106 protein-coding genes (2 of these 106 running past the window's edge) are annotated in these 115,343 nt (G+C 33.9%); 69 read left to right on the top strand and 37 right to left on the bottom strand.

Going from position 1 to position 115,343, the window contains the following annotated elements:
• The 5 genes in view from hutH to DNU06_RS07670 are tightly spaced (at most 8 nt apart) and all read left to right on the top strand, a layout consistent with a single transcriptional unit that may run on beyond the window.
• Window positions 1-1,162, top strand: partial view of a histidine ammonia-lyase gene (gene hutH / locus DNU06_RS07690; protein WP_111062663.1) — the 3' portion only. 317 nt of this gene lie to the left of the window's left edge; the window shows 1,162 of its 1,479 coding nt (coding positions 318-1,479); its start codon lies off the left edge, out of view; it ends in the stop codon at window positions 1,160-1,162.
• Window positions 1,163-1,170: 8 nt separating this feature from the next.
• Window positions 1,171-1,680: a hypothetical protein gene (locus DNU06_RS07685; protein WP_111062662.1), complete on the top strand. Its 510-nt coding sequence runs from the start codon at window positions 1,171-1,173 to the stop codon at window positions 1,678-1,680.
• Between the two features lies 1 nt (window position 1,681).
• Window positions 1,682-2,353 (top strand): hypothetical protein, encoded by a 672-nt coding sequence (locus tag DNU06_RS07680; RefSeq protein ID WP_146239182.1) that lies wholly within the window; start codon window positions 1,682-1,684, stop codon window positions 2,351-2,353.
• A 3-nt stretch (window positions 2,354-2,356) separates the two neighbouring features.
• Window positions 2,357-3,736, top strand: coding sequence for a formimidoylglutamate deiminase (hutF, locus tag DNU06_RS07675; RefSeq protein ID WP_111062660.1), 1,380 nt, complete (start codon window positions 2,357-2,359; stop codon window positions 3,734-3,736).
• The gene (locus DNU06_RS07670; RefSeq protein ID WP_111062659.1) at window positions 3,733-4,611 is read left to right on the top strand and encodes a paraquat-inducible protein A; all 879 of its coding nucleotides are present in this window, start codon (window positions 3,733-3,735) and stop codon (window positions 4,609-4,611) included. Before hutF ends, DNU06_RS07670 begins: the two co-directional genes overlap by 4 nt.
• A gap of 3 nt (window positions 4,612-4,614) precedes the next feature.
• On the opposite strand, the gene DNU06_RS07665 is transcribed toward DNU06_RS07670, so the two are convergent.
• Complete coding sequence (locus DNU06_RS07665) at window positions 4,615-7,104, bottom strand: putative LPS assembly protein LptD (protein ID WP_146239181.1); 2,490 nt, start codon at window positions 7,102-7,104, stop codon at window positions 4,615-4,617.
• Between the two features lie 93 nt (window positions 7,105-7,197).
• Between DNU06_RS07665 and DNU06_RS07660 the strand changes: the two genes are divergently transcribed.
• The 7 genes from DNU06_RS07660 to DNU06_RS07630 all read left to right on the top strand — a co-directional run bounded on the left by DNU06_RS07660 (window position 7,198) and on the right by DNU06_RS07630 (window position 13,247).
• Complete coding sequence (locus DNU06_RS07660; RefSeq protein WP_111062657.1) at window positions 7,198-8,349, top strand: N-acetylmuramoyl-L-alanine amidase; 1,152 nt, start codon at window positions 7,198-7,200, stop codon at window positions 8,347-8,349.
• Window positions 8,350-8,351: 2 nt separating this feature from the next.
• Entirely contained in the window at window positions 8,352-9,332 is a 981-nt protein-coding gene (locus DNU06_RS07655) for an MlaD family protein (protein ID WP_111062656.1), read from the top strand.
• A 16-nt stretch (window positions 9,333-9,348) separates the two neighbouring features.
• Window positions 9,349-10,680 carry a 4Fe-4S dicluster domain-containing protein gene (locus DNU06_RS07650; protein WP_111062655.1) on the top strand — a complete coding sequence of 444 codons (1,332 nt, stop codon included), beginning with the start codon at window positions 9,349-9,351 and terminating at the stop codon, window positions 10,678-10,680.
• Window positions 10,670-11,095, top strand: coding sequence for an LNS2 domain-containing protein (locus tag DNU06_RS07645; protein ID WP_111062654.1), 426 nt, complete (start codon window positions 10,670-10,672; stop codon window positions 11,093-11,095). Before DNU06_RS07650 ends, DNU06_RS07645 begins: the two co-directional genes overlap by 11 nt.
• A 6-nt stretch (window positions 11,096-11,101) precedes the next feature.
• Window positions 11,102-11,890 (top strand): (Fe-S)-binding protein, encoded by a 789-nt coding sequence (locus DNU06_RS07640; RefSeq protein ID WP_111062653.1) that lies wholly within the window; start codon window positions 11,102-11,104, stop codon window positions 11,888-11,890.
• A 363-nt stretch (window positions 11,891-12,253) separates the two neighbouring features.
• Complete coding sequence (locus tag DNU06_RS07635) at window positions 12,254-12,751, top strand: hypothetical protein (RefSeq protein WP_111062652.1); 498 nt, start codon at window positions 12,254-12,256, stop codon at window positions 12,749-12,751.
• A 7-nt stretch (window positions 12,752-12,758) separates the two neighbouring features.
• Window positions 12,759-13,247: a hypothetical protein gene (locus DNU06_RS07630; RefSeq protein WP_146239180.1), complete on the top strand. Its 489-nt coding sequence runs from the start codon at window positions 12,759-12,761 to the stop codon at window positions 13,245-13,247.
• A 113-nt stretch (window positions 13,248-13,360) separates the two neighbouring features.
• Here DNU06_RS07630 and DNU06_RS07625 read toward each other — a convergent pair whose 3' ends face one another.
• The 4 genes from DNU06_RS07625 to DNU06_RS07610 all read right to left on the bottom strand — a co-directional run bounded on the left by DNU06_RS07625 (window position 13,361) and on the right by DNU06_RS07610 (window position 15,687).
• Window positions 13,361-13,591: a DUF3820 family protein gene (locus DNU06_RS07625; RefSeq protein ID WP_111062650.1), complete on the bottom strand. Its 231-nt coding sequence runs from the start codon at window positions 13,589-13,591 to the stop codon at window positions 13,361-13,363.
• Between the two features lie 218 nt (window positions 13,592-13,809).
• Window positions 13,810-14,295 carry a hypothetical protein gene (locus tag DNU06_RS07620; protein WP_111062649.1) on the bottom strand — a complete coding sequence of 162 codons (486 nt, stop codon included), beginning with the start codon at window positions 14,293-14,295 and terminating at the stop codon, window positions 13,810-13,812.
• A gap of 160 nt (window positions 14,296-14,455) precedes the next feature.
• Entirely contained in the window at window positions 14,456-14,935 is a 480-nt protein-coding gene (locus DNU06_RS07615) for a hypothetical protein (RefSeq protein ID WP_111062648.1), read from the bottom strand.
• Window positions 14,936-15,003: 68 nt separating this feature from the next.
• On the bottom strand, window positions 15,004-15,687 hold the full coding sequence (locus DNU06_RS07610; RefSeq protein WP_158526844.1) for a TrmH family RNA methyltransferase: 684 nt from the start codon (window positions 15,685-15,687) through the stop codon (window positions 15,004-15,006).
• A 172-nt stretch (window positions 15,688-15,859) separates the two neighbouring features.
• Between DNU06_RS07610 and DNU06_RS07605 the strand changes: the two genes are divergently transcribed.
• The 5 genes from DNU06_RS07605 to DNU06_RS07585 all read left to right on the top strand — a co-directional run bounded on the left by DNU06_RS07605 (window position 15,860) and on the right by DNU06_RS07585 (window position 22,260).
• Window positions 15,860-16,147 (top strand): putative quinol monooxygenase, encoded by a 288-nt coding sequence (locus tag DNU06_RS07605; protein WP_111062646.1) that lies wholly within the window; start codon window positions 15,860-15,862, stop codon window positions 16,145-16,147.
• Window positions 16,148-16,396: 249 nt separating this feature from the next.
• Entirely contained in the window at window positions 16,397-17,089 is a 693-nt protein-coding gene (locus DNU06_RS07600) for a hypothetical protein (protein WP_111062645.1), read from the top strand.
• 153 nt (window positions 17,090-17,242) lie between these two features.
• Entirely contained in the window at window positions 17,243-19,873 is a 2,631-nt protein-coding gene (locus tag DNU06_RS07595; RefSeq protein ID WP_111062644.1) for a valine--tRNA ligase, read from the top strand.
• Between the two features lie 15 nt (window positions 19,874-19,888).
• Window positions 19,889-21,292 carry a dihydrolipoyl dehydrogenase gene (gene lpdA, locus DNU06_RS07590; RefSeq protein WP_111062643.1) on the top strand — a complete coding sequence of 468 codons (1,404 nt, stop codon included), beginning with the start codon at window positions 19,889-19,891 and terminating at the stop codon, window positions 21,290-21,292.
• 167 nt (window positions 21,293-21,459) lie between these two features.
• On the top strand, window positions 21,460-22,260 hold the full coding sequence (locus tag DNU06_RS07585; protein ID WP_233502982.1) for a DUF6503 family protein: 801 nt from the start codon (window positions 21,460-21,462) through the stop codon (window positions 22,258-22,260).
• Window positions 22,261-22,296: 36 nt separating this feature from the next.
• Here the strand turns inward: DNU06_RS07585 and DNU06_RS07580 are convergent, their stop codons facing one another.
• A complete protein-coding gene (locus DNU06_RS07580) occupies window positions 22,297-22,809 on the bottom strand; it encodes a GNAT family N-acetyltransferase (RefSeq protein ID WP_111062642.1) in 513 nt (170 codons plus the stop codon).
• A gap of 241 nt (window positions 22,810-23,050) precedes the next feature.
• Between DNU06_RS07580 and DNU06_RS07575 the strand changes: the two genes are divergently transcribed.
• On the top strand, window positions 23,051-24,049 hold the full coding sequence (locus tag DNU06_RS07575) for an isoaspartyl peptidase/L-asparaginase family protein (protein WP_111062641.1): 999 nt from the start codon (window positions 23,051-23,053) through the stop codon (window positions 24,047-24,049).
• Entirely contained in the window at window positions 24,033-24,560 is a 528-nt protein-coding gene (locus tag DNU06_RS07570) for a glycoside hydrolase family 20 zincin-like fold domain-containing protein (RefSeq protein ID WP_158526843.1), read from the top strand. Before DNU06_RS07575 ends, DNU06_RS07570 begins: the two co-directional genes overlap by 17 nt.
• An 829-nt stretch (window positions 24,561-25,389) precedes the next feature.
• Here DNU06_RS07570 and DNU06_RS07565 read toward each other — a convergent pair.
• Window positions 25,390-25,725: a tRNA-binding protein gene (locus tag DNU06_RS07565; protein ID WP_199399001.1), complete on the bottom strand. Its 336-nt coding sequence runs from the start codon at window positions 25,723-25,725 to the stop codon at window positions 25,390-25,392.
• A 164-nt stretch (window positions 25,726-25,889) separates the two neighbouring features.
• Entirely contained in the window at window positions 25,890-26,834 is a 945-nt protein-coding gene (locus DNU06_RS07560) for a transglycosylase SLT domain-containing protein (protein WP_111062638.1), read from the bottom strand.
• Between the two features lie 245 nt (window positions 26,835-27,079).
• Between DNU06_RS07560 and DNU06_RS07555 the strand changes: the two genes are divergently transcribed.
• Window positions 27,080-27,553 (top strand): hypothetical protein, encoded by a 474-nt coding sequence (locus tag DNU06_RS07555; RefSeq protein ID WP_111062637.1) that lies wholly within the window; start codon window positions 27,080-27,082, stop codon window positions 27,551-27,553.
• 50 nt (window positions 27,554-27,603) lie between these two features.
• Here DNU06_RS07555 and DNU06_RS07550 read toward each other — a convergent pair whose 3' ends face one another.
• A complete protein-coding gene (locus DNU06_RS07550) occupies window positions 27,604-28,035 on the bottom strand; it encodes an NUDIX domain-containing protein (protein ID WP_111062636.1) in 432 nt (143 codons plus the stop codon).
• A gap of 99 nt (window positions 28,036-28,134) precedes the next feature.
• Between DNU06_RS07550 and DNU06_RS07545 the strand changes: the two genes are divergently transcribed.
• Entirely contained in the window at window positions 28,135-29,778 is a 1,644-nt protein-coding gene (locus DNU06_RS07545; protein ID WP_111062635.1) for an acyl-CoA carboxylase subunit beta, read from the top strand.
• A 278-nt stretch (window positions 29,779-30,056) separates the two neighbouring features.
• Here the strand turns inward: DNU06_RS07545 and DNU06_RS07540 are convergent, their stop codons facing one another.
• On the bottom strand, window positions 30,057-30,407 hold the full coding sequence (locus DNU06_RS07540; RefSeq protein WP_111062634.1) for a hypothetical protein: 351 nt from the start codon (window positions 30,405-30,407) through the stop codon (window positions 30,057-30,059).
• Window positions 30,408-30,483: 76 nt separating this feature from the next.
• Here DNU06_RS07540 and DNU06_RS07535 point away from each other — a divergent pair, with 76 nt between their 5' ends.
• The 4 genes from DNU06_RS07535 (at window position 30,484) to DNU06_RS07520 (ending at window position 34,365) form a co-directional block, all read left to right on the top strand.
• The gene (locus DNU06_RS07535; protein WP_146239179.1) at window positions 30,484-31,017 is read left to right on the top strand and encodes a CvpA family protein; all 534 of its coding nucleotides are present in this window, start codon (window positions 30,484-30,486) and stop codon (window positions 31,015-31,017) included.
• Window positions 31,017-31,550: a Crp/Fnr family transcriptional regulator gene (locus tag DNU06_RS07530; protein WP_111062632.1), complete on the top strand. Its 534-nt coding sequence runs from the start codon at window positions 31,017-31,019 to the stop codon at window positions 31,548-31,550. Before DNU06_RS07535 ends, DNU06_RS07530 begins: the two co-directional genes overlap by 1 nt.
• Before the next feature lie 63 nt (window positions 31,551-31,613).
• A complete protein-coding gene (locus DNU06_RS07525; protein WP_111062631.1) occupies window positions 31,614-32,159 on the top strand; it encodes a DinB family protein in 546 nt (181 codons plus the stop codon).
• Window positions 32,160-32,241: 82 nt separating this feature from the next.
• Window positions 32,242-34,365 (top strand): tetratricopeptide repeat protein, encoded by a 2,124-nt coding sequence (locus DNU06_RS07520; protein ID WP_111062630.1) that lies wholly within the window; start codon window positions 32,242-32,244, stop codon window positions 34,363-34,365.
• A gap of 116 nt (window positions 34,366-34,481) precedes the next feature.
• Here the strand turns inward: DNU06_RS07520 and DNU06_RS07515 are convergent, their stop codons facing one another.
• The gene (locus DNU06_RS07515) at window positions 34,482-35,990 is read right to left on the bottom strand and encodes a succinate CoA transferase (protein ID WP_111062629.1); all 1,509 of its coding nucleotides are present in this window, start codon (window positions 35,988-35,990) and stop codon (window positions 34,482-34,484) included.
• A gap of 182 nt (window positions 35,991-36,172) precedes the next feature.
• Here DNU06_RS07515 and DNU06_RS07510 point away from each other — a divergent pair, with 182 nt between their 5' ends.
• From DNU06_RS07510 to DNU06_RS07465, 10 genes are all read left to right on the top strand, one after another.
• The gene (locus tag DNU06_RS07510; protein ID WP_111062628.1) at window positions 36,173-36,973 is read left to right on the top strand and encodes an AraC family transcriptional regulator; all 801 of its coding nucleotides are present in this window, start codon (window positions 36,173-36,175) and stop codon (window positions 36,971-36,973) included.
• Window positions 36,974-37,371: 398 nt separating this feature from the next.
• Window positions 37,372-38,046, top strand: a complete 675-nt coding sequence (locus DNU06_RS07505) for a GNAT family N-acetyltransferase (protein WP_111062627.1) — start codon at window positions 37,372-37,374, stop codon at window positions 38,044-38,046.
• On the top strand, window positions 38,036-39,229 hold the full coding sequence (argG, locus tag DNU06_RS07500) for an argininosuccinate synthase (protein WP_111062626.1): 1,194 nt from the start codon (window positions 38,036-38,038) through the stop codon (window positions 39,227-39,229). Before DNU06_RS07505 ends, argG begins: the two co-directional genes overlap by 11 nt.
• Window positions 39,226-40,203: an N-acetyl-gamma-glutamyl-phosphate reductase gene (gene argC / locus DNU06_RS07495; RefSeq protein WP_111062625.1), complete on the top strand. Its 978-nt coding sequence runs from the start codon at window positions 39,226-39,228 to the stop codon at window positions 40,201-40,203. The genes argG and argC overlap by 4 nt, the downstream gene beginning before the upstream one ends.
• A gap of 13 nt (window positions 40,204-40,216) precedes the next feature.
• Window positions 40,217-41,347, top strand: coding sequence for an aspartate aminotransferase family protein (locus tag DNU06_RS07490; protein ID WP_111062624.1), 1,131 nt, complete (start codon window positions 40,217-40,219; stop codon window positions 41,345-41,347).
• 18 nt (window positions 41,348-41,365) lie between these two features.
• Complete coding sequence (locus tag DNU06_RS07485) at window positions 41,366-42,316, top strand: N-acetylornithine carbamoyltransferase (protein ID WP_111062623.1); 951 nt, start codon at window positions 41,366-41,368, stop codon at window positions 42,314-42,316.
• On the top strand, window positions 42,306-43,085 hold the full coding sequence (gene argB, locus DNU06_RS07480; RefSeq protein WP_111062622.1) for an acetylglutamate kinase: 780 nt from the start codon (window positions 42,306-42,308) through the stop codon (window positions 43,083-43,085). Before DNU06_RS07485 ends, argB begins: the two co-directional genes overlap by 11 nt.
• Before the next feature lie 3 nt (window positions 43,086-43,088).
• Window positions 43,089-44,147, top strand: coding sequence for a M20 family metallo-hydrolase (locus tag DNU06_RS07475; protein WP_111062621.1), 1,059 nt, complete (start codon window positions 43,089-43,091; stop codon window positions 44,145-44,147).
• 10 nt (window positions 44,148-44,157) lie between these two features.
• On the top strand, window positions 44,158-45,435 hold the full coding sequence (argH, locus tag DNU06_RS07470) for an argininosuccinate lyase (RefSeq protein ID WP_111062620.1): 1,278 nt from the start codon (window positions 44,158-44,160) through the stop codon (window positions 45,433-45,435).
• Window positions 45,436-45,719: 284 nt separating this feature from the next.
• Complete coding sequence (locus DNU06_RS07465) at window positions 45,720-49,163, top strand: pyruvate carboxylase (protein ID WP_111062619.1); 3,444 nt, start codon at window positions 45,720-45,722, stop codon at window positions 49,161-49,163.
• A gap of 552 nt (window positions 49,164-49,715) precedes the next feature.
• Here the strand turns inward: DNU06_RS07465 and DNU06_RS07460 are convergent.
• Complete coding sequence (locus tag DNU06_RS07460) at window positions 49,716-51,203, bottom strand: cytochrome C (RefSeq protein ID WP_199399000.1); 1,488 nt, start codon at window positions 51,201-51,203, stop codon at window positions 49,716-49,718.
• Window positions 51,204-51,594: 391 nt separating this feature from the next.
• Between DNU06_RS07460 and DNU06_RS07455 the strand changes: the two genes are divergently transcribed.
• Window positions 51,595-52,380, top strand: coding sequence for a patatin-like phospholipase family protein (locus DNU06_RS07455; RefSeq protein ID WP_111062618.1), 786 nt, complete (start codon window positions 51,595-51,597; stop codon window positions 52,378-52,380).
• A gap of 171 nt (window positions 52,381-52,551) precedes the next feature.
• On the opposite strand, the gene DNU06_RS07450 is transcribed toward DNU06_RS07455, so the two are convergent.
• Both DNU06_RS07450 and DNU06_RS07445 read right to left on the bottom strand, forming a co-directional pair.
• Window positions 52,552-53,211 (bottom strand): YggS family pyridoxal phosphate-dependent enzyme, encoded by a 660-nt coding sequence (locus DNU06_RS07450; RefSeq protein WP_111062617.1) that lies wholly within the window; start codon window positions 53,209-53,211, stop codon window positions 52,552-52,554.
• A 1-nt stretch (window position 53,212) separates the two neighbouring features.
• A complete protein-coding gene (locus DNU06_RS07445) occupies window positions 53,213-54,445 on the bottom strand; it encodes a DUF1015 domain-containing protein (protein WP_158526842.1) in 1,233 nt (410 codons plus the stop codon).
• Between the two features lie 102 nt (window positions 54,446-54,547).
• Here DNU06_RS07445 and DNU06_RS07440 point away from each other — a divergent pair, with 102 nt between their 5' ends.
• Window positions 54,548-54,892, top strand: a complete 345-nt coding sequence (locus tag DNU06_RS07440) for an STAS domain-containing protein (protein WP_111062615.1) — start codon at window positions 54,548-54,550, stop codon at window positions 54,890-54,892.
• 349 nt (window positions 54,893-55,241) lie between these two features.
• Here the strand turns inward: DNU06_RS07440 and DNU06_RS07435 are convergent, their stop codons facing one another.
• The 7 genes from DNU06_RS07435 to DNU06_RS07405 form a co-directional block, all read right to left on the bottom strand.
• Entirely contained in the window at window positions 55,242-57,830 is a 2,589-nt protein-coding gene (locus DNU06_RS07435) for a GEVED domain-containing protein (protein ID WP_158526841.1), read from the bottom strand.
• Window positions 57,827-58,177: a hypothetical protein gene (locus tag DNU06_RS07430; protein ID WP_111062613.1), complete on the bottom strand. Its 351-nt coding sequence runs from the start codon at window positions 58,175-58,177 to the stop codon at window positions 57,827-57,829. The genes DNU06_RS07435 and DNU06_RS07430 overlap by 4 nt, the downstream gene beginning before the upstream one ends.
• Window positions 58,178-58,246: 69 nt before the next feature.
• Complete coding sequence (locus DNU06_RS07425) at window positions 58,247-59,230, bottom strand: DUF368 domain-containing protein (RefSeq protein WP_111062612.1); 984 nt, start codon at window positions 59,228-59,230, stop codon at window positions 58,247-58,249.
• Window positions 59,217-60,032: a phosphosulfolactate synthase gene (locus DNU06_RS07420; RefSeq protein WP_111062611.1), complete on the bottom strand. Its 816-nt coding sequence runs from the start codon at window positions 60,030-60,032 to the stop codon at window positions 59,217-59,219. Before DNU06_RS07420 ends, DNU06_RS07425 begins: the two co-directional genes overlap by 14 nt.
• Window positions 60,022-61,431: a tetratricopeptide repeat protein gene (locus DNU06_RS07415; protein WP_111062610.1), complete on the bottom strand. Its 1,410-nt coding sequence runs from the start codon at window positions 61,429-61,431 to the stop codon at window positions 60,022-60,024. The genes DNU06_RS07420 and DNU06_RS07415 overlap by 11 nt, the downstream gene beginning before the upstream one ends.
• Window positions 61,432-61,525: 94 nt before the next feature.
• Complete coding sequence (gene typA / locus DNU06_RS07410) at window positions 61,526-63,319, bottom strand: translational GTPase TypA (protein ID WP_111062609.1); 1,794 nt, start codon at window positions 63,317-63,319, stop codon at window positions 61,526-61,528.
• Between the two features lie 19 nt (window positions 63,320-63,338).
• The gene (locus DNU06_RS07405; protein WP_111062608.1) at window positions 63,339-65,165 is read right to left on the bottom strand and encodes a DEAD/DEAH box helicase; all 1,827 of its coding nucleotides are present in this window, start codon (window positions 65,163-65,165) and stop codon (window positions 63,339-63,341) included.
• A 437-nt stretch (window positions 65,166-65,602) separates the two neighbouring features.
• Between DNU06_RS07405 and DNU06_RS18100 the strand changes: the two genes are divergently transcribed.
• Window positions 65,603-65,737 (top strand): hypothetical protein, encoded by a 135-nt coding sequence (locus DNU06_RS18100; RefSeq protein WP_262510045.1) that lies wholly within the window; start codon window positions 65,603-65,605, stop codon window positions 65,735-65,737.
• A 132-nt stretch (window positions 65,738-65,869) separates the two neighbouring features.
• On the opposite strand, the gene DNU06_RS07400 is transcribed toward DNU06_RS18100, so the two are convergent.
• The 3 genes from DNU06_RS07400 to DNU06_RS07390 are packed head-to-tail and all read right to left on the bottom strand — an operon-like array spanning window position 65,870 to window position 69,231.
• Entirely contained in the window at window positions 65,870-67,018 is a 1,149-nt protein-coding gene (locus DNU06_RS07400; RefSeq protein WP_111062607.1) for a glycosyltransferase family 4 protein, read from the bottom strand.
• Window positions 67,019-67,025: 7 nt separating this feature from the next.
• Window positions 67,026-67,631: an acyl carrier protein phosphodiesterase gene (locus DNU06_RS07395; RefSeq protein WP_111062606.1), complete on the bottom strand. Its 606-nt coding sequence runs from the start codon at window positions 67,629-67,631 to the stop codon at window positions 67,026-67,028.
• A 4-nt stretch (window positions 67,632-67,635) separates the two neighbouring features.
• The gene (locus DNU06_RS07390; RefSeq protein WP_111062605.1) at window positions 67,636-69,231 is read right to left on the bottom strand and encodes a peptide chain release factor 3; all 1,596 of its coding nucleotides are present in this window, start codon (window positions 69,229-69,231) and stop codon (window positions 67,636-67,638) included.
• 66 nt (window positions 69,232-69,297) lie between these two features.
• Here DNU06_RS07390 and DNU06_RS07385 point away from each other — a divergent pair, with 66 nt between their 5' ends.
• Window positions 69,298-70,095, top strand: coding sequence for a murein L,D-transpeptidase catalytic domain family protein (locus DNU06_RS07385; RefSeq protein ID WP_111062604.1), 798 nt, complete (start codon window positions 69,298-69,300; stop codon window positions 70,093-70,095).
• On the opposite strand, the gene DNU06_RS07380 is transcribed toward DNU06_RS07385, so the two are convergent.
• Window positions 70,092-71,327: a permease gene (locus DNU06_RS07380; protein ID WP_111062603.1), complete on the bottom strand. Its 1,236-nt coding sequence runs from the start codon at window positions 71,325-71,327 to the stop codon at window positions 70,092-70,094. The genes DNU06_RS07385 and DNU06_RS07380 overlap by 4 nt on opposite strands.
• Window positions 71,328-71,397: 70 nt before the next feature.
• Between DNU06_RS07380 and DNU06_RS07375 the strand changes: the two genes are divergently transcribed.
• Genes DNU06_RS07375 through mltG form a run of 4 tightly spaced genes read left to right on the top strand, consistent with a single transcriptional unit; the run spans window position 71,398 to window position 74,361 of the window.
• The gene (locus tag DNU06_RS07375) at window positions 71,398-72,039 is read left to right on the top strand and encodes a hypothetical protein (RefSeq protein ID WP_111062602.1); all 642 of its coding nucleotides are present in this window, start codon (window positions 71,398-71,400) and stop codon (window positions 72,037-72,039) included.
• Window positions 72,032-72,811: a diaminopimelate epimerase gene (gene dapF / locus DNU06_RS07370; RefSeq protein WP_111062601.1), complete on the top strand. Its 780-nt coding sequence runs from the start codon at window positions 72,032-72,034 to the stop codon at window positions 72,809-72,811. The genes DNU06_RS07375 and dapF overlap by 8 nt, the downstream gene beginning before the upstream one ends.
• Window positions 72,808-73,323 carry a GNAT family N-acetyltransferase gene (locus DNU06_RS07365; RefSeq protein ID WP_111062600.1) on the top strand — a complete coding sequence of 172 codons (516 nt, stop codon included), beginning with the start codon at window positions 72,808-72,810 and terminating at the stop codon, window positions 73,321-73,323. Before dapF ends, DNU06_RS07365 begins: the two co-directional genes overlap by 4 nt.
• Window positions 73,324-74,361 (top strand): endolytic transglycosylase MltG, encoded by a 1,038-nt coding sequence (gene mltG / locus DNU06_RS07360; protein WP_111062599.1) that lies wholly within the window; start codon window positions 73,324-73,326, stop codon window positions 74,359-74,361.
• A gap of 5 nt (window positions 74,362-74,366) precedes the next feature.
• Here the strand turns inward: mltG and DNU06_RS07355 are convergent, their stop codons facing one another.
• A complete protein-coding gene (locus DNU06_RS07355; protein ID WP_111062598.1) occupies window positions 74,367-75,050 on the bottom strand; it encodes a hypothetical protein in 684 nt (227 codons plus the stop codon).
• 100 nt (window positions 75,051-75,150) lie between these two features.
• Here DNU06_RS07355 and DNU06_RS07350 point away from each other — a divergent pair, with 100 nt between their 5' ends.
• The 8 genes from DNU06_RS07350 to DNU06_RS07315 are packed head-to-tail and all read left to right on the top strand — an operon-like array spanning window position 75,151 to window position 83,441.
• Window positions 75,151-76,101, top strand: a complete 951-nt coding sequence (locus tag DNU06_RS07350) for an arginase (protein WP_111062597.1) — start codon at window positions 75,151-75,153, stop codon at window positions 76,099-76,101.
• Entirely contained in the window at window positions 76,102-77,022 is a 921-nt protein-coding gene (miaA, locus tag DNU06_RS07345) for a tRNA (adenosine(37)-N6)-dimethylallyltransferase MiaA (RefSeq protein ID WP_111062596.1), read from the top strand.
• 10 nt (window positions 77,023-77,032) lie between these two features.
• Entirely contained in the window at window positions 77,033-78,085 is a 1,053-nt protein-coding gene (gene lpxK, locus DNU06_RS07340; RefSeq protein ID WP_111062595.1) for a tetraacyldisaccharide 4'-kinase, read from the top strand.
• Window positions 78,057-78,869, top strand: a complete 813-nt coding sequence (locus DNU06_RS07335) for a purine-nucleoside phosphorylase (protein ID WP_111062594.1) — start codon at window positions 78,057-78,059, stop codon at window positions 78,867-78,869. Before lpxK ends, DNU06_RS07335 begins: the two co-directional genes overlap by 29 nt.
• Window positions 78,870-78,875: 6 nt before the next feature.
• On the top strand, window positions 78,876-80,339 hold the full coding sequence (gene gatB, locus DNU06_RS07330) for an Asp-tRNA(Asn)/Glu-tRNA(Gln) amidotransferase subunit GatB (RefSeq protein ID WP_111062593.1): 1,464 nt from the start codon (window positions 78,876-78,878) through the stop codon (window positions 80,337-80,339).
• A gap of 7 nt (window positions 80,340-80,346) precedes the next feature.
• On the top strand, window positions 80,347-81,540 hold the full coding sequence (locus DNU06_RS07325; RefSeq protein ID WP_111062592.1) for a TlpA disulfide reductase family protein: 1,194 nt from the start codon (window positions 80,347-80,349) through the stop codon (window positions 81,538-81,540).
• Window positions 81,541-81,542: 2 nt separating this feature from the next.
• A complete protein-coding gene (locus DNU06_RS07320; RefSeq protein ID WP_111062591.1) occupies window positions 81,543-82,685 on the top strand; it encodes a TlpA family protein disulfide reductase in 1,143 nt (380 codons plus the stop codon).
• Window positions 82,686-83,441 (top strand): UDP-2,3-diacylglucosamine diphosphatase, encoded by a 756-nt coding sequence (locus DNU06_RS07315; protein WP_111062590.1) that lies wholly within the window; start codon window positions 82,686-82,688, stop codon window positions 83,439-83,441. It begins immediately after the preceding gene.
• A gap of 176 nt (window positions 83,442-83,617) precedes the next feature.
• Here the strand turns inward: DNU06_RS07315 and DNU06_RS07310 are convergent, their stop codons facing one another.
• Entirely contained in the window at window positions 83,618-86,155 is a 2,538-nt protein-coding gene (locus tag DNU06_RS07310) for an ATP-dependent Clp protease ATP-binding subunit (protein WP_111062589.1), read from the bottom strand.
• 201 nt (window positions 86,156-86,356) lie between these two features.
• Here DNU06_RS07310 and gyrA point away from each other — a divergent pair, with 201 nt between their 5' ends.
• From gyrA to DNU06_RS07295, 3 genes are all read left to right on the top strand, one after another.
• On the top strand, window positions 86,357-88,873 hold the full coding sequence (gene gyrA / locus DNU06_RS07305) for a DNA gyrase subunit A (protein ID WP_111062588.1): 2,517 nt from the start codon (window positions 86,357-86,359) through the stop codon (window positions 88,871-88,873).
• 79 nt (window positions 88,874-88,952) lie between these two features.
• Entirely contained in the window at window positions 88,953-90,149 is a 1,197-nt protein-coding gene (locus DNU06_RS07300; protein ID WP_111062587.1) for a tetratricopeptide repeat protein, read from the top strand.
• 59 nt (window positions 90,150-90,208) lie between these two features.
• The gene (locus DNU06_RS07295; protein WP_111062586.1) at window positions 90,209-90,739 is read left to right on the top strand and encodes a GNAT family N-acetyltransferase; all 531 of its coding nucleotides are present in this window, start codon (window positions 90,209-90,211) and stop codon (window positions 90,737-90,739) included.
• 7 nt (window positions 90,740-90,746) lie between these two features.
• On the opposite strand, the gene ispE is transcribed toward DNU06_RS07295, so the two are convergent.
• Window positions 90,747-91,541 carry a 4-(cytidine 5'-diphospho)-2-C-methyl-D-erythritol kinase gene (gene ispE / locus DNU06_RS07290; protein WP_111062701.1) on the bottom strand — a complete coding sequence of 265 codons (795 nt, stop codon included), beginning with the start codon at window positions 91,539-91,541 and terminating at the stop codon, window positions 90,747-90,749.
• Window positions 91,542-91,734: 193 nt separating this feature from the next.
• On the opposite strand from ispE, the gene DNU06_RS07285 reads away from it, so the two are divergent.
• From DNU06_RS07285 to DNU06_RS07275, 3 genes are read left to right on the top strand one after another with little or no spacing between them, the layout of a single operon-like run.
• Window positions 91,735-92,694, top strand: a complete 960-nt coding sequence (locus tag DNU06_RS07285; RefSeq protein WP_111062585.1) for an acetyl-CoA carboxylase carboxyltransferase subunit alpha — start codon at window positions 91,735-91,737, stop codon at window positions 92,692-92,694.
• Window positions 92,695-92,702: 8 nt separating this feature from the next.
• The gene (locus tag DNU06_RS07280) at window positions 92,703-93,401 is read left to right on the top strand and encodes a DUF6962 family protein (protein ID WP_111062584.1); all 699 of its coding nucleotides are present in this window, start codon (window positions 92,703-92,705) and stop codon (window positions 93,399-93,401) included.
• Window positions 93,402-93,408: 7 nt separating this feature from the next.
• Entirely contained in the window at window positions 93,409-94,008 is a 600-nt protein-coding gene (locus DNU06_RS07275; RefSeq protein ID WP_111062583.1) for an acyltransferase, read from the top strand.
• 11 nt (window positions 94,009-94,019) lie between these two features.
• Here DNU06_RS07275 and DNU06_RS07270 read toward each other — a convergent pair whose 3' ends face one another.
• The gene (locus tag DNU06_RS07270) at window positions 94,020-94,886 is read right to left on the bottom strand and encodes an SAM hydrolase/SAM-dependent halogenase family protein (protein ID WP_111062582.1); all 867 of its coding nucleotides are present in this window, start codon (window positions 94,884-94,886) and stop codon (window positions 94,020-94,022) included.
• An 86-nt stretch (window positions 94,887-94,972) separates the two neighbouring features.
• On the opposite strand from DNU06_RS07270, the gene DNU06_RS07265 reads away from it, so the two are divergent.
• Window positions 94,973-95,914, top strand: a complete 942-nt coding sequence (locus DNU06_RS07265) for a PhoH family protein (RefSeq protein WP_111062581.1) — start codon at window positions 94,973-94,975, stop codon at window positions 95,912-95,914.
• A 359-nt stretch (window positions 95,915-96,273) separates the two neighbouring features.
• A complete protein-coding gene (locus DNU06_RS07260) occupies window positions 96,274-97,221 on the top strand; it encodes a phosphoribosylaminoimidazolesuccinocarboxamide synthase (protein ID WP_111062580.1) in 948 nt (315 codons plus the stop codon).
• 56 nt (window positions 97,222-97,277) lie between these two features.
• Here DNU06_RS07260 and DNU06_RS07255 read toward each other — a convergent pair whose 3' ends face one another.
• On the bottom strand, window positions 97,278-97,958 hold the full coding sequence (locus tag DNU06_RS07255; protein ID WP_111062579.1) for an LOG family protein: 681 nt from the start codon (window positions 97,956-97,958) through the stop codon (window positions 97,278-97,280).
• A gap of 154 nt (window positions 97,959-98,112) precedes the next feature.
• Between DNU06_RS07255 and DNU06_RS07250 the strand changes: the two genes are divergently transcribed.
• The 6 genes from DNU06_RS07250 to DNU06_RS07225 all read left to right on the top strand — a co-directional run bounded on the left by DNU06_RS07250 (window position 98,113) and on the right by DNU06_RS07225 (window position 103,575).
• Window positions 98,113-100,305 carry a S9 family peptidase gene (locus DNU06_RS07250; protein ID WP_111062578.1) on the top strand — a complete coding sequence of 731 codons (2,193 nt, stop codon included), beginning with the start codon at window positions 98,113-98,115 and terminating at the stop codon, window positions 100,303-100,305.
• 1 nt (window position 100,306) lies between these two features.
• On the top strand, window positions 100,307-100,858 hold the full coding sequence (locus DNU06_RS07245; protein WP_111062577.1) for a thioredoxin family protein: 552 nt from the start codon (window positions 100,307-100,309) through the stop codon (window positions 100,856-100,858).
• A gap of 6 nt (window positions 100,859-100,864) precedes the next feature.
• On the top strand, window positions 100,865-101,431 hold the full coding sequence (locus DNU06_RS07240; protein ID WP_111062576.1) for a DNA-3-methyladenine glycosylase I: 567 nt from the start codon (window positions 100,865-100,867) through the stop codon (window positions 101,429-101,431).
• Between the two features lie 88 nt (window positions 101,432-101,519).
• Window positions 101,520-102,164 (top strand): protein-L-isoaspartate(D-aspartate) O-methyltransferase, encoded by a 645-nt coding sequence (locus tag DNU06_RS07235; protein ID WP_111062575.1) that lies wholly within the window; start codon window positions 101,520-101,522, stop codon window positions 102,162-102,164.
• Complete coding sequence (locus tag DNU06_RS07230) at window positions 102,165-102,764, top strand: hypothetical protein (protein WP_111062574.1); 600 nt, start codon at window positions 102,165-102,167, stop codon at window positions 102,762-102,764. It begins immediately after the preceding gene.
• A gap of 13 nt (window positions 102,765-102,777) precedes the next feature.
• Window positions 102,778-103,575: a hypothetical protein gene (locus DNU06_RS07225; protein ID WP_111062573.1), complete on the top strand. Its 798-nt coding sequence runs from the start codon at window positions 102,778-102,780 to the stop codon at window positions 103,573-103,575.
• On the opposite strand, the gene DNU06_RS07220 is transcribed toward DNU06_RS07225, so the two are convergent.
• Window positions 103,572-104,144, bottom strand: coding sequence for a hypothetical protein (locus DNU06_RS07220; protein ID WP_111062572.1), 573 nt, complete (start codon window positions 104,142-104,144; stop codon window positions 103,572-103,574). The two genes, DNU06_RS07225 and DNU06_RS07220, sit on opposite strands and share 4 nt — an antisense overlap.
• A gap of 46 nt (window positions 104,145-104,190) precedes the next feature.
• On the opposite strand from DNU06_RS07220, the gene DNU06_RS07215 reads away from it, so the two are divergent.
• Window positions 104,191-105,816, top strand: coding sequence for a hypothetical protein (locus tag DNU06_RS07215; RefSeq protein ID WP_111062571.1), 1,626 nt, complete (start codon window positions 104,191-104,193; stop codon window positions 105,814-105,816).
• A gap of 1 nt (window position 105,817) precedes the next feature.
• On the opposite strand, the gene DNU06_RS07210 is transcribed toward DNU06_RS07215, so the two are convergent.
• The gene (locus DNU06_RS07210; protein ID WP_111062570.1) at window positions 105,818-106,222 is read right to left on the bottom strand and encodes a hypothetical protein; all 405 of its coding nucleotides are present in this window, start codon (window positions 106,220-106,222) and stop codon (window positions 105,818-105,820) included.
• A 95-nt stretch (window positions 106,223-106,317) separates the two neighbouring features.
• On the opposite strand from DNU06_RS07210, the gene DNU06_RS07205 reads away from it, so the two are divergent.
• A complete protein-coding gene (locus DNU06_RS07205) occupies window positions 106,318-108,318 on the top strand; it encodes an alpha-ketoacid dehydrogenase subunit alpha/beta (RefSeq protein ID WP_111062569.1) in 2,001 nt (666 codons plus the stop codon).
• Here DNU06_RS07205 and DNU06_RS07200 read toward each other — a convergent pair.
• Complete coding sequence (locus tag DNU06_RS07200) at window positions 108,315-108,941, bottom strand: MOSC domain-containing protein (RefSeq protein WP_158526840.1); 627 nt, start codon at window positions 108,939-108,941, stop codon at window positions 108,315-108,317. The two genes, DNU06_RS07205 and DNU06_RS07200, sit on opposite strands and share 4 nt — an antisense overlap.
• Window positions 108,942-109,104: 163 nt before the next feature.
• On the opposite strand from DNU06_RS07200, the gene DNU06_RS07195 reads away from it, so the two are divergent.
• A complete protein-coding gene (locus tag DNU06_RS07195) occupies window positions 109,105-110,388 on the top strand; it encodes a citrate synthase (protein WP_111062567.1) in 1,284 nt (427 codons plus the stop codon).
• Window positions 110,389-110,450: 62 nt separating this feature from the next.
• Here the strand turns inward: DNU06_RS07195 and DNU06_RS07190 are convergent, their stop codons facing one another.
• Window positions 110,451-111,425 carry a Tll0287-like domain-containing protein gene (locus DNU06_RS07190; protein ID WP_111062566.1) on the bottom strand — a complete coding sequence of 325 codons (975 nt, stop codon included), beginning with the start codon at window positions 111,423-111,425 and terminating at the stop codon, window positions 110,451-110,453.
• Window positions 111,426-111,541: 116 nt separating this feature from the next.
• Between DNU06_RS07190 and DNU06_RS07185 the strand changes: the two genes are divergently transcribed.
• A complete protein-coding gene (locus DNU06_RS07185) occupies window positions 111,542-112,393 on the top strand; it encodes a hypothetical protein (RefSeq protein ID WP_146239178.1) in 852 nt (283 codons plus the stop codon).
• Window positions 112,394-112,711: 318 nt separating this feature from the next.
• On the opposite strand, the gene DNU06_RS07180 is transcribed toward DNU06_RS07185, so the two are convergent.
• The 3 genes from DNU06_RS07180 to acs all read right to left on the bottom strand — a co-directional run.
• Entirely contained in the window at window positions 112,712-113,176 is a 465-nt protein-coding gene (locus DNU06_RS07180) for a hypothetical protein (RefSeq protein WP_111062564.1), read from the bottom strand.
• A gap of 25 nt (window positions 113,177-113,201) precedes the next feature.
• Window positions 113,202-113,693, bottom strand: a complete 492-nt coding sequence (locus DNU06_RS07175) for a GNAT family N-acetyltransferase (protein WP_233502980.1) — start codon at window positions 113,691-113,693, stop codon at window positions 113,202-113,204.
• A 173-nt stretch (window positions 113,694-113,866) separates the two neighbouring features.
• Window positions 113,867-115,343: the 3' portion of an acetate--CoA ligase gene (acs, locus tag DNU06_RS07170; RefSeq protein WP_111062562.1), read on the bottom strand. The gene runs 431 nt beyond the window's last position; only the last 1,477 of its 1,908 coding nucleotides appear in the window; its start codon lies beyond the right edge, outside the window; its stop codon occupies window positions 113,867-113,869.

Genomic DNA, 115,343 nt, shown 5'->3' with positions numbered 1-115,343 from the left:
GTTATCATATGGCCATTCAGGAGTACAGTTGGTTACGGTACAACGATTGATTGATTTTTATAATAACGATATTTTCCCTGTAGTCTATCAATTAGGTTCCTTGGGAGCTTCTGGAGATTTGGCGCCATTGGCACATTTAGCCTTGCCTTTATTAGGGGAGGGAGAAGTGGAATACCAAGGTAAAGTACAAGCTGCAGCAACGGTGTTAAAAGCTTTCAACTGGGAAGCAATTACCTTACATTCAAAAGAAGGTTTGGCCTTGCTAAATGGAACGCAATTTATGAGTAGTTATGGCGTTTGGAATCTAATGCAAGCCGAAAAACTATCTGCCCTAGCCGATAAAATAGGGGCGCTAAGTGTAGATGCTTTTGATGGCCGTTTAAACCCATTTAATGCAAACGTAAATGAGGTGAGAAAACAAGCTGGACAAATAGAAACAGCAAAGAATTTTAGAGCGTTACTACAAGGAAGTGAAATTATTGCGCAAGCAAAAAAGCATGTGCAAGATCCTTATAGCTTTAGATGTATTCCCCAAGTACATGGTGCAACAAAAGATGCCATTGCCTACGCAAAAACAATATTTGAAAGAGAAATTAATGCGGTGACGGATAACCCAACTATTTTTCCGGAGACTAGAGAAATCGTTTCTGCAGGAAATTTTCACGGTCAACCCTTGGCCATCACGCTCGACTTTTTAGCCATTGCTTTGGCTGAATTAGGAAATATTTCGGAAAGAAGAATTTATAAATTAATTAGCGGAACAAGAGGTTTACCCGCATTTTTAGTAAAAAACCCAGGATTGAACTCTGGATTCATGATTCCACAATATGCCGCCGCTTCTGTAGTAAGTCAAAATAAACAACTTTGTACACCGGCCTCAGTAGATTCAATAGAATCTTCTAATGGACAAGAAGACCATGTAAGTATGGGCGCAAATGCTGCTACAAAATGTTATAGAGTGGTAGAGAATTTAAAGAAAGTCTTGGCTATTGAACTATTCAATAGTTCCCAAGCTATTTCTTTTAGAAGCCCTTTAAAAACTAGTCCTATTCTCGAGGAACTGTTGCAATCTTATAGAAAAATAGTGCCTATTGTAGAAGATGACAAATACATGCACCCAGAAATAAAAAAATCAATTATATTTATTGAAAACTTAATTTAAAAAATAATATGGATAGTAATTTAGATACAAATAATTGGGAAGATGATAGTCACCAATCTATGAAGGAGCAACGTGGTACATTTTTACTGACACTTTCTATATTGTCATGGGTTTGGATTGGAATTCAATTGATATCCACTCTTTTTACTTACATGAGAGGACCAGGACCATTGGTTGATTCACTGACGTTAATAGAAGATGCTACTTCTGAACAAAGCTTAGATAATCCTTTTATGGCTTCTCTAATGGAGGGTTCATTAGATACTATTCGTAAGACAATCGAAAACTTTAGTGCCATTAATATAGGCAACATGATTGCCTTATTGATTGGTGGACTTGGTGTATATATGATGTTTAATTTAAAGAAAACGGGGTTCGGATTGTATGTGTTGTACTGTGCAGGTATTGCCGGAGTAAACATCTATTTTTTAGGTGGTTTTTCATTCATATTCGACGCTTTTATTTCTTTGGCCTTCATTATTATGTATGGCGTTAATTTAAAAAGAATGAACGCCTAATTTGAAGTATTCAATTTTCATATTAATTACTGGTGTTTTAATGCTCTCTTGTAAAAAGAATCAAGATGGGGTAGATATGGGTTACGCTTATTTCCCGACCGATTCTGGAAATATGGTGACTTATCAAGTAGAAGAAATTTTTCATGATATTGATTTAATTCCTGCCCATGATACCAGTAAATTTCAAATTAAAGAGGTAGTTGGTGAGTTGTTTTTGGATGATGCAGGAAACGAAGCGCATAAAATTTACCGCTATAAAAGAGGGAGTGAAACTGACGCATGGGTGTTAAAAGATGTTTGGAGTTTTAATAGGTTAACGACCAGATTAGAAATTGTGGAAGAAAATGTGCGTTTTGTCGATTTTGTTTTTACTCCCACATTAAATAAATCATGGGATAAAAATGGGAAGAATACACAAGATGCAGTCTTAAGTAATTTTTTGACTGTAAATAAACCATTTGAAATCAACAGTTTTCAATTTGATTCTACAAGTATCGTTTCCCATCAGAATTTTACCAGTTTTGTCGATCATATGGTAGAGTACGATATTTTTGCAAAAGGAATTGGGAAAATAAAAGCGGTGCATAAAAATTTAGTTATAGATAATTTTGATACGCTGGATATTAAAAAGGGAACAGAAGTTTCTTATCAAGTAATCGCATTTTCAAATTAAAAGATGAAAACATATCAATTTAAGGGACTTTTACAAGATGATAAATGGCTTTGTCCTGCCTATGTTCGGGTGGATGATGATGGTGTAATTGAATCCATTTCGGATACCATAAGCATTGAAGCCTTACCTGTAAAAATGAATGTGTTTGCAATCCCAGGATTTCAAAATGCGCACTCGCATGCATTTCAATACGCAATGGCTGGTTTGGCAGAGAGACATCAAGTGGGCACTAAAGCAGATGATTTTTGGTCATGGAGAGATGCTATGTATAAGCTCGCATTGTCTATCTCACCTGACGATTTAGAAGGCATAGCTACCCAATTGTATGCAGAAATGCTCAGACATGGATATACCAATGTAGCCGAATTCCATTATGTACACCACGACCAAAATGGAAAAGAGTATGAAAATCTTTCAGAAATGGGGGAAAGATTGGTGAAAGCTGCAAAAAATACTGGTATAGGGATTACATTGCTGCCAATTTTCTATCAAAAGGGTGGTTTTGGCAAAGCTGCGACAAGTGGACAAAAAAGATTTATCTCTGCTGATGTAGACGCGTATATGCGTTTATTTGAAGCTTCAGAAAAGTCTACTGATTTATATGAAAATGCTAATATTGCCATTGGGATGCACTCCATGCGCGGGGTAGATCCGGAAAGTATCAAATACATTGCCGAAAATTTTAGAAAAGAGGTGCCTTTTCATATTCATATTTCAGAACAATTAAAAGAAATTGAAGATGCACTTGCCTATTTAGGTAAGCGTCCTGTAGAGTGGATGTTGGATAATGTAGCGTTGTCTGAACGTTTTCATTTTGTGCATGCCACTCACTTGGTCGACAGTGAAACTGTTGCATTGGCTCAATCAAAAACAAATGTGGTACTTTGTCCAAGTACGGAAGGAAATTTAGGAGATGGTATATTTCCTTTAAAGAAATTTCAACAAAATGGTGGGAATTGGAGTATTGGAACTGATAGCCATATCGGTTTGAATCCATTTGAAGAATTAAGAATTCTAGATTATGGTCAACGTTTAATCTCTCACCAAAGGAATACTTTTACAGATGACAAAATTGGAGATTCAGGTGCTTTTGCGATTCAAAAAGTGAATGTTGCAGGGAAGATGGCAATGGGAAATAAGGAAGCCTCTTACTTTAAGGTTGGAGAAAAACTCAATGCGGTGTTGATGGATGCTGCTAATCCCTTAATCGCTTGTACTAGTCTAGAAAATCTATTGTCCACTTTTGTGTATGCAACCGATATTTCGGCGCAATATGGTACCATTGCTAATGGTGTATTGTGTGTGAAAAATGGCCAGCACATTCAAAATGATGAAATAAGTGCTAACTTTATCAAGACCATTAAAGGGATTGATAATAGATGAAGAAACATTGGTTTTTAATTTTACTGACCTTTTTATTCTTACTTACTACAGTTTTTATTTCAAATAAAATTGTAATAAATCTTAACGCTTATCGTGCATTAAAAAACGAAATTGCGACAGTTTTAGATTTTGATAAAAGAATCCTGACCACCAAAGAATGGGTTCCTTTTACAGATGAAAGTACTTTGTTGGTGAGACGAGCCGAAAAATTGTTTACTGCTGCAGAAATCGAATATCAGAAAGCTAGTGTTTTGGGGGTGTATTTTGGTGCAGTTGTCCTAGTTTTTCTCTCGGGAATTTGGTTTTATTTTCGTTCTAAATGGAATAGAAGAAGTGCTTTAGGTCTCGCTTTAATTATTGCTAGTTTTTCCTTAGTCTATTTAGGGCTACAAACGCCATTCTTGGAGTTAGAAGCTTTCAGTAGAGATATAGTCTTTGAGATTCCGATTGATGTTGGCTTTTATCAACATACTTTTGAAAAGAAGTTTGAAGGCAAGGTTTCCTATTTCTATCAAAACAAATCGGTAATTGAATTGATTAAACTATTGTTTACCGGCGGAAATATTTTGGTTGGAATTGTGTTATTGCTTGCAAGCGTGGTGTTTCCTATTACTAAATTGACTTTGTCTGCTTGGTATTTTATATTTCCCAAAAACGGCTTTTCTGAAAAGTTGTTGAAGGTGATTAAAGCCATTGGAAAGTGGAGTATGGCGGATGTTTTCGTTGCAGGAATATTTTTGGCATACTTTGCCTTTACCAACATGAATGTTGGTGTAACCACAAATGCAAATACCCTCATTGGTTTATATTTCTATCTGGGATTTGTGGTCTTGTCCATTTGTTCTGGCTATTTTATGTTGAACAAAAAGCAATAAATACTATTCCGTGGTATACCAGGTTTGTGGAATTCTTGGCGTCAATTCTGGTAAGAAGGCGTTAAACATACTCGCCTTGATATTTATTTTAAAACGGATGACATAATTTGGGCTCGTGTTATTGTCATCATCTAACATAGGTGCGAAGAAATTGTTAGTTTTTGTGAATGATAAGCTGGTTTCCCAACAATGTAATTCTCTTTTCACACCAATTCTGACACTTGGATTTGGATTACTTAAAAGTGTCATCAAATCTGTCATAATATCATAATCAAAGCTCCATAGTTTCCACAATTCTAAGTCTCCATTAACACGAATAGTATGGGTCAATCCAAAAGTGTCTTGCTGCACAATGCCGTTTGAATTTCTAGAGTAATTGATGTTGTATTGAAAGTTGATGTTGAAAACTGAGTTTTTAAGATTTCTCAAGGTGTCAGATTTGGTTCTTTTTGTCCCATAACGACCATTGACGGCGAAGTTTGCGGAAGTTACCCGTCCAATACCTTGTGCATTGTTCCAAGCATAGTTACTGTTGGTGATTCCCGTCTCATTTGAATAAGCATAAGGGTTTAAGGTCCAACCCGCTTGAATACTAAACATTTTTATTGGGGTAGTTTGCATACTAAAAATAAAGTTAGATAAATTCAAAGAATCTCTTAGTAAATCGTAAGAACCACTAATGTTAAATCTGTCGATAAGTTTAAAACTTTTAAAGGTATTGTTAATAGTATCCGCTTTATCTAGTTTTTTCATTTCCAAGATATTTGCCAAAGAATAATTAATCAAGCCTGAAGCGCCTTTGGCTTGCTCGTTATATAAGCTAGCGCTAAAAGGTGAAAAGTAACCAGTATTGCCTGCTGTGTCAATTTGTATCAACTGATACTCACCAATGTCCGGTCGGTAAGTGAAGGAGATGTTTGGTGTCATTACATGTCTGAACTTTAATTTATTGGCAAAGTTAGTTTTTAAATAACCGTATAAATTGGTGTTTAAACTACCGCTGAAACTAACGCTTCTGGCTGTTTTAAAACCATTCATGAAATTAGTGTCTACACTTTGATTCAAAGGGTTCCAATAGTTTTCTATACTTTGAAAATTCCAATTTTCATCATAAGTTGTATTTAAATTAAAGTTAAACCAACCAGATTTTGGTTTAAGATTGGTTTGAACAACTACATGTTGCTTGATGCCCGAGGTGCTGTTATCGGCAATAAAGGATAGATCTGCATTTCTTAAACCGGCAGAAGCAACACTATCGTTTACCGTAACTCGATTTAAGGAACTTGCAGTATATGTAATAGCAATATTTTCGTACCATTTTTTCCCAATTTTATTTTTTCGCAATACCCCTAAGTCAAATCGATTTACCGATAGGTTAAAACTTGGTAATTCCATTACAAAATTTTCTGTTTCAGAGTTTTGCTGTAAGGATAATTTGCCAGACCATGTCCCACTAAATTGGTCTAATTTCCAACTTTTATTTAAGTTTATTGCAGAGTTAAAAGCGGTATTAAATACGTTTTCGGGTATAATTTCAATAGTTTGACTGGCATCATTGTTCGATCTGAAATCTATATTTGCACCAAATCTTAAACTAGGGTGGGCTTTAGTCGCTTGACTGTGGTTCCAGTAAACAGTATAATTATTTGCAATGGATTCTTCATAAAAGAAACCTTGTAAATGTTCGAAACCTAATTTCACTGTACCGCTGTATTTGTATTTGTTATTATAGTTTAATTGATCACTAACGGCCCAGCGACCAGAAGTATATACGGTACCATACACATAGTTTTCTAATTTGTTATTAATGGGGAAATAATACCCTAAATTTTCTAGACCACTACCATAATTTCCAGCCAATGAAAAGGATGGGAGTATTAAACCATGCTTTCTGGTGTCGGAATTTGGCAGAAAGGAAAATGGAAAAGCGATTGGCATAGGGATGTTTAAAATTCGCATATGAATAGGACCAGTTACAATTCTTTTTCCAGGTATTACAATTGCCTTAGAAAGTTGAAAATGATAATGCGGATTTTCCTTGTCGCAAGTGGTATATTTACCATTTTTAAAATGTATCTCCTCATTCGGCAAGCGTTTAGAGAATTCCATATGAATATAACCGTCGGCTTGTTGCGTTCTTACTTCTTGTATAATGGCTTTTTCTGACTTAAAGTTATACCGCATGGCATCACAGGTAACCTCTTCGGTACCATCTGTAAAAAATGGTTTTCCAATCTTATTGCCTAAGGAGTCAGTAGAGTAAGTTGCTTGTACTTCACTTTTTTCAATGTCAATTTCAATCAAATCAGCACTTAAGTTGATTTCTTCATATTTTACATCTGCATTTCCATATAGCCTAATAATCTGCGCGGGTACATCCATTACAATGGAATCTCGGGCACTATATTTTACAGGAGAATCTAAGCCAAAATCATCTACTCTAACAATTTGTGAATAGGCATTTACGCCATAAAAAAATGGGATTATCAACAATAGATAATGTATAAAACGATATGAAGAATGGCCTTTGCTCAAATTATGGTCTTAACTTTGTTATACAATGTGCAAAATTAAAATTTTATTATAATGAATGTCACCATTAATAACAAATTCAAGTATATTTTATTGTTGGGGGTAATGAGTTTATTAATTCCGTCGCATGCACAGGACCAATATTTCGGAGGAATAAAAACTGTTGTTATTGATCCAGGCCACGGAGGGCATGACCAAGGCTGTCATGGTGCTTCTGCAAAAGAGAAAGATATTGCATTGGCTATCTCACTAAAACTGGGGGCATATATTGAAAAAGCTTATCCTAGTATAAACTTAATTTACACACGAAAGACGGATGTGTTTGTAGAATTGAACGAAAGAGCACAAATTGCGAATAGGAATAATGCAGATCTTTTTATCTGTATTCATGCAAATTCTGCAGGATCTAACGCAAGCGGAGCAGAGACTTTTGTGTTGGGGTTAAATAGAACTGATTCTCAAGAGAAAGTAGCGGAAAGAGAAAATTCTGCCATTCATTTAGAGGAAGATGGAGGCGAAAAGTATAAAGATTTTGATTTGTCAGTGGATGCTATTATTGCAAGACAATTACAATTGAGTACCTTTTTAAACCATAGTATTGTGTTTGCTGCAAAAGTGCAAACCGAAATGGAAAAAATTGGTAGAGTAAATAGGGGCGTAAAACAAGCAGGGTTTTTGGTGTTGTATAAAACAACCATGCCAAGTGTTTTAATTGAGACTGGTTTTTTAACCAATAAAGAAGAAGAAAAGTTTTTATTGGATACGGCAAATCAAGCACTGATGGCAGGTTCTTTTTTTACGGCTTTTAATAATTATAAAACTTACTATGAAAGCGGGTATCAAGTTGACCCAATACCACCTAAAGAGATCGAAAATGTTGGGCCCGAGCCAGGTATACTAATTACGGATTTTGGGGTGGACGAAGAAGATGTAAAAAAGAATGATGTTATTTTTAAGGTCCAGATTGAAACTAATGCGGATGTGCAGGACTTAAATGATGTCAAATATAAACAAATGCCTGTTTGGGAATATTTTGATAATGGGTTTTACAAGTATACTGTTGGTAACTTTAAATCCTTCCAAAAAGCCAATGATTTAAAGAAGTTACTAAGAAAAGATGGATTTGAGAATGCTTTTATTGTGGCTTTTCAGAACAAAGAACGAATTAATTTGGAAAAAGCTATTAAATTTGCTGAAAAAGAATAACTATGAAGATATCGAAAGAATTTAAAGTTGGTATGCTTGTCGTGTTAGGGATTTTATTGTTGTACTCTGGCGTCAACTTTTTAAAAGGGAATTCAATTTTCGAAAATGATCGAGAATTTTATGCCTTATTCGATAATTCGAATGGAATTGCTGTATCCAATGAAGTTCAATTAAGTGGTTTAAAAATTGGAGCGGTGAAAAGTATTGAACACCATCCTGATAATCCACTTAAAATTTTAGTTACTTTTTCTATAGTAGATGATGCTATTGCTATTCCCGCTGAATCTAAAATTGGGATGATTAGTTCTGATTTACTAGGCACAAAAGCTTTGGAACTGGTATTAAATACACAGGCAGTTACTAATCCAACTTACATTCAGTCAGGAGATACCATGAAGTCTTTTGTGGAAATGGATATTGCTGAGCAAATTAATAAAGAATTATTACCTTTAAAAAGAAAAACAGAACAATTAATCGGATCCGTAGAAGGGATAATCATCTCTATTAATTCTTTTTGGGATACTTCAGCGGCTTATACTATTGATGAAAGTCTGTATGAGTTTAGAGAAGGGATTTCGAAATTTGGTAACTTGGCCAATAGTTTAACAGTAATGATAAATAGTGAAATGGCTGTAATTGATAGGGTTCTTGTAAATGTGGATAGTATATCTGGGAATTTAGCTGCTAAATCTACTTCTATTGGTAAAACCATTGATAATGTAGAAACCATTTCAAGTACCTTGGCAGATACGGATATAAAAGCAGTGGTAGAAGATACCCGTAAAACATTATTGGAATTGAATGAGGTTTTAGCCATGGTTAATAGAGGTGAGGGAACTATTGGTGCATTATTACATACGGATAGTCTCCATAATGAATTGCTAGAAACAAATCAATCTATCCAAAATTTATTGGATGATATGGAAGAGAATCCTAATAAATACGTTCATTTTTCAGTATTTGGACGAAAAACTAAAGACTAATTAAATTGTTAAATTCATGGTGAGTAACATAATATTTTTATTACTAACGCTAGGGGCAGGTATCTTTTTTGCCTTGAATATTAGAAAAATAATACAAAAAATAAAACTGGGAAAATCAGTCGATCGTACGGATCAAAAAAAATTACGTTGGAAAACTATGGCGAAGGTGGCTATGGGGCAATCTAAAATGACCAGAAAGCCAATTGCTGGAACTTTTCATATTTTTATATACCTAGCTTTTGTAATTACACAAATTGAATTAATTGAAATATTAGTAGATGGTATCTTTGGTACGCACCGATTCTTTCAACCTTCACTAGGAGGCTTGTATGTTTTAAGCATCAGTATTATTGAAATACTATCTGTATTGGCCTTAATTGCCACATTTGTCTTTTTAGCCAGAAGAAATTTATTAAAAATACCGCGCTTTCAAATGCCAGAAATGAAAGGTTGGCCAAAATTAGATGGTAACATTATTTTATACATGGAGTTTGTATTGGTGATGTGTATTTTTACCATGAATGGAACAGATGAAGTATTGTTTGCGCGTGGTGAAAGTCATTTAGCTGGAGAGGGAAGTTTAGGCTTTGCTGTTTCTAGTTGGTTTGGACCAATGGTTTTTGGTGGTATGGAAACAAGTACTTTACATATTCTTGAAAGAGTAGGATGGTGGGGACATATTATCATGGTTTTTTCTTTTTTAAATTATTTGCCTTTTTCTAAACACTTGCACATATTATTGGCATTCCCAAATACTTTTTTCTCTAAGTTAACACCAATGGGAAAAATGACTAATATGGAATCGGTGACCAAAGAGGTGAAGTTAATGTTAGACCCTGCAGCCGATCCATTTGCAGCACCTGCTCCTGAAGAAGGAGCCGTTCCGCAAAGGTTTGGTGCTAAAGATGTAAATGATTTATCTTGGGTGAATATCCTAAATGCCTATACGTGTACCGAATGTGGACGCTGTTCGGAGGCTTGTCCTGCCAACACCACCGGAAAGTTATTGTCTCCTCGAAAAATAATGATGGATGTACGCGATCGTGCAGAAGAGTTGGGAGAAGGTATACGTAAAAATGGTGCCGACTATAATGATGGCAAGTCATTACTTGGTGATTATATTACTGAAGAAGAATTATGGGCTTGTACTAGTTGTAATGCTTGTGTGCAAGAATGCCCAGTATTAATTGATCCATTAGAAATTATCCTAGACCTTAGAAGGTTTTTAGTAATGGAAGAATCAAAAATGCCAGCAGAATTGGCAACCATGAATACAAATATTGAAAATAATCAAGCGCCTTGGCAATTTTCTCCAACTGATCGTTTAAATTGGAAAGATGAAGCCTAATAAAAAATTAAGAGAACTAAAGATTGATGGGGAAACAGTTTCACCCATTTTACCTTCAGATGTCAAAAATTATTTAATTGATATTGATGGGACTATTTGTGATGATATTCCAAATGAAGCACCAGAAAGAATGGTTACTGCAAAAGTTTATCCGGATGCTTTAGAAACTTTAAATAAATGGTACGACCAAGGCCATATCATTACTTTCTTCACTTCTAGAGTGGAAGCGCATAGAGAGGTGACGGAAACTTGGTTAAAAAAGCATGGCTTTAAATACCATGGTATGCTAATGGGTAAGCCTAGAGGTGGTAATTATCATTGGGTAGACAACCACATTGTGCGTGCCACCAGATACGAAGGAAAATTTACAGATTTGATAGATACGAATGCAACCATTCAAACATTTAAAAAATAATTAAAGATGAGTAATATTAAAGTACCTACAATGGCAGAAATGATGGCTGCCGGTGAAAAACCTGATGTATTATTTTGGGTGGGTTGTGCTGGTAGTTTTGACGACAGAGCGAAAAAAATAACCAAAGCATTTGTAAAATTACTCAACCACTGTAATGTGAAATTTGCAGTGTTAGGAACTGAAGAGTCTTGTACTGGCGATCCTGCAAGAAGAGCAGGAAATGAATTCTTGTTTCAAATGCAAGCCATGATGAACATCCAAGTGTTGGATGGTTATGAAATTAATAAAATTGTAACCGCTTGTCCACATTGCTTTAATACCTTGAAAAATGAATACCCGGATTTAGGTGGTAACTATGAAGTGGTTCACCATACGCAATTGCTAGAACAATTGTTTAATGATGGTATTTTAAAAGTAGAAGGTGGCTCTTTTAAAGGTAAGAAAATTACATTTCACGATCCTTGTTATTTAGGTAGAGGGAATGGTGAATATGAAGCACCTAGAATGGTTTTAGAAAAACTAGATGCGGAGTTGGTAGAAATGAAACGTTGCAAGTCAAAAGGTTTATGCTGCGGGGCAGGTGGTGCACAAATGTTCAAAGAAGCTGAAAAAGGAAACAAAGAAATTAATGTTGAACGAACTGGTGACGCTTTAGCGACTAATCCAAATATTATCGCAACAGGATGTCCTTTCTGTAATACCATGATGACTGATGGTGTGAAAAGCTTTAATAAAGAAGAGGAAGTAGAAGTAATGGATATTGCAGAGATGATTGCAAATGCTGCAGACCTTTAATGGTTATTTGACTAGTAAATAGCCTGGTCTTTGACATGGCTTTTTAATAAAAAATAGTAAAACCTGTACTTGATGTGCAGGTTTTTTTTTGATAATACGATTGTATAATTTATATGAAAATGGAATTTTTGTATCACTTAATGAATACATTACTATTGGTGAAAAACAGATGCTATACAATGGTTTAAGTTTTAAAAACAGCTTCTATTTGCAACAAAGGATGGATTATATATTTATTTTATTATGCGCTTAAAGTAATTGCTAAATTTTATTGATTAAATTGTCCTGTGACAAAAAGAGACAACTGTCTGAAATTACATTTATAGCAAGTCAAATAAAGATAAACGTTAGAGAAATTATACTATGTCAGATTTAAAATTTAGACCAAGGTTTCAACTTTTTTTTAAAAGTGAAGAGCAGGAAATAATTCAGCAGATTAAAGAGGCTTTACGCCATGATAATCCTGAAGAATTTCAGGGGAAAGTTAGGCATGGTCATTTTACCATTTGGATTCACCCAGAAAAAAAACATTTTTGGTCACCTGTTTTGGATATTTCATTTGAAAAAATGGAAGATAAGCAAACTCAAATGCGTTGTTTGTTAGCACCAACTCCAACGGTATGGACCATGTTTATGTTTGGTTACTTTATTACCATTTTCAGTACTTTTATCGGTCTGATGATTGGTAGTAGTCAATGGTATATTGGAGCAGAGACCATGTGGGGATTATATCTCGCGGCTATAGCAGCTTTATTGAGTATTGCTTTTTTTATGATCGCACAATCCGGAAAAAAACTAGCCACCGAGGAGATGAAAAATTTAAAAGATTTTATTTTTAAAGTAAAAGAAAAAATTCATTAAACTATAAATGAAATCATATTGTTCTATACCTTCTGCGTTATTTCTGCTTTGCTTCTTGTCCTTTTCAAAAGTAGGAGAGTCACAAGAACGGGAGTCGGAATATGTAGGTTTTAATAAAAATGCACTATCTACGAATATTGGTATCGGTGGTTTGTATTTTACCGCGACAGGATATTATGAAAGGTTACTCCAACAAAATAAATGGCAAAAAAACATCAGCAGTTTTGTAAAATTTGGTTATGGAGCAGAAGCACATTGGGGAGGTGGAGGAATGTATATGCTAGCACAATATGGCATATTTACTGGCGCAAAAATACATCACCTTGAAATAAGCACAGGACCTAATTTTTTTATTTCGGGTGATTTAAAAGGGGATTTTGCACCATGGTCAGCAGCCTTAGGATGGCGTGTCCAAAAACCAGGTGGGAATTTTATTTTTAGAATGGGAGCGGCTTGGCCAGAAGCGATATATACTGGACTGGGTGTTTCATTTTAATGGCATGTTAGCTTGTTCCTGTAGAAAAATAATATAAGGGTAGTGGTCTGATTTAAAAACCATTTTTGCCCATTCCGCTTATTTTAAAAGATGAAATAAGCTTAAAAGTATGGTCAGTCTCGCTTTAAAAAGATATATAAATCTTTTTCCAATCCATTTATTTTTATTTCATGCATCAAGCGCATGTATTTTCCCAGTTTATTATCCGGAAATCCTTTATTAGAAAACCAAACAAAATAAGGTTCAGGAATAGTCAATAAAGCTTGTCCAGCGTATTTTCCAAAAGGCATTTTATAATTAATGGCTTCTACTAATTCTTTTCTATTGTCAACTTGACTTTGCATGTCCAAATGTAGGATTAAATTATAAAAATTCAAGTCAAAATAACCGAGTTTATTTGAAAGAGAAAACCAATAAATCTACTGGGTAAATTTACTAGAGAGTATTTAATTCTGAAATATTTTTGATTAAGTGATGGTATGTATTATGGAAAGTATCTATTAGAATGATGATAAGAATTTCTAATAGACTTTACCATCCGTTTTGCCAATGCTATTTGAAATCAGTCGATAATGGATGTATTTTTTATATGACAAATGGAATCCTCCCTATTGGTGAAAAAAGGATGGTTATTTTCTTGGTTTAATGCTGTATTATCGTTTGTGGACTTCATGAGTATTGGTATAATGGTTTCTGGCGAACAATAGATTTTGTTTTGGATACCTTTTTTGCTGAAAAAAGGATAAAATACTGTAGCAACAAATTCTTGAACTTGGGGAGTCGCTATTGGGCCACCATCTAAAAGGTTGAAAAGAATAGTGTCATACTTAAATCCCGCTTGTAATTGCTTTTTAATTTCTACAATAGTTTGATCCATCACTTCTATAGCATCTTGAAAATTAAATGAATTGTAGATTTCCTTACTGTATTTAATTTCGAATGCAGCCAAACTCTCTAAACGAAATATGCTCATGTATTTGTCTTCAAATACCTCTACAATATTTTCTTTTAAAGCAGCTTGAACTTCTTGATTGGTATCTTCTAACATAGGTATTGTTTTAATAAATAACTTTATATGGATGTATATTTAAGTAAACAGCATTATACCTAAAAGTAGTTCTTGGTGTAAATTGGATATTAAAATGCAGGACCTTAAATAGAATTAGGCCGCAAATATAGTGTTATTAACTGGGGTATTTACCTAGAAGTTATAAGTTGTTTTTAATGTAGTGAACACAGGCATCATGTGTAGCAAAAAATTGATTATTAAACTTTTTACTGTCAGCAGTTTCAGCTGTTAAGGTTATGGATAGTTTAGAAATAACTTCTTCACCTAAACAATATAATTTATTCTGAATGTTTTGAGCGAGTAGAAAAGGATAGAGTACTTTATGGATATACTCTTGTGATTTTTGGGCAATGGTAGTGCCGCCTTCTATGGTGTTGATAATAATCGACTTGTAACGATACCCTGCTTTGATTTGTTCTTTAATATAAAATATAATTAAATCGGTAATCTCTTGATTTTCGGCTGTGTTATAAATGTCATATGCTGAAGGTTTATATTTTACTTCATAGGTCCTTAGGTGTTCCTGTCTTAAAAAATAAAAATAATCATTTTCATAAGCATTAACAGTTACTACTTTGTGTTCATTTTCACTCTTTTTCCGAGTTATTTTTTTTACCATGGGGATTTCTTGTTATATCTTAAATATAACTAATAATTTGCGTAGAATCATTATGTATTACGATATTTTTATTCTTCCTCTAGTTTACTTAAGTAAATGTCTTCTACCTTTTTGGCATGTTTAACTACTTTTTTTGTCCAGCTAAGTAAAATTTCGTTTTTCTCCGTTTCAGATAGCTGCCAATTAATATCCGCTGATTTTCGCATACGCTCTGTAACGCTAAATAAGGCCAGCGCAACAGAAACTGAGATGTTGTAACTTTCTGTAAAGCCATACATTGGTAATTTGACGAATGCATCTGCATGTTCTAAAGCGATATCAGTTAATCCACCTAATTCAGTCCCAAACATTAAAGCAACGGGTGCGTCAATGGGTAGTTCGTCAATCATGCAATCGTTGGTATGTGGCGTGGTGGCAACAATTTTATAACCTTTTGCCTTTAAATGCTGAATAGCTTCTAAAGTATTGTGCTCAGAATTTTTATATTTATAGGTGTTTAACCATTTCGAAGCTCCCATATCAATGTCAGGATTTACTTCATACTTATTGTAATTCTCAATAATGTGGGCATCTTGAATCCCAAAACAATCGCAAGAACGTAATACCGCGCTGGCATTATGGGGCTGGAAAAGGTTTTCTAGTACAACTGTAACGTGTCTGGTTCTATGTTCAATATTCGTTGCAAATTTTTCTTTTTTATTGTCAGAAATGTGCTTGTAAAATTGTTCAAGAAGGTATTTGGTTTTATCCATGCCGTAAAAATAACAAAATTTAGTGATTGTGTATTTTGTAGATGGATTTGAGATAAAGTAGGGGCACATCCAATTACGCCTTTATTAAAATGGCATAACGTTTAACTTCCTACTTGCATATTACTGCATTTCTCTTGCTACTTTTATTTAACTTTGTTGAAAAATCAAAAATATGTCCATTACTCGTATCGTAAAAATGTCCTTTAAGCCAGAACATGCTGCAGCGTTTGAAGCTTATTTCTTAACCATTAAAAGTAAAGTTGCTGGTCAACCTGGTTGTCGTGGCGTAAAGTTGTTAAAAGAAAAAGGGGAAACGGGGGTGTTTTTCACTTATAGCCAATGGGATTCGGAAGTTGATTTAAATAATTATCGACATACCGAAACATTTGGTCAAATTTGGCCAACGGTAAAAAATTGGTTTGCGGATAAAGCAGGGGCTTGGACTGTGGAGGAGATGTAAAGCGTTTAAAAAGTTAACATTGCGTTAATACATTGTGTTATAAATTACTTACTTTTGAATATGTTAAAATTTGTAACATTATTTATCATAGGTTGCTTCTTTCTTGGGGGCTGTGTGAAAAATCACTATATCGAACAGGATGATTGCAAGGCTGGGTGTTACATAATTGCGGGTAGAGTATTGGATGATTCTTATTTGATTTTATAGCATTATTAGATACTTTAAGTGTGATTTTTAGTAAATTTGGATATGATAAAAGTTATTGGAACTTGTTTATTACTTCTTTTCACTTTTGGGTGCATCAAGAAAAAGAATTTTATTGAAACAAATGTATGTAGTGATATTTGCTATGAAGTTGTAGGTCAAGTATTAAATGATTCATCAAAATTACCTCTTGAGAATGCCACAGCAGAATTGTTGCTTGAACATAACTGGAAAAATCCGTATGCAAGTTTCGTTGAAACTGATAGTTTAGGAGGTTACAAACATTTTGTAGAAGACTCTCTAATTTCTAAAGGTTTCTCGAAAGGGAGATTAGTGGTGAGTAAAAGTTTTTACCTAAGGAGTGAAGTTGAATATAACTTGGATAATTTTGCTTTAGGAAAAGTGTTGCTTCCAAAAGTACATTTATTGCCAGCATCTCTAGTAAAGACCAGAATAACAATTAATAATGACGAGGTAAGTCGAATTAGGCTCTTAATAAAAACATACGACTCGACATATGTAGAATATATGAATACCACTCCGAATTCTAAACCCTTAGTATTCAGTCCTGAATTTTCGGTACCATCTAACAAAAGTTTATCTTTCAGTGTCGAATATTCTAAAACAAGTGCAGCCAACCTTGTCGCTCAACCTTGGGTAATGCTTGATAGTTTTCCAAAAGACATAAACTTATATCACAAACAAAAAGTGTCGTTTTTGAATATAAGTATTGATTGAACTCTTTTAGTAAATGTTTTGAAAAATAAACTGAGCTGGCTGTCCAGTATTATCACAATGTCAACAACAGTACTTTTTAAGTCCTAAATTATTAGAATTTCTTCCAAAAAATTAATTAAATTTGTGGTCTATTTTTAAGACAGAAACAAATACATGGAAATTCCAAAAGCCTATAATTCACAAGAAGCCGAATCAAAATGGTACGCACATTGGTTAGAAAAACGATATTTTCACTCAGAACCAGACGATCGTGAGCCTTACACTGTAATGATTCCACCTCCAAATGTTACCGGTGTATTACACATGGGACATATGTTGAATAACACCATCCAAGATGTTTTGGTGAGAAAAGCAAGAATGGAAGGTAAGAATGCTTGTTGGGTACCTGGTACCGATCACGCTTCTATTGCTACGGAAGCAAAAGTAGTGCAGAAATTGAGAAAAGAAGGTATAAAAAAGTCTGACTTGTCTCGTGAAGAATTTTTGGGTCACGCCATGGATTGGAAAGATAAATACGGTGGAATTATCTTGGAACAATTGAAAAAATTAGGTGCCTCTTGCGATTGGGATCGTACTGAGTTTACCATGAATCCAGAATATTCTGAATCTGTAATCGATACTTTTGTCGATTTATACAATAAAGGAAAAATTTACCGTGGAATTCGTATGATCAATTGGGATCCTGCTGCGCAAACAGCCTTGTCGAATGAAGAGGTAATTCACAAAGAAGTAAATTCAAAATTATACCATGTTCGTTATAAAATTGAAGGAACGAATGATGAATGGTTGACCATTGCAACTACACGTCCCGAGACAATTTTGGGTGATTCAGCTATCTGCGTTAATCCAAATGATGCACGTTATGCCAATTTGAAAGGTAAGAGAGCAATTGTGCCAATAGCAAACCGTTCCATTCCTATTATTTTTGATGATTATGTAGAGATGGAGTTTGGTACAGGTTGCTTAAAAGTAACCCCCGCACACGACGAAAATGATTATGAATTAGGTAAACGACACAACCTAGAAACGATTGATATCTTAACTGACGAAGGTTTGTTAAATAAACATGGTTTGCATTATGAAGGGCAAGACCGATTTGAAGTTAGAAAAGCAATTTCAAAAGAATTAGAAGCTTCTGGTTACATGGTGAAAGTAGAAGACCATATCAATAAGGTCGGTTATTCTGAAAGAACAGATGTGCCAATTGAACCAAAGCTTTCTTTACAATGGTTTGTCGATATGAAACAATTAGCGGAACCTGCATTAGAGAATGTAATGAATGGGACCATTAAATTTCATCCCGATAATTTAAAAAATACTTACCGTCACTGGATGGAGAACATTAACGATTGGTGTATCTCTCGTCAATTGTGGTGGGGACATAGAATTCCAGCTTGGTATTTTGGCAAGGGAGAAAATGATTTCGTAATCGCTAAAACGGTGGAAGAAGCAATTGTAGCAGCGAATGAAAAAGCAGGAAAAACTTTTACTGCAGCTGATTTAAAACAAGATGAAGACGTATTAGATACTTGGTTCTCATCTTGGTTATGGCCAATATCTTCATTTAATGGTTTAACTGATCCAGGAAATGCAGAAATTAAGTATTACTATCCAACTAACGATTTAGTAACAGCTCCTGAAATTATGTTTTTCTGGGTGGCTAGAATGATTATGGCTGGGTATGAGTATATGGGAGAAGCGCCTTTTAAAAATGTATATTATACAGGTATTGTAAGAGATAAGTTAGGCCGTAAAATGTCTAAATCTTTAGGCAATTCACCCGACCCTTTGAGTTTGATTGATGAATATGGAGCGGACGGAGTAAGAGTAGGTATTTTAATATCTTCTCCAGCCGGAAATGATTTACCTTTTGATACTTCACAATGTGAGCAAGGAAGAAACTTTTCGAATAAAGTTTGGAATGCTTTTCGCTTGGTAAAAAGTTGGACTGTTCAAGATATTGAACAACCAGAATCAAGTAAAAAAGGAATTGAATGGTTTGAAAATAAATTTCAAGCGACTTTACATACCATCAACGATCATTTTGAGAAATTTAGGATTTCTGATGCATTGATGAGTACCTATAAATTGGTTTGGGATGATTTCTGTTCTTGGTATTTAGAGATTATAAAGCCAGGTTATCAACAACCTATTGACCAAGCAACATTAAATGCTACCATCAAGTTTTTTGAAGAAATCTTGAAGATTATGCAACCATTCACGCCTTTTATTACCGAAGAAATTTGGCATTTATTAGCAGATAGAGCAGACGGAGAGGATATCATTATTGAAAAATGGCCAACAGCACAAGCTTTTGATCAAAACAATATTGATAAGTTTGATAATGCGTGTGAAGTGATTTCCAACATTAGAAATATTAGAAAAGAAAATAATATAGCAAATAAAATTCCGGTAGAGTTGATGGTGAAAGCCAATAGCGAAATGGATAAGTCTTTTGATGCAGTTATTCGAAAAATTGGTAATTTGACTAAGTTCGACTATGTAGACGAGAAAGTAGGTAATGCCTTTTCATTTATTGCTAAAAACAATGAGTATTTCGTACCTTTTGGAGAAGAAATTGACGTGGAAGCGGAAGTGGAAAAATTAAAGTCAGAATTAGAGTATACCAAAGGTTTCTTAGCATCCGTGCAAAAGAAATTGAGCAACGAAAGATTTGTAGCTGGTGCACCCGAACAGGTGGTGACTAATGAGAAGAATAAAGAAAAAGATGCTTCTGAAAAAATAAAAATATTAGAAACTAAAATTGCCGAATTGGCAAAATAATTTTAAAAAAAATAAATTATGAAATATGATGTAGTGATAATCGGTTCTGGACCTGGTGGATATGTTAGTGCCATAAGATTTGCCCAATTAGGTTTTAAAACAGCAATTATAGAAAAGTATGACACTTTAGGTGGTACTTGTTTGAATGTTGGTTGTATTCCTTCAAAAGCATTGTTAGATTCTTCAGAACATTATTTTAATGCAAAACATAATTTTACCAAACATGGTATTGAATTAGATAATTTAAAAGCTAACCTCGAACAAATGATTCAGCGTAAAGCGGATGTTGTAGCGCAGACATGTGCAGGGGTGAGCTACTTAATGGATAAAAATAAAATTGATGTACATACAGGTCTTGGATCTTTTGTTGACGCTACACATGTTAAAGTGGTGAACGATAAAGGAGAAGAAACTGTTTTGGAAGCAAAAAATATTATCATTGCTACTGGTTCTAAACCTAATTATTTTCCAGGAATGGAACCAGATAAAGATAGAATCATTACTTCAACTGAAGCTTTGGTGCTAAAAGAAATTCCAAAACGTCTTATCGTAATCGGTGGTGGTGTAATTGGACTTGAATTAGGTTCGGTATATGCGCGTCTTGGTACGGAAGTAGAAGTGTTAGAATTTGCAGATTCAATTATCCCTACAATGGACCGTTCTTTAGGTAAAGAATTAACTAAAGTATTGAAAAAAGAAGGATTCAAATTTCATTTGAAAACAAAAGTTCAAAAAGTTGAAAATACCGGTAATGGTGTAAGAGTGACTGCCTTGAATAAAAAAGATGAGGAAGTTGTTTTAGAAGGAGATTATTGCTTAGTTGCTGTTGGTAGAAAGCCTTATACTGCAGGTTTAGGATTAGAGAATGCAGGTGTAAAAGTAACGGATAGAGGAATGGTGGAGACAAATGATCATTTACAAACAAATATTCCAAACATTTTCGCGATTGGAGATGTGGTAAAAGGTGCCATGTTAGCGCACAAAGCTGAAGAAGAAGGTACATATGTTGCCGAATTTTTAGCTGGACAAAAACCACATATTGACTATAATTTAATTCCAGGTGTTGTTTATACTTGGCCAGAAGTAGCAGCTGTTGGACAAACAGAAGAGCAATTAAAAGCGGCTGGTGTTAAATATAAAGTGGGTTCTTTTCCTTTTAAAGCATTAGGTAGAGCTAGAGCAAGTATGGATGTGATGGGGTTTGTGAAAATATTGGCGGATGAAGCTACAGATGAAGTGTTAGGTGTTCATATGATTGGTGCTAGAGCAGCTGATATGATCATGGAAGCAGTTACAGCAATGGAATTTAGAGCTTCTGCAGAAGATATTTCTAGAATATCACACCCACACCCAACTTTTACTGAAGCGGTCAGAGAAGCAGCTATGGCGGCAACGGATAACAGACCAATTCACTTATAGGTTCATGTCCTGATATTTATCGTCAGGTAATTCAACAGATAAAAGAGATATACATAAGTTAAAGTCCTGACATTTATTGTCAGGACTTTTTTGTTATTTTATGATTTATTGTACCTGTTTTAGGTAAGGGAATTATTATTTTTGCGACTACATTAAAAAGCAGTACTATGACATCTTTTATTAAACTTATTTTTGCATCTTTTCTTCTAATTTCTATTACCGTAAGCTGTTCAAATGAAAAAGCAGGTAATCCTGAATCAGCAAAGCAACAAAGTAGTATTGAAATTGCAAAGATTAAATCAACTGGTGATAGTATTGTTGCACAGTCAATATTGGCGCATGGTGGCGATTTGTATGCTAGTGCTAATTATCAATTTACATTTAGAAATAAAATATACACTTTTAAGAATAGTCCCAACCATTTTGCGTATTCAAGGCTAGATAAAACGGATTCTTTAAAAATATTTGACAAAATGGATAATGATAGTTTTGAAAGAATTGTAAATGAAACAACAATAGATTTAAGCGAAGAAGAGCAAAGTAAATATCGAGAATCCATTAATTCAGTGGTTTATTTTGCAACTTTACCATATAAATTAAATGATGCCGCAGTTTTTAAAAAATGGATAGGGACTACTACTATTAAAGACACTGTTTATAATGTAATTGAAGTTTCCTTTAGTGAAGAAGGTGGCGGCGAAGACCATGATGATTTATTTTACTATTGGTTCAATGTAAATACCAATACTTTGGACTATTTAGCGTATCAATACGCTACCAATGGTGGAGGTGTGAGGTTTAGGGCTGCTTACAATAGAAGTGTGGTTGATGGTATTGTATTTCAAGACTACATAAACTATGAAGTTGCCGTAGGGACAGCATTAAGTGAAATTCCTGCCTTGTATATGCAAGACAGTTTAAAAGAATTAAGCAGGATAAAAACCGAAGCGGTTAAAAGTTTGAAATAATTAAAGTTGAAAATAAATAAGTAATTAACTCATGGTCTATCTGGTGATAGGTATAGTTATTCGGTAGCGTCTATTAAAACATACGTTTTCATCATCCCAAAACTCGCTAACCGGTTTCATGAATCGTTTCAATATGTTTTCTGAATTCTTATTATTGATATCAACATCCGCATCTATGGTATCGAAATTTAACTTTTTAAAGCCATAAGCAATCAAGTGTTCTGCTATTTCAGTGCCATAACCCTGGTGCCAGAATTGTTCACGGAAGCGGTATGCAATTTCTGGATTTTTCTCGTTATTTTTTAAGTAACCACAAATACCAATCAAAGTATTAGAATCTTTAATGCTTACCGCCCAAAGCATTTTTGCTCCGGTAGGATCTCCTGCCATTAATTCGTTTAGTTTTTCCTTACTTTTTCTAATCGAAAATATTGGTTGTGGGATAGGATCCATCACATTAGGATTGCTCATTAAGTCAAAAAAAGGCAGTTCGTCAGTGACTTGCAAATGCCGAACTACCAAACGAGGCGTATTAAAAATAGTAGACATGTCTTAAAGATAAATAATATTTCTGAGAACTAATTTATTATTTTTAGTCGATACTTCCGCTGATCTTTATCATGTTTTGAACCAAATGGGCAATTTATTAACAATTATTTTTCCTTCTAAAAAAAAAGTTATCTTGTAAGGGTAGTGCGTATGCTATGGTTATTTAAAGGTAGTTTTATAGTGTTTTAAGTATTGAAATAGAACTGTTTAAATAGGTTTAAACAAATAATAGCTTTAATAAATGAGTAGAAGAAAATTTCTTAAAAAATCTGTTTTTACAGCTGGTTCCTTAATCTTGGGGAGTTGCGTTGAAGTAAACTCAAAAAATCATACTGTTTTATTAGGTGCAACCATGCCGGTTTTAAAAAAACCGATCGTGATAGCTACTTGGAACCATGGATTAGCAGCAAACAAAGCTGCATGGGAGATTCTAAAAAATAATGGACCTGCTTTAGATGCTGTAGAAAAAGGAGTGCGCGTTTCAGAATCAGATGAAAATAATAGAAGTGTTGGACTTGGTGGGTTACCAGATAAAAATGGTATGGTAACCTTAGATGCCTGTATCATGAATCATGAAAATGAATGCGGTGCTGTAGGGTGTTTGACGGACATAGAGCACCCCATCTCTGTTGCAAGAAAAGTAATGGAAGATACACCGCATGTAATGCTAGTGGGACAAGGTGCTTATGATTTTGCCATTGAAAAAGGATTTCCAAAAGTTGACCTATTGACAGCTGAAGCAAAATTAGAATGGGAAAACTGGAAAGCTTCTGAGGATTTAAAAAAACCAGCAATCAATTGCGAAAACCACGATACAATAGGTATGTTGGCCATGGATGCTGAAGGTAATATTTCAGGTGCCTGTACCACCAGTGGATGGGCTTATAAATTACATGGTAGGATAGGAGATTCTCCAATTATTGGCGCTGGTTTATTTGTCGACAATGAAGTGGGGGGAGCCTGTGCGACAGGAATGGGAGAGGCTGTAATCAGAATTGCTGGATCAGCAACTGTGGTGGAGTTAATGCGACATGGAAAATCGCCACAAGAAGCATGTGAGATTGCCGTAAAAAGAATAATGAATAAACATAAAAATATGGAAGGGTTGCAAGTTGGTTTTTTAGCCATGAATAATAAAGGAGAAGTTGGAGCCTATAGTGTGTACGCAGGATTTAATTATGCGGTTACTTCAGTCGATAATCACGAATTAATAGATGCAGGCTATGAAATGGAGTGGTAGTTTAATCCTTGCTTTTTGCTTGTTAGTTTGTTTTGGCTGTTGTCAGGTAGAAAAAGACCCTATTATTTATCGGCAAGCTTTTGAGATTAACTTAACACCAAAACCTTCCTATTTAAAAATAGATTCTGGGTATTTTGAACTAAACCGAAAAACTGTTATTCTAACTTGGAATGATAGTACTACTGGGGCTAACTACTTGCAACACTTGATAGCGGAGAATTCAACTTTTAGCCCTGAAATCATAAAAATTAAAGGCGAAGAGTTTAGGCAGTACCCGAATTATATCATGCTCAATAATGAAACAAAAACTATTGGTCATGAGGTGTATAGCCTGGTTATTGATACGAACCGTGTGGCTATTTCTGCCATGGGCAATCAAGGTGTGTTGAATGGTATGCAAGCCCTAAAGCAGTTGTTTGTATTTGATTTTGATAAAGGGCATAAGCGAAATAATTGGTACTTGCCGACTATTGAAATTGAAAATATACCCGTATTGGATTCGTTTAAATAGTTTTTTATTTACAAAATGATATTTTTATAGCGGAAACTACTAAAATAACTAGCTACTTATTGGTTTTGAATAATTGAATTATCTACTAGGCATACTTAAGGATCCTTTCCCGCTTTCATCTACCACTGTATTATAGCTGAATAATAGGTGTGTATATACTCGTTGATTGTTTTTTTTTCAGTCTATTAAATAGTTTCGTCGATAAAATTAAGGATTTTAATATTTAATATTTATCGTGTCTTTTATCAGTTTAAGTACTGTATATTAATCGGTTATGTTGGTTGTGTGTCGCGTTAAGCTAAATTTATTATTGAGTTCTGTCGAAAATTTAAATCATAAACCTAAAAAAATGATACATTTATAACAGATTCTTTAATCATTTATTTTTTTAGTTTAAATAGTTGAAAAGGAAAGAGGGTCTGATATTTAAGAATATAAATTGGTTACATTGATGTAAGTTCCCCGCACCATCAAAATTAGATTAAGTATTTGTATTTATAAATTTCAGACCTTTTTTATGCCAAAAAAACACTAAAAAAATAGGGGTGATTGCTTACATAAATCAAGATCAATCTAGTCCATAATCCCCAATTAAATTAATAAAGTTTGCGTCATTTTTAACTAGTCATAAGTATAATAAAAATGAAATACTTTCCCTGTTTATTATCCTTACCATTGCTGACTATGTGAAAATAAGTTTGACTACTAGCTTATTATGGGTATTAGTAAAATTGGAAGATAGGAAAATCTTTATAAATGGTTGAAGTAATTTCTTTAAAGTAAATAGGGGATATATAAAAAGGAGACTTCTTTTTATTTTTGAAGATGATTAACTGATTTTTAAACCATTTTCTACTGCTGTGTTGGGGTTGAGTAGGGTGACCTTTTGATTGGCATCTACAATGCCTAATACCAAACATTCACTCATTATATTGGCTATTTGTTTGGGGGGGAAATTAACAACAGCAGTAACTTGCATGCCAATAATATGCTCAGGTTGGTATAAGTCGGTTATTTGAGCAGAAGTTTTTTTCACACCTAATGGTCCAAAGTCAATGCTCATTTTAAAGGCAGGTTGCTTAGCTTCTTTAAAAATTTCGGCCTTAATAATTGTGCCGACTCTAATGTCTATTTTTTGAAAATCGCTGTAGGTTATCATCTTCATGTTACTGGTTAATGCTGTCATTCCCGTTCTCACCTATCTTTAGGCATAATCCATATACCTGTACACGGTATGTAATAGGACTAAAATATTTTATGGGTTAATGGATAACTTAATTACGCATTAATATAAAATAAAAACAGAAAGTAAGGCTTAAAATTTGACTATTACTTCGCTATGATCTCCACACATTCATCTGTAATGAATTCATTTAAAATAAGTAATGAAGCCAAAGCCAATTGAGAGTAGTTTTGCGAGGAATTTTTAAAACGTCCGTATTCAGATTGCCAAAGTTTAGTAATTAATTGTTTAGATCCTAAATTAGGTTTGACCACATTAGTCAATACTTGGTTCACATTTCCGGCACCTGCATGGTAGTTATGTAGCACCAATAACCTAAACCAAAGGCTGTATTCCATAGATTTAGAAACATGGATATTGAATTTACTTAATATTCTTTTTGCTTCTGGTACACAAGATGTTCTTAATAAATGTGCTGAAGCATAAGCCGATTTACCAAAGTCTTTGCGTTCATCTACATATTTATCTACTTTAATACCGTGACTGCGCGCTACTGATTTCATTAATTGAAAAGGTCCATAAGCACCTACATTTGAATAAGCAATTTTACCAGGACTTTCAATCATTAGAATCGCTTGGGCATACCATGGGTCGGTTTCGTTTTTAGAAAATATTTTTACCGCTTCTGAAATACTTGGGTATACTTTTGTAAATTGGAAAAAATCTCGTTTACCCGTGGTCATGTAAATTCTTTCGGTGGAATCTAAACCATATGCTTTTCTTAATTCTACCCGCGCCATTTCTTTTTGGGTATCATTCATCAAATTCCACTTTGCTACAGATTCTTTGTGTAAAATTCTTCTAGTACTTGCTACATTAATGATGCAAGAATCAGGTGTCATTTTCATCACGGAACGCCAAAAAATTGGTTGCGCTAAAGTATCCCATTTTTCTGTGTAAAAATCAGGTGTTTTTACAAAAGTATATTGATTGGTATCTTTCTCAACCGAAATTAATTTAATGACTTCTGGCGCATAACCAAACAAAGTGGTTTGTGCCCATATTAAGGAATAAAAAAGAATTTGCTTCATAAGTTAAAATTAGGTTAATTTATTTTGGTTTGGTTTTTTTTTCTCGAAAATAATTGACTAAAAATTGTTAGTAATTTGCCTTGAAATTCATGGTTATAATTCAATCTAGGCAAAAAGTAACTAAATTTTCATTAAAAAAGTACAAAAGAGTGCAAAGTATTGATATTTTTTTCAATTAAAATTAAAGAATCCCAAAATAATAATATACTTTTGGCGAGTTATATATAGAATCAATTAAAAAAATTATGAAAATTAAAAACATTATTGTTGCGGCTCTTTCTGTTGTTGTTTTAGCTTCATGTGGTGAAACTGCGAAAGAAACTACATTATGTAGTTGTACTGAATTAAGCTTAGAAGGGTTTAAAGAAGTTGGAATGGATCAAGAGAAAATGAAAGCTTTTGAAGAAAAAAATAAAGAAGAGTTAGCAAAATGTGAAGAGCTAGGAAATACTTTGAATGACGAAATGAAAGACTTAAGTGCTGAAGAGCAAGAAGCAAAACGTCAGGAATATATGGATGATTGTCCAGCAATGCAAGAATTACAAGATTTAATCATGGAGCAAATGCAAAATGCATACCAAGATATGGACATGGGTGATGCTATGGAAGGTCTAGAAGAAAGTTTCGAAGGATTAGAAGAAGGAATGGAAAACGTAGGTGAAAACTTAGAAGAAACTGTAGAAGGTTTAGAAGAAATGATTGATGAAAAATTAAAATAATTTTAATTCAATACTATTGAAAAGCGCCTTGATTTATCAAGGCGCTTTTTTTATGCTTTTTGCTTTAGTAAGTCCAATACCACTTTGTCGATAGGCAGAGATAATTGTGCTGTAGGGTAGTTGTACAGATTTTTCCAATGCAAGACTTGTTGCCCTTTATTTTTTTTATTTAAAACTGCTATGTCCAGCTTTTCTAATAAGGTAACTTCATAGTAAAAGCTGATAATCTGGTCTTCAGGCTTAAAATAGGAAATTTGTAAAAAATCATTGACATAAAACAAATTCCCAATTTCAATCTCTAGGGCTAATTCTTCTTTGAATTCTCTTTTTAAGCCTGCATGTAATCCTTCACCTTTTTCCAATCCTCCGCCCACAAATTTGGTCAATATCTGGTCCTTGTATTTTTCTTCTGCAATTAATATTTCTCCCAAATGGTTGCGTACAATACCATAAACTCTAATGTTAAAATTACTGACCATCATTTTTTATTTTGTTCTCTTGGATTATTCAATATTATTTAAACAAAGAATATGTATATTTGGGCTTGAAATTAATGATTTTTTCACCAATAGTTAATCAATATGGCCATAAAAAAAGAAACCTTAGAAATAAATAAAAATGACGATAGTATGCGCTTACTTATTTCAGAAATGGAACAAAAGTTAGCAACTATTTATTTAGGAGGCGGAAAGAGTCGTATTGAAAAGCATAAGGCTAAGGGGAAAATGACTGCCAGAGAAAGAATTGAAAATTTAATTGATGCTAATTCTGACACCATTGAGATTGGTGCTTTTGTAGGTGACGGCATGTATGAAGAACATGGTGGATGTCCTTCTGGAGGTGTTGTTATTGTTATTGGATACGTAAGCGGAAAGGAATGCATTATTGTTGCGAATGACGCCACAGTAAAAGCAGGGGCTTGGTTTCCGATTACCGCTAAAAAGAATTTAAGAGCGCAAGAAATAGCCATGGAAAATCATTTACCAATAATCTATTTGGTAGATAGCGCTGGCGTATACTTGCCTTTGCAAGATGAAATTTTCCCAGACAAAGAACATTTTGGTCGTATTTTTAGAAACAATGCTAAAATGTCGGCCATGGGGATTACGCAAATTTCAGCAGTGATGGGATCATGTGTTGCCGGTGGTGCCTATTTACCAATTATGTCTGACGAATCCTTAATTGTGGATAAAACAGGGACTATCTTTTTAGCTGGATCATACCTAGTAAAAGCAGCTATTGGAGAATCAATAGACAATGAAACATTAGGTGGTGCTACTACCCAAACTAATATCTCAGGGGTTTGTGACTATAAATCAAAAGATGACGCAGATTGTTTAAAAACCATTCGTGGTTTAATGGATAAAATTGGTAGTAAGCCAAAAGCAGGATTCGATCGTAAAGAAGCTGTTTTACCTACCATGCCTTTGAAGGATATTTATGGTACTTTCCCTAGGGAAAGATCTAAACCATATGATACTAAGAAAATAATTGCGAATTTAATAGATAATTCAGAGTTTACGGAATACAAAGAGGATTACGGAAAAACTATTATTTGTGGCTACGCAAGAGTAGATGGTTGGAGTGTTGGTATTATAGCTAACCAAAGAGAATTAGTGAAAAATGCTAAAGGAGAAATGCAATTTGGTGGGGTAATCTATAACGATTCTGCTGATAAAGCAGCTAGATTTATCATGGTCTGTAATCAAAAAAATATTCCTCTAGTATTCTTACAAGATGTTACTGGATTTATGGTTGGTTCAAAATCTGAACACTCTGGTATAATAAAGGATGGTGCAAAAATGGTTTCTGCTATGGCAAATTCTGTGGTACCTAAGTTTACTATTGTTATTGGTAATTCCTATGGAGCCGGTAATTATGCCATGTGTGGTAAAGCATACGATCCACGTTTAATTGTGGCTTGGCCGACAGCTGAAATGGCTGTAATGAGTGGCGCTTCAGCAGCAAAAACTTTACTTCAAATTGAAGTTGCTTCTCTAAAGAAAAAAGGAGAAGAAATTACCGAAGAAGCAGAAAAAGAAATCTACAATAGAATTAAGTCTAGATATGACAGACAGATTTCACCGTATTATGCAGCTTCAAGATTATGGTATGATGCCATTATTGATCCTGTAGATACGCGTAAGGTAATTTCTATGGGGATTGAAATGGCTAACCACGCGCCTATAACTGAGCGTTACAACGTTGGTGCTATTCAGACTTAAATGAAGCTTTGAGCGTACCTTTAAAGCCATTAAAAATTTACTTTTTATGGTGGTAAATAAATGGTACGCTTATCCAGTAGTGAAGTGTAAAAACGAATTCGGAAGTAAAGGTGAAATTTTAGGGTTTACAAAATAGGTGAACCAATGATTTTGTCCTCCTCAATTTAAATTATCTACCCTAAATGATAATGACGTTTGCATTATTATTATTTAGGGTACGGTAAAACCTATTGGTCTTTCGATTACTGTGCGTTAAAAAAAGTGTATTTACCAGTCTTTTATTCTTCTTCTAAATATTCATTTACATTAAAGTATTGAATAATAGCTTCTTTTAGTAAATGTTCTTGTTGTTTGTCATTTAAATGTGGTAATTTTTGAACATTTTCAAAATGAGGCCAGCCATCTTCGTCGTCATGAGAATATTTATAGTAACCGTATGGTTCTAAAATTGTACAAGTGGCAACATGCATTAAGTTTAACTTTTCATCCTTGGTGTATTTTCTAAATCCATGTCCTACTTCTTGAACACCTATAATAGTCATTACGCCATTTAAATCCATGTCAGCATCAAATAACTTGTTCATCTTTTTGGTAAGGTCTTGAAATTCCTGTGCGAGTTTGTGGTCCATTATTAAAATTATATTGTGGGTAATTAATCTGTTTACAAAGGTAAGTGCATTTAATCTAAATTACCTTTATACAACCATGAATTATTTAGATTTTATATTACTGGTCCCTGTTTTAATTGGCGCTTGGAAAGGTTTTAAAAAAGGGTTTATTATTGAAGTGTTTACCTTGTTGGCATTGTTTGCTGGCTTATATGGTGCGGTGCATTTCACCGATTTTATGGCTGAAATTTTAAAAGATAAATTATCTTTAAATTCTGAATATTTACCGATTGTTTCTTTTGTCGTAACTTTTTTACTGGTTGGTGCAATGGTATACTTTTTAGGGAAAATGTTGGAAAAAGCCATTTCTATGGTTGCTTTGTCTACCATTAATAAATTTGCAGGTCTGGTTTTTGGAGGACTAAAAATGTTGTTGTTGTCTTCAGTGATAGTGATCGTTTTAGAGGCGATAGATGAGAAAAATAAATTTCTATCTAAAGAAATTAAAGAAACTTCTTTACTATATGAACCTTTAAAGAAGATGAATTTTACGGTAATACCAGCAATTGAAGAAAGTACCTTGTTCCAAAATAGATTTAACTTATTAGATTTACTTAAATCAGATAAGTAATGGATCCATTAAATGAATTGATACTTGCCATAGAAAAAGCTGGACTTTGGGAAAGTGAAAAAACATTTCAACGAAATGAATTTGTTAAAGTAAATGGACAAATAGATTTAAATATATATTTTATTGTTACAGGCTGCTTGCGTATTTATATACAAGACGAGTCGAATGAACACACTATTCGATTTGGCTATCCGAAAAATTTAATTGCAGCTTTAGATTCCTATTTATCTGAGGCACCGAGTGACTTAGTAGTTCAAGCAATACGTAAAACAAAAGTGAAAATTATTTCTAAAGGCAAATTTCAAGCTTTAATTCAATCTTCTCCCGTTTTACATTTGTTATGGCAAAACCTTTTAGAAGCTTTAATTTTTCAGCAATTAGAAAGAGAAAAAGACATATTAATCCAATCTCCAGCTAAACGTTATGCACGTGTTTTGGCAAGAAGCCCACAATTGTTTCAAGAGGTCCCAAATAAATACATTGCTTCTTATTTGAGAATGACACCAGAGACTTTATCTCGATTAAAAAGATAGTCAAATTCTTGATTTCAATCAATGTTTAAATTGCTATTTTAGAGGATATTTGTATAAAAAAATATGCGAATTTCTAATTTAGTATTAATCGAAGAATTAAAGCTGTTGACCTTAAAAGCGATTGAATCTGCAACCCAATTATCAAAGGAACCACTTGAAAAATTACAAAAAAAAGAAAATCCCACAACATGGTCGGCTTTAGAGTGTATAGAACATTTAAACCGTTATGGGGACTTTTACCTGCCGGAAATAAAAGCGGTAATGCTACCCGATAAGCAAAGTGCTATTGAAATATTTAAAGCGGGTTTGCTGGGGAATTATTTTGCGAATGCCATGAAAGTAAAACCCAAATTAAATAAAATGAAAACTTTTCAAAATATGAACCCAAATCAGTGTTCGTTGAATAAAGATGTCTTGGTCGTTTTTTTAAAGCAACAAGCAGAAATGTTAGATTTATTGAACCAAGCAAAAACTTATAATTTAACTAAACTAAAAACTAAAATTAGTATTTCAAAATTCATCAAACTACGTTTAGGCGATACTTTTAGGGTAGTTGTCTACCATAACGAAAGACACTTATTACAAGCTAATCGGTACTTTTTCTCTTAATGAAACAGGGGGGTAAATTCCGGCTATTTTTATATATTTTAACTACCTTTAAAAGCAATAAATTAGCCAAATTACACCATAAATGTATAAATATTTTGTTTTATTGGGCGTATTATTACTTTTTCCATGGAAGCAATTACTTGCTACTGAAGATAGTTTGATAAAGGTTTGGGAAAATCCTAAAAATCATGATACGCTGAGATTCGAAGCATATAAAAATTATATATGGGAGACTTATATGTTTACCAATCCCGATACCGCACTTGTTCTTTCTAAAGAATTATACGATTTAGCTGAAAAAAAGGCCATTTCAAAATATATGGTTGCCGCATTAAATCACCAAGCCGTGGCATATTCCATCTTGGGACAAACAGATCAGTCATTGGTACTTTATGCGCAATCATTATCGTTGGCTATGGAAAATCATAACGAAATTGGTGCAGGGGTAATCTACTCTAATATGGGTGTAATATATACCGATCGTGGGGCGTATAAAGAAGCCGCAGAAAATTATTTCAAAGCTTTAAAAATTTTTGAAAAAAAAAAGGATATCACTAGAATTGGCAGGTTATACAATAATTTAGGCGTATTATATAATTCTCAAAAAATATACCATCTTGCCATTAAGTATTACGAGGAGAGTTTAAAAATAAAAGAAACGCTCAAAGACCCAAAAGAAATTGGCGGTGCTTATTTAAATTTAGGTGCCGTATATGGTAATTTAAAAGAAAGTGAAAAAGCTAAAACCTATTATGAGCAAGCTTATTTTTACTTGAAAAAAGCAAAAGATCTTGTTGGTTTAGGTAATTATTATTTAAATATTGGACAATTGTACGATAAAAGTGGGGAGTACAATAAAAGTTTAAATTCTTATTTAAGAGCATTGGAATTATTCACACAAGTAAATGATGTGGTAAAGATTACCATGACGGAAATATATTTGGGTGGAAATTACAATAAACTAGAGGAAAAAGACCTAGCGCTAATGCATTTGGTAAGTGGGATTGAAAAAGCAAAGCAATACCAAGTCCAGTCTATGGAAATGATAGCAGCCCAAGAACTATACCTCGTTTTTGATAAGGCGCAAGATTATGAAAAAGCATTGACTTATTTGGACTTATATCACCAAATAAAAGATAGTTTAAATTCGGCTAAAAACCAAGAGGCAGCTTTGAATATGAAGTACCAGCATGAATATGATAAAAAAGCCATTATGGATAGTCTGGAATTTGCAAGAATCCAAGGCTTAAATATTTTAGAGATTGAGGAGCAAAAAGCTGCTTTGGCGAAAGCAAGGACGCAACAAATTGCTATGTACGGTGGAATTGTACTTTTACTTGGTTTGGGATTAGTGATGTACCGAAGTTATCGCACAAAGAAAAAAGCACACGATATCATCAATAAACAACACCAACTTTTGGCCCAAACACATCAAGAAATTAAAGAAAGCATTGATTATGCAAAACGATTACAGAATACAATTCTACCCAATGACCTAACCTTATTGGAACATTTCCCCAATCATTTTGTATTGTTTAAACCCAAGGATGTGGTGAGTGGCGATTTTTATTGGTTTGAATACATCAAAGAAAAAGATTTAAGAATAGTAGCTGTAGCGGATTGTACTGGTCATGGTGTACCTGGAGCTATGGTAAGTCTGGTATGTGCTACTGCCTTAAACCGTAGTGTAAATGAATTAGGGATTTCAGACCCAGGTCTGATTCTAGACATGACAAGAAAATTAATTATTGAAACATTTACCAAAAGGAAGCAGTATTTAAGGGATGGTATGGATATTACTATTTGCTGTTTGGATGCCAATAACTTATGTGCATATTCAGGAGCCAGTAATTCACTTTGGCATTTCTCAAAAAAAGCATTCGACCAAAGGAATGAATCGGCATTGACAGAGCACCGTGTGGATAAACACTCGGTTGGATGGACCGAAACATTAAAACCATTTAAAACCCAAACTATTCAATTAGGTAGTGGAGACTATATTTATTTACAAACTGACGGATTCGTGGACCAATTTGGGGGACCAAAAAATAAAAAGTTTAAAAAGAAACCTCTAAAGGAATATCTGCTAAGTATTACCACTAGAGATCCCTTGACACAAAAAGAATTACTCCTACAAAAATTTAATAATTGGAAAGGAAGCGAAGAACAGGTAGATGATGTTTGTATGATGGGAATTAAAGTTTAAATAAAGTTACCTTTTATTTTGGACAGGTAAATGCTTGGCGTTAAATGCACTTGTTGACTAATTAAAAAATGAGTATTATTTTCCTTATACTTCAAATCAAAGCTTAATCCCCTTCACTAAAAATGATTACTTGCTAATTCATTCATTTTCATGGTTCCATGTTTTTTTAATTGGGTATGCCAACTAAAGGTGTCTTGTAAAATATGCGGGGTATGTCCGCCCAATGCGTAGGCTGTCTCAAAATAATCTAATAACTGATCCTTATAATCTGGATGGACACAGTTTTTTATAATTAGCCTAGCTCTTTCTGTTGGCGCTAATCCTCTAATGTCCGCTAATCCTTGTTCTGTTACCAAAATATCAACATCATGTTCGGTATGATCGGTATGTGAAACCATAGGAACAATATGTGAAATCTTACCTTCTTTTGAAATGGAGGGACAGGCAAAAATACTGAGATAACCATTTCGAGCAAAATCACCAGAACCACCTATACCATTCATCATTTTAGTACCCGAAATGTGTGTTGAATTTACATTGCCATATATATCAAACTCAATGGCTGTATTAATACCTATTACGCCTAAACGACTGATAACTTCCGCTGCGTTACTGATGTTTTGCGGTCTTAGCATCAATTTATCTTTGTATTGATCAAAATCATTAAAAACCTTTTCAGCGCATGATTCTGTAATGGTAATGGAAGAAGCAGAGGCAAAAATGAGTTTTCCTGAATCAAAAAGTTCAAATGTACTATCTTGAAGTACTTCTGAATACATGGTTAAGTTTTTAAAATTACTATCCTTAAAACCAGATAAAATGGCATTGGCAGTTTTTCCAATTCCTGCTTGTAATGGTAATAATGACTCGGTTAATCTTCCTTCCGCAACTTCCTTGTCTAAAAATTGAAGAATATGACCCGAAATTGCAGTTGTTTTCTCGTCAGGAGCAGAAATAATAGCTGGACTATCTGGTACTTCTGTAAAAACAATGGCAACAACTTTTTCAGGGTTAATTTTTATATATGGGTCTCCAATTTTTGTGTCGGATTGTAAAACAGGAATAATTTCTCGGTTGGGTTGTTTTTTTAAGAGTTTTATATCATGAATTCCAGCCAAACTTTTGGGAAAAGAACCATTAATTTCTATGATGATTTTGTCTGCCATCTCAGCAAAAATTGGAGAGTTACCTACCGAGGTCGTAGGTATTATATATCCTTCTTCTGTAATGGCTAAAGCCTCAATAATGGCTACATCAATTTTAAAAGTATCAATGTTTTGAAGCATGTCCGCAGTTTGGCCTAAGTGTTGGTCTACATATAATACTTCATGGTTGTTTATCGATTTTCTTAAGGTAGGGTCGGCTTGAAAAGGCATTCTTTTATAAAGGGCGCCATTTTTAGCTAAATCTGCATCCGTATCATACCCCAAGGATGCACCGCTCAATACGGTAAGTTTTAATTCTTCATGTAGTGCTCTTTCTGCAACTTTTGGCAATACAGTTTTACTGTCTCCCGCTTTTGTAAAACCACTTACCCCCAAAACATGGTGGTTTTTTATTAATAAAGCAGCTTTTTCAGGTGACTGAATTTTATCTATATAGGCTTGGTATTTAATTCTTTGCATAGCGGTTTTTATTTATTGACTGTGGGGTTAAATATTTTATATTTTGGTTTTTATCTGTCTGGTGTATTATGTTTTTGTTAAGAACGATTGGCAATTTATGCAAGATATTTAATGTCTATTTGTTTAAAAAAGACAATTATTTATTAATTTAGGACAAACTAAATTTTCAATATGATTTTATTATGAATAGCCAATACTATTTAACGGAAGTAGATAAAGACCCGAAAAGTATATTTTGTTATTATAATTTAAAGGGCGAAAACTTTATTGAACTCCATAGTCATAGTAAAGGACAGTTTTTATATACTGAGGGTGGCGTAGTGTTTATTAAAACAAATACAAGTGAGTATTATTTACCAGCAAGACATTATATGTGGATTCCATCTCATGTAAAACATGCTATTTATCCAAGTTCTCCCAAAGTAATCATGAAAAATATATATTTTCCTGAAAATTTAAATAGTGCTGATTTTTATAAAAAAGAGGGTATTTATCCCATCAATAATTTATTGATGGAATTGTTGTTATTTACCGCGAATTGGAAAGGGGATATTACCTCAGGTCAAAAAAATAAATTTATCATTTTTAATGCTTTTAAAGCAATTTTAGAAGAATCATTTTCTACTTCCTTACCAATAGAGCTCCCACACCCAAAAGATGGTAGATTAATAGCAATTGTTAATTACCTAAAAGAAAGCATTCATGAAGAGCATCTATTGCCTAAACTAGCTGCTAAATTTAGCATGACGGACAAATCAGTATATCGCTTATTTAAAAAAGATTTTGGCATGTCTTACATTAAATATTACACACAACTTAGAATTTTTAAGTCTTTAGAATATTTAGTGAATTCAGATCATAACATTTCGGAAATTGGTAGTATGGTTGGTTATAATAGCCTACCAACCTTTAGTAATACTTTTACTAAAGTGATGGGGAAACGGCCTTCGGAATACAGAAAATCAAATGAAATATACGCCTAATACATTTTGAAATCAGACTTGTATTTTTATGTCAATTTTTTATTTCCTTTTTCAATTGTTTTGTTGGTAAAATGGGTTTTAAAACATTTTTTGAATGTGTAGGAAAGAATAACAGGCAAGTAATAAGGTGTTTAAATCTAAACATATTATTTGTTTTTATACAATGTTTCTAAAATTTACAATAGATTTGTCATCTTGAAAAACAGTAATACATATCAAATCTCTAAGGTGCAAATTCAATTTGCAACAGATATGCTGCTTCCTATTTCTATTAGGATGGAGAGTGCTAATAGGCGAATTTTAGCCTAATTTATTTTTATGCATAGTCATTGGCTATACGGATTTTATTAAAAAAAAATCAAACTTCAATTTTCTTTTTAAATAGCACCTTTTACATCATGAATGTAATTATCACTTTGGCGGATAAGCGCCATTTTCATCATGCAGAAACTATCTGTAATATGATGTCTGAAGCGGCCTTAGTACGTGGGACTGGTATTGCTAAACGACAGCCAGAATACATCCAAAAAAAAATGGAGGAAGGCAAAGCTATCCTTGCATTAGATAAAGATATACCAGTCGGATTTTGTTATATTGAAAGTTGGGAAAACGAAAAGTATGTCGCTAACTCGGGACTCATTACACACGTTAACTACCGAAATACAGGTTTAGCTAAAGCCATAAAAAAAGCAACTTTTGATTTATCGAAGCAAAAATATCCCAATGCTAAACTTTTCGGCATAACCACAAGTATGGCGGTCATGAAAATCAATTCTAATCTAGGCTATAAACCCGTCACTTTTTCGGAATTAACGCAAGATGAAAAATTTTGGGATGGCTGTAACAGTTGTCATAATTATGATATTCTACAACGGACCAATAAAACTATGTGTATTTGTACCGGAATGGTCTGCGATTTAAAAGCGATACCAGCTAAAGGAAAAGTTCATCATATAGGGAAAACACATACTTGGAATAAATTCACAAAATTTTTAAAACTCAGAAAAATACGCATCCAAAAAAAAGCAAAGCAATTTCCTAAACTCAATAATTTTATCAATAATGAAAAATAAAAAAGTAGTACTAGCATTCAGTGGTGGTTTAGATACTTCCTACTGTGTTAAATATTTAAAAAATGAAAAACAAGTAGAGGTCTACTCGGCGATTGTAAATACGGGAGGTTTCTCTGAAATGGAATTGATAGAAATTGAAGAAAAAGCTTTGCGTCTAGGTGTAAAACAACATGTTACTCTCCAAGAAACGGAAGCGTATTATGATAATATCATTAAATACTTGATTTTTGGTAATGTACTTAAAAACAATACCTATCCTTTATCTGTTAGTGCTGAACGTATTTACCAAGCCATTGCTTTAGCTAATTATGCTAAAACGGTTGGAGCTTCTGCCATTGCTCATGGTAGTACAGGTGCAGGGAATGATCAAATTCGATTCGATTTAATCTTTCAGTTGATAGCGCCTGAATTGGAAATTATTACACCTATTAGAGACCAACAATTGTCTCGTAAAGCAGAAATAGATTATTTAGCACAGAATGGGGTTGGAGTAGATTGGGAAAAAGCACAATATTCTATCAACAAAGGGCTGTGGGGGACAAGTGTTGGCGGTGCAGAAACGTTAACCTCTAACTTACCTTTACCTGAAGTAGCATTTCCAAGTCAATTGACTGAAACTGTGCCCAAGATAATTACCATTGAATTTGATAAAGGCGAAATTTCAGGTATAAATGGTGAGGAGATGAAACCGGTAAAAGCCATTCAAACTTTAGAAAATATAGCCAACAAATATGCGATTGGGAGAGATGTGCATGTTGGAGATACCATTATTGGAATTAAAGGAAGGGTCGGTTTCGAAGCTGCAGCTGCAAGTATTATTATTAAAGCACACCATACTTTAGAAAAGCATACGCTTTCAAAATGGCAATTGCATTGGAAAGAACAATTAGGTAGTTGGTATGGAATGTTTATTCATGAATCACAATACTTTGAACCTGTTATGCGAAATATTGAAGCTTTTTTGCAAGACACGCAAGAGAATGTTTCTGGTTCAGTTTCTATAGCATTACACCCATACCGTTTTATCGTACAAGGCATAACTTCTAGTCACGATTTAATGACGCCTGATTTTGGTGCTTATGGAGAAATTAATAAAAACTGGAGCGGCGAGGATGTTAAAGGGTTTACTAAGGTTCTAGCAAATTCAATGCAAATTTTTAAACATGTAAACGCAAAAGGATGATTCAAATAGGTATTATAGGAAGTGGTGGATATGTAGCAGGTGAATTAATTCGTTGCTTAGTATACCACCCAAATGTGCAGCTTAATTTTTTATACAGTACTTCACAGGCAGGTAGAAAAGTAGCAGAGATACACGAAGATTTATTTTCGGCGGATAATCTTGTTTTTACAGCTGTAATTAATCCCAATGTAGATGTTGTTTTCTTATGTCTTGGTCACGGAAATTCTAGTAAATTTTTAGTCGAAAATTCATTTTCGGACAAGACAGTAATCATAGATATGAGTAATGATTTTAGACTGGATAAGGATGCTAATTTTCAAGGGAAAGATTTTGTTTATGGATTGGTAGAACTAAATCAATCTAAAATAAAAAAAGCCAAATATATTGCAAACCCAGGTTGCTTTGCAACGGCTATTCAATTAGGATTACTTCCCCTTGCAAAAGCTGGATTATTGAATGACGACATACATGTAAATGCGATCACAGGGTCCACTGGCGCTGGACAATCCTTGCGTGCTACTTCTCATTTTACATGGAGAAATAATAATGTATCCATATATAAAGCTTTTAAACATCAACATTTAAATGAAATTGGGGAAAGTATTTTATCCTTACAAAAGGAATTTAAGCAGGATATAAATTTTATTCCTGTTCGTGGTGATTTTACCCGCGGAATATTTGCGTCCATGTATACTAAATCTGAAATGTCTGAAGAAGAATTAATGGATTTGTATTCGAATTTTTATCAAAATAATAAGTTCACTTTTATCAGTAATAAGACGATTAACTTAAAACAAGTAGTCCATACGAATAACTGTTTAATTCAAGTTCAAAAAATCGAGAATAAGGTACTCATAACCTCCGTAATCGATAATTTATTAAAAGGTGCTGCTGGACAAGCTATCCAAAATATGAACCTCATTTTTGGATTAGAAGAAAATACTGGACTAAATCTAAAAGCAAGCTATCACTAAAAAATCAAAAAGAATGAAATTATTTGACGTATACCCGAGATTCGACATCACACTGACTAATGGAAAAGGGGTTTATATTTATGATGATCGCAACGAAGAGTATTTAGATTTATATGGAGGACATGGCGTAATTTCAATTGGACATGCTCATCCTACTTATACCCAAAATATAAAAGATCAATTGGATGCCATAGGCTTTTATTCCAATGCTATACAAATGCCGATTCAAAACGAATTGGCTTTAAAACTAGCGGAACAAAGTGCTTATCCAGACCATGCCTTGTTTTTATGTAATAGTGGAGCAGAAGCAAATGAAAATGCCCTTAAATTAGCTTCCTTTCATACCGGTAAAAAGAAAGTTATTGCATTTAAAGGTAGTTTTCACGGACGGACTGCTGCTGCTTTGAATGTGACCGATAATGCAAACTTATCGGCGCCAATTAATACCGATAACTTCCCCGTTGAATTTATTGTACTGAACGAAGAAGAAAGTCTGGTAAATGCCTTAAAAGCAGAAGATGTTTGTGCCGTAATTGTAGAAGGAATTCAGGGGGTTGGAGGTCTGGATGCGCCCACAGAGGACTATTTTTTGTTCTTGTCGGAAACCTGTAAACAATATGGTGTTTTACTTATTCTGGATGAAATTCAGAGTGGAATGGGGCGGACGGGTAAATTTTTTGCCCATCAATATGCCAATATTAATGCCGATATTATTACTATGGCCAAAGGTTTTGGGAATGGTTTCCCAATTGGTGCTTTACTTATCGATCCAAAAATTAAAGCTAAGCCAGGTATGCTAGGGACAACATTTGGTGGGAATCACTTGGCTTGTGCAGCAGGTATTGCTGTTCTGGAAACCATTAAAAAAGAAAATATCTTGACTAATGTCAAAGCGGTATCGGAATATCTCATCCATGCATTAGAAAGTATTTCAGCCATTAAAAGAATTAAAGGAAAAGGTCTGATGTTAGGGATAGAGTTTGATTTTCCAATCCGAGATTTACGCGCCCAATTATTAAAGGAATACCACATTTTTACAGGTGCCTCTGCTAATCCTAACTTATTGCGTATCCTGCCACCATTGGGGATATCAAAAGAGGAAATTCAACCCTTTATCCTTGCATTAAAAGAAATATTATCCTAGCATGAAAATTTTTAGAATATGAAAAAATTCACCTCAATAAAAGATATTACTGATATCAACGAGCTGCTCACTCTTGCAAAAAATCTGAAGAAAAAACCATTTGAATTTAAGTCTTTTGGAGCAAATAAAACCTTAGGGTTGCTTTTCTTTAATCCAAGTTTACGTACCCGTTTGAGTACGCAAAAAGCTGCCATGAACTTAGGTATGCAGGTAATGGTGATGAATATAAATGCGGATGGCTGGCAAATGGAACTGGAAGACGGCACTGTAATGAATACGGGCAGCCAGGAACATATAAAAGAAGCTGCTGCTGTTATTTCTCAATATTGCGATATTATAGGCATCCGTACCTTTGCTTCCTTGCGTGATAAAGTCGGAGATTATGAGGAAGAAGTACTTAATAAGTTCATTAAATATGCCCTAGTCCCAGTTATTTCTTTAGAAAGTGCCATTTTACATCCATTGCAATCTTTTGCAGATTTAATTACTATAGATGCTGTTAAAACCAAGATTAAACCCAAAGTTGTATTAACATGGGCACCACATCCAAAAGCACTTCCGCAAGCTGTTGCCAATTCATTTGTGGAATGGATGCGGAATTCCAATGTAGATTTGGTGATTGCAAATCCGGAAGGTTTTGATTTAGCACCACAATTTACAGCAGGTGTTAAAGTGCTGCATAACCAAGACGAAGCCTTGATGGATGCGGATTTTGTATATGCAAAAAACTGGTCGTCCTATACGGATTACGGGAAAATAGGCATGGCGCTTGAACATTGGATGATTACAGGTGAAAAAATGGAGCTGACCGATAATGGAAAGTTTATGCACTGTCTTCCTGTGCGTAGAAATGTAGTAGTGAGTGATGGGGTAATCGATTCAGAAAATTCATTGGTATTACAACAAGCAAATAATAGAACCTATGCGGCACAAGCTGTTCTCTTAAAATTATTACAAGATGAAAAATAAATTGGTGGTAATAAAGATTGGTGGTAATATTATTGATGATGATGCTGCATTAGCTAGTTTCTTAACGGATTTTTCACAACTTAAACAAGATAAAATACTAATTCATGGAGGTGGGAAAATTGCCACTAGACTCAATGATAAATTAGGAATTAAAACCATAATGAATGAAGGACGGAGAATAACTTCCTCCGATAATTTGGATACCACCACAATGGTTTATGCTGGTTTAATTAATAAAAAAATAGTAGGTAAACTGCAAGGGTATAGCTGTAATGCACTTGGTTTGTCGGGTAGTGATGCCAATTGTATTTTGGCTACAAAACGACCATCAACGCCCATTGATTTTGGATGGGTAGGGGATGTAGTATCCATTAATAATACGACCATTAATTTGTTTCTTGAAAATAATATCACACCTGTTTTCTGTGCGCTTAGTCATGATGGAAATGGCCAATTATTAAATACTAATGCCGATACGGTCGCTGCTGAGATTGCCGTTGCCATGAGTGATGCATATGATGTAGAATTAATTTATTGTTTTGAAAAAAAAGGTGTTTTGATGGATGTCCTTGATGAAGATTCCTTAATTCAGACCATTAATAGTCAAGATTATGCTTGTCTAAAACAGAAGAAAATTATTAACGAAGGAATGCTACCTAAAATGGAAAATTGCTTTTATGCCTTAAATAATCATGTGAATAAAGTAATTATTGGTAACCCAAAAGTGATTAGTGATCAAGGGTACTTGTGTACTACCTTAATACTTTAAAGCATGAAAAATAATATAACACAACAAGCCATTGATTTACTTGTAAAGCTTATTCAAACGCCCTCTTTTTCTGGAGAAGAAAACCAAACAGCTAACCTTATTGAAGCTTGGTTAACGGACCGTGAAGTCGAAACCAATCGGCACCAAAATAACATTTGGGCAAGCAATAAATACTTTGACAGCGATAAACCAACCATCTTACTGAACTCTCATCACGATACGGTAAAGCCAAATAAGGCTTATACAAACGATCCTTTTGAGGCAAAAAGAATAGCAGGGAAACTCTATGGCCTGGGTAGTAATGATGCGGGAGGATGTTTGGTTTCTTTAATGGCCTTATTCATTCATTTTTATAAGCAAAAGAATTTAAAATACAACCTCCTAATCGCGGCTACTGCAGAAGAAGAAATCTCGGGTAAAAATGGCATTACAAGTATTTTAAAAATCCTTCCTAAAATAGATTTTGCTGTGGTTGGCGAACCTACTGAAATGCATATGGCAGTTGCAGAAAAAGGATTAATGGTGTTGGATGGATATGCGACTGGGGTTTCGGGACATGCAGCACATGAAAATACCGAAAATGCCATTTATAATGCATTAGAAGATGTGGATTGGATGCGAAACCATCAGTTTCTAAATGAATCGGAAACACTTGGAAAGGTAAAAATGAGTGTGACGCAAATAAATGCAGGAGCGCAACATAATGTAGTGCCGGCAACTTGTCATTTTGTTGTCGACGTGCGGGTGAATGAATTGTATACCAATCAAGAAATTTTTAATACAATGCAGGAACACACAAAAAGTAATTTAATAGCACGTTCTTTTCGCTTAAATTCTTCTTCTATTCCAGTAACACATCCAATTGTAAAAGCTGGAAAAGCATTGCATCTAAAAACATATGGTTCTCCCACTATATCCGATCAAGCACTTTTAACCTGCCCTTCTGTAAAAATTGGTCCAGGAATTTCTTCTCGTTCGCACAGTGCCAATGAGTTTATTATGATTTCAGAAATAGAAGAGGGCATTCAATTATACATTCAAATTTTTAACCAACTACTTTAAAATATACATAATGAAACTTTGGGATAAAGGATATACAACAGATAATTTAGTGGATCGATTTACGGTGGGTAATGACCGGATTTTAGATTTAAAATTAGCAAAACATGATATTGCAGGCAACGTGGCACATGCAAAAATGCTGCATAAAATAAATATTTTAACGGAGTTAGAATTAAAAGATATTTTATCTGGTTTGGCACAAATTCAAGAAACAATAGACCTGGGTACTTTTACTATTGAAGAGAATTTTGAAGACGTTCACAGTAAAGTGGAGTTCGAATTGGTAAAATTGATTGGTGATGCTGGAAAAAAAATACATACGGCCCGATCAAGAAACGATCAAGTGCTAGTGGATCTTCATTTGTATGTTAAGGAGGAAATAGAGCGTATCATATCTTTGACTTCTGGTCTATTTGATACCTTATTAAAGCTTGGAGAAAAGTATAAAAATGTACTCATCCCTGGTTATACCCATATGCAAGTTGCCATGCCTTCCTCCTTTGGCTTGTGGTTTTCGGCTTATGGAGAGAGTTTAATTGATGATGTAATTATGTTAAAAGCAGCACATAAAATAAGTGACCAAAACCCTTTGGGGTCGGCGGCGGGTTACGGTACCTCTTTTCCTATAGACAGAAGTATGACCACAGAATTATTAGGGTTTGAAAGTATGAAATACAATGTAGTTGCCGCTCAATTGAGTAGGGGTAAACTCGAAAAAACCACGGCATTTGCAATCGCTTCTTTAGCAGGAACCTTGTCTAAATTATCGGCAGATGTCTGCTTATATATGAGTCAAAATTTTAATTTTTTGGGTTTTCCTAAAGAATTAACAACAGGTTCCAGTATTATGCCGCATAAACAAAATCCAGATGTTTTTGAATTGATGCGCGCAAAATGTAATAAATTACAAAACATGCCTTCTGAAATTATGATGATTACCAATAATTTGACCAGTGGTTATCACCGAGACTTTCAATTGTTAAAAGAAAACTTAATGGTTGGCATAGATACCATGAAGGATAATTTAGAGGTATGTAATTTTATGTTGCAACAGGTCATCATAAAGGACAATATATTAGATAACGATATCTACGATTACTTGTACAGTGTAGAAGAAGTAAATAAGTTAGTGCTTAAGGGCATGACTTTTCGAGATGCTTATCAAAAATTGGGTAGAGAGATAATGAAGGGTGATTTTAAACCCGATAAAAAAGTGGAACACACACACGAAGGTAGTATTGGGAATTTGTGTTTGAAAGAGATTAAGGCGAAATTTAATAAGCTATAATTACTAGTTTTTTTTTGCCTCAAAGGAAAAGGGGGAGAAAGTTTCTTCCTACTCCCTTAAAGAAAGTGATGGATTAAAATTTGGTATAAATTTTTTATCTTACCCTAGGTAAATGATAACACAATACTATCATATTACGGTATGATACTCTTTTATTGGATTGCTTATATTTATATAAAAAAAATTACGCTTATCTTTTGACTGAATTAAGTATCCATAAATTATGTATATTTATTTATTTGTAAAATTTCATATTTATTCATTTTAAAGTAGCCTTATTACACATGCATGATTTACCTATAAAACGACTTTTAGTAGCTAATAGAGGAGAGATAGCTATCCGTATTTTTAGAGCAGCGACAGAACTAAAAATTAGAACTGTTGCACTTTACACTTTTGAAGATAGATATTCATTACACCGATATAAAGCGGATGAAGCTTATCAAATTGGTCCCGACGAAGAACCTTTAAAACCTTATTTGGATATTGAAGAAATTATTCTCTTGGCGAAAAAACAAAAAATTGATGCCATTCATCCCGGCTACGGTTTTTTAAGTGAGAATGTAACATTTGCTAGGCGTTGTAGAGAAGAAGGTATTAAGTTTGTTGGACCTTCACCAGAGTCTATGGCACAATTAGGCGATAAGGTAGCAGCAAAAATAATTGCAAGAGCTGCTGATGTCCCTGTTATTGAAGACAGCCAAATTGAAATGAATGAAGTCAGCAATGCTTTAAGTGAAGCCAAAAAAATAGGCTATCCCATTATGGTGAAAGCAGCTGCTGGAGGTGGTGGCAGAGGCATGCGTGTAGTGCGTTCAGACGAAGAATTAAGTAAGGCTTTTACCGAAGCCAAAAATGAAGCACAAAAAGCGTTTGGAATTGATACTATTTTTCTAGAAAAATACATTGAAAATCCTAAACATATAGAAGTACAATTACTAGGGGATGAGCAAGGTAACTTAATCCATCTGTATGAAAGAGATTGTTCAGTGCAACGTAGATTTCAAAAAGTAGTAGAGGTCGCTCCAGCACCTTCTTTAAAACCCGAGACTAAAAAAAAGTTGTACGATTATGCCATTAAAATAGGTAAGCAAGTTGGTTATTATAATGCCGGAACTGTAGAGTTTCTATTGGATGCTGAAGAGAATATGTATTTTATTGAAGTCAACCCAAGAATACAGGTCGAGCATACGATAACGGAAGAAGTAACCGGAATAGATATTGTGCGAACTCAAATATTAATTGCAAGTGGATTGGAATTGGCGCACCCAAGTATTTTTATTACTAATCAAGAGGATGTAAAATTACAAGGGTTTGCTATTCAATGTAGAATAACGACGGAAGATCCGCAAAATAATTTTCAACCCGATTATGGGACCATTATCGCTTATAGAAATGCAGGTGGTATGGGCATTCGATTAGACGAAGGAAGTTCATACCCTGGGGTTACAATTTCACCATTTTTTGACAGCATGTTGGTGAAAGTTTCTGCATGGGGAAGGACTTTGAGAGGAGCAGCAGAACGGCTAGATAGGGCACTCATTGAATTTAGAATTAGGGGGGTAAAAACCAATATTCCATTTTTACAAAACGTGGTGCAACATCCCGTTTTTATCAATGGAGAACAAAATGTTGGTTTTATAGAAAATCATCCAGAATTATTTATTTTTAAAGCCAGAAAAGATAGGGCTACAAAAACTTTAAAATACATTGCGAATACCATAGTAAATGGTAATAGCGACGTAAAATTTATTGATCCTAATAAAACTTTTAGGATGCCTAAAGTGCCCGCTTTTGACAAGTCAGATGTGTATCCAAGGGGAACAAAGGATATGTTGAACGAAATGGGGGCGGATAAATTTTGCCAATGGATGAAAAATGAAAAGCAAGTATTGTATACCGATACTACTTTTAGAGATGCGCATCAATCGCTTTTAGCTACAAGAGTCAGAACAAAAGACATGTTGGCTGTAGCCGAAAGTTTTGCTAAAAATCATCCTGAAATTTTTTCTATGGAAATTTGGGGTGGAGCCACTTTTGATGTTTGTATGCGCTTCTTAAAAGAAGATCCTTGGATGCGTTTGCGCTTATTGCGCGAAGCAATGCCAAATGTTTTAACCCAGATGTTATTGCGGAGTAGCAATGCGGTTGGTTATACCGCTTATCCTGATAATTTAGTGGCCAAGTTTATTACTAAAGCAGCAGATAATGGCATGGATATTTTTAGAATTTTTGATTCTTTAAATTGGACCAAATCTATGGCTTTAAGTATTAAAACAGTGCGTGAAGAAACTAATAGTATTGCCGAAGCATGTATCTGTTATACTGGGGATATTATGGACCCGGCTAAACAAAAGTTTAACCTTCAATACTATGTCGACTTAGGGAAGGAGTTAGAAGATATGGGGGCGCATATCATAGGAATAAAAGACATGGCTGGTTTGTTGACACCCTATGCTGCAGAAAAATTAATTACCTCCTTAAAACAAACGGTTTCTATTCCTATTCACCTGCATACGCACGATACTTCCTCCATTCAGTCTGCCACTTATTTAAAAGCAATCGAAGCAGGGGTAGATGCTGTTGATGTTTCTTTAAGTAGCATGAGTGGATTGACCGCTCAGCCAAACTTTAATTCTATGGTGCACTTGTTAAAAGGACAGGAGCGCGGAAACAATATTAATATCGGAAAATTAAATGAGTTTTCTAATTATTGGGAAGACGTAAGAGAATTGTATTATCCATTTGAATCGGAGTTAAAAGCAGGTACGGCACAAGTGTATGAAAATGAAATTCCAGGTGGACAATATTCTAACTTGAGACCGCAAGCTAGAGGACTTGGTATTGAAGATAAATTTGAAACCATTAAGGAGAACTATAAAATAGCAAATGATTTATTTGGTGATGTGGTAAAGGTTACACCTTCAAGTAAGGTGGTTGGGGATATGGCAATGTTTATGACGAGTAATGGATATACCAAAGAGGATATTTTAACCAAAGGTAAAGATTTTGCTTTCCCGGACTCTGTGATTAACTTTTTTAAGGGAGATATTGGTCAGCCTTATGGTGGTTTTCCAGCTGCTTTACAGGCGATAATATTGAAAGATCAAGTTGCTTTTACCGACAGGCCAAATGAACACCTAGAACCGGTAGACTTTGATAAGGAATTTAAGGAATTTCAAAATGAATTTGGTAAACATAAAACAGATTTAGACTTTTTGAGTTTTAAATTATACCCAAAAGTATACCGAGAATTTCATGAATTTAATGAGGTGAATGGAGATGTTTGGGTAATTCCAACGCAGACCTTTTTTTACGGTATGAAACAAAATGAAGAAATTTTAGTCGAAATTTCACATGGTAAAAATATCATCATTAAATTCTTAAATATTACCGCGCCTGATGATGCTGGTAATTGTCAAGTGTATTTTAAATTGAATGGTCAAAATAGACACATCCAAGTGAAAAATGAAAGCTTAGATATTGAGACCAAAACCAATAGAAAAGTCAGCAATGAAAAAGAAATTGGTGCGCCTCTTCAAGGTAAACTGACCGGTATTCTTGTCAAAATAGGTGATAAAGTCAAAAAAAATAACCCCTTATTTTTAATCGAAGCTATGAAAATGGAAAGTACTGTTGTAGCACCTATGGATGGCGTAATTAAAGTGGTTGTTTTATCGAACAATGAAATGGTACATCAAGATGACGTTGTAATTGTTTTTGAATAATTTTATAAACGCTGTAAAATAACATAGGAGTGGTCTTTTCTTGGAGGATTTTTGTCTTTTTTTACGCTATAATTTAGCCGATAATTAAGGAAAGGATGCGTTATGCTGATTTACGTATGTAATTCGACCAGTAATTTAATACCCTATAAAAATGGAGATAGATCTACCTAAAAATAGTATTTAGTGGATAGGTGTTGATATCCGTTGATGAAAATTGGATAGGTAATAGCATAGCTTAAACCATTTGTACGTATAGTTTAAAATTCCAGAGTTTTATATTTCTTCAATATTGTGCGACCCTAAACTTCACTTGCTAAAAATAAGCGAGTGAAGTTAGTTGGGTTGTATCTGTCATGTTTTTGGTAAACAGACAAGCGCTACTAGGGGAGTTAAAAGAAATATAGGTTTTGAATAAATCCTATTTACCATGTACTTCCTACTAAATGAAGCCAGAAGTAAACGCAAAAAACTGAAAACTCTAAAAAATATTTTTGAGGGAATTAAAAATTATCATGATTAACTTGGGCTTCAATAGTTGGTCACTATAATAAATTATAGACATAATAAATAAGCAGTAAGTGCCTCTTTCTCTACTTTCGTTAACTTTAATCCCAATACTAAATTGAAAAACTCCACGGTATCGTCTAGAGTAGGTAGCCGATCATCATGTAAATAAGGAGGAGAATCTTTAATGCCTCTTAAAGAAAAAGTTTTGATTGGCCCTTCAGGTCTACCAATATAAAACCGTTCTACTTGTAGGTCGTGCAAATAATCATCTACAAAAGCGGGACCACTGTGGCATGTAATACATTTGGCTTTACCATTAAATAATTTTTCACCTAATAATTCTTGCTCTGTTGCTTTCTCCGGAATTAATTGATTCATGGCGTCTAACTTAGGAGCAGGAGGGAAATCTAAAATGGCATTAAAATCACCCATTCTATTGGCTACCACTTTTTGAATTGCTCGGGGTCCAATTTGTTGCATCATTGCAGGGTCTCCATCAAAATACTCCTCTACTTCAGCAAAATGGTCCATACTCCTGATGGAACGTTTTGAGGCAAACTGCATCATGTTATAGTTACCTCTCATAGATGGTGTACCAACACGTAGTCGAGACAACTGAGGTCTGCTATCAGGAGCTAACTCAAAGGCACCGTTTGTGTGACCGTTTACGTGACAAGAAAAGCAAGCCACACCAGTACTAGGTTCAACGGTTACCCTGTGTGTTGTCTGGTTAAACCATCCAGTTGGACTAGGTCTTAGTAATTCTTTTAAACCTTCTAGCTGCTCAGGGGTCAATAACCCATTGAATATTTCAAAATAGTTAGAAAATGTAATTTCCCTTCCGTTGGTGACATCCCCTAATTCTTTATGCGTGGTTAAAAACATAGGCGCAGGAAACTCTGGTAAATAAGCCTCTGGATAGTCATGGTCTAAATCCATTCGTACATGTTCAGGATGCGCTTTATTCCATGCATCAGGAAAGACCATGTGTGCAGTAGAGGCCAGGGGATGCGCTAAAGGTTTAAATGGAAATAAATCTCTATACTTAATCTCTTCAGGACTTAGGTTGGCAAGTTCTTCATAGGTATTAATTCCTTTTGGTAGTCTTGAAACTGGTCCCTTCATGATTTTCTTTCTGCCACCAGACATGAATACTCCTGGAAAAGCTTCTTGTGAAAAATTATACCTTGAATGCATATAGGCATCAATGTCATGCATTAAGGCAGGTTTTCGCTCCTGATTAAAGGCTAACCATGCGTTCCATTCCATAGGTAATTCTGCATTCGAAAAGGAGGATTTGTCTTTTCCACCGTATCTCCATAAATCAAAAGGAGTTCTGTCGCCATCTTTAAATTCAGGAAAAGGAAGCAATGAATCTATATGTCCAGCGCCTAAGCCATAATCAGGTTCAACGTAATTTTCAATTACAATACCTGAAGATTGTAATAAAAACGACCCACTTTTAAATACTTGAAAACTGAGAAGAAGTAAACTTCCAGTGGCGATAAATAAAATTAAATATTTTTTTTTCATACATGACATATTAGTATTCTTGAAAAAGCAATGCTAAACGGACAGCTTATTGAATAATAAAACAGGTTATCTGACGATACTTTACCTAGAATTTTTAAACACTATTAAAGTGTCGGCTTTTTGTATGCTTTCCTATTACAAATTTATAAAAAACAATTTATTTTCATCATGTTTTTGCGCAATTTTAAATACTTTAATTCATTGATATCAGATGATTGACTTTTTTTTGTGCGCTGTTGCCCCTGTTTTTCCGGTGATTTATTACTGAAGATCTAGGCTAGGTAGACTAGTTTTAAATTAGCGGAGAATTGGTCCTATTTTTAATTTTGTGTAAGCTGTTCAGCTTAAATTATTAATTTTATACTGCCTTAAGGCTACTTAGATATCAACTATGAGTGAAACTGTACTAACTAAACCTAAAATAGGCATTGTATTATCTGGCGGTGGCGCAAGGGGAATTGCTCATTTAGGCATTCTAAAAGCCTTAGAAGAATTCGGTGTGCAGCCCACTATTATTTCGGGGACTAGTGCAGGAGCTATCGCTGGTGCGTTTTATGCCAAAGGGTTTTCTATTAAAGAAATACTTGCCATTGTTAAAAGTGGAAAATTTTTCAATTTTTCTAGTATTCTGATTAAAAAGCAAGGTGTGTTTTCTATGAAGGGATTTGAAAATATTTACAAACAATATTTCCCGAAAAATGTATTCTCTGATTTAAAAATTCCACTTTATGTCACAGCTACTGATATTATGAAAGGGGAAGTTGTACATTTCTCTACCGGTAACCTTTCTATGTCATTAATGGCTTCTAGTTGTATTCCTGTCGTTTTTCAACCTATTGCCTATAAGGGAACCTATTTTGTGGATGGTGGTGTACTCGATAATTTTCCAATTGATCCAATATTAAATAAATGCGATAAAGTAATTGGCATTTATGTTAATTCCATTAAAAAAGAAGTGGAAGCCATTCATATGAACGATATTTTGGATAGAAGTTTTCATTTGGCGCTCAACAATAACTTAGGACCAAAAATTAAAAAATGTGCCTTGTTTATAGAACCACCAGACATGAGTCAGTATGGTATTTTTGATTTAAAAAAAATTGAAGAAATATTTGAATATGGTTACCAGTATGGCCGCACTTTAGAAAAAGAAGTCAAAGCATTACTTGGGGAGTAAAATTAATGGTGAAAGAAAAAACTACTAGTTAAAACTCGTTTCATGTTCTGCTTGTAGCAATACCATAATAAGTTATTTAATTACACTATGGCTCCAGTTAAAAACCAACAGAGGTATTTTTCCTGTTTTATGGAAAGTTGTTAACTGAATGAGGAAGGTAAAATCGATAACCTATCTACTACCAAATATTGCACTGCCGACACGAATCATGGTACTCCCTGCGGCAATGGCTATTGGATAGTCGCCACTCATTCCCATAGAAATTTCTTTAAAGGAAGACTCGTTATTAAATACGTCACTTTTTAAGGTGTCAAAAATGTGCTTTAGGGTATCAAATTCTTCTTTTACTACTTGCTCGTTTTCAGTGAAAGTTGCCATTCCCATTACACCTCTAATTTCTACGTGCTTTAATGCGGTAAACAAATCATTGGCAACCATTTCATCAATTATTGTCGAATTAAAGCCAAATTTACTCGCTTCTTTTGCAATATGGAATTGTAATAAAACCGGGATGATACGTTCATTTTTTGCTCCTTCTTGGTCAATTTTCTTTAAAAGTTTAACACTGTCTACCGCATGAATTAAACTGACAAAAGGGGCAATGTATTTTATTTTATTACTTTGTAAATGACCAATGAAATGCCATTCAATGTCCTTGGGAAGTGCCAAGTGTTTTTCCGCCATTTCTTGGGCCTTATTCTCGCCAAAAATACGTTGATTGGCAGCGTAAGCTTCTTGTATTAATTCCTTTGGCTTCGTTTTTGACACGGCGACCAAAGTTACTCGTGCAGGAATATTTTCTTTTAATTGTTTGAGCGCTTCTTGTACCATCTTATTCTGTTTCTAAAGGATAAATAGTTAAACCACTTCTTAATTTAGGTTCAATCCATGTCGATTTTGGCGGCATAATTAAATTGGCATCTGCTACATCAATTAATTGACGAGGAGAAATAGGGAATAGACCAAATGCTACTTTTGCAACTCCTTTGTCCACCACTTTTTTTAATCCTTTCATGCCTTTATCCCCACTTACAAAGTCAATACGTTCATCTTCTTTTAAGTCTTGAATGTTTAGAATTGGTTGTAGTATCAATTGGGTTAAAATATAAGTGTCTAATCGCTCCACAGGATGCTCGTAATTGATGAGTTCGGGTAATGGCGTTAAACTATACCATTTTTGCTCTAAATACATGCTTATCTCTCCAGATTGTTTTGGCGCATAAGTTTTACCAGGTTTTTCCTTTATGATGAATGAATTACTGATGATTTCTAAGTAGGATTTAATACTCAAACCATTTAAATCTTTAACTACACGGTTAAAATCTAATATATTTAATTTTTGATCGGATATGAAAAAGGCCAAAGCATGCTGGTTCACTTTACTTTTAATCTCACTTTCTTCAAAATACCTAGCGGAAGAAGCACAACGGTGATGCCCATCAGCGATATAAGTTTCTTCTATATCGTTAAAGTGATGTTGAATTTCTTGTAAGGTATTTTCATCATCAATCACCCATAATTCATGTTTCACTCTATCTGTGGTGGTATATTCATATTCTGCTCTAACCTTAGTCTGTGCAAGTAATAAACTGTTTAAATCATCATGGTGTTTATGAAAAAGTAAAACAGGTTCCGCATTAAAACCAACTGTTTTTAAATATTTAGAAAAAGTAGCTTCTCTTTTAGTAATCGTTTCTTCGTGCTTTTTTATTTTTCCAGCTTTATATTCATTTAAATCAGCACCGCCAATAAAACCGAGGTATTGATGACCATCTTTGGTTTGTCTATAAACATAAATAGAATCTTTTTCATCCTGGAGGAAAATTCCTTCTTCAAAAAACTCATTAAATCGCTCTTTCACACGTAAAAACCTACCTTTTGTATTTGGTTTGGTTTTATTCTTTTTGTGAAATTCAGGGTTGATAATATGAATAAATGTATAAGGATTACTCTTTAACTTTGCAGCTAACATACGTTTGGTGTAGGCGTAGTAAGGCCTTGAAGCTACCAATTGTACTTTATCTCTTACTGGTCGGATGGCTTTGAATGGTTGAATGTGCGTCACAAATATATTTTATTGCGAATATAAAATAATTAATAATAAGTGTAGGGTAGATACTATTTAAAAAAAATTAATAAATTTGGTAAACAACAACCAAAAACTTATATGAATTTTACAATAGATACCAAGGGGAATTATACGGTTATACAGTCTAATGTTGAAAAATTAGATGCCACTAATGCTTCTGAACTCAAAAGTGAACTGGTTCTGATAAATAAAAATGCAGTAAATTCTATTATTTTAGACTTAAACAAAACGAAGTATTGTGATTCTTCAGGTTTGAGTGCTATCTTAATAGGGAATAGATTGTGTAAAGATGCAGGTGGTGTTTTTGCCTTGTCTGGATTACAAGCCAATGTAGAAAAAATGGTGAAAATATCTCAATTAGACAAAGTTTTAAATATCTACGAAAATTTAAAAGCTGCCACTAGTTTCATTGAAACAAAATAAAAGCACCTAGTCTACCATAATAGTATGGTACCCTATGGTTACCAGGAGAGATTAATAAAATAATTGTTTTATTGGTTGGACTTTTGGTAAAAAAAGAGGTCGACAATATTGATCTATATCCATTTTATAAAACCTATTTTATACTGTAAGAGAAGGAATGGTATGCTGCTCTAAAGGGTAAGTACATTTCCAACACGCCATAGGAATACAAAATATTGGCTATTTTTTCTGCACATAATACCACGACATACTGAAGATTATTCCAATAGATTTAAGCAGTAAAAAGGACCACTATACTTGATTATTTATGGTTTTAGGTAAACGAATCCATCTAGCATAGTGCTTGGTACTATCTCAAAATCATCACAGTTCCTTTGAACTCATGTACATTATCTAAAGAAAGATCTTTAGCAGATATGGACCAAACATAAGTGCCATCCAAAACATGTTTTCCACTTAACATGGTGCCATCCCATGTAGCTTCCGGATCATAAGATTCCCATACTAATTCTCCCCATCTATTGTATACCTTTAAATTAAAATCGTAAACATCAATTCCTTCAATGTATACCCGCCAATTATTATTCAACTGGTCTTGGTTAGGGGTGAAAACATTTGGTGCGTATATAATAACATCACTTTTCACGATTACTTCGTGTGACACTTCATTGACACAATTTTTATCGGAAGTAGCAATTAATCTTACCGTGTAATTATTTGGTATTCCTTCAGGGTAGGTTGCAATTGCATTAACTAATGATGAACTGGAAGGGATACTAGAAGGCATTTCCCAAGCGTAAGTATTGGTTCCTGTAGTTTGATTAATAAGGTCAACTACCGGACTATAAATAGTCGCAGGAGATGGTGTTACATAGAATTCAGGGTCTGGAATTGGATTAACTTTCAGAAAAGCATATTTGGTAATTTCATCTCTACAACCTTCAGAAGATTCTACATATAAAGTTACATTATAAGTATTCGCTTCTTCAAAAGTGTGCGTTACATTATTATTGTTGTAATTTTTACCACCAATAGTCCACAACACATTATCCACTAAACTTGGAGTGGTAGTCACAAATAAATCAAATATACCAGGCGCACAGGATTCATATTGATTGGCATCAAAATCAGCCACAGGAACATCATTCATGGTATATGTTTTACACGCTGTTACCGGTGTAGTTTCACAAGCATCAGAGACAGTAACACAATAAGTAGTCTGTGTATTTGGCACCGCTGAATAAATAGGTGTCGCTGAATTTACTAAAGAACCATTTGCGGTCCAATAATAGTCATATCCATTTAAACCGCCTAAAGGTTGGTTGACAGCAAGTGCTGTGTTATTGTCACCAGGACAAACGGAAGTATCGGAATAATTAAACGTAAAAGAGATAGGGTCGTATAAAAAGGTAGTCACATTCAATGTATCGGAAGAACAATTATTTTGATTTAATGCATAAACAGAAACCGTAGAGTCAGCTAGGGGAGAGATTGGTTGAATAGAGTTTAAAGATCCGGTGTGCGACCAATTGAAATTAAAAAAGGTACCATTTACAGCATTTGCTACATGCGTAGCCGTTCCATTTATACAAACTGTAGTATCGGCGGAAAGCGTTAGTACTACTGATAAAGGATCTATTAATGTAACTACAGAAGAAAATGAACAACCGGCAACATCTCTGGATACAACATTATATACGCCAGCACTCAAACTATCAAAAAAGTTAGAGGTTTGAAAAGTAGCGCCATTATCAATACTATATTCTATGGCACCAAGTGTTCCAAAAGAAGTAACATTTATACTGCCATCTGCATAAGCGTTACAAGAAGGATTTACATTTAAAGAGGTATGGGTTTCTGTTGAAAAAATAGCAACCAAAGAATCTATTACAGAAGGACAAATATTGGCAGTGTCTGATTCTGTAAAAAAGACGGTATAATAGCCTGGGTTATTTGCGACTATGGTAGGGGATAAACTCAAAATATTCGGTAAGAATGTAAATCCACTACCCACGCCAGGAGGGTAATTAAAGCTCCAAAACCCTGTGGTGTTAGTATTTGCTAAACTAGTAGATAATGGCATAAAAGTAGCAGCACAAGCAGTATCGTCAAGACCAGCGTATGTTGGACTTAATGGTGTGTTTACATAAATTTTAGCAGTATCTTGCCATGAGCTATCAGGTGAAGTCCATGTAACGATATAAATGGTGGTGTCCGAAGGGTTAAATGAAATTGTTGGAATGGTTATATTGACATTCGTCATTGGTGAAACTAGCACTGTAATTGGACTAGTAGCTGGCAACATTGCCGTATAATCAATGGTAGCTGTATTTCCTAAACAAATAGTTCTTTCTTGGCTAGAGCAGTTTTCCACCCTTACAATATAGTCTTCCGTTTCTCCATAAGTTTGGTTGGCGCATGGAGTAATAGCGGAACCAGCTGAAGAAAAACTTGACCTGACCCGCATTCTATAGTCCGAACAAATAGCAGTAGCAGGTACCGTAAATGTACCTGAATATACCTGAAAACCTGAACTAGGAGATTCATAAATTTTTTCACCTGGATCATTAAAATCCAAATCTTGGTTCCAATCTATCCAAACGGCAAACCCTTGTGCAAAGCATCCTGATCCTGGACAAGGACCATTTGCGCCTGTAGCAGCACCTTGAATATTAAGACCAATCGTTGCTCCGGGTCCTGTCACTAAAACCATACCCATGAAACTTGAATAATTATTACTTGCACTGGTAGCACAGCCTGAGCTTAAATTTGAAATATTGGTTATTGCTCCAGTGGTCCAAAAGTTATCAATCATATCATTTGTAGACCATGGATTAAAACAAGGTTGGGAATTATTAGGTACGCAATATCCTCCCGCTTGAGCATGACTCGTGAAGCTAGCGAAAAGTATGGCTATCAATAAATATAAATTTTTCATTCTGCGCATTTTTCTAATTCGTCCATATTTACCGCTTTACCTTCACCATCAACCGTTTTATGAAAACAACCAATTTGATAGCCTAATTCTTTCATCCAATTTTTGAAATTAGTTTCTGTAAGGTCCTTATTTTTGTCTGTAAAACAAAAATAAGTTTCACCAATATAATCTGTTCTAGAAGCTAAAATACCATCTTGAGTCCCCATAAAAGCATCAATTTTGGCTGCTTCTTCGTATGTGGTAATGGTCTTAATTTTAAATTGAATGATATGTCTACCAGTAGATTGGTGACCAGATGTAAAAGAAAACAAAATTGCAACTAATAAAAAAAAAGCATATTTTTTCATAGAACTGAGGGTAAAAAAAACATTATTATCTACTAATATAACGTTTTTTTTTTCGCAGGGTTGCTTATCTTAATCCTCTTTTGGAGCGAATCTATCTAAAACTATCAGTATCAATATTCCAACTAGAAACATTGTAATTACCAACATTAATTCAGGACTAGTTGCGTGATTGATTTCAAATTGTTGTGGAGAAATATTTTTTTGAAGTAAGGGTATAATTTTTTCGTTTGGCTCTCCTGCATGTTTCGTAAAGGTGGTAATGGTTTCTTTCCATGGCCAAATTTTATTTAAAGAGCCAATTAAAAAACCAGTCAACACGGCAATGACCACATTTTTTGATCTCTTAAATAGGTAATTTAAAAATCGAGAAAAACTGATTAATCCAACAATACAGCCCAATGCAAATACCATGATTACGGAACCATTTGCCATTATAATTTCGGTACTCATTGCTTTTAATCCCGATAATAGATTCGATAAACTTTCTAGTATAGTTGCATACGCTCCTAACAATACTAAGATAAAACTACCCGATACTCCAGGTAATATCATGGCACAAATGGCAATGCATCCACAAATAAAAATATACCATAAATTATGACTTTCCGTAAAAGGCGGTAAAATAGTGATATAATAAGCCACTGCTGTACCAATAATTAGTGCGGCTATCGTTTTAATATCCCAACGTTCTACTTGTTTACCAACTAGCCAAACGGATCCCAAGACCAATCCAAAAAAGAAAGACCATAGTGGAATTTCATGATGTTCTAAAAGGTAGGATACAACTTTTGCCAAGGTTAATAAACTTGTCCCAATACCTAACAAAAGGACTAAAAGAAAATTGCCATTAATTTGTTGCCATGCTGCTTTTATGCCATTCTTTTTGATGGTTTTAAAAAGTGATAAGTTTAAATTACTAATACTTTCTAACAATTCTTCATAAATACCAGTAATAAACGCTATGGTTCCTCCCGATACGCCGGGAACAACATCTGCTGCTCCCATGGCACATCCTTTTAAAAATAAAGTGACTTTAGATTTACTTTTTCCCATCCTTTTTTGCCACTTGACGTAAATTAATAGTAACATCTTCAGGTAAATGCTCGAAAAAAGTATCTCCCCTTAAACCTAGTCTTAAACATTCTAATGGAATCACTTCGTTTGGAGCAATATTTCCTAAGTTTACATTAGATCCGAATAATTTAATAAACCAAACTTGTTGTGTTTTTTGTGGTGCTTCCCAAAGAATATCTTCGGGTTTAATTTTAGCTATAATTTTATTGATTAAATAGGTATGTGCGGTGCCATTTGGACGAAATACGCCTACATTACCACTTTCTCTTCCTTCAGCAATAACTTTCCATGAGCCAGCTTCTAATTCTGTTTGCATCATCTTAATCCATTTGGCAGGACTAATAATTATACCAGCATCTTTTGAACCTACTTCAGAAAGAACCGTTCTAGATTTAGCTAATTCACGAATGTACTCTAGTTTTTGATCATGCGGTATTTCAATAGAACCATCAGATACTTCACATAAATCTAAATCGTATTTATCACACAAACGTTGGTAGTCATCAAATTTGTTTCTAGCAATAAATGCTTCGAATAATGTTCCACCAAAGTATGGACGAATATTATGTTTTTTATAAAGTTTGACTTTTTCTTCTAACTGATTGGTAACATAAGCTGTTCCAAATCCTAACTTTGCAATATCAGTTAAGTTTTCGTTTGCACTAATAAAGTCTTCCGTTTGTCTGATACTTAAACCTTTATCCATCATCATAGTTAATCCATGATTTCTTGGTTTTATTGGTCGTTCTGGAATGTTTGGTAACTCGAAATTATTCGCCATTTTGATTGATTATTTTTGTAAAGTTTTTGATTAAATTATATTCTGGAAAACAATCGGTAATTGCTTTGATTGTTTTTTCTTTATTATTGCTTAAATTATTTTTAAAAATATTAAGTGCTGCACTTTGTTCCCCAATTTCCCATAACAATTTTACTTGATACATTTGGGTTGGAATAGATAGTTCAGTTTTTAAAGCCAATTGCTCCATGAAGTCTATCGCTTCATATATATTATATTCGTATTTTATTTTTGCTAAAATTTCAGCAGTATCTGGTGAGGCAATATTTAATTGTAATGCTTTTTCTAAGTGTAATTCAGCTTCTGTGAAACGAGCCAATTTATAAAGTGCTTCGCCAATTACATGGTGATAATTATCATTATTAGGTTGCAAAGAAATTGCTTTTTGAAAATAACTGATGGCCTGTGCTGTTTTATCTTGTAAATCTTTTACAATTCCAATACCAACATAAGCATCTGCCAATTGAGGATTGAATTTTAAAGCATCTTTATAACATTGCAATGCATTGTCAAGGTCTCCAATTCTCTCGTATGCTTCACCTAAGTAACACCAAGCTAAATCATCTTCTTCATCTATGGCAATACAACTTTTATAAGAATCAATTGCTTTTGAATATTCCTCAATTTGCATATAGGTATTCCCCATATTAAAATATGCAGAAGAAAAGTTTTCATTAATAATGATGGCATAGTCATATGCCCATAAAGCCTTTTCAATATTTTTCTTTAAGAAATAGATATTTCCTAAGTTATACCAAGCGGTAAAAGAGTAGGGGTGGTTGTCTATGTATTGTTTATAACAACTAATACATTTGTCAAAATCACCAATTCTTTCATAACAATAGGCTATTTCATATATAGCAGACTCATTATCTGGTGAGATAATTAAAAGCTCTTCTAATATTCTAATGGCTCCTTTTATATCATTATTGTTTTCATACTCTAAAGCTAAATCAAGCATGATGTCAATAGATTCTTCATCCAAATTGCCACTTAATTTTTCAATGTCTAGTGCTTTTTCGTAGTATTTTATAGATTTAGAATGGTCACGTAATTGACTGAAAATAGAAGCTATGGTTAGATAGATTTCCGGATTATCAGGATCTAGTTTTTCTAATTGTTGTAATATGAGTAAACTTTCTTTTAATTTACCAGTAGTAGAGTAGAGTTGCGCTTGTCTTAATTTAAAGAACAAAGCAGCAGGATGCAAATTCATGGCGAATTCTACCGCATAAAGTGCTTTTTTAATCTTATTCTTTACAATATAATGGTCGATTATATCTTCTAAACTATCTGGTTCAAAATAGAAGGAACTACCATCTTTAACCATTTTTTCAAATCGATCTAATTCTAAGTCAAATTGTTCATCATCTTCTAACATATAAAATTATTACAGTTGATACTCAAATATACTCAAAAAAGACGCCTGATTAAGGGCGTCTTTTAATTTTTTCAACACAGTTTTGAACATGTGCTTATTTACCAGAACGTTTTCTTTCGTTTTCTTTCAAGTAAATTTTTCTAAGTCTAATGCTTTCAGGGGTTAACTCTACATATTCATCTTCTTGAATATATTCTAAAGCTTCTTCCAATGAAAATAATTTTGGTGGTACAATTCTTACTTTTGCATCCGTACCTGACTTTCTCATGTTAGTCAATTGTTTGGTTTTAGTAACGTTTACAACTAAATCGTTGGCTTTACTATTTTCTCCAATCACTTGTCCTTCATAAATAGGCATGTTCGGCTCAATAAAGAAACGACCTCTATCTTGTAAGTTGTTCAATGAGAAAGGAATACTATTTCCATTTTCCATAGAAATTAAAGAACCATTAATACGACCAGGAATATCTCCTTTGTAAGATTCATATCCAACATATCTATGTGTAACTACTGCTTCTCCACCAGTTTGTGTTAACATATAACTTCTCAATCCAATAATACCTCTTGAAGGAATTTTGAATTTACAAATCATACGTTCACCTTTTGGTTCCATGCTGACCATTTCCCCTTTTCTTTTTGTTACAATATCAATTGCAGTTCCAGAAAAAGATTCCGGTAAATCAATCGTTAAATCTTCAATTGGCTCACATTTCTTTCCATCAATTTCTTTGAAAATAACTTGTGGTTGTCCAACTTGAACTTCATAACCTTCTCTACGCATTGTTTCTAACAATACAGACAAGTGCATTACACCTCTACCAAAAACCATCCATTTATCTGCTGATGCAGTTTGTCCAACTTTTAAGGCTAAGTTTTTCTCTAATTCTTTTTGTAATCTATCGTGAATGTGACGAGAAGTAACAAATTTTCCTTCTTTACCAAAGAAAGGAGAATCGTTAATGGTAAACAACATACTCATTGTTGGTTCATCAATCGCAATAGACTTTAAAGGTTCAGGATTTTCAAAATCACAAATTGAATCTCCAATTTCAAATCCTTCAATACCAGTTACCGCACAAATATCTCCTGGTTGTACCGTTTCTACTTTTCTTTTTTCAATCCCATCAAATACAAATACTTCTTTGATTTTATGCTTTTGTAAAGTACCATCTCTTTTAGCAAGCATGATATTTTGGTTTGCACTTAAAGTACCTCTAGTCAATCTTCCAATAGCGATTCTTCCAATAAAAGAAGAATAATCTAAAGAAGTGATCAATAATTGTGTATTTCCTTCTGGAATTACTTTTGGTGGAAAATAATCTAAGATTACATCCAATATAGTATTAATATCTGTCGTTGGTTTTTTCCAATCTTTACTCATCCAACCATTTTTAGCTGAACCGTAAACAGTTTCAAATTCTAATTGATCTTCTGTTGCATCTAATTCAAACATTAAATCAAATACTTTTTCATGCACTTCATCCGGTGTACAATTGTCTTTATCTACCTTGTTTACTACCAATAATGGTTTTAAACCTAACTCTAAAGCTTTTTGCAATACAAAACGAGTTTGTGGCATTGGACCTTCAAAAGCATCCACTAATAAACAAACACCATCTGCCATGTTTAATACTCTTTCTACTTCACCACCAAAATCGGAGTGACCAGGAGTATCAATTACATTAATTTTAGTGTCTTTATAAAAAACAGATACGTTTTTTGAAGTAATGGTAATTCCACGTTCTCTTTCAAGATCGTTGCTATCCATTATTAAATCTCCACCGCTTGTTCCTTTAATAGGGTTTTTGCCAGCTTCAATCATTTTATCAACCAAGGTAGTTTTTCCGTGATCGACATGGGCTATAATGGCAATGTTTCTAATTTCCATATTATCTTTTTATCTTTTATTATCTATTATATGATCTTCTACTTGAACTTCCACTGTTTCCACCGCTTCTTCCGCCTCTGCTATCTCGTCCTTTACCAAACTCTCTTCTTTCCCCACCACCTGATCTTGGACTTCTTCCGCCACCACTAGATTTTGAACCAGAATTGGTTACTTCAACATTCATTTCTTTCCCTTCGAAATCAACACTTTTTAATGCATCAATGATGGTTGATGTGTGTGCGTTATCTGCTTCAAAAAAGGAAAAATTATTTAAAATATCAATTTTCCCAACGTTAGTTTTTGATAAACCTGCACTGTCACAAACTAATCTTAGTAATGCACCATGATTAAAGCCATCTTTCTTTCCTAAATTAACAAAAAATCTTTGTTGGTTAGAATTGTCATAACTTCTATCGCTTCTTTCACCTCTTTCGCCTCTGCTACCTCTGTCACTTCTTTCGCCTCTATCTCTATCTCTACTATTTCTTCTTCCGCCATCATCATCTCTTGCATTTCTGTCTTGACTTGCATTGATGTTAGATGCTTTTGAATAATAATTTAAAAAACGATTGAATTCAGCAGAAACAAATTTAGTAATGATTTCTTCTTTTGTAAATTCACCCAATTTTTCCATTACAGAAGGGATGTATTTTTCAATTTCTTTATCGTTTACTTCTACTTCAGTAATTTTATCTACTAAGTGTAATAATTGTTTTTCGCAAATTGCACCTGGTGCAGGAATTTCTTGAAAAGCAAATTTAGACTTAATGATATTTTCAATACTCTTAATCTTTCTACCTTCACGGGTATTGATTAATGCAATGGAAACACCTTTTTTACCTGCTCTTGCTGTTCTACCTGAACGGTGCGTGTAATTTTCAACATCTTCTGGCAATTGGTAATGAATTACGTGTGTAATATCATCCACATCAATACCACGCGCAGCAACATCCGTAGCGACTAAAATTTGAAGTGTTTTATCTCTAAACTTCTCCATTACTCTGTCACGTTGTGCTTGTGATAAATCACCGTGCAATGGTTCCGCATTGTAACCTTCTTGCATTAATTTATCAGCAACAGCCGCAGTATCTCTTCTTGTACGACAGAAAATTAAACCATAAATCTCAGGATTGAAATCAATGATTCTCTTTAAAGCATTGTAACGATCTCTTTCTTTTACAGAATAGTAATGGTGTTCAATATTTTTGTTGGTTTCGTTTTTACCACCTACAGTGATTTCAAACGGATCAGTCATGTAGTTTTTAGCAATACGTGCCACATCTTTTGGCATGGTTGCAGAAAATAACCAAACTGACTTTTCTTGTGGTGTAACTTCTAAGATACTATCAATATCTTCTTTGAAACCCATGTTCAACATTTCATCAGCCTCATCTAAGACAACTGTTTTAATTTTTGAAATGTTTACTTTTTTTCTTTTGATTAAATCAACCAATCTACCCGGAGTGGCAACAACAATGTGTACTCCTCTTTCAATGGTTCTAATTTGTTTGATGATATCCGTACCACCATAAACAGCAGTAACTTTTAATCCTCTTACATTGGCTGCGTATTTTTCCATATCCTTAGATATTTGTAAACACAACTCTCTTGTTGGACAGATTACTAAACCTTGTACGTTTTTAACGTTAACATCAATTTGATTCAACATTGGCAAACCAAAGGCTGCAGTTTTACCTGTACCAGTTGAAGCAAGTCCAACTAAATCACTATCGTTCTCTAATAAATAAGGGATCGCTTGTTCTTGGATTGGGGTTGGACTTTCATAGCCCATTTCGGTAATTGAAGATAAAATATCTTCATTTAATCCTAATTCTTTAAATGTCATAAATTCATTTTATTTTATTGCTCAAGTCAATTTTTGACTCGAGTTTCATAGCTATTTGTCAATGAAAATCAGTAAAATAAATGAAACTCAACACCCACGAATTTCTTCAATTAACCAACAACTACTCACTTTTATTCGGCTTCTTTTTACGCCAAATTTTCCGCAAAGATACGTTAAACAGTTTAATTAGCAATAGAAATGCACAATTTAACACTTTTTTAAGATTAACAAAGTTTTGTTAATCAAATATTTTTTTTATGCTCAACACCCTTCACTAAAAGGACGAAGCACATTTTTATGGGTATAAAAATAGCTATTTTAGTCTTGATTATTTTTTTAATAAAACTTTTAAATTAAGTGTAAACAATATTTATTATATTGTTATCGTTATGAAATACAGTGTGTTAATAATTTATAGCACGTAAAACCCAAAGCATATGAATAGATTAATCTTGATTTTAACATTGGTTTGTGTTGCTTGTAATACTGAGTATGATAAGGAAAGTGAGGTAGTAAAAACAGTACCCTCCTTGGATTTTATAGCAGCTAAAGTTTTTAAATCTGGATTTTAATCAACTGCAAGGGCCAAAACAAACTTTTTTATGTAACGGGGAAGTGTTTGTTGGGTTTATGGATAAAGAAACACAAGGATAATATCAATAATTTTCCGGTGTTTTTGGAAAACGCCTTCCCCTAATTCTGTTTTAATTCAATGCCTGAATACCTTTCAATTGGTGGACTATACTATCCGCTATTTTTTCCCAAACAAATTGTTCTTTTACCAATTTTAAAGATTGTTTTTTAAATGCTGTCAATTCTTCAACAGGCATTTGAATCATGGATACCATGGCATTTTGAATACTTTCAGGACTAGAATCTGGTATAACCAGACCATTATGTTGAATCATTTTTGCGGTTGCACCAACATCAGTACCAATAATTGCCAATCCATTGGCCATGGCTTCTAAAATAACAGTCGGCATACCTTCTGCGTAAGAAGGACATAGTAAAACATCTGCATTTGATAGATGTTCTTGTATTACGTGGGGATTTTTAATTTCTCCTAAGTATTCCACGTTTTTATTCGTTAAAATTTTATTTGGAGGAATTGGTCCTATAAAGGTGAATGAAAAGTTAAAGATGTTATTATTACTTATGTTTAATAAAGCTTGGGTCAATTCTTCTATGCCTTTTCTTCTTTCGTTTCGACCAATAAAAATAAATTTTAAAGGCAAATTGTTTTTACTAATATTTGGTTTGATCCATTTCGATTCTATCCCATTGGATTGGTCTAGTATTTTTTGAGGCGCCAACCCAATTTTTAATAATATGTCGTCAATTTTGGCACCAAACGAATAGACATAGTCCGCTTTTTTACATAAGCGTTTTACAACTGGTCGCAACATAGCATGTTCGAGTTGTACTTTTGGATTGGCTGCAATTTGAAACATTTCAAAACCATGAAAATTGACCAATACCTTTGGTTGGATGGGTTGGTTTACAAATTCCCAGCCAGTAAAGCCTTGCGCATATACAAAGTCAAACTGATCAAGTTGCGCTTCGTATTTATGAAAGATTGCTTTGGAATAAGCCTTATTCTCTATGATATAGTGTCCTGGTAATTTTCCTTTCGCTAAAAAAGGAATGAACTGAATATGCAATAAATTATTTTGAGCCGCAGTAAACTGTTCGGCCACATTTTCTTCAAAGCTTGAAGCGCCAGTATTTCCACAATGCACCAAAGTCACTTTAATGTTTCTGTCTAATAAAAGACGGACCAATATCATGGAATGTTTTTGCATTCCACCTGTTACGTATGGCGTAATTCCATCTGTTAAAAAAAGAATATTCATGTTTTGATTATGGTAAAATGACGTTTAATTTAAATTCTTTATTGATATCTGTCATGATTCTTTCCATAAATACATGGTAATATCGATTTATTTGATCCTGGTGTGCTTTATATACTGCAAAAGAAGCGTGTAAATTATTGGTAAAAGGAATTCTTTGCTCAAATTTATACAAGGTTAATTCAATTCCATCTTCCTCTATGTATCTGGATAACCAGTCTTTTTCTACCATTTTATTAAAAATAAAATGGAATTTTTCAGGAAAATGTCCCAACTCTTTTTTTGTCAAGCTGTAAATGTCTTGAATAAAATCATTTAATGGGATAGGGGAGAATGCACTCCAATTTTGACTGATAAAATGGTCTAAAATAATATCACTCGCAATGTAGGATATGCGTTTTACGCCGCCGTCTTGAAAAATTTTAGCTACCGCATGAATTTCTTCTGCAGAATCTGTATAGGAATCTATAAACCTATGAATAGTAACCCCTTTTAGAATGTCTTTTGGAAGGGCGACGAAGTTATTCAAGTCTCCCTTGAAGTGGTCGCCTCCTATATTCCCTGCGATAAACTCTGGATTATATTGTGTTAATAAACAATGGCCTAAAAAATTCATAATATTAGCTTCCTACTTTAAAATCTGAGGTGAAATGAAAAGTGATATCTGGATAATCTGTCTGTGCCATTTGCAATAAAAAAGGGGTTTCTGCTAAAAACACATAATTGTCGTCCTTATCTTTTGCAATATAAACAGTTTTTGCTCTGATAAATTCTTCCAATTGCTTTTGATTATCGGTGGTCATCCAACATGCTTTATAGTATCGTTTTGGGGTAAATGCACATTTGGCGCCATACTCGTGTTCTAAACGGTAAGAAATAACTTCAAACTGCAGTTGTCCAACGGTACCGACAATTTTTCTATTACCTGGTTGTTGGATAAATAATTGTGCAACACCTTCATCCGTTAATTGCTTAATTCCTTTGTCTAATTGTTTAGACTTCATTGGGTCTCTGTTTTCTAACTCCATAAATATTTCTGGAGAGAAACTAGGGATTCCTTTAAAGTTAATGGCTTCACTTCCTGATGAGATAGAGTCACCAATTTTAAAAGAACCAGTATCGTATAATCCAATTACATCCCCTGGATAAGCTTCATCAATCACACTTTTATCTTGTGCCATAAAGGAAGTAGGATTAGAGAATTTCATCTTTTTAACGTTCCTTGAATGGTTGTAAAATGTATTTCTTTCAAATTTTCCGGAAACAATTCTTAAAAAGGCTATTCTATCGCGGTGTTTAGGATCTAAGTTGGCGTGAATTTTAAACACAAATCCAGAAAAGTTTTTATCTAAAGGTTTAATAAATCCATGGTCAGAATCCCTACCTCTAGGGTGCGGAGAAATGCGTAAAAATGCTTCCAATAATTCTTTGACACCAAAATTATTTACTGCTGAGCCGAAAAATACTGGTGCAATATCTCCTCTCAAGTATTCTTCTGGATCGAACGGGTCGTATACACCATTGATCAATTCCATTTCTTCCCTTAAGACTTCCGTTGCACTATCGCCAATGATTTCATTCAATTCAGGATCGTTAATGTCTTTCACATTAATAATTTCTTCAGAAATCTTAGTTTTATTGGCAGCGAAAAGGTTTAAGTTTTTATCAAAAATATTGTATACTCCTTTAAAAGTGTGCCCAATACCAATAGGCCACGAGAGTGGTCTCACTTTTATGTCCAGTTTTTGTTCTAATTCATCTAATAAATCAAATGGGTCTCTACCTTCTCTATCCATTTTATTAATGAATACGATTACCGGTGTTTTTCTCATCCGGCAGACTTCCATTAGTCTTTCTGTCTGTGCCTCAACACCACTTGCACAGTCAATAATAAGGATAACACTATCCACGGCTGTCAAAGTTCTATACGTGTCCTCTGCAAAATCTTTGTGACCAGGGGTGTCTAATATGTTTATTTGCTTTCCACCATATTCAAATGCCATCACAGAAGTGGCAACCGATATCCCTCTTTGTTTTTCAATCTCCATGAAATCGGAGGTCGCAGTTTTTTCAATTTTATTATTTTTAACTGCACCTGCTGTTTGAATAGCACCACCAAATAACAGTAACTTCTCGGTTAAGGTCGTTTTTCCGGCATCCGGGTGTGAAATAATGGCAAATGTTCTTCTTTTTTCAACTTCTTTTTCAATACTCATATATGTTATTAACTGGTCGTTGTTCTTATTTTGGTTAAGGTATTTTCTAAAACGGAAACAAAAATAATGGAAAATACGTACATTTGGCTTATGATTGCAAGGAATAAGAAAAAAAGCTTTCTTTTTGTAAGTATATTTTTTTTATCGTTTTGTGGCTTTTCAAATTCAAATGGTGGTAGTTTGTTTAATGAAAAAGTGGCTAGTTTATCCAACGATACGGTATATGTTAAAGCAAAAAAAGACTTTTTAAATTTTACCCATGGGTTATACAACACCCTTGGAGATACTACTTTAAGTTATACTGCGTTTGAGTATGCAGCAAAGGGTTATTTTAATTTATTGCGCAAAAGAAAAGTGTCCAAAGAACGCTTTTTTACGGTGATAGATTTTGAAAAACCATCTACCGAAGAGCGATTATTTATCATTGACATTTGCTACAATCGAATTATATATAAGTCAATTGTATCTCACGGAAAGAATTCTGGAGGACTTTATGCCAATAAGTTTTCAAATACCAATGCTTCCCACCAAAGTAGTATAGGTTTTTATGTGACTACTTCTACCTATCACAGTTCAAAATACGATTTAGCTTTACGTTTGGATGGTGTTGAGTACTCGAATAGTAACGCAAGTAGTAGAGGGGTGGTGATGCATGGCGCAGAATATGCAACGTATGAATTTTTAAATAGAAACGGCATGTTAGGACGTTCTTATGGTTGTCCTGCTATGCCTTATAAAAACTTTGATAAAGTGGTAGATTGGATTAAACATGGTTCTTGTTTGTTTATCTACTATCCCGATAATTATTACTTAAAAAGATCGAGGCTTTTGAACTCAAGAGATTATCTTGCTTTTTTCGTTTAAGCTTCTCCTTTAAAAGTATAGCCTAAGTCCGTTACTTTTTTCTCTACTGAATCGGCAGTGATGTCTCCTTCAATAATTAAGGTATGGTTGCCTAAATCTACTTTAGCACTGGTTACATTGTCCATTTTACCGACATTTGTTTCTACATTGTTTTTACAATGATTACAAGTCATGCCTTCTACTATATACGCTTTTTCCATTTTTTCTATTTTTAAGGTTTGTGGGAAGATTTTTTTGTATTCTACCTGTAATATCATGGCAATTAATACCAAGCCACTTATGATATTGATCCAAGATTGGTGTTCGTGTTGGTGTGCTGCAGCTATATCGTTTAAAACAAACCAACTTGGGTCTAAAACGTAATCAATCAGTAAACCGAAGCTCATTGCGCCTATAACAATAACTGCTACGTAAGCTATAGTGAATTTTTTACCTATGGAACGCCAAAGTACAGTTATGGTTGCTATGTTAGTTGCTGGACCAGCCATTAAAAATACCAACACAGCTCCTGGACTCACCCCAATAATTAATAAGGAAGTAGCAATGGGGACTGAACCAGTAGCACAAACATACATAGGCACAGATGCAAGCAATATAATCAACATACTGATGATGGTATTGTCGCCAAATTGGGTTAAAAAATCTGCAGGTATAAAAGTGGTAATAATCGCTGCTAATAATACCCCTAATAATAATTGTCGAGAAATATCACTTAAAAAATCGACAAAAGCATATTGATAAGTGGTTTTTAACTTTTCACTTAAACTTAATTTAGGCGCTATTTCAACTGCGGTTTCTACCTTTGCTTCAACTAGAGATGTACCTGTAGTTTTTTCAATAAACCATCCGCCCAATACTCCTGTAATCAAGGCAATTATAGGTCTAGCTATTGCCCAGTATATATTCATTAAAGAATAAGTAATTAGCATGGAGTCTATTCCAGTTTGTGGGGTTGAAATTAAAAAGGATCCGGTAGCCCCTTTACTGGCCCCGTTTTTATAAATAGAAACCCCTGTGGGAATAACGCCACAAGAACACAAAGGCAAAGGAATACCAAGTAAAGTCGCCTTAATTATCGACCCTAAGGTTGGTTTCCCCAAATGTTTTTTAAAAAGTGTTTTGGGTAAAAAAACATGTAACAACCCCGCTATTAAAAAACCGAGTAATAAATAAGGCGCCATTTCTATAAATAGGTTCCAAATTTCTTCTAATATTGAATAAACATAATGCACAATGCAAAGTTAGTTTTTTTCTTTCTTTAGAAAATGATTTTTATCCTAACTTTGTCTAAATATTTTTATTTTGAAAAAAGCAGTTTTTGGAATTGGATTTTTAGTGTTAGGATTGTTACTTGGTTTCATCATTGGCCAAAGTATCAATGTACCTATTATTAAAAAAATTATCTCCAAACCGGTAGTGGATACGATCATTCAACCTAAGTATGTTGAAATTCCTGTAGAAATTAAAACCGTAGTTAGAAAAACAGATACTGTTTTTGTAGCACAAGATTCTACTGGGCATGTGGTGGTCGTAGAAAGGGATTCTATTTTTCTGAAATTAGAGGAGGATATTGAAGAGGAGATTGAAAATGAAGATACTGTACGCATTAAAAGAGATAAAAAACTAAGTGCCGATTTTGTTCATTTAATCTACTTGTCCAAAGAAAATGAAGATACTTTGCTACAGAAATTATTAGATGTGGATGTTGTACATAAAGAGAGAATATTGGTGGAGTATTGGCAGTCACCAATCAACTATCAAGGGTATAAGCTTTCAAAGTCTAAATTAATTATTTTTGGTATGTTACCCATAAAGCCGATTAGAATGTACAAAGATGAGCAGGTTTATTATTTTTACAACAATAAACAATATTATAAGTTAATTGAATCTAGTGATTTTAAAGATTTAAAGAATATTCCAAAACCAAATAAGATTAATGATTAAGTTTTATAAGTACCAAGGAGCAGGCAATGATTTTGTGCTGGTTGATAATCGTAAAAATGCCTTTAAAGGAGATAAAATTGCCTGGTGTAAGCAGGTTTGTGATAGAAAATATGGCATTGGTTCGGATGGATTAATCTTTATTGAAAACCATGCAACTTATGATTTTAAGATGGATTTTTACAATCCGGATGGCAGTCAAAGTTTTTGCGGCAATGGCAGTCGTTGTGCGGTTTCATTTGCTAAGCATATTGGTGTTTTTAATGGTAATAAAGTCAGTTTTGAAGCAATAGATGGTGAACATGAAGCAATTGTAGCAGATGGTATTATTAAAGTGCACATGCAAAATGTAGGATTTCCAACTTTGAACGGAGAAGGTTATTTTATGGATACTGGCTCCCCACATTTTATGCAATTTGTAGCGGATATTCACCAGGTGGACATCCATTCTTTTGGGAGGGGGATCAGGTTTGATCCTAGATTTGAACCTAATGGAACGAATGTAAATATTATCGAAGAAAAATCAAAAAATCAAATAGCCATTCGAACCTACGAAAGAGGGGTAGAAGCAGAAACTTTAGCATGTGGTACTGGAGCAACTGCTTGTGCTTTAGCTTTTGCTTATGAGAATGAGCTAAATAAAGGAGACATTCAAGTGAAAGCAATAGGTGGTGATTTATCCGTTTCTTTTGAGGTAGTGAATCAGGCATATGAAAATGTTTGGCTTTCCGGACCTGCTAAGTTTGTTTTTGAAGGTGAAATGGCTTTAGGATGAATCAAATTCCACCAGTAACTATTCATTTTAGAGGAGTCGAAAGAAGGGATGAAACGCTTGTTTTTGGTTGGGAAAATGATAGAGAAATGTGGGTGTATAGTGGGCTGACTAAACCGTATACTAAAGCTGAAATAGGAGCATTTGTCTCTAATCCTCCAAAGTTATTAAAAGATGAGCAAGAGCGATTTATGGTAGTCTTAGCAGAGGGAACTGTAGTGGGTTGTATTGATTTTTTTGAATATATAAAAGTAAAACACCAAGTCAGTGTGGGGATATTAATAGATAAAAACCATAGAAACTCAGGCTATGCAAAATTAGCATTGCTAGAGATTGAAAAGATTGCCAAAAAAAAGTTTAAAATCAACTGTTTAAAAGCAAAAATATTAGCCAATAATTTAAATTCCATAAGGGTCTTTAAAAATGCAGGTTATCAACTAAGTAATTCCCCTGTAGAAGCTTATCAGTATCAATTAAAAGAATACCAATTGTTGACCTATATAAAAACTATTTAAATGAAAAAAATTATTGTAGTACTACTACTGTCGGCATTAATAGCCATAGCATTTATATTTTACCCCAAATACCATAAACATTTTAGTAAAATAAAACTAGATACAGCGGAAGATGTGATTGTTTTTGTTCCTTCTAAATCTAATTTAGCGCTTGTAGGACAAACTTTGGTGGATAAGCATTTGTTTGCGTCTAATGCAGAATTTAAAGAATATGCTAATGAATTTGGTTTAAATGATGCCAATATAGAAGCCGGAAAATATAGTTTTCACAATGGCCAAAAATTAAAGCATGTTATTTATGCCATCAAAAATGGAAACCAAGAATTGAAAAATGTGAAAATTGCTTTTACTTACTCTCAAAATATACCTAGTATGATTAGTAAAATCGCGGGCAGTATAGAAGCTGATTCTGCGACTTTAGTAAATTATATTTTATCTCCTGCGGTATTAGAAAAGTATGGGTTTAAGGAAGAAACTATTATTTCTCTTTTCTTGCCTGACACTTATGAAATAGGGGAGTGGGATGTCAGTCCAGAAGAATTTGTAGCCTTTATGGCCACTAAATACAAAGAGTTTTGGAATGTAGAACGTTTGGCAAAAGCAAAGTCGTTAAATCTATCCCAATCTCAAGTTGCTACACTAGCTTCTATTGTAATGTCTGAGCAAAGTAAATTAGAAAATGAATGGCCTATCATAGCAGGTTTGTACCTGAATAGACTGGAAAGAGGTATTAAGTTAGAATCTGATCCAACTTTCAAATTTTGCTGGGGAGATGAATTAAATGGGGTACAACGTCTCTTGTTTAAGCACCGAGATAGAGATTGTCCTTATAACACTTATATATACGCAGGTTTACCGCCAGGACCAATCCTGTTAGTTTCTAAAAAAGCAATTGATGCCGTTTTAAATTATGAAAAACATAACTATATATTTATGTGTGCTGTAGGAGATGGTACTTCAGAACATAACTTCGCAAGTACCTATGGTCAGCATTTAAAAAATGCTGCAATCTATCGTAGGAATCAATTTGGAAAATAACGCAATTAATCCTCAATGATTAATTGAAATAATTCGTTCACTTTGTTTTCGTAACTTTTATAAGAAACAGATTTGAAATTCTTTTCTGTTTCAAACTCACTGTCACTAATTTCACGGGGCTTAAATTTATAAGCTCTAACATGCATGATTACGCCATATCTTTCAATGATGTAGATTAGAGGGATACCTTTTGTGTCTTTATACGAAGTAAACCATTCTGTGTTTTCAATGGTTAAATTGTTAGAAAAAGCAGTTTCAAACTCTCCAACTTTATCATTGGCACTTTTCACCTTATAAAAAGTTGCCTGTAATCCAGCTACAGTATCTTTTCTAATTACACCTAAATTTTCAAATTGTGTCTGATTGGTAGCTAGACTTTTTAAATCGTCATTGTTTAAATCAGCTTCTAATTTTTCAGAACCAAAATCCAATCGCATCATTAAATGCTTTTTAATAGTAGTAGAGATGATGTCTGTTCTAAAAATTTTACCTTTTTCAATAGAGGCTATCATTCTGTCTCCTTTAAATTTAACGGTCATTTTTTTGGGTAGCATTACATCCATAATACCACTCAATTCTGAATAAGGATACGAAATTTCATATTCAATTTCTCCTTGCTGAATCTTAGACTCTTTACAACTACTAATTGTAAGCCCTATTAGAAATAGAGAAAATATTAATTTTTTCATATAGATGATGATTTACAACAAATATAGAATTTAAATTTGAAGTGTTTAAAATATGTTTGGCTAATTGTTTTTAATATTGTGTTTTTAATAAATTTGCAGTATGATAAAAATAATTGAAAATAATTCTGAATTAGGAGCTGGAACTAGAGGAGCTAGTTTAGGTGTAAATGCTTTAAAAGTAGTTTCCCGAACAAAAGAGGATCAATTTTTTAGTCAGTTTAAAATAGATGAAATAGCACTTGAAAATCAAATGCTTGATTTGCCGACTAATTTTCCATTTGCAAAACGAATTGATGGTATTGTAAAAATATTTGGACGTACCATGGATGCCGTAAAACAAGCTAGTCTGGATGGAGATTTCCCATTAGTTCTATCTGGAGATCATTCTAGTGCAGGAGGTACCATTGCAGGAATTAAGGCGGCTTTTCCAAATAAAAGACTTGGCGTTGTTTGGATTGATGCGCATGCTGATTTACATACACCTTATACCACACCAAGTGGTAATGTGCACGGTATGCCGCTGGCTACTGCTTTGGCAGCAGACAATGTTGATTTTCAAATCAACGAAGTGAAAGATGAGACTTTGGCACATTGGGAGTCTTTAAAAAATATGGGAGGTATTGCACCAAAAGTAAATCCAGAAGATTTGATTTTTATTGCAGTTAGAGATACAGAAGCACCAGAAGATGCTTTTCTTAAAGCACAAAATATTAGAAACTTTACGGTAGAAGAAATTCGCGATAAATCCAAAGAATGGGTCGCTGGTCAAGTAGAGAATTTATTAAAAGATTGTGATATCATTTATATTTCATTTGATGTCGATTCTATGGATAGTATACTCGTGTCTAAAGGGACAGGAACACCAGTGGAAAATGGTTTAACACCAGAGGAAGCTAACTATTTTGTTAATCATTTTGCCGCATTAGAAAAAGTTAAATGTGTAGAATTTGTGGAGATAAATCCTTGCCTAGATGATAAAATAAATAAAATGGCGGAAACAGCATATCCTATTCTTCAATCTGTTTGTGAAACATTAAATAACCGTTTATAATTGAGTGATTTAATCGTTATATTAGGTCCTACAGCTTCTGGTAAAACACAGTTGGGGTGCAAGCTTGCTCAGTTTGTGCAAGGGGAAATTATTTCTGCCGATTCTCGTCAAATTTATCGAGGAATGGATATTGGTACGGGGAAGGATTTAGAGGAGTTCAATATCAATGGCGTACAAATCCCACACCATTTGATTGACATTCGTGATCCAGGCTATAAATATAATATTTGGGAGTATCAATCTGATTTTATTGATGCCTATAACCTGATTGTTGAAAAAGAAAAAGTGCCAATTTTAGTTGGAGGTAGTGGTTTGTATATCGAAACAGCATTAAAAGGGAATACTTATACTGGTATAGAGTCAAATAGAGACTTAAGAAATGAATTGGCAGCATTCTCTAATGCCGAAATTCAAGAATTATGGGCTAAAATTGATCCTAAATTAAAAGATACACTCGACAATAATACGGTACCAAGAGCAATACGAGCTATTGAAATTGATCAGTTTATTAAGGAGAATCCTAATTGGAAAAAACCAGTGTATCCTAAAATAAATTACACCATTTTTGGAGTGGACATCAGTAGAGAATTAAGAAGAGAGAAAATTACCCGTAGACTAAGTGAACGATTGAATAATGGCTTAGTGGAAGAAGTGGAGAATTTGGTTAAAAATGGCTTGCCTTTTGAAGCGCTTGATTATTATGGTTTAGAGTATAAGTGGGTAGGACAATATTTACAAAAAAACATAAACAAAAAGGAACTTTTTGAAGGTTTAAATACTGCTATTCATCAATTTTCAAAAAGACAAATGACTTGGTTCCGAAGAATGGAAAAACAAGGTTATCATATTATTTGGTTAGACGCAGAAGATGAAATGGATGCCAAACTGAACCATATTTTAACGACTTTTTCTCCAATTTAAATAGAAGTTTATGCAGTACCTGAGATTTTTATTGTTTCCTTTTACTTTGGTATATATTATTATTACCTCCAGTAGAAATTGGTTATATGATCGAAAAATAAAAAGAAGTTTTAGGTTTAGTTTACCGATAATTAATGTCGGAAATTTAAGCATGGGCGGAACCGGTAAGACACCCCATATTGAGTTGTTAATAAGAATGTTTAAAGACGACAATAAAATAAGTACTTTAAGTCGTGGTTATGGTCGAAAACAATATGGTTTTCAATTGGGAAACTCAAAATCATCTGCCTTAACTATTGGAGATGAACCTATGCAGTTTTACCATAAATTTGGCAATGCCATTGAAGTAGCGGTGGATGTAGATCGGGTGCACGGGGTGAGTGAAATATGTTTGAACCGTCCAGAGGTGGATTTAGTATTATTAGATGATGCTTATCAACACAGGGCTATTCAACCGGGTTTTAATATGCTTTTAACCAGTTATAGCGATCCGTTTTATGATGACTTTGTTTTACCTATGGGTAATTTAAGGGAGAGAAGAAATGGCAAAAACAGGGCCGACATTATTGTAGTCACGAAATCTCCAGTTTTAAGTCCAAAAGAAAAGAAGGACATTATTCAAAAAATTAAACCCAAAGCCAGTCAAAAAGTTTTTTTTTCTCAGATAAAATATGGTGAGATTAAACCCTTAACAAAATTTAATAACTTTAATGAAAAGGATGAAAATATTATCTTAGTTACAGGTATAGCCAAGCCTGAGCCTTTATTGTCACAGTTAGAGAAATCCCATAAAATACTCAAACATTTCAACTTTCCGGACCATTATTCTTTTAAAGAAAAAGACATGGGGGAAATTTATAATTTATTGATTAAATTTGCGGATAAATCGCCTAAAATTGTTACCACAGAAAAAGATGCCATGCGTCTTTTATCAAATCATTTAAAAGAAGATTCGAATGATTTACCATGGTTTTATCAAGAGATTGAAGTGGTGATTGATGAAGGAAAAGAATTTAAAGATATTTTAAAAAAATATGTTCAAGAAAATAGCAGAGACTACTGATTATATACACGATAAAGCACCTTTTAAACCCGAATTTGGTATCATCTTAGGAACAGGTTTAGGTGGGTTAGTAAGTGAAATTGATATTAAATATGAAATCAATTACGCCGATATTCCTCATTTTCCAGTATCTACGGTGGAAAGTCATTCTGGTCGTCTAATATTTGGCGAGCTAAACGGTAAAAATGTGATGGTGATGCAAGGTAGATTTCATTTTTATGAAGGATATTCTATGGAACAGATCACTTTTCCTGTAAGAATAATGAAAATGTTAGGCGTACACAAATTATTTGTTTCCAATGCTTCAGGAGGATTGAATCCTGATTATGAAGTAGGGGAAATCATGATTATTAATGACCATATCAATTTATTTCCTTCTAATCCATTAATTGGTAAAAATATAGATGAATTGGGACCTCGTTTTCCAGATATGAGTGACGTGTATGATAAAACGTTAATCAGTAAAGCAAAATCAATCGCGAATAAACACGATATTAAAGTGTCTGAAGGCGTATATGTTGGTCTCACCGGACCGTGTTTAGAAACACCTGCAGAATATAAATACCTTAGGATTATTGGTGGTGATACAGTAGGAATGTCTACTATTCCTGAGGTGATAGTTGCAAGACATATGGATATCCCAGTATTTGCAATTTCTATTATTACAGATTTAGGGGTGCCAGGGAAAATTAAAAAAGTGAACGTACAAGAAATTATTGCGGTTGCGGCTAAACAAGAGCCAAAAATGACCATAATAATGAAAGATTTAATCGCAAGTGCATAAGTAAATATGGAACTTTCAAAAGAAATTAGAGATAAATATCAAGCAGTAATCGGACTAGAAGTGCATGCGCAAATGTTGACGCAATCTAAAGCTTATTCTAGTGATGCAAATTTATATGGCGCAGCACCAAATACCTTAGTAAGTCCTATCACATTAGGACATCCAGGTACTTTGCCAAAAATGAATAAGGCTACTATAGATTATGCAATTAAAATGGGAATTGCTTGTAATTGTGATATTACAGAAAATCAATATTTTGCCAGAAAAAATTATTTTTATCCAGATTTACCTAAAGGATATCAAATTACGCAGGATACTACCCCAATTTGTACCGGTGGAATGGTAAATATTAAAACGGTAGATGGGCAAACAAAACAAATTGGATTGACAAGAATCCACATGGAGGAAGATGCCGGTAAATCTATCCATGATATTGACCCATTCAATACTTTGGTCGATTTAAATAGAGCAGGAGTACCCTTGATTGAAATCGTTTCAGAACCAGAAATTGCAGATTCTACAGAAGCATATAATTACGTGACCGCAGTTAGAAAACTAGTTCGTTATTTGGATATCTGTGATGGAAACATGGAAGAAGGTAGTATGCGTTGTGATGCCAATATTTCTGTAATGCTAAAAGGTAGTAAGGAATTTGGAAGCAAGGTGGAAGTGAAAAATATGAATTCCATTCGAAATGTTAAAAATGCGATTGAATTTGAAATTACACGACAAATTATAGAAGTTGAAAAAGGAAACGATATTCCTTCCGAAACTAGAAATTATGATGCCATAAAAGGAAACACTACGGCTATGCGTAGCAAGGAAGCTGCTAATGATTATCGTTTTTTCCCCGAACCAGATTTACAACCAATAAGAGTTACACAAGAACACATTGATAAACTTAAAAAGGTAATGCCACCATTACCTGAATTCTTGTTTGAAAAGTATACCCAGACATTAAAGCTTTCAGATTATGATGCCAATAACATTATTGACACAAAAGAAATTGCTTTGTATTTTGAAACCATGGTCGCACATACCAAAAATTATAAAGGAGCGGCCAATTGGTTGATGGGAGAAATTAAATCCTATTTGAATGAACATGCAGTAAAAATTAATGAGTTTCCAATTAGTGGTAAACAAATGGCTGCATTGGTAAATTTAATTGATACAGGAAAAATTTCAAATTCTATTGCAAGTCAAAAAGTATTCCCTGTGATGTTAGTAAATGTGGATAAATTACCAGACGAAATAGCTGCTGAAAATAACTGGATCTTAGACGCGAATGAAGATAGTTTAGCTGGATTTATTGTAGAAATTATCAACGAAAATCCAGATGAAATTGAAAGATTTAGAGCAGGGGACAAAAAATTAATGGGCCTATTTATGGGACAATTAATGAAGAAAAGTAAAGGGAAAGCAGACCCTAAATCTGCAGGGCAATTATTAAGTAAAATGATTTTAAAATAAAGAACACATGAGAAAAATATTTTTAGGGCTAGCGGCTATTTCATTATTGGCGTTAACGGGATGTAAGTCTGAGTTGACAGATGCAGATATTGAAGGCCGATTTATCAATGGTACAATTAGTAATGGGGAAGGTAAAGAGATGGTTTTATTTGTCTTTGAAAATGGCAAACAAGCACCAATTGATACTGCCTTTGTTAAAGATGAAAAATTTACTTTTCAAACCAAAACAAAAGATCTTAGACTTTATTTTATTGTTCCAGATCCTCAAAGTAAATCATCAGCACCTATTTATTTAGTTTCAGATAAAGACGATAAAAATGTTAAGTTGAATGGTGATTTTAAAGATTTAGCAGAAAATGTGAAAATTGAAGGTTCAAAAGTTTCACAGGACATAAAGGATTACCAAGATTTTTCTACTAAGTATTTATTAGCTAAAAAAAATGCATTTGAAAATATGCAAAAATTGGCAGTTTCTGACTCTTTATTAAGTCTTACTTTCAAAAATAAATTAGACTCTTTAAATGACATTACTAGAGAATTTGCCATTGATTACATTGAAGGTAATCCTGGTTCTTTAGCCGCTTGGTTAATGTTAAGAGAGTTTTATCCTTCTACAGGAATGGAAGATTTTAACGTAGATTACTTGACTTATTTTGAAAAAGTGTCTAACAGTGTTAGTGCTAAATACCCTAACTCAGAATACCCAAAATTAATTAATCAAGACATTGAAAATATTAAAAATCAAATCGCAATGGCTGCACAAAAGACCAACCTATCTAGTGGGTCTAATATGGCGCCTGATTTTAAATTACCGTCTCCAAATGGAAAAGAAATAGCTTTAAGTGATTTGAGAGGGCAAGTTGTTTTATTGGATTTTTGGGCATCATGGTGCGGGCCTTGCCGTAAAGAGAATCCAAATGTTGTAAATAATTACAATAAGTTTAAAGATAAAGGTTTTACTATTTTTAGTGTTTCTTTAGATAATAAAAAAGATGCATGGATAAAAGCAATCGCTGCAGACAACCTTTCTTGGCCGAATCACGTTTCTGATTTAAAAGGATGGTCTTCTTCAGCAGCTGCACTTTATGGGGTGACTTCTATACCTGCTTCCTTTTTAATAGGTAAGGATGGCGCAATAATTGCAACAAATTTACGTGGACCAGCTTTAGAACAAAAATTAACTGAAGTATTAGGAAAATAATTATGATTAAATCAATTTTAAGCTTACTTTTTATTTCAATTTTACAAATTGGAATGGCACAAACTATGGCAAATTCAAATAATCCGTTAAAGGTGCATTTGGATGGACAAATAGTAGGAGGGGCCAATCAAAACTTTTACATTACCAATCAAGTTTTAGGTGGAACGCAAAAGCCTTTCCATGTCATTAAATTAGACGAAGAAGGAAAGTTTAACGCTGATTTTACCATCCCTTTTCGCGATTATTTTATTGGCGTATTACAAAACGGGCAAAACATAAATTTAATATTCCATGGTAACGATTCCATTAGTATTTATGGTGATGCAAGTAACTTATTGTTTAATTGTAATGTAATTGGCTCTTTAGACTCCAAGTTGATGATGGATTTTTTTAAAGAATATGCTAGTTTTAAGGCTTTAGAGGATTCTTTAAAAGGGGTTTTAACAAAAGACAATAGTCTGCAAGCTGAAGTCAATGAGGTGTTTGCTCCAAGAGCAGAAGCGTTTTATGGCTACAGAAATATCTTTATCAGTGGTAATACAAAATCACCTGCTTTATTGGCGACATTGAGTGCGATTAATAAAGACAAAGAGGCGGAAATGTATACCTCTGTTTTAAATAACATCATCACTAATTTTTCTGGTTCTGGAATAGCAAGTTTATTAGATAAACAACGCAAACAAATGGCGGCAGACAAAGCTAGAAATGAACTATTAGCCACTGGTAGTCCAGCACCAGATATCGCAATACCAAACCCAGATGGTGAAATAATTAAGTTGTCTGATTTAAAAGGTAAAGTAGTACTGATTGATTTTTGGGCATCTTGGTGTGGACCATGTAGAAGAGAGAACCCAAATGTTGTAAAGGCTTATAATAAATATAATAAATCAGGATTTGAAGTGTTTAGTGTATCCTTTGATAAACCTGGTCAAAAAGACAGATGGTTGGGGGCAATTAAACAAGATGGTTTAATATGGCCTAATCATGGTAGCGAATTAAAAGGCTTTAGTAATCAAGCGGCACTAGATTATGGGGTGAGAGGTATTCCATTTACTTGTCTAGTAGATGCAGAAGGAAATATTGTTGCTACCAATTTAAGGGGTGCAGCATTGGAAGCTGCATTGCAAAAAATATATGGCTATTAAATGCAGATACCCAAAGGTAAAAAAATATATTTCGCGTCAGATTTTCATTTAGGTGCGCCAGATGAAGAAAGAAGTTTAGTCAGAGAAAAGAAAATTGTTAAATGGTTGGAGTCAATTGAGGAAGATGCTTTCGAAATTTATTTGCTAGGAGATGTTTTCGATTTCTGGTTTGAATATAAAAAGGTAATCCCACGTGGATTTGTTCGTTTGCAAGGAAAAATTGCCAATTTAACGGATAAAGGTATTAAAGTGCACTGGTTTCATGGTAACCATGATATGTGGGTATTTGATTATATTCCAAATGAACTAGGAGTTACACTGCACAAAACGGAAATACAACCAACCTATAATGGTAAGACTTTTTTAATCGGTCATGGAGATGGATTAGGACCAGGAGACCATGGTTATAAATTCATAAAAAAAATTTTTAGAGCAAATATTAGTCAATGGCTATTTGCAAGACTACATCCTAATTTTGGAATTGGAATGGCTAACTTCTTTTCTGCAAAAAGTAGAAAGTCTACCGGAACCGCAGATGATATTTTTTACGGGGAAGATAAAGAAATGTTAATCCAATTTTGTTTAAAGGAATTAGAAAAAAAACACATTGATTATTTTATATTTGGACACCGTCATTTACCCATAGATTTTGACCTTCCAGAAGGATCAAAGTATATGAATTCTGGCGATTGGATTAAGCACCAATCTTACTTAGTTTTCGACGGAGAGAATATGAACTTATCTTATTTTAAGTAATTATTGAAACATTTCCCTACGCATTTCGTTAAATAAAGTGTAGGTTATGATTAACCTATATATATAAGGGTTGAAAGGGAGCATTGCTCCCTTTTATTTTTTTAAAGAAAATACGAAACAAAAAAAACCTTGACCGTAAAAGTCAAGGTTTTTCTTATTGGTTTAAAGTAAGTAAATTATTTACTTTCCGTTTTTTTAGATTTTCCTTTTACAATAGAAATATCAATTTTTTCCTCTTTCTTATCAAAGTCAATTTTGATGATATCATTTTCTTTAATGTTAGAGTTGATAATCTCTTCCGCTAGGGGATCTTCTATGTATTTTTGAATCGCTCTGTTTAATGGTCTTGCGCCATATTTATTATCATAACCTTTGTCCGCAATAAACTTTTTAGCCTCATCTGTAATCTCAGTTTTATAACCTAATTCAGTAATTCGACCAAATAACTTCACCAACTCAATGTCAATTATTTTATAAATATGTTCAGGTTTTAAAGAATTGAAAATAATCATGTCATCAATTCTATTCAAAAATTCTGGAGCAAATGCTTTCTTTAATGCTTTTTGGATAATTACAATAGCAGCCTCATCTTTTTGTTCATTTTTAGCAGCAGTACCAAATCCTACACCAGTTCCAAAATCTTGTAATTGACGTACCCCAATATTAGAGGTCATAATGATAATCGTATTTTTAAAATCAATTTTTCTACCTAAACCATCCGTCATGTGTCCGTCGTCTAACACTTGAAGTAACATATTAAATACATCTGGATGGGCTTTTTCAATTTCATCTAAAAGTATAATTGAATATGGTTTTCTTCTCACTTTTTCAGTTAATTGTCCACCTTCTTCATATCCTACATATCCCGGAGGTGCACCAACAAGTCTTGATACAGAAAATTTCTCCATGTATTCACTCATGTCAATACGAATTAAAGCGTCTTCAGAATCAAATAAGTTTTTAGCTAAAACTTTTGCAAGCCTTGTTTTACCAACACCTGTAGGTCCTAAAAAGAAGAACGAACCAATTGGCTTATTCGGATCCTTTAATCCAGCTCTATTCCGTTGAATTGCTTTCACAACTTTCTTAATCGCTTCATCTTGTCCAATTACACCTTTGGCAATGTCATCTGCTAAGTGTATAATTTTGCCTGATTCAGATTCCGATACTTTTTGTAGTGGAATTCCAGTCATCATAGATACCACCTCTGCAACATGCTCTTCATTTACTACAATTCTATTTAGTTTAGCATCTTCTTCCCATTTTATTTGGGCAGTTTCTAAATCGTCTTGTAATTTTTTTTCTGTGTCTCTTAACTCAGCCGCCTTTTCGTACTTCTGACTTTTGATTACGTTGTTTTTTTCTTCTTTGATTTTTTCAATCTGCTCCTCTAAAGATTTTATTTCTTTTGGCACATTGATATTCTTTATATGTACTCTAGAACCTACTTCATCCATGGCGTCAATTGCCTTATCAGGTAAGTTTCTGTCAGACATATATCTTTCCGTTAACCGAACACATGCCGATATTGCTTCTGGTGTGTAAGAAACGTTGTGGTGGTCTTCGTATCGTTCTTTGATGTTCGTCAAAATTTCAATAGACTCTTCAATAGTGGTAGGTTCAATAAGTACTTTCTGAAACCTTCTTTCCAAAGCCCCATCTTTTTCCACATATTGTCTAAACTCATCTAAAGTCGTTGCACCAATTACCTGTATTTCTCCACGCGCTAGCGCAGGTTTAAACATATTAGAAGCATCCATTGATCCAGAAGCTCCACCAGCACCAATAATGGTATGGATTTCATCAATGAATAATATTACATCTCTCGATTTTTCTAATTCATTCATTACCGCTTTCATTCTTTCTTCAAACTGGCCACGGTATTTCGTACCAGCAACCAAGGAAGCAAGGTCTAAAGAAATTACTCTTTTTCCAAAAAGAACACGAGATACTTTTCTTTGTACTATTCTTAAGGCTAATCCTTCTGCAATTGCAGATTTCCCAACTCCAGGTTCACCAATTAATATAGGGTTATTCTTTTTTCTTCGAGATAAAATTTGAGATACACGTTCTATTTCTTGATGTCTACCAACAATTGGATCTAGTTTATCTTGTTCAGCCATGGCCGTTAAATCACGTCCAAAGTTATCAAGTACTGGTGTTTTTGATTTGTTATTACCTTTTGACGCACTTGAACCTGATCCAAAATTGGTTGATTCTGAACTGGAGTCGTCATTTGAAATTCCTCCTGGGAATTCTGATTTTGGTGTGTTTTCTTCGTCTATCATTTCTTCTAATTCTTCTTTAACGTTCTCATAAATCACGCCATATTTATTTAATATGCGTGTTGCAATGTTGTCCTTTTCTCTTAATATAGCTAAAAGAATATGCTCGGTACCAACATTGGCACTTTTAAAAAGCCTGGATTCTAAATAAGTAATTTTTAAAACTTTTTCTGCTTGTCTAACCAAAGGAATGTTTTTTGCATCAATCGGTTTATTGGTAGATTCTTTTACATTTTTTTCAATGTCCTTTCTTAAGACTTCTAAGTCTAAATGGAATTCTTGTAAAATCTTTACTGCCAAACTCTCCTTTTCCCGCAATAATCCTAATAAAAGGTGTTCTACCCCCAAATAATCATTTCCAAGTCTTAAGGCTTCCTCACGACTGTACGCGATTACATTTTTAGCTTTTGAAGAAAAGTTAGCGTCCATTTACTTTGTTTTAATGCTTAAATTTAAACACAAATATTCATTCACAAATATATTTACAATAAATTAAATAATAAATTGTTAATAAACCACATTTTAAACCGGTTTTTGTTAATAAGTCTATTGCATGAAAACGTGGAAATGCTAGAAAAATTCGTTATTTTCGTGCTTTTAAAAAAATAATTTTCTACACACATTATATATATGGCAGACGGAGAAAGAATCATAAAAATTAACATTGAAGATGAAATGAAATCAGCCTACATTGATTATTCAATGTCGGTAATAGTATCTAGGGCGCTTCCAGACGTGAGAGATGGTTTTAAACCAGTCCACAGAAGAGTGCTTTACGGAATGCTTGATTTGGGTGTTTTATCCAACAGACCTCACAAAAAGTCGGCAAGAATCGTCGGTGAAGTTTTAGGTAAGTACCATCCACATGGAGATTCATCTGTTTATGATACTATGGTGAGAATGGCGCAAGACTGGTCCTTAAGATATCCTTTAGTGGATGGACAAGGTAACTTTGGCTCTGTGGATGGTGATAGTCCAGCAGCAATGCGTTATACGGAAGCTAGATTGAGAAAGATAGCAGAAGAAATGTTGGCCGATTTAGAAAAAGAAACGGTTGATTTTGCACCAAATTTTGATGAATCCTTAAAAGAACCTACTGTTTTACCTACGCGTATTCCTAATTTATTAGTAAATGGTGCAAGTGGTATCGCTGTAGGTATGGCGACCAATATGCCTCCTCATAATTTAACAGAGGTTGTAAATGGTACCATTGCATATATTAAGAATAGAGATATCGATATCGAAGGATTGATGGAGTTTATAAAAGCACCTGATTTCCCAACTGGCGGTATTATTTACGGTTACGAAGGCGTTAAACAGGCTTTTGAAACGGGTAAAGGTCGTGTAGTAATGCGAGCGAAAGCAATAATCGAAGAGATTAGAGAAGGAAAGGAAGCAATTATTGTAACTGAAATTCCTTACCAAGTGAATAAAGCAGACATGATCAAGAAAACTGCTGACTTGGTAAATGAAGGGAAAATTGATGGCATATCTGATATTAGAGATGAGTCAGATAGAAGAGGGATGAGAATCGTTTATGAATTAAAAAGAGATTCAATCCCAAATGTTGTATTAAATAAATTATTTAAATATACTTCCTTACAGACTTCTTTTTCAATTAATAACATTGCACTGGTTAATGGTCGACCAGAAATGCTGAATGTGAAAGATATGATTCACCATTTTGTGGAGCATAGACATGAAGTGGTTATTAGAAGAACTAAATTTGAATTAAGAAAAGCAGAAGAACGCGCACATATTTTAGAAGGTTTAATTATTGCATCTGATAATATTGATGAAGTAATTAAAATTATTCGTGCCTCTAAATCTCCAGACGAAGCCAGAGATGGTTTAATGACTCGTTTTGATTTGTCAGAAATTCAATCCAAAGCGATTGTTGAAATGAGATTAAGACAGTTGACTGGTCTAGAGCAAGACAAATTAAGAATCGAATACGAAGAATTAGTAAATACAATTGCAGATTTAAAAGATATTTTAGCAAATGAAGATAGAAGAATGGCTATCATCATGGAAGAGTTAGAATATGTAAGAGAAAAGTATGGTGATGATAGAAGATCTATTATTGAGTACTCTGCAAATGAAATGAGTATTGAGGATTTAATTCCGAATGAAGAAGTTATTATCACTATTTCTCATGCAGGTTATATTAAAAGAACTTCTTTAGCAGAATATAAAGTACAGTCCAGAGGAGGGGTTGGTTCTAAAGGATCAGCAACAAGAGATAAAGATTTCTTAGAACATTTATTTGTAGCCACTAACCATAACTGGTTATTGATATTTACCGAAAAAGGGAAGTGTTTCTGGATGAGAATTTTTGAGGTTCCTGAAGGTTCTAAAACAAGTAAAGGTAGGGCTTTACAAAACCTGATTAATATTGAACAAGATGATAAAATTAAAGCATTTATCAATGTAGATGACATCAAGGATCCAGAGTATATTAGTAATAAGTTTATTATTATGTGTACTAAAAAAGGGGTGATTAAGAAAACAAGCTTAGAAGCTTACTCTAGACCTAGAACGAATGGTATTAATGCGATTGGTATTAGAGAAGATGATGAATTATTAGAAGCGAAGTTGACTAATGGTACCAATGAGATCATGATGGCGTTAAAGTCTGGAAAATGTATCCGATTTAACGAGGAAAAAGTGAGATCAATGGGAAGAACTGCTTCTGGTGTTAGAGGGGTTACTTTGGCTAATGAAAAAGACGAAGTAGTTGGAATGATTTGTGTTGAAAATGAAGATGCAAATGTAATGGTTGTCTCTAGTAAAGGTTATGGTAAACGTTCTGCAGTTGCTGATTACAGAATAACTAACCGTGGTGGTAAAGGGGTTAAAACCATAAATATCACAGATAAAACAGGTGAGTTAATTGCGATTAAAAATGTGACCGACGAAGATGATTTAATGATTATCACTAAGAAAGGCATCACCATTAGAATGCATGTAGAGGTTTTACGTGTTATGGGAAGAGCCACACAAGGGGTGAAATTAATCAACTTGAGAGATAATGATAAAATTGCTGCTGTAGCGAAAGTTTATCGCGATAGTGAAGAGGAGGAAGAAGAATTAGGAGATGAAAATCAAATTAACCCTGATTTAGCTGATTTAAGCGAAGAAGAATAAGCAATTTGGCATAATAATTGAATTTAAAATATGGAAACGAGATGGTTTTACCATCTATTAAAAATATAAATTACAAAGCATGAAAAAAATGATGATCATTGGGTTAACCTTGTTGACAACAGCAAGCTTTGCTCAAAAAAATAATACAACTAACGCAGCAATGTCATGGAAGGCTTACCAAAGCAGTAAGAATTCTGGGAATATGGAAATGGCAGAAAAAGAATTACTAGAAGCGGTTAACTTTATCAGTAAATCTGCAGCACATGAGTCCACTCAAAATGATCCTAAGACTTTAATGTATAAAGGGAAAATTTATTGTGAAGCAGCAGTGGTAGGCGCCGAAGCTAAAACGGAAGCCTTAAAAGCACTAGGCAATAAAGAAACTAGTAAAGAAGGTTTAGCTGCTTTTAAAAAATCTGCTAAAAATGATTCAAAAGGGAAGTATTCTTCTGACATAAAAGATTATTGTGCCATTGCAAGAGGTAATAATTATAATAGTGCAGTTAAAATGTACGAAGCAAAGAATTATGAAAACTCTATGGGTTCTTTCTTAACTTCTGCTGCTTATGGTGAAGCTATGGGTTTAACGGATACCGTTGCAATCTATTATGGTGGTATTGCAGCTATTAAATCTGAAAACTACGAACAAGCTTTAACTGCTTTTACAAGGACTTCTAAATTAGGATTTGAATTACCTTCTTCTTCTTCTTATTTAGCAGAAGCATACACTAAATTAGATCGTGTAGCGGATGGAGAAAAAGTACTTTCAGGTTTGTTAGAATCTCATCCTGGTAATAAAGACATCATGATTTCTTTGATTAATTTATACTTAGGAAGCGGAAAGAAAATGGAAGCAGAAAAAGTATTGTCTGATGCCATTGCCTTAGATCCTAGTAATAAAGAATTGCATTATGTGGTAGGTACTATTTATGAAGGTCAAGAAAGATACGAAGATGCTGAAAAATCTTATAAGAAAGTATTGGAAATTGATCCTAATTATTCGAATGCATTACTTGGTTTAGGAGCTGTTTATTTCAATAAGGCAGCTAACTTAAATGGTAAAATAAATGGTTTGTCATTAGGAGATCCAAATGAAGAGGTTTACAGAACGGAGATGACAGAAAGCTTTAAAAAAGCATTACCGTACTTAGAAAAAGCAAATGAATTAACACCTAACAATGCAGAAATTATTGGCTCTTTACGTCAAGCTTACTATAAAACAGGCGATATGGAAAAAGCAAAAGCAATGAAAGTATTATTAGATGGTTTAAAATAATTCCATATTATTTATTAATAAATTAACAAAAGGAATCTTCAATAGGTTCCTTTTTTTTTATGGTTACAATAGCAAAACTGGACGAAAGTCTATATTCCGTAAATCAAATTGAACAGGTATATAATATCCTTATCGAAGGGTATGCCATGACGGAGTCGGAAATTTGGGGGATAAATTATGTCAGAATTTTATATGCTGATTTTTTAGAGTTAGTAAGAAAAGGAGAGCTGCTTGTGGCCGAATTTGATGGTGTAATTGCAGGATGTATCCATTATTACAAAAATGATGACAATACGTATACCTTTAGTTTATTAGCGAGTGATTTTAATTTATCTGGAAAAGGAATAGGAACCGCTTTAATTCAAAAGGTGGAAACGATAGCGCAAGTGAATGGCGCAAAAGGTGTAAAAATGGAAGTGTTAAGAGTGCGCGGGGTAGATGTCCCCAGTAAAATTAGACTACACCAATTCTATTTGAAATTAGGGTACTCTTACACGCATTCTGCAGACTGTATATGTAAAATTCCGGCTGAAAAATATAAAAATTTAATTGCCCCAAGTGATTTTGACTTTTATAGCAAAAGCTTTTAATGATACTTTATAACAAGCGAATTTTTTCAAAATTATACAATTCCAATAATTTTGGTTCAGTTTTAAATAAGCCATAAACAGTAGAGCCAGTACCAGACATGCTTGCATACACTGCACCCATATTGTACAAGGTTTCTTTGATCTTTCTGATGGAGGGGTGTAATTTAAAAATAGGTAACTCAAATTGGTTGTAAACCTTATTTTTCCAGTCCTCCACTTGGATAGCTACTTCTAGTTTGTCAGGATTTGGTGCGTAGTTAATGGCTGCGTACGCAGCTTTGGTGCTGACATGAACTCCTGGATTAATTAAATATAAGTAATACCCTTTTAAATCAATAGGGCTAGGTGTCATGGATTCTCCTCTTCCAGTAACAAATTTAGCACGATCTTCTATAAAAAAAGGACAATCGCTACCTAAAGATAAAGCAATTGTTTCCATTAAGGATGTGCTTAACTTCAAGTCAAATAATTGGTTAAGCATGGTTATGGTATGTGCTGCGTCAGCAGATCCGCCACCTAAACCAGCACCCATGGGGATTCTTTTATGTAAATGAATTTTTACCGGACCAATATTATATTTGGTTTTTAAAATTTCGTAAGCCTGAACCACTAAATTATTCTTTTTATCGCCATGAATTGGAAGCCCAGAGGAAGAAAAACTAAACGCTGTCGCTACATTTATTTCTAAAATATCGAAAAAAGGAATAGGGTAAAACACACTTTCAATATTGTGATATCCATCTGTTCTTTTGTTGATTATGTTTAGACCAATGTTTATTTTACAGGGAGGATATGTAATCATTTCACCATATATTAGACAACGAATATAATAAAATTGGTACATATATGAATAAAAACAATACCATAGTTTCATAATAAAATATGGGGTATAATAAATATCTTGAATTGGCAATAAATGGAAACTTTATGGTAAATAGGATTAGGTAAACTAAAATATTTTGTAAATTTCGCATCTCAAAAAAATAAAGACCTTTATGGAAAATTATTTAGCTTTCGAAGAACCAATCAAAGTAATAGATGATGAAATATTAAAAGTAAGAGAAGTAGAAGAGAATAGTGGAGTAGACTCATCCAAATTGATCAAGGACCTTGAAAAAAAGAAAACACAAACAATAAAAGATATATTTAAGGCTTTAACGCCTTGGCAAAGAGTACAATTATCTAGACATCCAGATAGACCATATTCATTAGATTACATTAATGCATTGACCGAAGGTAACTTTGTAGAATTGCATGGAGATAGAAATGTAAAAGATGATAAAGCCATGGTTGGTGGTTTTGGACAATTGAATGGTAAAACGGTAATGTTTGTCGGTCAACAAAAAGGGATCAACACAAAAATGCGTCAATTTCGTAATTTTGGTATGCCGAACCCCGAAGGTTATAGAAAAGCTTTACGTTTATTCAAACTGGCTGAAAAGTTTAATATTCCTATCGTTACTTTAATCGACACACCAGGTGCATTTCCTGGATTAGAAGCCGAAGAAAGAGGACAAGGCGAAGCCATTGCTAGAAACATTTATGAAATGATGCGATTAAAGGTCCCTGTAATCTGTGTCATCATAGGTGAAGGAGCTTCTGGTGGCGCATTAGGAATTGGTGTGGGTGACAAAGTGGTGATGCTTGAAAACTCTTGGTACTCTGTAATTTCTCCAGAAAACTGTTCCACTATTTTATGGAGAAGTTGGGACTATAAAGAACAAGCTGCGGATGCGTTGAAATTAACTTCAACGGACATGAAAGGTTTGAAAATTGTAGATGATGTGATTAAAGAACCAATTGGAGGTGCACACCGCCATAGAGAGGAAATATTTGCATCTGTTAAAGATTATTTAATTAAAAATATTGAACGTTTACAAAAGTTAGATCCAGAAAAAAGAACTGCGAAAAGACACGAAAAGTTTATTGAAATGGGTGAATATAAAGGCCGTTAATTATAAGGATGATTGGAGCAGACTTTGAAAAGATTGAATTCGTTGTTTATGGATTAAATCTATTGGAGCCCATGGCGTTGATTACAGATGCTATTATGGGTGGTTTGAGTGTTTATTATGGCATTAAGACCTTAAAAATGAAAAAGGGTAATAGCTTTTATAAGTTGTGGGCCATGTTTTTTCTTTTTTTTGGTATTGGATCTATAATTGGAGGAATAGGGCATACCTTTTATAATTATTTTGGGTTATTAGGCAAGTTTCCGTCTTGGGTAAGTGGACCAATAGCGGTCTACTTTATTGAAAAAGCAATGATTTCTTTACATTGGAACGAAACCTTAAAGAAAAGGTTGATGTTTTGGTTTAATGTTAAGTTGGTATTGATATATGCAGCGTTTTTATTTATTTTATTTTTCGTAGATAATCCAGCTAAGCCTAACCTACCGTTTTTACCAATTGCCTTTAACACTATTTTCGGTTTAATTTTGACTGCGGGAATTTTAGGATTTAAGTACACCCAGAAAATATCGGTTAAGTTTAAATATTTTTGGTTGGGTATATTAATAATGTCCCCTTCCGCTTTAATTTTTCTTTTTAAAATTAACTTGTACCAATGGTTTGATAAAAATGACTTTAGCCATGTTTTAATTACTATTGGGATTACTTATTTTTATTTAGGACTAAAAAAATTGTCAACAGGATTAAAATAATTTTAATATGGTATTCGAATTCAATGGTTTTAAACCCGTAGTACACCCTAGTAGTTTTATACACCCACAAGCTACTGTAACAGGCAATGTAATTATTGGTAAAAATGTATATATCGGACCAAGTGCAGCATTGCGTGGTGACTGGGGACAGATTATCATTGAAGATGGGTGTAATGTTCAAGAAAATTGTACCATTCATATGTTTCCAGGGACACAAGTTATATTAAAAGCAGGTGCCCATATTGGACATGGAGCTATAATTCATGGTGGGGTAATTGGTGAAAATTCATTAATTGGTATGAATGCAGTGGTGATGGATGATGCTGTAATCGGACCAGAATGTATTGTTGGAGCTTTGGCATTTATCCCTGCTAAATCAGTAATTCCAAAAAGAAGTCTTGTGGTAGGTAATCCAGGGAAGGTTATCAAAACAGTTTCGGATGAGATGATCGGTTGGAAAACAAAAGGCACTGCCTTGTATCAAAAATTGCCGGAAGAATGTCGATTGACCTTAAAAGAATGTGAACCTTTAACTGAAATTGAGGCAAATCGTCCAGCGCAAGACAAAATGTTTACCACTTGGAATTCAATTAAAGATGCAAAGTAAAGGTAATTAGTTTAAGCCTGAGAAAATAAGGCTTCAATACTATCTTTAGATCCTCTTGGGTGAAATTCAACACGAACAATATCGTTTACCTTTAATCCAAGTAAGGTGCTCGCTCCGCCACCATTCCCTTTAACTCCTTTGTTAATGGCTATTTCCAACAGTCCATTATCGTTGAACAAGGCTAATTTTTCTCCTATTGGCACCTCGTTATAATTGTCAGATATTCTTTCAATAAAGTATTTCGACTGACGGAAATAAATGGTAAATGTCTCTCCTTTACCAATTTTTTTGAAAAGTGTTTCCGTAATATTTACAATTACATTTCCGTAGTGATCCACATGGGCTACAGAGCCCTTGATTAAGTTTTCTTCTGTAATCGCTTGGGTCGTAAATGCCCGTCTGACTGTTTTTATGGGGTCACCTAAGCTGGCAATCGACTTTTCATTTAAAATGGCAACTATAGTAGGGATGTAAATGTTTTTTATGGGATAGCGCAAAGCATTTTTAGATGAAAAATCGTGAATTTGTATAATTTCTTCCGCTTCATGAAAGTCAGGTAGCAAGGAGAAAAAACCGTTATCTAATCCAATAAAATATTGTCCCTTTAATTTCATCACAATAGGATACATGTTTAACCTAGGCGTATCAATGTTGATAACAGGAATGGAGTCTACACCAATAAAATGAATGGTCCCAGTAGGAAAGTCACGAATTATATTATTAACAAAGTAAGAAGCTTGGGCTATATTAAAAGGTTCTACATTGTGTGAAACATCAACAATATGCAAATTAGGGTACTGAGAAATTAACTGTCCTTTTAAGGATGCAACATAATGGTCTTTAAGTCCTAAATCGGTCGTTAAGGTTACAATTCTCATTAAATAAATATCAGATTGTGATTTTTTATCAAAATTAATTTTAATTTTAACTTTAAGAGTGTTAACCTTTAAAATATTTCAAAATTTTGCAAGAAAAAAGTATTCAAATCGCCGGAATTGACCCCTTACTATTGTTTGGTGTAAATAATGCTAAATTAGATGTTATCAAAAAATATTTTCCGAAATTAAAATTGATCGCACGTGGCAATGAGATAAAAATATTAGGGGAGCCAGACTTAATCGAAATGTTTGAGTCGAAGATTGCGTTAATAATGAAACACATTAACAAGTTTAATATATTAACGGATTCTAACATTGATAACTTAATGCTACAGGAAGAAAAAGTCATACCTTTTGAAAAACAAGGTGAAGTTTTATTACATGGAAATGCTGGTAGAATCATAAAGGCAAGAACTGCTAACCAAAGAAAAATGGTACAGCAATCTGATGAAATGGATATGGTATTCGCTGTCGGTCCCGCAGGAACAGGGAAAACTTATACTGCAGTTGCATTGGCGGTAAGGGCATTAAAAAATAAACAAGTTAGAAGAATTGTTTTGACCCGTCCAGCAGTGGAGGCTGGCGAGAATTTGGGGTTTTTACCTGGAGACTTAAAAGAAAAATTAGATCCTTATTTACAGCCTTTATACGACGGTTTAAGAGACATGATTCCTGCCGAGAAACTAGAAGAGTTTATCGAAAATAGGGTAGTGGAAATCGCTCCTTTGGCTTTTATGAGAGGTCGGACTTTAGACAATGCTTTTGTGATATTGGATGAAGCGCAAAACACGACACACAATCAAATGAAAATGTTTTTAACCAGAATGGGGAAACATGCTAAGTTTATCATTACTGGTGATGTTTCACAAATTGATCTACCCAAACACCAGAAATCAGGTTTAATAACTGCCATTGATTACTTAAAAGATGTGGAAGGAATCGGAATTGTTCGCTTGAACCAAAATGATGTCATTCGTCACCACTTAGTAAAAGAAATCATTGCTGCTTTTGATAAAAATGAGGATTAGTAATATATGCTAGATGCTAGATAAAAGTATTCAATATTAAAATTATAATAGCTAAACAAAATACAAGTCTAAAGGATTGTCCCGACTGTTTCGTCGGGATGCGCAGCACTGAGCTTGCCGAAGTGTATCGAGAACAGATCGGAATCTATGTATTCGTCATTAGAAAAATGGATACTAGAAGCTAGATGCTAGACAAAAGTATGGAATAGCCTTGAGCTTTTTGATTTGAAATACGTTGTCCGCCCTTCAACAAAAAACAACTACGCATCATAAGATTCAAACATTGTTAATAATAAAATCTCAGTTTTTGAATTTCTTTTTTTTAAACCCATTAAATTTGCAGTAGCTAAAAAATTAAAATGACTGCAATTATCAAATCAAAATTCACTTTTCCGCATCAAGTATCCTTGTACAATGGTAAAGTAAGAGACGTTTATGGCTTAAAAAATGACTATATCGTTATCGTGGCTTCAGATCGTATTTCAGCTTTCGATCATATTTTACCTAAAGGGATTCCTTTTAAAGGTCAAGTGTTGAATCAATTGGCAGCTAAATTTTTAAAAGCAACGGAAGACATTGTGCCGAATTGGTTAATGGAAACGCCTGACCCGAGCGTAGCGGTTGGTCACCATTGCGAGCCATTTAAAATTGAAATGGTAATTAGAGGATACATGTCAGGTCATGCGGCAAGAGAGTATAAAGCTGGAAAAAGAATATTATGTGGTGTAGCCATGCCAGAAGGCATGAAAGAGAATGATAAGTTCCCAACACCAATCATCACACCGGCAACCAAAGCTGAAGAAGGGCATGATGAAGATATTTCTAGAGAAGAAATAATTGCACAAGGAATTGTTTCAAAAGAAGATTACGAAGCATTGGAGAAATATACTTATGCTTTGTTTGAGAGAGGTACCCAATTAGCTGCTGAAAAAGGTTTAATATTGGTGGATACCAAATATGAATTTGGTAAAAAAGACGGGAAAATTTACTTGATTGACGAAATTCATACACCAGATTCTTCTCGTTATTTTTATGCAGATGGTTATGCGGAAAGACAAAATAATAATGAAGCGCAAAAACAATTGTCAAAAGAATTTGTGAGACAATGGTTAATAGAAAATGGTTTTCAAGGTCTAGATGGACAAGTGATGCCGGTGATGCCAGATGACTTTGTAAATACAGTTTCCGAACGTTACATTGAATTGTATGAAAAAATTACTGGAGAAAAATTTATTAAAGCAGACGTGTCAAATATCCAAGAGAGAATTGAGAATAATGTATTAAAATGGATAGCGTCTATCTATTAAATAAAATTCATTAATAAAAAAAATCCCTGACTTTGCGGTCAGGGATTTTTTTATGTTTAAAAGTTTGGTCGTAATAAGTGAGATTTGTAAAAATCATTGATGACTTTAACCGCTTCTTCTGGACTGTCGGTGATGGTGAATAAATCTAAATCTATTGCATTAATATTTTTTTCATCACCAAGCATGGCAGTTTTTATCCATTCAATAAGCCCTGTCCAGTATTTTGAACCAAAAAGTACTACAGGTTTACGGTCTATTTTTTTGGTTTGCATCAAGGTTAAAGCTTCAAAAAGCTCATCCATTGTTCCAAAACCACCAGGAAAGGTGATAAAACCCTGGGTGTATTTTACAAACATTACTTTTCTTACAAAGAAATAATCAAAATTTACTGGGTGATTTACATATTTATTTCCAGATTGTTCAAAAGGTAAAACAATGTTTAACCCAACGGATTTTCCATTGGCTAAAGCAGCTCCTTTATTACCTGCTTCCATAATTCCTGGTCCGCCACCTGTAATTACACCATACCCAGACTGCACTAATAGTTCTGATGTTCTTACTGCATCTGTATAATAAGGATTTTCTGTGTCCGTTCTGGCAGAACCAAAAACAGATACACAAGGCCCAATTCTGGCCATTTTTTCGTATCCTTCCACAAATTCAGACATAATTTTAAAAATTGCCCAACTGTCATTTGTTCTTATCTCGTTCCAATCTTTAGGTGCTAATTCCGCCATTTTTTTGTCAGTTTATGTTGTTTTTTTAAGGTGTTAAGGTAAGTATATTTTATCAACCATTCTTAGAGATTATGGATATTTATGCTTAGTTAGCAGTATACCGTAAATAAAATATTAATATAGTTTCGTATATTCGTCATCATAAAAAAATAACATGATAAAACTATTTTCAGTCCTGATTATTATTAGTTCACTACTCGTTAATTCTAATGGTTTAGGACAGTCCGAGATTACAAATGAACAAATTTGGGCTTCTCGCACATTTGGTTCCAATAGCATTCAATCGGTAAATTCCATGAAGGATGGTATACATTTCTCTTTGTTGAAAAACAACAAGATTGCGCAATATAGTTACGAGGATTTTGGGGTGCCAACCGCTATTATAGTTGATTTAAATGAAATAAACTATGCAGGTAAAGAAATAAAAGCGCAAGATTATTTCTTCAATAAAGATGAATCCAAAGTCTTAATCGCAACGGAAGTAAAAAGTATATATCGCCGAAGTTTTACGGCAAACTATTTTATCATTGATATCGCTTCAAAATCTATTGTTGAATTAACCGATAAAGGTCCACAATCCTTAGCCGATTTTTCACCAGATGGTACAAAAGTCGCTTATGTGTTGCAGAATAACATCTATTATTATGATATAAATTCAAAAAAGACTGTCCAAGTAACTGCAGATGGTATGAAAAATGAAATTATTAATGGCGCGACCGATTGGGTTTATGAAGAAGAGTTTGCTATAACCAAAGGATTTTATTGGTCTTCTAATTCTCAGCAAATTGCTTTTTATCGTTTTGATGAAAGTAAAGTAAAAGAATTCAGTATGGATTATTACTTAGGAAAAGCCTATCCATACCGCTATGATTTTAAATACCCTAAAGCTGGAGAAGACAATTCAAAATTGAGTGTTTGGGTGTATGACATGTCAAAGGATAAATCTAGAATGTACCTCCAGTCTAACAGTGAATATGAGTATTTCCCAAGAATAAAATGGACCAATCAAAATGCGTTATGTGTTTTAGCCATGAACAGACATCAAAATAAATTAGACTATTTATTGGTAGAAGATTACTTAACTGCAAAATACCAAGGCGCGTCAAGTAATCAGAAAAAAATATATTCGGATGAATCAGAAACTTATGTAGAGGTGGATGATAATTTAATCTTTTTAGAAAAAGAAGATGCTTTTTTGAGAACTTCAGAAAAAGATGGATTTATGCACATTTACAAAATTAATTTTGATGGTTCTGTAAAAGCATTGACTGCTGGTAAGTGGGACGTGGTAGAATTAAAAGGTGTAGATGAAGAAAAAGGATTAGTATATTATGTGTCTGCTGAAGAAGGAGCCATGTATAAAACGTTATATTCCGTAGGTTTAAATGGGAAAAACAAAAAGAAATTATCCATTTTAAAAGGAAGCAATAACGCTGATTTTAGTACGGGAATGAAGTATTATATCAATTATTATTCAAACTCAAATCAGCCCACTTTAATTACCTTACACAATGCAAAAGGGAAGCAATTAAAGGTGCTGGAAGATAACAAAGAATTAACAGCCAAACTTCTTAAAATGAAGTTGCCACAGCAGGAATTTATAAAAATAATGGGGGAGACGGACTCTTTAAATGCGTACATTTTAAAACCTAAAAGTTTTGATGCTACTAAAAAATACCCAGTCTATTTTCATATTTATAATGGACCTGGTAGTAATATGGTGAAAGATTCTTGGGCAGGCAGTACTTACATGTATCATCAATTATTAGCAAGCAAAGGTTATATCGTTATTTCGGTGGATACAAGAGGGACCATGTATCGTGGGGCTAAATTTAAAAAATCGACTTACTTACAATTAGGTAAATACGAAACAGAGGATATGATTGCTGCAGCTAAGTCTGTAGGAAAATGGGAATATGTAGATGCAGATAGAATTGGGGTAATGGGATGGAGTTATGGTGGGTACATGACCGCATTGTGCATGACCAAAGGTGCGGATCAATTTAAAATGGGTATTTCTGTCGCGCCAGTAACCAATTGGCGTTGGTATGATAATATTTATACCGAAAGATTTATGCGTACTCCACAAGAGAATGCTGCAGGATATGATGATAATTCACCGATAAATCACATTGAAAAATTAAAGGGTAAATTTTTAATCATTCATGGTGGTGCAGATGATAATGTACATGTTCAAAATACCATGGAATTAGTCCAAAAAATGGTCGCTGCAAATATCGCCTTCGATATGGCTATTTACCCAAATAAAAACCATGGCATATATGGTGGAAAAACAAGATTACACTTATTCAACAAGATATTAGAATACACATTAGAAAATTTATAAGATGAAAAAATATTTAATTGCTGCTTTGGTCTTTGGTGCAGTAGCGTGCGGCGCTTCAAAAGGAACCAGTGAAACAACTTCAAAAGCAGATGCAAAACCTAAAACAGAAGTAGCTACGCAAAACGTGATTACACAAGCGCCTCGACCAGTCACGATTGAATGGTTGGATTTTGAAACGGCCATAGAAAGAAATAAAAAAGAGCCAAAGTATATTTTTATTGATATATACACGGAATGGTGTGGTTGGTGTAAAAAAATGGATGCTTCTACTTTTTTAAATCCAGAAGTAATGGCGTATATGAATACGCATTTTTATGCGGTTAAAATGGATGCAGAATCTAAAGAACCAATTGCCTATAATGGTAATCTTTATGAGTACAAACAATACAATGCTAGAGCAGGGTACAATACACTTTCCGTTAGCTTGTTGGGGAACCAGATGAGTTTTCCTTCTTTCGTAATTTTAGATAAAAAAGAGGCGAAGAAAGGTAAAATAATGGGCTACAAAGAACCAGTTGCTTTTTTAAAAGAATTAAAAACTTACGTCAAATAAAATTGAATGGAAAAAGTGCGCTGCCAATGGTCTGTTAAAACGGAAAAAGAAAGGTTGTACCATGATCAAGAGTGGGGGGTGCCGGTACATGATGACCAAAAGCTTTTTGAAATGTTAATCTTAGAAGGAGCACAAGCTGGATTGTCTTGGTCTACCATTTTAAATAAAAGAGAGGGTTATCGTAAAGCTTTTCATCATTTTGATTTGGACCGTATTATTGGGTATTCTCCAGCTTACCTAGATGAGTTGGCAACTAACCCTGAAATTGTAAGGAATAAACTGAAAATTAAATCGACCCAAACGAATGCTATTGCTTTTAAAAAAGTGCAAGAAGAATTTGGTTCTTTTGATCAATATATTTGGCGCTTTGTAAATCATCAAGTAATACAAAATAATAGCCAATCTTTTAGTGATCTAGCAGTAACTTCACCGGAATCGGAAGCAATGAGTAAGGACTTAAAAAAACGGGGTTTTAAGTTTGTTGGTAGCACCATTATGTATGCCTATATGCAGGCAGTTGGTATGGTGAACGACCATGAAAAAACTTGTTTTCGATTTAAGGCTTTGAGTTGAGTAATATATTTAAACATTATTCCGTTAATTAAATTGACCGTATTATTGCTAGATAATTAGGGAACATACCTATTTTTGAGACTGCAATATGGAAGACTCTTACAAACACAAAGGCATGCGGAAGCAATTGGTCGAAACCCTCCAAAATAAAGGGATTCAGAATAAAGAAGTACTAGAAGCATTTATGGTGGTTCCTAGGCATTTTTTTCTGGATAAAGCTTTTACCGAACAAGCATACACCAATATGGCTTTTCAAATTGGTGCCGATCAAACCATCTCACATCCTTACACGGTTGCATTTCAATCTACCATGCTTGAAATTTCCAAAGGAGATAAGGTACTTGAAATTGGGACAGGGTCCGGGTTTCAAACTGCTATTTTATGTGAATTAGGGGCAAAGGTTTTTTCCATAGAAAGACAAAAAGAACTGTTTTTAAAAACCAGACATTTATTACCAAAGTTAGGTTATAGTCCCAAGTTAAAATATGGAGATGGTTATGAAGGTTGGGAGAGTTTTGCTCCTTTCGATAAAATAATTGTTACCTGTGGTGCACCTTATATTCCTCAAAAATTAGTCGAGCAATTAAAACCTAATGGTAAATTGATTATTCCTGTTGGTGAAGGAAGCCAGCAAGAAATGATACTGATTACAAAGTCGTCTGAAGGTGAAATAAAGCAAACTAGAGAAGGGGTGTTTAGTTTTGTACCTATGTTAAAAAATACGGCAAAGTAAATGTTCCAATCGGTTGAATTAAGTTGGCAAAAAGAAAGCTTAGCGTTAGATACTCATGCGGAAGAATTTACTATTGCTAGCAACTTTAACCCTGTTGATTTATTGATTTACCAATTGCTAAAACAATTAAAAATTAACAGCCTATTGACGGTTTATTCTTTTCGAAAGACAGCACCCGTATTACTGGTTAATATGCCGTCAGCTGTGGAATGGATTGATGAAACACCTCGATTTAAATTTGCCCAACAAGACTTAATGAACTTAAAAGAATTGTTTTTAATTCAAAAATTACAAGGCGTTATAGGAGAAGAAACCTGTCTGGATATTGGTGTGGAATGGGGGAAAAAGCAAACCTTAATTTTTGATTTAAAAACGGTGGAATGCATGGGGAATATACAAGAAACTTATATAAAAAGGTATTCCAATACATTAATTAATACTTTAAGTGATGGTAATCTTTTAGTTTTAAATGAGCGATTTAAGATTTTGTTAAATGCGCCATTTTTAAATAGATTAAAAACGTATTATCTTTTTTGGGTAAAAAAACACCACTTGAATTATGGGGTACCTAGTTGGTATGAAAAACTATATGCACAATAAATAAAGACAACAAATGGCACACTTTTTTTCAATAATTTATATTAAAACAAATCGGCTTTCTAAAGAACAAATTGCAGTCGGTATTTTAATGAATGCTGCTGGAGTTCCTTCTTTTGATTATTCTATTTCTAAATTAAACTTTGCATTAAAATTGTTAAAACCACAAGCTAGAAATGCCATTAAAAGAAGTTTAAATTTATTGCAAAATGATGTCAATAAAATTATTAATGGAGAAACCACCATGGATTTATTTGATGCGCCATATGCAAAAAAAATATTGGACAAATTGATACTGAAAAAAGGAGGTTTGCTCCTTTATGGTGAAATTATTCATCTTGAAAAACCAATAAATAGGGCAGTATTGTTTAGTAAGTATATTGGAGGAGAAATAAGAGACAACCAATTAAATGTAACAAAAGCCATTTCCTTTAAAAAAGAGTTTCAATTATTTGCTAAGCACAAAAGATTGGCAAGCTTTAGTCATAAAACAGTATTAACACCACAAGATTTTCCGACCATTATCAGTAATATTCGTTTAGATTTATTTAGATCAGGAAGTAGTTATACTGTGTTTAATGCCATTGATTTTACCGCAAGTACAGCCATGATTCAAAAAACATTAAACAATTTTAACCAAGCCATTGTTTGTTTAAATAAGGAAGCCATTAAAAATGGATTGAGTAAAGGAAGATATTATTTAGTCTATAAGTCAACTAAGGACCCAGAAAAAGCAGATATATTGAAAAGAATAAAAAACAATGCAAGTGCTTTTGAGTTAATACAACTGAAAGAGATATTGGATAAAATTTAAGCCAATCTTTTCATAACATATTGACTGATACTTTGAAAGAACTGTTGTGGGGTTTGTGTTCTCCATGCAACGTCTTCTAATTCCCCTTCAGACACAACAAAATAATCAATATTTTCGGCTTTGAATTCTTCAATGACGTGTGTTCTAAAGTTTACAAAAGCAATCCATCCATCTTCGTCTTCCACTTCATCAAACCATTCTTCGTAATAACAGTCATCAGAAGCATGGAAATTTAAAATGTTTTCTCCGATTAAAATAAACTTATGAATACCCTCCATCATTAGTAATTCCACAACATCCCTTTTCAAGGTCATGATATCGTTTTCAATGGCATCATTCCATTCTCCCATTAATTCAAGAATGCAATAACCTTCTTCATAATCTGCATATAATATTTTAATATACAAGGAAGGAGAGCCAATATTATCCCACTGAGGATGTATAACATAGTTGTAAATTGAATCTGTAAATTCAAATTCACTGTAAATACGTCCAAAAAAGGGAGAACGCTCGTCTTCATCCGCAATATATAGTCCCCTCCAGTTATAATATGGTTCAATTGTATGCATGGTTCAAAGATAATTTCTAATTTTACAAAAAACAACAATAGTAGTTATGTTTCGAAGTAAAAATAAGTGGAGTAAGTTAGGGGTGGTTATATTTTTAGTGGGCAGTGTTTTTTTTGTTTCTTGTAAGAAAGAGCTAGCACATAAAGATAAGGTGGCTGCTATTATTGGAAAGTTGGAATCTCCTTTTTTGATGGGGACATTTGTGCCAGAAAATATTATCGAAAAAGCAGGACTAGAAGATGGGGCTTTGCCTTTTGTTCAACAGACCATTGCTTCTTTTTTTATGCAAGAAGAAAAAACAGGTATAAACAATAAAGCGCAAGTGCAATTAGTGATTGCTAAAGGAGAGGGATCGTTTCCACAGGCTTATGCTTTTGTCGCTTTAAAGAATGCGGCAAAATTCAAAAAATTAGTAGAAACGGAATTAAGTGCTGAAGTACAAGAGAAGGACGGCGTGTTTTATTTTAGAAAGGAAGCCGATAATTACCTAGTGGTTTGGGATGCGCAAATGGCCATCATCAGTAATATTCCTATTACCTTAGATAATATTTTGTCTTCCAGTGGTATTTCCTCTAAAAAAGCCGCTATCAAAATCGTTGGATTGATGGGAGAAGTGGGTAAAGGAGACATTGAGCCAAATTACAGAGCATTTATGGATAAACCAGGAGATGTTCGCATGTATTTACACGGTCAAAATGCTTACGATATGGTGAAAGAAATCAGATTTTTTCCAATTAAATATAAAAAACAAATGGCATTGTTTTTACTCGGTTCTACTTTTGAAACGGTCTTGAATTTTGAAAATGGTAGGATTCAGCTTGAAAATGATCATTTACTTTCCGATAGTTTAACAGCATATATGGAGATGTTTAAAGAGGAGGGGATAGATCCAGAAATGTTAACATTTGGTTATTCTGCAAATCCAGCAATGGCTTTAGCATTGAATATGGACTCGGATAAGTTTGCTAAAATGATGGATATTACCCAATGGGAATCTTATTCACATGAAGTAGCTAAATCTTTAAACGATAAAGGGATTAGTAAGGAAGATATTGCTGCTTTTTCCACTGGAAAAACATTATTTATCTTAGATGAAGTTGAAAAGGTAAAACAAGAAGACAACATCAATGACCTGCAAGATTTAAATGCGAGATATGGCATGGTTGTGGAAATAAAAGATACGGTGGTTGCGCGTTTAGTGATGCAAAAAGTATTAACAGACAGTTTACTGAGCTCTCGTGAAGAAATGTTTGCTACTATCCAAAATAAATATTTAATTTTAAGTAATTCTAGGGCTTGGATTGAAAAAATCGAAGCCAATAACGCGGTCTCCATAGCTGCATTAAAAACTCAGTTAACCATTAATCCAATTGGGTTTTATATGAACAATAATTTATTGGGGGATATGTCAACAGATGAAGATTTTAACAAGACGGTTAAGGTGGTACAGGACGTTGTTTTTGAATTCAATAAAAGTAAAAGTAGCTTGTCCATTAAAATGAAAGATGCGGACAAAAACTCGTTAAGGGTTATTGTTGAAAAATTAATAGAAGAAATGATGCTTACTGAATTAAATTCAAACAGTGACATTCAAACTATTATTGAACAAGAAATGTTGGAAGATATTAGTGAAGAAGCAATAGAGACGGTAATTAATGCTTTACTAAAGTAACTTACTTTTTCACCCCAAAAACAGGTTCAAAATCTACTTCTCCTGCTTCATTGATTTCAAAAGCTTGATAGAAATCAGGGATATCGTTTTCTTCGCTGTGCTTAATTTTTAAAGTAATACATGTTTTTTCTTTAGAGTTTTCATCTAATTTAATGATGGATTCAAAAGTTAAGGCATATCCTTTCATTTTGTTTTCACTCATTTCTGTTTCACAGTATTTACTTAATGATTCTAAAACTGCCCCAACTTTTGGCATATTTTTAGCGTCAAATTCAAACTCTAGCGGATGTACATTTCCAATAGTATCAATAAAAGCACCAAAAGGATAGAATTCTTTGGTATCTACGAGTAATTCTTGGGCATATTCAAAAGAATGATCGATTAATTTTTCTACTTCAGGATGCATAATGGTTAATTTTTTTCAAAACTAATGAAAACAAAAATAGGAAAGCTTTATTCAAGTTAAAATAAATGATAATTTTGAATTATAAATATATTTAAATGTCATCAAAAACAAAGCAAGCAATTAAATTCGACAGGAAGTCATTGTCTGATCAAGAATTACTTTCCATTTACGAAAACATTTTGAAACCAAGATTAATAGAAGAGAAAATGCTGATTTTGCTTAGACAAGGTAAAATTTCTAAATGGTTTTCTGGTTGGGGACAAGAAGCTATTTCTGTTGGGACAACGCTAGGACTTGATGATGGTGAGTATATTCTTCCTATGCACCGTAATTTAGGTGTTTTCACCAGTAGAAATATTCCATTACACCGCCTTTTTGCACAGTTCCAAGGAAAAATGAAAGGTTTTACAAAGGGAAGAGACCGTTCTTTTCATTTTGGCTCCAAAGAACACCATTTGGTGGGAATGATCTCTCACTTAGGGCCACAATTGGCAATCGGAGATGGTATTGCATTAGCAAATAAGTTAAAGGATAACAAAAAAGTAACCATGGCTTTTACTGGAGATGGTGGTGCAAGTGAAGGTGATTTTCACGAAGCCCTTAATGTCGCTTCTGTTTGGGATTTACCTATCATATTTGTAGTAGAGAACAACCAATGGGGACTTTCGACACCTTCTAATGAACAGTTTAGATGTAAAAACTTTATTGATAAAGGGATAGGCTATGGCATGGATGCTTTTCAAATTGATGGCAATAATATCTTAGAAGTCTATCACGCAGTGCAAGAAATTGCTGCCTCTTTAAGAGAAAAACCAAGACCATTCTTATTAGAATGTGTGAGTTTCAGAATGCGTGGGCACGAAGAAGCTTCGGGAACTAAATATTATCCAGAAGGATTGCAAGAAGAATGGAAATTGAAAGATCCTGTAGATAACTATACGGCGTATTTAAAAAGTATTGGGTTATTGACGGATGCCATGGAGGCTGACTATATTGATCGATTTAAAAAAGAAATTAATTCAGAATTAGAGATTGCTTATGCAGAACCAAATGTTTCGGTGGATACTGCTTATGAAATAAATGATGTATATGCTCCTTATATACCCACCTATACGGCACCTGATTTTGATAATACAAGTGAAAAAAGATTTGTTGATGCCATTTCGGATGGTCTAAGACAATCTATGGAGAAATATGACAACTTGATCATTATGGGGCAAGATGTTGCTGAATATGGTGGTGTTTTTAAAATAACAGAAGGTTTTGTTGCGCAATTTGGTAAAGATAGAGTGCGTAACACGCCCATTTGTGAGTCCGCAATCATTGGTGCTGCTTTAGGTTTGTCTATAAGTGGTATGAAAGCAGTAATGGAAATGCAATTTGCAGATTTTGTTACGGTTGGATTTAATCAAATTGTAAATAACTTAGCCAAACTACATTACCGTTGGGGCGAAAATGCTGATGTAGTGGTAAGAATGCCAACTGGGGCAGGAAGTGCTGCTGGTCCATTTCATTCACAAAGCAATGAAGCTTGGTTTACACATACACCAGGTTTGAAAATTGTGTATCCTTCTTCTCCAACGGAAGCAAAAGGATTGTTAGCTGCCGCTATTGAAGATCCAAATCCTGTGATGTTCTTTGAGCATAAAGGGTTATATAGAAGTATTAAAGAGCAAGTGCCAAATGAGTATTATACCATAGAAATAGGAAAAGCGAATATGGTTCAAGTAGGAGAGGATGCTACAGTGATTACTTACGGAATGGGGGTACATTGGGCAAAGCATATTGCGGAAGAACACCAGCTAAATATTGATATTGTAGATTTAAGAACTTTATTGCCTTTGGATATGGAAACCATCTATAAGTCAGTAAATAAAACAGGTCGAGTTATTGTCTTACATGAAGACTGTTTGACTGGTGGAATAGGAGGGGAACTGGTAGCATTAATTGCCGAAAACTGCTTTGACCAATTAGATGCACCTTTAATGCGAGAAGGTAGTTTAGATACCCCAATTCCCTTTGATGGTGATTTAGAAATTAACTTTTTACCAAAGCAAAGATTTGAAGAAAAATTATTAAAGTTAATTGCTTATTAAATTTTAATACTATCCTTAGCGGATTGCGCTAAATATTTTGACTGCAGCACCTTTTTTTGAAGTGCTGCAGAAGTAGTAGTGTGATAAATGACTTGATACACTTCTAATAAGGTAGGTTCCGATTCGAAGGATTGAATTAGTTTGAATTGATGTCCCATGTGAATGGTGCCGGACTGAATAACTCTAAAATAAGCACCAGGATAAGGAGCTTGGATAAATGGTTTTAATATTTTTTGAGAGCCAAATCGAATACCTAATTTAAAACAAGGTTGTCGCGGTTGGGAAACTTCAATAATGGCCGTACCAATCTCAAATCTGTCTCCAATTTTCATCTTCGATTCATCTAAGCCTTCTATGGTAATATTTTCTCCAAAAAAACCATTTTCCAAAGTATGTGCCGGATATTTTTTTTGCCAAAATCCATAAGCTTCTTTACTATAAGCATAACATGCTTTGTCTATCCCACCATGGTATTTTCTATCCACCACATCATCTCCTACCACATCATTAAATCCCAGAATAATAGGGTGCGTTACTGGAGATTTAAAAATACCAGTATATATTTTTTTTCCTCGCCATTCCACGAGTTTTTTTTGGCCAATATTTAGTGCGTGAATCAACATTTTGTTACAATTAGGTGATAATTCAAACAAAATAAGCATGTTTTACTAAAATAACTTAAAATTAGCATAAAAATAATGCAATTGATGGTCGTTTTTCTCGTCAATTCTACTATATTTAGGGGGTTAAAATAACACAATTATAAAAATATCAGAAAATAGACAAATGAGCGAGATAGCAAAATTAGAAGTTGCCGGGAAATCAATTGAACTTCCAGTTGTAACAGGGACAGAGAACGAAAAAGGAATTGACATTTCTTCCTTAAGAGGAGAAACAGGTGTCATTACATTAGACAGAGGATTTAAAAATACTGGATCATGTTCTAGTTCCATTACTTTTTTAGATGGTGAAAAAGGAATATTGAGGTACCGTGGGTACTCTATTGAATCGTTAGCTGAAGGTGCTGACTTTTTAGAAGTTGCTTATTTGTTGATTTTTGGTGAATTACCAAGCAAAGAACAATTACATAAATTTCATACAGATATTAAAGGAGAGTCTCATGTAGACGAAGATGTAAAGAAAATTTTAGATGGTTTTCCAAAGTCTGCACACCCAATGGGCGTTTTATCTTCTTTAACTAGTGCGCTTATTGCTTTTAATCCTTCTTCTGTTAATGTAAACAGCGAAGAAGATATGTATAAGGCCATTGTAAAGATAATGGGGAAATTCCCAGTATTGGTTTCATGGGCTTTAAGAAAAAACCAAGGTACACCATTGAATTATGGTGACAATTCATTAGGCTATGTGGAAAACATCTTAAAAATGATGTTTAAAAAACCAAATGAAGAGTACGTTCAAAATCAAGTAGTAATTGATGCTTTAGATAAATTATTAATCTTACACGCAGATCATGAACAAAATTGTTCTACTTCTACAGTGAGATTAGTAGGTTCATCACATGCAGGATTATTTGCTTCTTTATCTGCTGGTATTTGTGCTTTATGGGGACCATTACATGGTGGTGCTAATCAAGCGGTAATTGAAATGTTAGAAGCAATTAAAGCAGATGGCGGTGATACGAAAAAGTACATGGCTAAAGCGAAAGATAAAGAAGATCCATTCCGTTTAATGGGATTTGGTCATAGAGTTTACAAAAACTTTGATCCAAGAGCAAAAATCATTAAAGTTGCAGCAGAAGAAGTATTGAATGATTTAGGTATTGATGATCCAATTTTAGACATTGCAAAAGGTTTAGCAGAAGAAGCTTTATCTGATCCTTATTTTGTAGATAGAAAATTATATCCAAATGTTGACTTTTACTCTGGTATTATATACCGAGCTTTAGGAATTCCTACGGAAATGTTTACTGTAATGTTTGCTTTAGGCCGTTTACCAGGTTGGATTGCACAATGGAAAGAAATGAGAGAATTAAAAGAACCTATTGGAAGACCTCGTCAGATTTATACTGGTGAAAATGATAGACCTTTTAAAACTATTGAAAATAGATAATTAATTTATTATCCAAAAAAAAAAGACTACTTCGGTAGTCTTTTTTTTTTGGATCTATTTTTTTACTGCGCCATTTCTACCACCCAAATTCCTCTTAATTCATTAATACCATAACCGACTGCTTTATCTGTAGGATATAAAGTATTTATTTTACGTAGCGTTTTATCTTCAATTTGAGTATTCGGAACACCATGACATTGCAAACACATTTGATTGGTTAAGATTGGATAATAACCAATTTTTGAATTTTCTGTTTCAGCTAAAACACCCGTAATTGCTTTTCCTTCCTTTAAGGTGTTTTTGAACTGTTGAATTATTACCGCTTCTTTTGCATTGGCTTGTGCATTTGCATTTCTGGGTTTATCGCTTACTCTTTTTATGTGTGCATTTAAAGCATTTGACATACTGTCGATTAAATAATTTGCTTTAAGATTACAGAATTCAACTGCATAAGTACTTCCTTGCTTATTAATGGCGCCCATTAAATTCTTACCCAATATTTTTTTTGCTTTCAAAGCCAACTGTAAGCCATTTTCTAATGGTGTTAGTATTGCTGGTTCCTCAGTTGCAGATTTATTAGACTGCTCTTTTTTATAATGCTCCTTAAACCAAGCAGGTTCTTTAATTTCGTTATGATAGAGGTAGGCCGAGATTAAGTTGAGTTCTTCTTCCGGAAAGTTCATTTTAGGCATTAGTCCAAAACGCTTAAAAGCACCAGTCATTTTTACATTTTCTTCGGTCGGATTATTTACAAAGCTTTTGATATCATTGGTGAATTGCTCCAAAGTTGTATGTTCATTTTTGTAATGTTTTTTTATTGCAATCATAGGCGGCGCAATTCGATTTTCTAAATGGCCATCACTGCCATGACAAGCAAAACATTTAGATTGCATTAAATCTAATGCTTTCATTGCTGTTTGACTTTCAAGAAGCGAATCACTTGTTAAATCCGTCAACTTATTTTCATTGTTTGATTCACAACTGTTTGTAAACGCACCTAAAAATAGTATTGCAGCACTCCATACAAATATTTTCATTTTTTTATTTAAAAATACGGATAAAATGTATTAGAAATAGTAATATTTGTTACATTTTATCATGATATTTAGCATTGGAAAGCAGCCAATATTGGTTGGTGGTTAGAAATTCAAGTATGGCATTTAAACAATTATTTATTCTTCTGTTTGTTTTATTTTTTTGGAGCAGTTGTAGCAACGAAGTAAAAACACCAAAGGAGGTAAAGCAATTGGATCAAATTGAAAATCAAGCGCATATTATATGGTATTGGGAAGATACGTTTTCGCAGTTCGAAAAGTTTAAATTGAAGCAGTGGATTAAATCGACTTTAGAGGCTACAGAAAAAATGTTAGGAGTTTACCCTTTTACCATTCATTGTACCTTTCATTTATCAGATGCTGATCACCCAGTTCCATTTGGGAAAACCTCCAGAAAAAAGGGGGTCAATGAAGTACATTTTTACGTTAATCCATCTTTTGAATTAATTGATTATGAAAAAGATTATACCGCACAACACGAACTTAGCCATTTATCCATCCCTTTTATCAATAGAGATAATTTATGGTTTTCGGAAGGATATGCTACTTATTTAAGTCGATTAATTTTGGTAGATCAAGGGTATTATGCCGCTGATAAGTTTGATTCCCTTTATTTCCATAAAATAAGTGATTATCCTGGTGTTTTTAATAGTAGCACTGCCACTTTTACCCAAGTGATGGATAGTTTGATGGAGCACCATTATTATTCCCATATCTATTTTGGTGGTAGTAGCTTTTTTTATCAAGTAGATAAACAGTTGCAACTGAACGACCAATCACTTAGCGAGGTGATTCGAGCTTATCAAAAACAAAATAGATTGACTGATAAACGTTTGCCTCATGTATTGGCATCTTTTGATGAAATTTCAAAGAGTAGTTACTTTACTGATATGTATGCGGTATACTGTAATAAAACGGCAGCAGAAAGTTTAAGTCTATTTTTTAAATAAATTTGAGCGTAGGTGAGTGCTATATAAAGCGGGGTAAATATTTACATTTTTTGGCGTACGATATTCCCATTTTAACCATGGTTAAATCATTCTTAATAAATAACTGGTAGCATTCCTTTTTCCATCCAATGTATTGACTGAATTTTAATTTTTATTACAACCCTACAAGAATAAGGTAATAGCTGTTATCCATAAAATTATTTTTCATAATGATGGATAACCATAGTATTTTTAAATACGTAATATAAATTTGAAGTACTGTACGCTAATGTTTTAACAAAATAAACTTCGGCATCCTATAAAACCATGCATTGTCTTTTATTCAATCAAGCTGAGATAGTCAAATTGTAAGTCGGGATGGAGCTGGTCAATTGCTTTTTTTGCTAACTCCATTTGCTTGAGATAAATGTTTTGCAATTGAACACTTTTTGAAACAATAGGCTTTAGTTTAATGAGTTCAGTACAAAAATGAATTAATAAATCAGCTTCACTTGCTTTGTTTTTGGAAAAACGGATATACTTTTTAGTCAATCGCAATATTTTACGAATCGTTTTTTTTGCCAAATAAGCGCTACTGGTATTGACAGTCTTGAATAAATCACTCATTTCTAGCTTGACCTCATGTACATAATCAGCTTCATTGTCAGCTTCAAATAAGAGGTAAGTTAGAAACTCTTTACTCTCTTTTTTAAATTTGGCAAGCTTCAAACTCAGTTCCACCAGGTCTTCTTTCGAGCGACCTTTTAATTCATTTTTTATCTGGGTAATAGTAGCTGCCTTCATTTGATTACAAAGATAAGCATTCGAATTAAATAGACTTCGAAAACCAAAGGTCACATCCAAAGTGCCCGGTTTCTCCTAGTCTTTTATCTAATTGTGTAAAGCCTAGTTTTAAATAAAGATTTACCGCTGTTTTAAAATCAGGAATACTCTCCAGGTATAGTTGCGAATAACCTTTAGCTTTTGCTTCTAATTGACAAGTGTTAAACAAGGCAAACCCAAAACCTTGTCCTCTGGATTCTGGTCGGATATAAAATTTAACAATTTCAATACAAGACTTAGGCAATCCTAGTGTAGGGTATATGCCACACACGCCAGCGATTTCACCCTTTTCTTCCAGGACAAATAAGGCGGCGTTGTTCGTGTCAAAATATTCAAATAAATAATCTGTTGCCTTATCGCTGTATACAGTTCCTTCTTTTGGTGCGTCAAATTCAATAAATACCTTGCGAATTAAATGGGCGATAGGCTTATTGTCTTGCTGCATTACTTTTCGAATTACATAATTAGTTGGCATCATTTCTTGGTTCTAATCGTAGGTGTTTTTTTTCAGTTTAATACTGTTTTATAGGATTTAGATGCAAATAGAATAATAAGCAATTCGTATAAAACAAGGGTTCTTTTTTTTTAAAAAACAAAGCCAGTAATTGAATAGACAAATACTGGCTTGTTTTTTATTTTTAATACAAAGGGTTAAACTACATTTTTAATGATAGATTTTACTACTTCAGGATTTAATAAAGTAGAAATATCTCCTAGTTGATCAAATTCGCCAGCAGCTATTTTTCTTAAAATTCTTCGCATGATTTTACCTGATCTTGTTTTAGGTAATGCTTCTGTAAATTGAATTTTATCTAATTTTGCAATCGGTCCGATTCTTTCCGTAATCAATTGGTTAATTTCAATTTTTAAATTCTCATGACTTCGACTTTCTCCAGTGTTTTTTAAGGAAATATAGCCATAAAGTGCACTTCCTTTAATGTCGTGTGGAAATCCTACAATAGCAGATTCCGCAATTGCTGGATGTTCATTGATGGCATCTTCAATAGGTGCAGTTCCTAAATTGTGTCCGGATACAATAATCACATCATCTACACGGCCTGTAATTCTATAAAAACCAACACTATTTCTTAAGGCGCCATCTCCAGTAAAATACATGTCTTTGTAAGCAGAGAAATAAGTTTCTTGGTATCGTTTATGATTGTTCCATATGGTTCTAGCCATACTTGGCCAAGGGTGCTTGATGCATAATTTACCTTCCACTTGGTTCCCAATTAATTCATCTTCATTATCTCCCATTAAAGCGGGTTGAATTCCAGGTAATGGAAGTGTAGCATAAGTAGGAATAGTTGGCGTTGCAAATGGAATAGGGGATATCATGATGGCTCCTGTTTCAGTTTGCCACCAAGTATCTACTAAAGGAGATTTTCCTTTACCTATATTATCATTATACCAGTGCCATGCTTCTTCGTTGATAGGTTCACCAACCGAACCAATTACTTTTAAAGAGGACAAGTCATGTTTGTTCACCATGTCCAAAGATTCTTTAGCAAGAGCTCTAATGGCAGTAGGTGCGGTATAAAATTGCGTTACTTTATGTTTGGCTATTATTTCCCAAAAACGTCCACAATCTGGATAAGTAGGTACGCCTTCAAACATGATAGTGGTCGCACCATTGGCTAAGGGACCATATACAATATAACTGTGACCAGTAATCCAGCCAATATCGGCTGTACACCAATACACATCATTATTTCTATATTGAAACACATTTTTAAAAGTGTATGCCGAATTCACCATGTATCCTGCTGTAGTATGTACCATACCTTTTGGTTTACCAGTAGAACCAGAGGTGTATAGAATAAACAAAGGATCTTCAGCCTCCATAATAGTTGGTGCGCACACCATAGATGCTTCGTCTAATAAAGGTTGAATCCACTCATCTCTTCCTGCTTGCATAGGTATCTCGGTATGGATACGTTTTACAACCAAAACTTTTTCAACACAAGCGCAATTAGATAAAGCTTCATCCACGATTCCTTTTAAGTCGATTGTTTTACTTCCTCTATAAGAACCATCTGAAGTAATTACCAGCTTACAATCACTATCATTAATTCTAGAGGCTAGTGCTGTGGAAGAAAAACCTGCAAATACAACAGAATGAATGGCA

The organism is Putridiphycobacter roseus (genome assembly GCF_003234935.1).
In the GTDB taxonomy this organism is placed as follows: domain Bacteria; phylum Bacteroidota; class Bacteroidia; order Flavobacteriales_D; family Crocinitomicaceae; genus Putridiphycobacter; species Putridiphycobacter roseus.
Note: the sequence above shows the minus strand (reverse complement) of the source record. Positions and strands in the feature narration are given on the sequence as shown.

Coding starts and splice junctions, on each gene's coding strand:
- DNU06_RS07685 (WP_111062662.1), top strand. CDS start 1,171: ATGGATAGTAATTTAGATACAAATAATTGGGAAGATGATAGTCACCAA.
- hutF (WP_111062660.1), top strand. CDS start 2,357: ATGAAAACATATCAATTTAAGGGACTTTTACAAGATGATAAATGGCTT.
- DNU06_RS07670 (WP_111062659.1), top strand. CDS start 3,733: ATGAAGAAACATTGGTTTTTAATTTTACTGACCTTTTTATTCTTACTT.
- DNU06_RS07660 (WP_111062657.1), top strand. CDS start 7,198: ATGAATGTCACCATTAATAACAAATTCAAGTATATTTTATTGTTGGGG.
- DNU06_RS07655 (WP_111062656.1), top strand. CDS start 8,352: ATGAAGATATCGAAAGAATTTAAAGTTGGTATGCTTGTCGTGTTAGGG.
- DNU06_RS07650 (WP_111062655.1), top strand. CDS start 9,349: ATGGTGAGTAACATAATATTTTTATTACTAACGCTAGGGGCAGGTATC.
- DNU06_RS07645 (WP_111062654.1), top strand. CDS start 10,670: ATGAAGCCTAATAAAAAATTAAGAGAACTAAAGATTGATGGGGAAACA.
- DNU06_RS07640 (WP_111062653.1), top strand. CDS start 11,102: ATGAGTAATATTAAAGTACCTACAATGGCAGAAATGATGGCTGCCGGT.
- DNU06_RS07635 (WP_111062652.1), top strand. CDS start 12,254: ATGTCAGATTTAAAATTTAGACCAAGGTTTCAACTTTTTTTTAAAAGT.
- DNU06_RS07630 (WP_146239180.1), top strand. CDS start 12,759: ATGAAATCATATTGTTCTATACCTTCTGCGTTATTTCTGCTTTGCTTC.
- DNU06_RS07625 (WP_111062650.1), bottom strand. CDS start 13,591: ATGCAAAGTCAAGTTGACAATAGAAAAGAATTAGTAGAAGCCATTAAT.
- DNU06_RS07620 (WP_111062649.1), bottom strand. CDS start 14,295: ATGTTAGAAGATACCAATCAAGAAGTTCAAGCTGCTTTAAAAGAAAAT.
- DNU06_RS07615 (WP_111062648.1), bottom strand. CDS start 14,935: ATGGTAAAAAAAATAACTCGGAAAAAGAGTGAAAATGAACACAAAGTA.
- DNU06_RS07610 (WP_158526844.1), bottom strand. CDS start 15,687: ATGGATAAAACCAAATACCTTCTTGAACAATTTTACAAGCACATTTCT.
- DNU06_RS07605 (WP_111062646.1), top strand. CDS start 15,860: ATGTCCATTACTCGTATCGTAAAAATGTCCTTTAAGCCAGAACATGCT.
- DNU06_RS07600 (WP_111062645.1), top strand. CDS start 16,397: ATGATAAAAGTTATTGGAACTTGTTTATTACTTCTTTTCACTTTTGGG.
- DNU06_RS07595 (WP_111062644.1), top strand. CDS start 17,243: ATGGAAATTCCAAAAGCCTATAATTCACAAGAAGCCGAATCAAAATGG.
- DNU06_RS07585 (WP_233502982.1), top strand. CDS start 21,460: ATGACATCTTTTATTAAACTTATTTTTGCATCTTTTCTTCTAATTTCT.
- DNU06_RS07580 (WP_111062642.1), bottom strand. CDS start 22,809: ATGTCTACTATTTTTAATACGCCTCGTTTGGTAGTTCGGCATTTGCAA.
- DNU06_RS07575 (WP_111062641.1), top strand. CDS start 23,051: ATGAGTAGAAGAAAATTTCTTAAAAAATCTGTTTTTACAGCTGGTTCC.
- DNU06_RS07570 (WP_158526843.1), top strand. CDS start 24,033: ATGAAATGGAGTGGTAGTTTAATCCTTGCTTTTTGCTTGTTAGTTTGT.
- DNU06_RS07565 (WP_199399001.1), bottom strand. CDS start 25,725: ATGAAGATGATAACCTACAGCGATTTTCAAAAAATAGACATTAGAGTC.
- DNU06_RS07560 (WP_111062638.1), bottom strand. CDS start 26,834: ATGAAGCAAATTCTTTTTTATTCCTTAATATGGGCACAAACCACTTTG.
- DNU06_RS07555 (WP_111062637.1), top strand. CDS start 27,080: ATGAAAATTAAAAACATTATTGTTGCGGCTCTTTCTGTTGTTGTTTTA.
- DNU06_RS07550 (WP_111062636.1), bottom strand. CDS start 28,035: ATGATGGTCAGTAATTTTAACATTAGAGTTTATGGTATTGTACGCAAC.
- DNU06_RS07545 (WP_111062635.1), top strand. CDS start 28,135: ATGGCCATAAAAAAAGAAACCTTAGAAATAAATAAAAATGACGATAGT.
- DNU06_RS07540 (WP_111062634.1), bottom strand. CDS start 30,407: ATGGACCACAAACTCGCACAGGAATTTCAAGACCTTACCAAAAAGATG.
- DNU06_RS07535 (WP_146239179.1), top strand. CDS start 30,484: ATGAATTATTTAGATTTTATATTACTGGTCCCTGTTTTAATTGGCGCT.
- DNU06_RS07530 (WP_111062632.1), top strand. CDS start 31,017: ATGGATCCATTAAATGAATTGATACTTGCCATAGAAAAAGCTGGACTT.
- DNU06_RS07525 (WP_111062631.1), top strand. CDS start 31,614: ATGCGAATTTCTAATTTAGTATTAATCGAAGAATTAAAGCTGTTGACC.
- DNU06_RS07520 (WP_111062630.1), top strand. CDS start 32,242: ATGTATAAATATTTTGTTTTATTGGGCGTATTATTACTTTTTCCATGG.
- DNU06_RS07515 (WP_111062629.1), bottom strand. CDS start 35,990: ATGCAAAGAATTAAATACCAAGCCTATATAGATAAAATTCAGTCACCT.
- DNU06_RS07510 (WP_111062628.1), top strand. CDS start 36,173: ATGAATAGCCAATACTATTTAACGGAAGTAGATAAAGACCCGAAAAGT.
- DNU06_RS07505 (WP_111062627.1), top strand. CDS start 37,372: ATGAATGTAATTATCACTTTGGCGGATAAGCGCCATTTTCATCATGCA.
- argG (WP_111062626.1), top strand. CDS start 38,036: ATGAAAAATAAAAAAGTAGTACTAGCATTCAGTGGTGGTTTAGATACT.
- argC (WP_111062625.1), top strand. CDS start 39,226: ATGATTCAAATAGGTATTATAGGAAGTGGTGGATATGTAGCAGGTGAA.
- DNU06_RS07490 (WP_111062624.1), top strand. CDS start 40,217: ATGAAATTATTTGACGTATACCCGAGATTCGACATCACACTGACTAAT.
- DNU06_RS07485 (WP_111062623.1), top strand. CDS start 41,366: ATGAAAAAATTCACCTCAATAAAAGATATTACTGATATCAACGAGCTG.
- argB (WP_111062622.1), top strand. CDS start 42,306: ATGAAAAATAAATTGGTGGTAATAAAGATTGGTGGTAATATTATTGAT.
- DNU06_RS07475 (WP_111062621.1), top strand. CDS start 43,089: ATGAAAAATAATATAACACAACAAGCCATTGATTTACTTGTAAAGCTT.
- argH (WP_111062620.1), top strand. CDS start 44,158: ATGAAACTTTGGGATAAAGGATATACAACAGATAATTTAGTGGATCGA.
- DNU06_RS07465 (WP_111062619.1), top strand. CDS start 45,720: ATGCATGATTTACCTATAAAACGACTTTTAGTAGCTAATAGAGGAGAG.
- DNU06_RS07460 (WP_199399000.1), bottom strand. CDS start 51,203: ATGAAAAAAAAATATTTAATTTTATTTATCGCCACTGGAAGTTTACTT.
- DNU06_RS07455 (WP_111062618.1), top strand. CDS start 51,595: ATGAGTGAAACTGTACTAACTAAACCTAAAATAGGCATTGTATTATCT.
- DNU06_RS07450 (WP_111062617.1), bottom strand. CDS start 53,211: ATGGTACAAGAAGCGCTCAAACAATTAAAAGAAAATATTCCTGCACGA.
- DNU06_RS07440 (WP_111062615.1), top strand. CDS start 54,548: ATGAATTTTACAATAGATACCAAGGGGAATTATACGGTTATACAGTCT.
- DNU06_RS07435 (WP_158526841.1), bottom strand. CDS start 57,830: ATGAAAAATTTATATTTATTGATAGCCATACTTTTCGCTAGCTTCACG.
- DNU06_RS07430 (WP_111062613.1), bottom strand. CDS start 58,177: ATGAAAAAATATGCTTTTTTTTTATTAGTTGCAATTTTGTTTTCTTTT.
- DNU06_RS07425 (WP_111062612.1), bottom strand. CDS start 59,230: ATGGGAAAAAGTAAATCTAAAGTCACTTTATTTTTAAAAGGATGTGCC.
- DNU06_RS07420 (WP_111062611.1), bottom strand. CDS start 60,032: ATGGCGAATAATTTCGAGTTACCAAACATTCCAGAACGACCAATAAAA.
- DNU06_RS07415 (WP_111062610.1), bottom strand. CDS start 61,431: ATGTTAGAAGATGATGAACAATTTGACTTAGAATTAGATCGATTTGAA.
- typA (WP_111062609.1), bottom strand. CDS start 63,319: ATGGAAATTAGAAACATTGCCATTATAGCCCATGTCGATCACGGAAAA.
- DNU06_RS07405 (WP_111062608.1), bottom strand. CDS start 65,165: ATGACATTTAAAGAATTAGGATTAAATGAAGATATTTTATCTTCAATT.
- DNU06_RS18100 (WP_262510045.1), top strand. CDS start 65,603: ATGAATAGATTAATCTTGATTTTAACATTGGTTTGTGTTGCTTGTAAT.
- DNU06_RS07400 (WP_111062607.1), bottom strand. CDS start 67,018: ATGAATATTCTTTTTTTAACAGATGGAATTACGCCATACGTAACAGGT.
- DNU06_RS07395 (WP_111062606.1), bottom strand. CDS start 67,631: ATGAATTTTTTAGGCCATTGTTTATTAACACAATATAATCCAGAGTTT.
- DNU06_RS07390 (WP_111062605.1), bottom strand. CDS start 69,231: ATGAGTATTGAAAAAGAAGTTGAAAAAAGAAGAACATTTGCCATTATT.
- DNU06_RS07385 (WP_111062604.1), top strand. CDS start 69,298: ATGGAAAATACGTACATTTGGCTTATGATTGCAAGGAATAAGAAAAAA.
- dapF (WP_111062601.1), top strand. CDS start 72,032: ATGATTAAGTTTTATAAGTACCAAGGAGCAGGCAATGATTTTGTGCTG.
- DNU06_RS07365 (WP_111062600.1), top strand. CDS start 72,808: ATGAATCAAATTCCACCAGTAACTATTCATTTTAGAGGAGTCGAAAGA.
- mltG (WP_111062599.1), top strand. CDS start 73,324: ATGAAAAAAATTATTGTAGTACTACTACTGTCGGCATTAATAGCCATA.
- DNU06_RS07355 (WP_111062598.1), bottom strand. CDS start 75,050: ATGAAAAAATTAATATTTTCTCTATTTCTAATAGGGCTTACAATTAGT.
- DNU06_RS07350 (WP_111062597.1), top strand. CDS start 75,151: ATGATAAAAATAATTGAAAATAATTCTGAATTAGGAGCTGGAACTAGA.
- lpxK (WP_111062595.1), top strand. CDS start 77,033: ATGCAGTACCTGAGATTTTTATTGTTTCCTTTTACTTTGGTATATATT.
- DNU06_RS07335 (WP_111062594.1), top strand. CDS start 78,057: ATGTTCAAGAAAATAGCAGAGACTACTGATTATATACACGATAAAGCA.
- gatB (WP_111062593.1), top strand. CDS start 78,876: ATGGAACTTTCAAAAGAAATTAGAGATAAATATCAAGCAGTAATCGGA.
- DNU06_RS07325 (WP_111062592.1), top strand. CDS start 80,347: ATGAGAAAAATATTTTTAGGGCTAGCGGCTATTTCATTATTGGCGTTA.
- DNU06_RS07320 (WP_111062591.1), top strand. CDS start 81,543: ATGATTAAATCAATTTTAAGCTTACTTTTTATTTCAATTTTACAAATT.
- DNU06_RS07315 (WP_111062590.1), top strand. CDS start 82,686: ATGCAGATACCCAAAGGTAAAAAAATATATTTCGCGTCAGATTTTCAT.
- DNU06_RS07310 (WP_111062589.1), bottom strand. CDS start 86,155: ATGGACGCTAACTTTTCTTCAAAAGCTAAAAATGTAATCGCGTACAGT.
- gyrA (WP_111062588.1), top strand. CDS start 86,357: ATGGCAGACGGAGAAAGAATCATAAAAATTAACATTGAAGATGAAATG.
- DNU06_RS07300 (WP_111062587.1), top strand. CDS start 88,953: ATGAAAAAAATGATGATCATTGGGTTAACCTTGTTGACAACAGCAAGC.
- DNU06_RS07295 (WP_111062586.1), top strand. CDS start 90,209: ATGGTTACAATAGCAAAACTGGACGAAAGTCTATATTCCGTAAATCAA.
- ispE (WP_111062701.1), bottom strand. CDS start 91,541: ATGATTACATATCCTCCCTGTAAAATAAACATTGGTCTAAACATAATC.
- DNU06_RS07285 (WP_111062585.1), top strand. CDS start 91,735: ATGGAAAATTATTTAGCTTTCGAAGAACCAATCAAAGTAATAGATGAT.
- DNU06_RS07280 (WP_111062584.1), top strand. CDS start 92,703: ATGATTGGAGCAGACTTTGAAAAGATTGAATTCGTTGTTTATGGATTA.
- DNU06_RS07275 (WP_111062583.1), top strand. CDS start 93,409: ATGGTATTCGAATTCAATGGTTTTAAACCCGTAGTACACCCTAGTAGT.
- DNU06_RS07270 (WP_111062582.1), bottom strand. CDS start 94,886: ATGAGAATTGTAACCTTAACGACCGATTTAGGACTTAAAGACCATTAT.
- DNU06_RS07260 (WP_111062580.1), top strand. CDS start 96,274: ATGACTGCAATTATCAAATCAAAATTCACTTTTCCGCATCAAGTATCC.
- DNU06_RS07255 (WP_111062579.1), bottom strand. CDS start 97,958: ATGGCGGAATTAGCACCTAAAGATTGGAACGAGATAAGAACAAATGAC.
- DNU06_RS07250 (WP_111062578.1), top strand. CDS start 98,113: ATGATAAAACTATTTTCAGTCCTGATTATTATTAGTTCACTACTCGTT.
- DNU06_RS07245 (WP_111062577.1), top strand. CDS start 100,307: ATGAAAAAATATTTAATTGCTGCTTTGGTCTTTGGTGCAGTAGCGTGC.
- DNU06_RS07240 (WP_111062576.1), top strand. CDS start 100,865: ATGGAAAAAGTGCGCTGCCAATGGTCTGTTAAAACGGAAAAAGAAAGG.
- DNU06_RS07235 (WP_111062575.1), top strand. CDS start 101,520: ATGGAAGACTCTTACAAACACAAAGGCATGCGGAAGCAATTGGTCGAA.
- DNU06_RS07230 (WP_111062574.1), top strand. CDS start 102,165: ATGTTCCAATCGGTTGAATTAAGTTGGCAAAAAGAAAGCTTAGCGTTA.
- DNU06_RS07225 (WP_111062573.1), top strand. CDS start 102,778: ATGGCACACTTTTTTTCAATAATTTATATTAAAACAAATCGGCTTTCT.
- DNU06_RS07220 (WP_111062572.1), bottom strand. CDS start 104,144: ATGCATACAATTGAACCATATTATAACTGGAGGGGACTATATATTGCG.
- DNU06_RS07215 (WP_111062571.1), top strand. CDS start 104,191: ATGTTTCGAAGTAAAAATAAGTGGAGTAAGTTAGGGGTGGTTATATTT.
- DNU06_RS07210 (WP_111062570.1), bottom strand. CDS start 106,222: ATGCATCCTGAAGTAGAAAAATTAATCGATCATTCTTTTGAATATGCC.
- DNU06_RS07205 (WP_111062569.1), top strand. CDS start 106,318: ATGTCATCAAAAACAAAGCAAGCAATTAAATTCGACAGGAAGTCATTG.
- DNU06_RS07200 (WP_158526840.1), bottom strand. CDS start 108,941: ATGTTGATTCACGCACTAAATATTGGCCAAAAAAAACTCGTGGAATGG.
- DNU06_RS07195 (WP_111062567.1), top strand. CDS start 109,105: ATGAGCGAGATAGCAAAATTAGAAGTTGCCGGGAAATCAATTGAACTT.
- DNU06_RS07190 (WP_111062566.1), bottom strand. CDS start 111,425: ATGAAAATATTTGTATGGAGTGCTGCAATACTATTTTTAGGTGCGTTT.
- DNU06_RS07185 (WP_146239178.1), top strand. CDS start 111,542: ATGGCATTTAAACAATTATTTATTCTTCTGTTTGTTTTATTTTTTTGG.
- DNU06_RS07180 (WP_111062564.1), bottom strand. CDS start 113,176: ATGAAGGCAGCTACTATTACCCAGATAAAAAATGAATTAAAAGGTCGC.
- DNU06_RS07175 (WP_233502980.1), bottom strand. CDS start 113,693: ATGATGCCAACTAATTATGTAATTCGAAAAGTAATGCAGCAAGACAAT.